Origin of the sequence: Pacificibacter sp. AS14 (assembly GCF_038899935.1) — a bacterium.
Lineage (GTDB): Bacteria > Pseudomonadota > Alphaproteobacteria > Rhodobacterales > Rhodobacteraceae > Celeribacter.
In genome coordinates this window covers 1-87370 of the sequence record NZ_JBBMQI010000017.1, presented here as the reverse complement: position 1 = coordinate 87370, position 87370 = coordinate 1, and the positions used below count along the sequence as shown (strand labels likewise).

The 87370-nt window shown below is 54.4% G+C and carries 72 protein-coding genes, 1 tRNA gene and 1 other RNA gene; 33 read left to right on the top strand and 41 right to left on the bottom strand.

The features are described from left to right. Window positions 1-278: 278 nt before the first annotated feature. From WNY38_RS14655 to WNY38_RS14630, 6 genes are all read left to right on the top strand, one after another. The gene (locus WNY38_RS14655) at window positions 279-536 is read left to right on the top strand and encodes a DUF4212 domain-containing protein (RefSeq protein ID WP_342858099.1); all 258 of its coding nucleotides are present in this window, start codon (window positions 279-281) and stop codon (window positions 534-536) included. 3 nt (window positions 537-539) lie between these two features. After that, a complete protein-coding gene (locus tag WNY38_RS14650) occupies window positions 540-2264 on the top strand; it encodes a sodium:solute symporter family protein (protein ID WP_342858098.1) in 1725 nt (574 codons plus the stop codon). Between the two features lie 104 nt (window positions 2265-2368). Beyond that, window positions 2369-4189, top strand: coding sequence for a DUF294 nucleotidyltransferase-like domain-containing protein (locus WNY38_RS14645; protein ID WP_342858097.1), 1821 nt, complete (start codon window positions 2369-2371; stop codon window positions 4187-4189). A gap of 13 nt (window positions 4190-4202) precedes the next feature. Next, the gene (locus WNY38_RS14640) at window positions 4203-4724 is read left to right on the top strand and encodes a hypothetical protein (protein WP_342858096.1); all 522 of its coding nucleotides are present in this window, start codon (window positions 4203-4205) and stop codon (window positions 4722-4724) included. 39 nt (window positions 4725-4763) lie between these two features. Next, window positions 4764-5153, top strand: coding sequence for a response regulator (locus WNY38_RS14635; RefSeq protein WP_342858095.1), 390 nt, complete (start codon window positions 4764-4766; stop codon window positions 5151-5153). Continuing rightward, window positions 5143-7257: a 3'-5' exonuclease gene (locus WNY38_RS14630; protein WP_342858094.1), complete on the top strand. Its 2115-nt coding sequence runs from the start codon at window positions 5143-5145 to the stop codon at window positions 7255-7257. Before WNY38_RS14635 ends, WNY38_RS14630 begins: the two co-directional genes overlap by 11 nt. Here WNY38_RS14630 and WNY38_RS14625 read toward each other — a convergent pair. From WNY38_RS14625 to WNY38_RS14600, 6 genes are all read right to left on the bottom strand, one after another. Beyond that, a complete protein-coding gene (locus WNY38_RS14625) occupies window positions 7246-7869 on the bottom strand; it encodes an NUDIX hydrolase (RefSeq protein WP_342858093.1) in 624 nt (207 codons plus the stop codon). The genes WNY38_RS14630 and WNY38_RS14625 overlap by 12 nt on opposite strands. A gap of 20 nt (window positions 7870-7889) precedes the next feature. Beyond that, the gene (locus WNY38_RS14620) at window positions 7890-9059 is read right to left on the bottom strand and encodes an HlyD family efflux transporter periplasmic adaptor subunit (RefSeq protein ID WP_342858092.1); all 1170 of its coding nucleotides are present in this window, start codon (window positions 9057-9059) and stop codon (window positions 7890-7892) included. Beyond that, window positions 9059-11803: an ATP-binding cassette domain-containing protein gene (locus tag WNY38_RS14615; RefSeq protein ID WP_342858091.1), complete on the bottom strand. Its 2745-nt coding sequence runs from the start codon at window positions 11801-11803 to the stop codon at window positions 9059-9061. The genes WNY38_RS14620 and WNY38_RS14615 overlap by 1 nt, the downstream gene beginning before the upstream one ends. Continuing rightward, window positions 11800-13071 (bottom strand): TolC family protein, encoded by a 1272-nt coding sequence (locus tag WNY38_RS14610; protein WP_342858090.1) that lies wholly within the window; start codon window positions 13069-13071, stop codon window positions 11800-11802. The genes WNY38_RS14615 and WNY38_RS14610 overlap by 4 nt, the downstream gene beginning before the upstream one ends. Before the next feature lie 146 nt (window positions 13072-13217). Then, the gene (locus tag WNY38_RS14605; RefSeq protein WP_342858089.1) at window positions 13218-16373 is read right to left on the bottom strand and encodes an Ig-like domain-containing protein; all 3156 of its coding nucleotides are present in this window, start codon (window positions 16371-16373) and stop codon (window positions 13218-13220) included. Window positions 16374-16614: 241 nt separating this feature from the next. Beyond that, window positions 16615-19062 (bottom strand): heavy metal translocating P-type ATPase, encoded by a 2448-nt coding sequence (locus WNY38_RS14600; protein WP_342858088.1) that lies wholly within the window; start codon window positions 19060-19062, stop codon window positions 16615-16617. Between the two features lie 243 nt (window positions 19063-19305). Here WNY38_RS14600 and WNY38_RS14595 point away from each other — a divergent pair, with 243 nt between their 5' ends. The 3 genes from WNY38_RS14595 to WNY38_RS14585 are packed head-to-tail and all read left to right on the top strand — an operon-like array spanning window position 19306 to window position 22049. Further along, window positions 19306-20205 (top strand): 2-dehydro-3-deoxygalactonokinase, encoded by a 900-nt coding sequence (locus WNY38_RS14595; RefSeq protein ID WP_342858087.1) that lies wholly within the window; start codon window positions 19306-19308, stop codon window positions 20203-20205. 3 nt (window positions 20206-20208) lie between these two features. Continuing rightward, on the top strand, window positions 20209-21060 hold the full coding sequence (locus WNY38_RS14590; protein ID WP_342858086.1) for an SMP-30/gluconolactonase/LRE family protein: 852 nt from the start codon (window positions 20209-20211) through the stop codon (window positions 21058-21060). After that, window positions 21060-22049, top strand: coding sequence for an aldose epimerase family protein (locus WNY38_RS14585; RefSeq protein ID WP_342858085.1), 990 nt, complete (start codon window positions 21060-21062; stop codon window positions 22047-22049). Before WNY38_RS14590 ends, WNY38_RS14585 begins: the two co-directional genes overlap by 1 nt. 286 nt (window positions 22050-22335) lie before the next feature. Here the strand turns inward: WNY38_RS14585 and WNY38_RS14580 are convergent, their stop codons facing one another. After that, window positions 22336-23568, bottom strand: a complete 1233-nt coding sequence (locus WNY38_RS14580; protein ID WP_342858084.1) for a urate hydroxylase PuuD — start codon at window positions 23566-23568, stop codon at window positions 22336-22338. 3 nt (window positions 23569-23571) lie between these two features. After that, window positions 23572-23931, bottom strand: a complete 360-nt coding sequence (uraH, locus tag WNY38_RS14575) for a hydroxyisourate hydrolase (RefSeq protein ID WP_342858083.1) — start codon at window positions 23929-23931, stop codon at window positions 23572-23574. A 163-nt stretch (window positions 23932-24094) separates the two neighbouring features. Between uraH and puuE the strand changes: the two genes are divergently transcribed. From puuE to WNY38_RS14555, 4 genes are all read left to right on the top strand, one after another. Next, a complete protein-coding gene (puuE, locus tag WNY38_RS14570) occupies window positions 24095-25522 on the top strand; it encodes an allantoinase PuuE (RefSeq protein WP_342858103.1) in 1428 nt (475 codons plus the stop codon). Window positions 25523-25524: 2 nt separating this feature from the next. Then, window positions 25525-26355, top strand: a complete 831-nt coding sequence (locus tag WNY38_RS14565; protein ID WP_342858082.1) for a bifunctional allantoicase/(S)-ureidoglycine aminohydrolase — start codon at window positions 25525-25527, stop codon at window positions 26353-26355. Next, window positions 26352-26837 (top strand): ureidoglycolate lyase, encoded by a 486-nt coding sequence (locus WNY38_RS14560; RefSeq protein WP_342858081.1) that lies wholly within the window; start codon window positions 26352-26354, stop codon window positions 26835-26837. The genes WNY38_RS14565 and WNY38_RS14560 overlap by 4 nt, the downstream gene beginning before the upstream one ends. A 145-nt stretch (window positions 26838-26982) precedes the next feature. Beyond that, window positions 26983-27192, top strand: a complete 210-nt coding sequence (locus tag WNY38_RS14555) for a hypothetical protein (protein ID WP_342858080.1) — start codon at window positions 26983-26985, stop codon at window positions 27190-27192. A gap of 112 nt (window positions 27193-27304) precedes the next feature. Here the strand turns inward: WNY38_RS14555 and WNY38_RS14550 are convergent, their stop codons facing one another. After that, on the bottom strand, window positions 27305-30883 hold the full coding sequence (locus tag WNY38_RS14550) for a hydantoinase B/oxoprolinase family protein (protein WP_342858079.1): 3579 nt from the start codon (window positions 30881-30883) through the stop codon (window positions 27305-27307). A 182-nt stretch (window positions 30884-31065) separates the two neighbouring features. Here WNY38_RS14550 and WNY38_RS14545 point away from each other — a divergent pair. Further along, window positions 31066-31142: transfer RNA gene (locus tag WNY38_RS14545), tRNA-Met, on the top strand. Window positions 31143-31229: 87 nt separating this feature from the next. On the opposite strand, the gene WNY38_RS14540 is transcribed toward WNY38_RS14545, so the two are convergent. From WNY38_RS14540 to urtA, 6 genes are all read right to left on the bottom strand, one after another. Next, the gene (locus tag WNY38_RS14540; RefSeq protein WP_342858078.1) at window positions 31230-32291 is read right to left on the bottom strand and encodes a TPM domain-containing protein; all 1062 of its coding nucleotides are present in this window, start codon (window positions 32289-32291) and stop codon (window positions 31230-31232) included. Between the two features lie 137 nt (window positions 32292-32428). Beyond that, window positions 32429-33127 (bottom strand): urea ABC transporter ATP-binding subunit UrtE, encoded by a 699-nt coding sequence (gene urtE / locus WNY38_RS14535; RefSeq protein WP_342858077.1) that lies wholly within the window; start codon window positions 33125-33127, stop codon window positions 32429-32431. Between the two features lie 3 nt (window positions 33128-33130). After that, window positions 33131-33871 carry an urea ABC transporter ATP-binding protein UrtD gene (urtD, locus tag WNY38_RS14530; protein WP_342858076.1) on the bottom strand — a complete coding sequence of 247 codons (741 nt, stop codon included), beginning with the start codon at window positions 33869-33871 and terminating at the stop codon, window positions 33131-33133. Further along, window positions 33868-35100, bottom strand: coding sequence for an urea ABC transporter permease subunit UrtC (gene urtC / locus WNY38_RS14525; RefSeq protein ID WP_342858075.1), 1233 nt, complete (start codon window positions 35098-35100; stop codon window positions 33868-33870). The genes urtD and urtC overlap by 4 nt, the downstream gene beginning before the upstream one ends. A gap of 4 nt (window positions 35101-35104) precedes the next feature. Continuing rightward, on the bottom strand, window positions 35105-37060 hold the full coding sequence (gene urtB / locus WNY38_RS14520) for an urea ABC transporter permease subunit UrtB (RefSeq protein WP_342858074.1): 1956 nt from the start codon (window positions 37058-37060) through the stop codon (window positions 35105-35107). 80 nt (window positions 37061-37140) lie between these two features. Further along, a complete protein-coding gene (gene urtA / locus WNY38_RS14515) occupies window positions 37141-38373 on the bottom strand; it encodes an urea ABC transporter substrate-binding protein (RefSeq protein ID WP_342858102.1) in 1233 nt (410 codons plus the stop codon). A gap of 890 nt (window positions 38374-39263) precedes the next feature. Here urtA and WNY38_RS14510 point away from each other — a divergent pair. Continuing rightward, window positions 39264-42065 (top strand): methyl-accepting chemotaxis protein, encoded by a 2802-nt coding sequence (locus WNY38_RS14510; protein WP_342858073.1) that lies wholly within the window; start codon window positions 39264-39266, stop codon window positions 42063-42065. 113 nt (window positions 42066-42178) lie between these two features. Here WNY38_RS14510 and WNY38_RS14505 read toward each other — a convergent pair whose 3' ends face one another. Next, the gene (locus WNY38_RS14505) at window positions 42179-44689 is read right to left on the bottom strand and encodes an FtsX-like permease family protein (protein WP_342858072.1); all 2511 of its coding nucleotides are present in this window, start codon (window positions 44687-44689) and stop codon (window positions 42179-42181) included. Between the two features lie 35 nt (window positions 44690-44724). Further along, window positions 44725-45417: an ATP-binding cassette domain-containing protein gene (locus tag WNY38_RS14500; RefSeq protein WP_342858071.1), complete on the bottom strand. Its 693-nt coding sequence runs from the start codon at window positions 45415-45417 to the stop codon at window positions 44725-44727. Window positions 45418-45508: 91 nt separating this feature from the next. Here WNY38_RS14500 and WNY38_RS14495 point away from each other — a divergent pair, with 91 nt between their 5' ends. Beyond that, on the top strand, window positions 45509-46132 hold the full coding sequence (locus WNY38_RS14495; RefSeq protein ID WP_342858101.1) for an arylesterase: 624 nt from the start codon (window positions 45509-45511) through the stop codon (window positions 46130-46132). A 3-nt stretch (window positions 46133-46135) separates the two neighbouring features. Here WNY38_RS14495 and ccoS read toward each other — a convergent pair whose 3' ends face one another. From ccoS to yghX, 5 genes are all read right to left on the bottom strand, one after another. After that, window positions 46136-46297: a cbb3-type cytochrome oxidase assembly protein CcoS gene (ccoS, locus tag WNY38_RS14490; RefSeq protein WP_215944643.1), complete on the bottom strand. Its 162-nt coding sequence runs from the start codon at window positions 46295-46297 to the stop codon at window positions 46136-46138. Next, window positions 46294-48471, bottom strand: coding sequence for a heavy metal translocating P-type ATPase (locus tag WNY38_RS14485; RefSeq protein WP_342858070.1), 2178 nt, complete (start codon window positions 48469-48471; stop codon window positions 46294-46296). The genes ccoS and WNY38_RS14485 overlap by 4 nt, the downstream gene beginning before the upstream one ends. 14 nt (window positions 48472-48485) lie before the next feature. Continuing rightward, window positions 48486-48944 (bottom strand): FixH family protein, encoded by a 459-nt coding sequence (locus tag WNY38_RS14480; RefSeq protein WP_342858069.1) that lies wholly within the window; start codon window positions 48942-48944, stop codon window positions 48486-48488. A gap of 1 nt (window position 48945) precedes the next feature. Next, entirely contained in the window at window positions 48946-50376 is a 1431-nt protein-coding gene (ccoG, locus tag WNY38_RS14475; RefSeq protein WP_342858068.1) for a cytochrome c oxidase accessory protein CcoG, read from the bottom strand. A gap of 208 nt (window positions 50377-50584) precedes the next feature. After that, entirely contained in the window at window positions 50585-51496 is a 912-nt protein-coding gene (gene yghX / locus WNY38_RS14470) for a YghX family hydrolase (RefSeq protein ID WP_342858067.1), read from the bottom strand. 252 nt (window positions 51497-51748) lie between these two features. On the opposite strand from yghX, the gene WNY38_RS14465 reads away from it, so the two are divergent. Further along, on the top strand, window positions 51749-52594 hold the full coding sequence (locus tag WNY38_RS14465) for an aminoglycoside phosphotransferase family protein (RefSeq protein ID WP_342858066.1): 846 nt from the start codon (window positions 51749-51751) through the stop codon (window positions 52592-52594). A 96-nt stretch (window positions 52595-52690) separates the two neighbouring features. On the opposite strand, the gene ccoP is transcribed toward WNY38_RS14465, so the two are convergent. The 4 genes from ccoP to ccoN are packed head-to-tail and all read right to left on the bottom strand — an operon-like array spanning window position 52691 to window position 56076. Further along, the gene (gene ccoP / locus WNY38_RS14460) at window positions 52691-53551 is read right to left on the bottom strand and encodes a cytochrome-c oxidase, cbb3-type subunit III (protein ID WP_342858065.1); all 861 of its coding nucleotides are present in this window, start codon (window positions 53549-53551) and stop codon (window positions 52691-52693) included. Next, a complete protein-coding gene (locus WNY38_RS14455) occupies window positions 53548-53730 on the bottom strand; it encodes a cbb3-type cytochrome c oxidase subunit 3 (protein ID WP_215944637.1) in 183 nt (60 codons plus the stop codon). Before WNY38_RS14455 ends, ccoP begins: the two co-directional genes overlap by 4 nt. An 11-nt stretch (window positions 53731-53741) precedes the next feature. Further along, window positions 53742-54467: a cytochrome-c oxidase, cbb3-type subunit II gene (gene ccoO, locus WNY38_RS14450; RefSeq protein ID WP_342858064.1), complete on the bottom strand. Its 726-nt coding sequence runs from the start codon at window positions 54465-54467 to the stop codon at window positions 53742-53744. Between the two features lie 13 nt (window positions 54468-54480). Beyond that, the gene (gene ccoN / locus WNY38_RS14445) at window positions 54481-56076 is read right to left on the bottom strand and encodes a cytochrome-c oxidase, cbb3-type subunit I (protein WP_342858063.1); all 1596 of its coding nucleotides are present in this window, start codon (window positions 56074-56076) and stop codon (window positions 54481-54483) included. A 260-nt stretch (window positions 56077-56336) separates the two neighbouring features. Here ccoN and WNY38_RS14440 point away from each other — a divergent pair, with 260 nt between their 5' ends. Together WNY38_RS14440 and WNY38_RS14435 are read left to right on the top strand one after the other, a co-directional pair. Then, window positions 56337-57176 (top strand): universal stress protein, encoded by an 840-nt coding sequence (locus tag WNY38_RS14440; RefSeq protein ID WP_342858062.1) that lies wholly within the window; start codon window positions 56337-56339, stop codon window positions 57174-57176. A gap of 153 nt (window positions 57177-57329) precedes the next feature. Continuing rightward, window positions 57330-58022 (top strand): methyl-accepting chemotaxis protein, encoded by a 693-nt coding sequence (locus WNY38_RS14435; protein ID WP_342858061.1) that lies wholly within the window; start codon window positions 57330-57332, stop codon window positions 58020-58022. Window positions 58023-58038: 16 nt separating this feature from the next. Here WNY38_RS14435 and WNY38_RS14430 read toward each other — a convergent pair whose 3' ends face one another. After that, on the bottom strand, window positions 58039-58770 hold the full coding sequence (locus WNY38_RS14430; protein ID WP_342858060.1) for a Crp/Fnr family transcriptional regulator: 732 nt from the start codon (window positions 58768-58770) through the stop codon (window positions 58039-58041). 74 nt (window positions 58771-58844) lie between these two features. On the opposite strand from WNY38_RS14430, the gene hemN reads away from it, so the two are divergent. Beyond that, the gene (gene hemN, locus WNY38_RS14425; RefSeq protein WP_342858059.1) at window positions 58845-60200 is read left to right on the top strand and encodes an oxygen-independent coproporphyrinogen III oxidase; all 1356 of its coding nucleotides are present in this window, start codon (window positions 58845-58847) and stop codon (window positions 60198-60200) included. 25 nt (window positions 60201-60225) lie between these two features. On the opposite strand, the gene hemC is transcribed toward hemN, so the two are convergent. After that, complete coding sequence (gene hemC / locus WNY38_RS14420; RefSeq protein WP_342858058.1) at window positions 60226-61170, bottom strand: hydroxymethylbilane synthase; 945 nt, start codon at window positions 61168-61170, stop codon at window positions 60226-60228. 103 nt (window positions 61171-61273) lie between these two features. Here hemC and hemE point away from each other — a divergent pair, with 103 nt between their 5' ends. Together hemE and WNY38_RS14410 are read left to right on the top strand one after the other, a co-directional pair. Further along, window positions 61274-62308 carry a uroporphyrinogen decarboxylase gene (gene hemE, locus WNY38_RS14415; RefSeq protein WP_342858057.1) on the top strand — a complete coding sequence of 345 codons (1035 nt, stop codon included), beginning with the start codon at window positions 61274-61276 and terminating at the stop codon, window positions 62306-62308. After that, on the top strand, window positions 62305-62811 hold the full coding sequence (locus WNY38_RS14410; protein WP_342858056.1) for an N-acetyltransferase: 507 nt from the start codon (window positions 62305-62307) through the stop codon (window positions 62809-62811). Before hemE ends, WNY38_RS14410 begins: the two co-directional genes overlap by 4 nt. 11 nt (window positions 62812-62822) lie before the next feature. Here the strand turns inward: WNY38_RS14410 and WNY38_RS14405 are convergent, their stop codons facing one another. Together WNY38_RS14405 and hemF are read right to left on the bottom strand one after the other, a co-directional pair. Then, window positions 62823-63431, bottom strand: a complete 609-nt coding sequence (locus tag WNY38_RS14405; protein WP_342858054.1) for a LysE family translocator — start codon at window positions 63429-63431, stop codon at window positions 62823-62825. 1 nt (window position 63432) lies between these two features. Further along, on the bottom strand, window positions 63433-64326 hold the full coding sequence (gene hemF / locus WNY38_RS14400; RefSeq protein WP_342858053.1) for an oxygen-dependent coproporphyrinogen oxidase: 894 nt from the start codon (window positions 64324-64326) through the stop codon (window positions 63433-63435). Window positions 64327-64443: 117 nt separating this feature from the next. On the opposite strand from hemF, the gene WNY38_RS14395 reads away from it, so the two are divergent. Beyond that, complete coding sequence (locus tag WNY38_RS14395; RefSeq protein ID WP_342858052.1) at window positions 64444-64818, top strand: hypothetical protein; 375 nt, start codon at window positions 64444-64446, stop codon at window positions 64816-64818. 6 nt (window positions 64819-64824) lie between these two features. Here the strand turns inward: WNY38_RS14395 and WNY38_RS14390 are convergent, their stop codons facing one another. From WNY38_RS14390 to clpS, 3 genes are read right to left on the bottom strand one after another with little or no spacing between them, the layout of a single operon-like run. Further along, window positions 64825-65637 carry an SDR family oxidoreductase gene (locus WNY38_RS14390; RefSeq protein ID WP_342858051.1) on the bottom strand — a complete coding sequence of 271 codons (813 nt, stop codon included), beginning with the start codon at window positions 65635-65637 and terminating at the stop codon, window positions 64825-64827. Between the two features lie 29 nt (window positions 65638-65666). Next, window positions 65667-66647 (bottom strand): methyltransferase, encoded by a 981-nt coding sequence (locus tag WNY38_RS14385; RefSeq protein ID WP_342858050.1) that lies wholly within the window; start codon window positions 66645-66647, stop codon window positions 65667-65669. A 21-nt stretch (window positions 66648-66668) separates the two neighbouring features. Further along, window positions 66669-66992, bottom strand: a complete 324-nt coding sequence (gene clpS / locus WNY38_RS14380) for an ATP-dependent Clp protease adapter ClpS (protein WP_342858100.1) — start codon at window positions 66990-66992, stop codon at window positions 66669-66671. A 136-nt stretch (window positions 66993-67128) separates the two neighbouring features. Here clpS and WNY38_RS14375 point away from each other — a divergent pair, with 136 nt between their 5' ends. Next, window positions 67129-67839 carry an HAD family hydrolase gene (locus tag WNY38_RS14375; protein ID WP_342858049.1) on the top strand — a complete coding sequence of 237 codons (711 nt, stop codon included), beginning with the start codon at window positions 67129-67131 and terminating at the stop codon, window positions 67837-67839. A 278-nt stretch (window positions 67840-68117) separates the two neighbouring features. After that, complete coding sequence (locus tag WNY38_RS14370) at window positions 68118-69620, top strand: D-alanyl-D-alanine carboxypeptidase family protein (RefSeq protein ID WP_342858048.1); 1503 nt, start codon at window positions 68118-68120, stop codon at window positions 69618-69620. A 54-nt stretch (window positions 69621-69674) separates the two neighbouring features. On the opposite strand, the gene WNY38_RS14365 is transcribed toward WNY38_RS14370, so the two are convergent. The 5 genes from WNY38_RS14365 to WNY38_RS14345 form a co-directional block, all read right to left on the bottom strand. Continuing rightward, window positions 69675-71282: an ABC transporter ATP-binding protein gene (locus tag WNY38_RS14365; RefSeq protein WP_342858047.1), complete on the bottom strand. Its 1608-nt coding sequence runs from the start codon at window positions 71280-71282 to the stop codon at window positions 69675-69677. Next, the gene (locus tag WNY38_RS14360) at window positions 71279-72385 is read right to left on the bottom strand and encodes an ABC transporter permease (RefSeq protein WP_342858046.1); all 1107 of its coding nucleotides are present in this window, start codon (window positions 72383-72385) and stop codon (window positions 71279-71281) included. The genes WNY38_RS14365 and WNY38_RS14360 overlap by 4 nt, the downstream gene beginning before the upstream one ends. Then, the gene (gene yejB, locus WNY38_RS14355; protein ID WP_342858045.1) at window positions 72382-73479 is read right to left on the bottom strand and encodes a microcin C ABC transporter permease YejB; all 1098 of its coding nucleotides are present in this window, start codon (window positions 73477-73479) and stop codon (window positions 72382-72384) included. Before yejB ends, WNY38_RS14360 begins: the two co-directional genes overlap by 4 nt. Window positions 73480-73540: 61 nt before the next feature. Beyond that, entirely contained in the window at window positions 73541-75439 is a 1899-nt protein-coding gene (locus WNY38_RS14350; protein WP_342858044.1) for an extracellular solute-binding protein, read from the bottom strand. A gap of 241 nt (window positions 75440-75680) precedes the next feature. Next, window positions 75681-76193 carry a cytochrome c family protein gene (locus tag WNY38_RS14345; RefSeq protein ID WP_342858043.1) on the bottom strand — a complete coding sequence of 171 codons (513 nt, stop codon included), beginning with the start codon at window positions 76191-76193 and terminating at the stop codon, window positions 75681-75683. Between the two features lie 122 nt (window positions 76194-76315). Between WNY38_RS14345 and WNY38_RS14340 the strand changes: the two genes are divergently transcribed. Next, window positions 76316-77146 (top strand): prephenate dehydratase, encoded by an 831-nt coding sequence (locus WNY38_RS14340; RefSeq protein ID WP_342858042.1) that lies wholly within the window; start codon window positions 76316-76318, stop codon window positions 77144-77146. 86 nt (window positions 77147-77232) lie between these two features. Here WNY38_RS14340 and WNY38_RS14335 read toward each other — a convergent pair whose 3' ends face one another. Beyond that, complete coding sequence (locus WNY38_RS14335; protein ID WP_342858041.1) at window positions 77233-77706, bottom strand: SRPBCC family protein; 474 nt, start codon at window positions 77704-77706, stop codon at window positions 77233-77235. A 45-nt stretch (window positions 77707-77751) separates the two neighbouring features. Continuing rightward, a complete protein-coding gene (gene nudC / locus WNY38_RS14330) occupies window positions 77752-78690 on the bottom strand; it encodes an NAD(+) diphosphatase (RefSeq protein ID WP_342858040.1) in 939 nt (312 codons plus the stop codon). Window positions 78691-78964: 274 nt separating this feature from the next. On the opposite strand from nudC, the gene WNY38_RS14325 reads away from it, so the two are divergent. From WNY38_RS14325 to recR, 7 genes are all read left to right on the top strand, one after another. Then, a complete protein-coding gene (locus WNY38_RS14325) occupies window positions 78965-80902 on the top strand; it encodes a bifunctional 2',3'-cyclic-nucleotide 2'-phosphodiesterase/3'-nucleotidase (RefSeq protein WP_342858039.1) in 1938 nt (645 codons plus the stop codon). A 76-nt stretch (window positions 80903-80978) separates the two neighbouring features. Continuing rightward, an RNA gene (gene ffs, locus WNY38_RS14320) (signal recognition particle sRNA small type) lies at window positions 80979-81077 on the top strand. A gap of 193 nt (window positions 81078-81270) precedes the next feature. Beyond that, a complete protein-coding gene (gene rsgA, locus WNY38_RS14315; RefSeq protein WP_342858038.1) occupies window positions 81271-82317 on the top strand; it encodes a ribosome small subunit-dependent GTPase A in 1047 nt (348 codons plus the stop codon). Window positions 82318-82398: 81 nt separating this feature from the next. Next, window positions 82399-84204, top strand: coding sequence for a DNA polymerase III subunit gamma/tau (locus WNY38_RS14310; protein WP_342858037.1), 1806 nt, complete (start codon window positions 82399-82401; stop codon window positions 84202-84204). A 40-nt stretch (window positions 84205-84244) separates the two neighbouring features. After that, the gene (locus tag WNY38_RS14305) at window positions 84245-85486 is read left to right on the top strand and encodes a hypothetical protein (protein ID WP_342858036.1); all 1242 of its coding nucleotides are present in this window, start codon (window positions 84245-84247) and stop codon (window positions 85484-85486) included. Window positions 85487-85511: 25 nt separating this feature from the next. After that, window positions 85512-85856, top strand: coding sequence for a YbaB/EbfC family nucleoid-associated protein (locus WNY38_RS14300; RefSeq protein WP_342858035.1), 345 nt, complete (start codon window positions 85512-85514; stop codon window positions 85854-85856). Window positions 85857-85865: 9 nt separating this feature from the next. Next, window positions 85866-86462, top strand: a complete 597-nt coding sequence (gene recR, locus WNY38_RS14295; protein WP_342858034.1) for a recombination mediator RecR — start codon at window positions 85866-85868, stop codon at window positions 86460-86462. 122 nt (window positions 86463-86584) lie between these two features. On the opposite strand, the gene WNY38_RS14290 is transcribed toward recR, so the two are convergent. Next, complete coding sequence (locus WNY38_RS14290; RefSeq protein ID WP_342858033.1) at window positions 86585-87241, bottom strand: HD domain-containing protein; 657 nt, start codon at window positions 87239-87241, stop codon at window positions 86585-86587. Window positions 87242-87370 lie beyond the last annotated feature (129 nt).

Here is an 87370-nt window from a genome sequence, read left to right as displayed (position 1 = left end):
GCCGAAAACGACACCAGCACAATGGGCGACATCTCAACACTCGCCGAACCCGCCGTCGTCGAAGACCTCATCAATGGGTCAATTTATAACGTGCAGGTTACAGCGAACGCATAAAATTCACGCCGCCTGCATCTGCGGGCGGCACAATTGGGCAGTTTGGCGCAGATGCGCCGAACCGTTTGGGAGGCATTGTTCGCATGGTGCGGGCTTTGTTAAATCGATCTCGTAATCGGTACTAAGTCGCATCGAGATCAGGGACAAAAAGGGGAGGACCCGCAATGGCGGAGAACTCAGAAAACAACGCATATTGGTCAGCGAACCTACGGATTATTGGCATCAGCCTTGTGATCTGGTTTGTCTGCTCGTTCGGGTTCGGCATCTTGCTGCGCCCGCTTTTGGCAGGCATCAAAATTGGTGGCACGGATCTTGGCTTTTGGTTTGCGCAACAAGGATCGATCCTTGTGTTTCTCGTGCTGATTTTCGCTTACGCGTGGCGCATGAACAAGCTCGATCGCGAACACGGCGTAGAGGAATAGGATATGGATCAGTTTACACTTAACCTACTCTTTGTTGGCGCGACCTTTGCGCTCTACATCGGCATCGCGATTTGGGCCCGTGCGGGTTCAACAGCGGAATTCTACGCGGCGGGCCGCGGCGTGCACCCTGTGCTCAACGGTATGGCGACAGGCGCGGACTGGATGTCTGCGGCTTCGTTCATCTCAATGGCGGGGATTATCTCTTTCGGCGGTTACGATACCTCAGCCTATTTAATGGGTTGGACGGGCGGCTATGTTTTGCTGGCCATGTTGCTTGCGCCTTATTTGCGCAAATTTGGCAAGTTCACAGTGCCTGAATTTATCGGTGATCGTTTCTACAGCCCAACAGCGCGCATCGTTGCGGTGATCTGTTTGATTACAGCCTCTGTCACTTACGTGATCGGGCAAATGACTGGCGTTGGCGTGGCCTTTTCGCGCTTTTTGGAAGTGTCCAATTCAACGGGTCTGTTCATCGGCGCAGCAATCGTTTTCATGTACTCTGTTTTGGGCGGCATGAAGGGCATCACTTACACCCAAGTGGCGCAATATGTCGTGTTGATCATCGCCTACACGATCCCCGCGATCTTTATCTCACTGCACCTGACAGGCAATCCGATCCCTGCTTTAGGTCTGTTCTCGGATGCGACAGCGACGGGTCAACCTTTGCTGGAAACACTCGAAGGCTTGTTGGCTGATCTTGGTTTTAAATCCTACACCGAGCAGCATGACACAACACTGAACCTGTTCTTGTTCACTGTGTCTTTGATGATCGGGACTGCGGGCCTGCCACACGTGATCGTACGCTTCTTTACAGTGCCAACGGTTGCTGATGCGCGGTCTTCTGCGGGGTGGGCCTTGGTGTTCATTGCGTTGCTTTATCTTACAGCCCCTGCGGTTGGTGCGATGGCGCGTGTGAACCTGATCAACACTGTATACCCTGACGGTGTAGCATCTACGCCTGTGGCTTATGATGAACGCCCTGACTGGATGGTGAACTGGGAAAAAACCGGTCTGCTTAAGTTTGACGACAAGAACGGCGACGGCAACATCCAGTACGTCAACGGCGACGCAAACGAGCTGGTTGTGAACCGTGACATCATCACGCTGGCCAACCCTGAGATTGCTGACCTTCCAGGTTGGGTGATCGCATTGGTCGCGGCGGGCGGTTTAGCTGCTGCTTTGTCTACTGCTGCGGGTCTGTTGATGGCGATTTCATCGGCTGTGGCACATGACTTGATCAAGGCGCAAATCAACCCCGGTATCTCTGAGAAAAACGAGCTGTTAGCGGCGCGGATTTCGATGGGTGTTGCCATCGCGGTTGCGACATATCTTGGTCTGAACCCTCCCGGGTTTGCCGCACAAACTGTGGCTTTGGCCTTTGGTTTGGCTGCATCTTCGATCTTCCCGGCTTTGATGATGGGGATTTTCTCGAAACGCATCAACAACAAGGGTGCCGTGGCCGGTATGCTTGCAGGTTTGATCGTGACGCTTGTCTACATCTTCTTGCACAAAGGTTGGTTCTTTGTTCCTGGAACAAATTCGTTCACAGACGCAGAGCCGCTGCTTTTGTCGATCAAATCGACATCCTTTGGCGCAATCGGTGCGATGATCAACTTTATCGTGGCCTTCGCAGTGTCTCGTGCAACGGATGAGCCACCAGTTGAAATCCAAGAATTGGTTGAAAGCATCCGCATCCCACGTGGCGCCGGTGGTGCTGTAGACCACTAAGAATAAGATTAGGCCTAAATCCACTCAGGCCTAATCTTCCCCTCGGGGCGCGTGTTCTTTACCGATTGCACGCGCCCCACCCCATTTTTCCAAGGACAAACGCAATGGATAAAGCTGCGCAAAATGTTATAGCGTTTTTGCAGACGGCCCATCCTTATGACGTTTTGACATCTGACCGCTTAAAAGATCTAGCGAGACAATTTTCACGCAAAACCTTTCAAGCGGGCCAAACGATTTACACACATAATGACTGGCTTGATGGGCTGTACCTGATCAAATCAGGCACTGTGGAAATCACGGACGTCAACGGCGCACAAGTGTCCGTCTTGCAGCGTCAAAATCATTTCGGCGAACGCGGACTGTTGCGCACGGGGCGCGCCGCGACAACCGCCGTGGCCGTCAGTGATGCTGTGCTTTTGGTGCTCTCGCAGCATGTGTTCCAAGCTGAGATTGCCCGTAATCCTGAATTCGCGCGCTACTTCAACCGCGGTCAGGTCCGCGCGGCAGCAGCTCCCAGTTTGATGACGCAGCACGTGTCAGGTTTGATGGCGCTAAACCCTGTGACATGCGCACCGACATTGACGATTAAAGACTGCGCGCTGTTGATGCGCGACACCAAAGTATCCTCGGTGGCGGTGACATCAAAGGACACTCTTTTGGGGTTGGTGACGCTGCGCGATATGACCAACAAAGTTTTGGCCACAGGGCGCAGCAGCGATGACGCCGTCTCGACGATCATGACAGAAAAGCCCATTAGCTTGCCCTCAAACGCGCTAGGCAGCGATGTCATTCACACGATGCTAGAGGCAAAGATTGGACACCTGCCCATCATCGATGCAGGGCAATTGGTTGGCATGGTCACCCAGACCGATATCACAGGGTTCTTTGGATCTTCGCAAACCCAAATGCTGTTCGATCTATCACATGCCAAAACGATTCCGGAAATGGCACAGGTCACAAAGCGTTTGCCAGAGTTTTTGATGCAGCTGGTGGGTGCGCATTTGGCGCATGATGTGGTCACCCGCAAAATCACTGATATCGCTGACATGGTCACTCGCAAATTGATCACGATGTTCCAAGATGAAAACGGGCCCGCTCCGGCAGGTTTTGCTTGGGCCGCTTGCGGCAGCCAAGGGCGGCGCGAACAAACGGGCGTATCGGATCAGGACAATTGTTTGATCATCGACCCCGCGGCCACCAACCAAGATATGACTTACTTTCGCACCATGGCAAAGTTCGTTTGCGACGGCTTAGCTGCCTGTGGCTACGTCTATTGTCCGGGCGATATGATGGCGATGAACAACCGCTGGTGCCAAAGGCTTGATGTGTGGGAAGCTTACTTTGCGAGCTGGATCGCCAGCCCAGATTCTGAGGCGCAAATGCTGGCCTCTGTCATGTTTGACCTGCGGGTAATCGCAGGGAACGAAGACTTATTTGTGTCCCTGCACGCAAAGGCGCTTGAGACAGCCCGCGACAATTCAATCTTTGTCGCGCATATGATTGCAAACTCCCTCAATCACGCGCCGCCTTTGGGCTTGTTGCGCGGGCTTGCGACAATCAAATCCGGCGAACATCGCAACCATATCGACATGAAACACGCGGGCGTCGTGCCCGTTGTCGATTTGGGCCGCGTCTATGCATTGCAGGGCAAGCTTTTGACAGTGAACACCCGTGCCCGCATTGATGAAGCGATTGAGGCTGGCATCATTTCCAAATCTGGCGGTGACGATCTAATGGCTGCCTATGACACCATCGCAACCGCGCGCCTAGAACACCAAGCCGCTCAGGTGCGTGATGGCGCTGCCCCCAACAACTATCTCAGTCCCTCATCTATTCCCGCCTTCGAACGGTCGCATCTGCGCGATGCTTTCGTTATCGTGCGCACTATGCAATCCTCACTCAGCGCACAAGGTGCGCGAACTTAACAAAAGGCCTCTCATGCTGTTAGAATTCATCGCCACTTTGTCACTCGGCGCGGGCGCAGCTGGCATTATTTTGCTGGTTCAAAAACTCACACGTGGCGCATTGCCCCGTTGGGCCATGCCTGCCGCTGCAGGTCTTGCCATGTTCACTTTCGCGGTGTGGAGCGAATATTCATGGAGTGCTCGGTCTATGGATGCGCTTGGACCAGAGGCGATTGTCGCAAGTGAGGTCAAACAAAAACAAATATGGCGTCCTTGGACGTTCTTTGCCCCTGTCACCACCCGTCTGATTGCTTTGGACGGCTCAGGCGCGGTGGATATGGATGGTACAGTGGTCGTCGACATGTATCTGTTGTCGCGCTGGCAAGATGGTGCGGTCGTGCCCGCAGCCTTTGATTGCCTGCTGAACCGACGCGCGGATTTGTTTGAGGCGCGCGGTGATGACATCGCAACCACATTGCACTCTGCAGACTGGTTGGCCGTCGGTGCAAGCGATCCGGTCTTGCGTGCAGCCTGTGACAGGTTACGGTTGAACTAGCAATCAGCCACTCCATCTCGACAGACCAAGGTGATCCTCATGCAAGGCGCTATCGACATTCTCATCGCAGGTTCGAATGCAGCGCAGAGCATCGCGATTGAGTTGATCTTGACCCGTGAGGGGCATCGCGTGACATGCGTCTCATCCGGACCGCAGGCGCTCTCGCATATCAAGGCCTTACAACCAAAGCTGGTTCTGCTTGACCCAGATCTTAACGACATGTCGGGATTGGAAGTCTGCCAACGGCTGCGCATGGACCCCACCACTGCAGCGCTGCCCGTGGTGGTGATCACCCCAGATGCCCACGCTGTGTTTCGACGCAAGTTGATAGCTTTGGGTGTGACTGCGGTTCTTTCTCCACCGTTGAACCCGCGAGACATTATAGATTTGACGACACAGTTTAACACTGGGGACAGCGATGAAGTATGAACGGTGGTCCTTGCGCCTGCGCCTGCGCATGTTTTTGTTTTTCGTCTTTTTGGCCAGCAGCACCTTGGCGGCTGTCGGTTTAGGTCTTGCTCTTGGCTATAAAAAACTAGCGTCTCCGGAGGTTTTGGATGGCTTTGTCTTTGCTGGTATAATTTCAGGGTTCGGGGTACTGGCCGTCTCGACTTGGGTCTGGATGTTGTTCGATGAACATATCGCCAAGCCCATCGGCGCACTATCAGGCGCGCTGCTGGCCGCTGTACATACAGAGCAAGAAGACATGCCCGCCAAAACAGGCGCGCGGTATCTGGGCGATCTTGGCCTTGCCGCCCAAACAGCAAGCGATGAACTGGCGCGCACGCGCAAAGCTTTGGCGCAAACCGTCGCCCTTGAAACCACGCAGCTGATCGAGACCACCGAAAAGCTCGGGGCCTTGGCCGCTGAAATTCCTTTTGGAGTTTTGCTGGTGTCCGGCACACACCGCGTCGCATTTTACAACGGGGCAGCGCGCGCATTGTGCAGTGGCGCCCAAGACCTTGGGCTTGGGCTTGGGCATAGCTTGTTCGACACTTTGGACAGTGCTGCAATCTTGTCGGCCTATGCGCGATTGTGTGCAGGAGACGGCGGAGTTGGACATGTCATGTCTACAGCCGTCAGCCTGTCAAACGGCATTGATTTTCTGTCCGCGCGCTTGCGCTTGGTTCATGCGCCAAACGCAACTGACCACCGCCCCGCCTATGTTCTAACTCTGGATGATCTGGCCCAAGATCACCACCTGCAGAAAAATCGCCTCGATCTTGGCGCGCGTGCTGTTCAACAGTTTGCTCAGATCGGCGCGACGCTTCAAACTGCTCAAATGGCCCGCCAATATCTTGGTGACGCCGCCAAGACGCAGGCCCTTGACCGCGCATGTGACGCCGCTTTGGTTCAAGCTGAAAATGACGCATCCACGCTGTTGAAACAGTACCAAGACTTGGGCGACGATAGTGGAACGACATCCTTAATGAAGGTCACGGGACAAGACATCTGCAACGCCATCACTGCGCGCCTCAAAGACTGCAACATCACCATAGTCGCGAGTGAAAGCTCACCACTTTTTTTGCATGTAGACCCTGAAAAACTGGTCGCGCTTTTGAGCCATCTCGCCGCGCAATTGTCACGCGATGGTGCACGGGCACTGTCACTCCTGATAAGCAACGAGGACACCGGAGTGATGATCGCTTTGGGTTGGATGGGTGAAGTTCTGTACGTTGATCGGCTTGAGGCATGGCTGAATGACCCGACAATCGTGTTCGGGCCAGACGTCACTGGACGCGCTTACCTCGACGACATGAACACCGATATTTGGCCCGAACTCGGAATAGGGTTGCGTCGGGTTCTAAAGCTGCCAATCCCACAAGCATCGGTCAAACCAGCTCCGAAAGGCGGTCTAGCCTATGACTTTGATTTATTGAATCAACACTCTGTCGACAACACAGCAACGACCCCTCTAAATCATCTGAGCTATGTGGTGTTTGACACGGAGACGACGGGGCTTTTACCCAATGCAGGGGACGAGATTTGCCAGATCGCAGCCACACGCATCGTCAACGGAAATATTGTGGCCGACGAGCAGATCAATGCTCTTGTTGATCCTGAACGCCATATTCCGAAGGCCGCGACCAAAATTCACCACATTACCAATGAAATGGTCAAAAATCAGCCCAAGATTGATGTCGTCGGACGTGCTCTGCACAGCTTCGCACGCGGCTCTGTTTTGGTGGCCCACAACGCGCCTTTCGACATGGCCTTTTTGCACCGACATGCCGATAAAATTGGCGCGCAGTTTGACCATCCTGTGATTGATACGGTGCTGCTGTCTGCTGTTGTTTTTGGCCAAAGTGCATCGCATTCTTTGGATGACATTTGCTTACGCCTGAATGTTGTCATTCCACCTCATCAACGGCACACGGCCCTCGGAGACACGCTTGCGACGGCAATGGTGTTTTTGAAAATGTTGCAGATGGCCGAAGCGAAAGGGTTGACCACTTTTGAGGCTCTCTTGACTGAAATGAAACGTCACAAACGATTGCTGCAAGACCTCAATACAGCGCCACTATCCAAGTGATGTGATGCGCCCGACGGGACTGCGGTGATCATAAAAAGGCACCGTTTCTGGCGGGCCAGAGCGCGCGACAAGGGCTTTGACTTCGGCCAAAACGATCCGCGTGACAAACGGCAGATCAAGCGTCAAGGCCTCGGCCACACTCACCCATTGTAAATGTGTCAACTCGTCTTCTGCACGTGAAAAATCATCAAGATTGTCCATCACATCGCAGGCATCGCAAACCAAAAAACGCGCGTCAAAACGACGTGGCCGCTCAGGGGGTGTGATTGCACGAAAGACGAACCGCATGTCTGTCGACGGATTAAGGCTGAGCCCTGTTTCCTCAAGCAGCTCTCGGCGCGCAGCAACCAAAAGCGCTGATGCCAACGCCGGTGTCGCGTCAATTTCCAGACGCGCACGGCACACGGGGTTGATCATGTCTGGTTCGGCGTCATCATAATCTTGTGGATCGACCTGCCCACCCGGAAACACAAACTTACCGGGCATAAACACTGCAGACTTGCCGCGTTGCCCCATAAGCACACGCGTTGCGTCCTGCATCTTGCGCAGTAAAATAACTGTCGCTGCGTCGCGAATTGGGTTTGGGTCATGTGAAAAAAGAGACTGCGCCATACGCTCAACCTAAACCGCCTTTAGGGCTCGCGAAAGGCCTCGCGCGATTTATACAGCGGTTTAAGCAGATAGGTCAAAAAGGTCTTTGACCCTGTATGCAACTCCGCCTGCGCGCGCATGCCAGGGCGCATCTCAATCTGGCTTTGGCGTTCGGTCAAAGACCCGAGATCGACAGAAACGGTCACACGGTAATAGGGCAGTGCATTGGGGTCACGTTCGTCTTGGAAAGTGTCCGCGGACAGAACTTTGACCTTGCCCGACAGCGTGCCGAAAATCGTATAATCGTAAGCCGTCAGCTTGATCGTCGCCGCCTGCCCCGGTTCGACATGGGCAATGTCTTCTGGGCGTACGCGGGCCTCAACAAACAGTTCTTCATCCACGGGAATGATCTGCACGATCTCTTCACCTGGACGCACAACGCCACCGATTGTGGTCAGGCTCAGATTGTTCACAATGCCGCGCATTGGCGAAGTGATGATGGTGCGATCCAGTTGGTCTTCGGCCAAGGTCAGCGCCTGTTTCACAGAAGCGATTTCTTGCAGCGTTTCAGAAAACTCTTCGGCTTCGAACAGGTTCGCTTGAGTGACGATCTCGTTGTATTTAAGCTGCGCATCCGAATGAGCTTTTCTCGTGCGCGTCACTTCGATCAGAGCAACCACATTGCGGGTGAGCATATCTTCCATCAAAGCGCGTTCAGTTTCGACCTGTTTGAGCACATTAAGTGCGCCTTCTGAGCGCGCCAAATAATCAGCCGTCCGTGCTTTCAGCAGACCTCGCTCTGAGGCGATAACGCCTGCTGCACGCGTGGCCAAGTCATCGGGCACCTCAAACGAAACTCTGTCGCCTAGCTCAGCCTCAAGGCGCAATTTACGCACCTCTAAAGCGTCCAGTTTTTCTTGCAGGTCTTCGGCAGAGGTTCGAAACTCAGTACCGCTAAGCGTGGCCAAAATATCGCCCTGCTCGACCACATCACCTTCAGAAACACGCAGAGACGACAAGATGCCGCCCTCAAGGTTTTGAATGATCTGCGGGCGTGAAGACGAAATCATTTCACCGTCAGCACGCACGATCTCGTCGACTGAGGCCACAGAGGCCCAGACGATGAACACCACAATCACCAAAGCGACGATGCGAATAATCCAACTTGGCCGGTTCATGTCTTTGTCGAGCAGATCTTCTAGCCCTGACATTAGCCTTGCCCGCCGCTGGATTTCGACAAATGCGCCAGCACTTGATCGCGCGGACCATCGACAACCAAACGTCCGTCTTTCAGAACCATCGTACGATCAGCAAGGCCAACGATGGGCATGCGGTGCGTCGCAATCAAAGCGGTGCGCCCTTCAAGCCAAGGCCCAAGACGTGCGACAAGACCTGTTTCCAAGGATTGATCAAGCGATGCTGTGGGTTCGTCCAGCAAGCACACACGGGGGTCTTGCAACCACAGACGCGCCCAGCCGATCGATTGACGCTGCCCCACAGACAGACCTTCGCCGCCGTCACGAATTTCCAAATCAAGTCCACGGTGATGGCCGCGCACAAAAGGCCCAAGCCCAGAGAAATCCAAAGCCTCAAGCAGACGATCAGCGTCGCGTTCCAAGCCGCCCAAATTCAAATTGTCGCGCAAAGACCCAGCAAACAGACGCACGTCTTGACCCAAGTAACCAACGTTGCGACGAATATCACGCGGGTCGATTTGGCTCATTTCAGCGCCGTCCAAAAGCACGCGACCACGGGTGGGCGCGTAAAGCCCTGCGAGCACTTTAAGCATCGACGACTTGCCCGAGCCATTGGCCCCAAGCACGGCGATCTTTTGACCGGCTTTGATATCAAGCGCTGGAATATCAAGCGTCGGCGCGCCTTCATCATCGTAGCGGAATTGCAATTCGCGCAGGGCAAATTCGCCTTCAATATCTTCGCGACGCAAGAAATTTCGATCCTCGCCCGCGTCTTGCGGGGAAAGCGCGATGGCGTTCAAACCTTCAAGCGCGGTTTTCACATTGCTCCAACGCGCCATGGTGCCCGACAGTTGCGTCAAAGGGGCCAAGGTGCGCGATGTCAAAATCCCTGTGGCGATGATTGTGCCAACGGTGAACTGGCCTGCAAAAACCAAATAGGTGCCCAAAACCACGGCGGACAAATAGGTGATCTGCTGGACGCCTTGGCTCCAGAACGTCAAGAAGCCCGCAAGCTTGCGCTGCTCGGACGACTTGGCAGCACCAAGCACGTTCAACTCGTCCCAAATGCGACGCACACGATCTTCGCCGCGTTGTGTTTTGATCGTGTCCAGTTCGAACACAGCCTCATGTAACAAGCGAGATGCTTTGGCCGACGCCCCTTGGGATTCTACCGTCAAACGCATCATTTTCTTTTGAAAGAAATAGCCTGGCACGACCATGATAAAGGCGCCCAGCATCAAAATCCACACAACAGGCCCCGCGATGGTGGCGACAAGCGCGAAGAACAAAAAGATAAACGGAATATCGGCCACGGTGCCAATGGTCGAGGCCGTAAAGAATTCACGCACAGACGAGAATTCACGCATCGATGAGAACAACCCAGAGGGCGTTGATGGCCGTGCATCAGAACGCATCCCCAGCAGGCGTTCCATCAACATAGATTGCACGCGAATCTCGATTTGACGCCCAGCACCATCCATAAGGCGCGACCGTGCCAGTTTGATCGCAGCTTCCAATCCCACCGCCAAAACAGCCCCCAAAGCCAAAACCCACAAGGTGGATTGCGATTTATGTGGGATCACGCGGTCATAGACTTGCAGTGAAAACAGCGCCACGGCGACGGCCAAAAGATTGGCAACCAGTGACCCCAGCGCGATCTCTCCGATTTGTTTGCGAAACGCGCCGAACTGGCCCCAAAACCAATGCTCTGCCATCGCGGCAGGCGCATAGGATTTTGTCAAAGATGCCAGTGTTTTTCCGGCCCGTACAACCGTGCCAGAAAAGAAAGGCGCGAATTCGTACATTGGCACTTCGGCGGTTTGATCAGGGGCACTGCGATCAAAAATCGTAATCACATCGCCTTTTTGCGACAGCACAAGGATCAAATGTCCAGAGGTCATTTTCGCCAAAGCAGGCCAAGCTTTTGGTGTGATGCTGGCCAAAACGGTGACATCGGCATTGAGGCCGCAGACCTCAAGGCCTTGAGCCATAGCATCGACGCTGACGTCTTCGTCCGGCTGACCGGAGAAGGCTTCTAAGATGTCCGACACCATCGCGGTCACGCCAAGTTTCGACGCATAGGTCGCAACAAGTTCGGCGCGGTGCACATGTTTGGTGACAACTGAGCGTTTCTTTGCAGGGGCCTTACCCACCTGTGCGCGCACAGGAAGTTCAGCGCCCTTTGGCGGCGTTTTAGGGGCTTCGGGTTGGCTGAGTTTGACCTCAGCTTTCGCGATTGGCGCGGGTGTTCTAGCAAAAGGTTCTTGTGCGTCGGGCTTCACCTTAGCAGAGACAGCTTTGGGTGCAGAAGCACCTTTGGAAATCGCTGCAGCTTTTTGCTTGGGAGCCGCCTTGGAGGGCTCGGCCTTTGGGTGCACGGCTTTCACCGTCTCGGCAGGTTTGGCCGCTTCGGCGACACTGCGGCGCACGGCTTCTGCCGCCGCCTTTTTCAAAGCTGCTTTTGGATCTTCGGGCTCAACATGTGACGGCGCTTTGACCACGGATTTCACCAATGCGTCGGGCAAAGCGACCTTTGCGCGTGGCTTAGGCTGTGGGCGCGGCGTGGGTTTGGACGTTGCTTTGGATGCAGTCTTTACAACCTCAGTCCCTTTTGGGGCTGATTTCGATTTGGCCATGCCGCCAAAGTGTACCGTCAACGGACCCATCTTTTTGCCGCGCGGCGGCTTGGCCTCGTTTGACACCTCTTTTGGTGTTTCAAGTGCTGTGGAGGTGAAAGTTAATTTTGGCAAAAGGCTCAAATGTCCGCTCCGTCTGCCAAAGCACCTGCAAGACGCGCCATTTCAAGCTGCGTAAAACTGATTTCGTATTTCAAATCGATGTGTTTCAATTCACTTTGCACCATTTGTTCGTACACTGCGACCACATCCATAACTGTTTTTTGCCCGCCTTCGAATTGTTCTTGGAACAATCTGAAATTGGTACGATTTTGTTCAACCAGATCGGCTGTGTCGCGCTCTTGGCGCAGCAAGGCTTTGAGTTCGTTTTCCAAGCGCGCAGATTTGCGGCCTGCTGTTTCTTTGGCCAAGGAAACACGCGCAGATGCGGCACGCTCTTGCGCCTTAAGCGCTTCGACTTCAGCACCTGTGCCAACACCTAAGTTTGCGGTGCCACCAAAGGTGACGCCTGCGCTGTCTTTTTGGCCCAAAATTCCGCCAGCGCTTAAGCTGGGCAATAGGCCTGCGCGCGCAGCTTTCGCCTCAGCGATTGAGCGTTTTGCTTCAGCTTCGGCACGTAAAACTTCAAGCGGCACCAAAGATGAAGGTGCTACAGCAATCGCATGGGCTTGGGTCAGCGGGGTCGCACGGTGACCACCTGTCATAGCGCTAAATTCAGACAAAGCTGCGCGTTCGGCTTCGCGGTGCGTGGACGCTTCATGGTCCATATCAGCAAGTTTCGCGCGCACGACGCGTTGATCAGATAGACTTGACAATCCACCCCTCACACGAACAGACACCACACGATTAAACTCTTGCATACGCCCAAGACCACGTTCGGCCATGCCCGCCTTTTCATGCGCCTCAGCCGCCGTGATATACAATGTAAGGCCTGCATGCATGCGATCATTCATGTCTTGAGACAAAGCTACTGCAGAAACTTCAACATCGGCGGCAGCAAACGCCCGTTCAGCTTTGCGCTTGCCGTTGTCATACAGCACTTGATCTACAATCAAGCCAGCCGCCAGCTCACCTAGAGCGCTCAGTGTGATTGACGGACCAATTGTTGGGAGCCAATTTTTGTTGCGCGCGATGGCGCGCATCTTAGAGGCGCGCAATTCGGCTTGCGCCAAACCGGAAGAGGTTTCGAGCATCGTTCTAGCAACAGGCGCGTAAGGAGAAGTGGACGTCAACACAGTGCGACGCGCCAGCAAACCCTCGATAATATCTGATGAAGCGTCGCGACCAGCGGCGCTTAGGCTTGGTTCACCTGCGCCAACTTCGGCTTGAGCGTTACCACCCACCAGTCCGCGCACAAACGCGACAGGCTTTACCTCAGAAAGTTTCGCCAACTTGGGCGCACCTTCGCTGCAACCGCCCAAAAATATGGCTGCCCCTATTAGAATGCAACTTGTTAAACCTGCTCTTTTCACCTTCTACCCCACCCTTTTTTTTCTCGTTATACGAGGGCAGAACGCCGCCCTCGCAGTGAGTAGGTTTAAGGAAGTACGACCTCGATATTTGAGTCCACGAACAAGACGCTATCGTCGCCAAGTGTGTAGATGTCGTAAGACTCACCATCAATGTCCGTGGAGCCATTTGCAGTTGCGTCATCTGTCAGCACGACCCGATCATCGCCACCACCATGAACCGTCAGCGTGCCGTCTTCGCCTGTCAGGCGATCAAGGTCCGCCGTAGACAATGTAAGCTCTCCGCCATTGACAAATTGCAAGTCAATCGCGCCCAGACCAAAATCATCCAATCCGGAATTGTCGATATCAACGCTAAAGTAGACGCCATCGGGGCGCGACGATCCAGTGTCGAGCACGAAGAGCGTGTCCGATGTGTTCCCAGCGTCATCCAAAGAGGACACAACGATTTGTGACCCGTTGGGAACCTCTTCGCCAAAGGACAACATCGTTTTATCACCAAGATCATATTCGGCATCCACAGTAACCTCAGCGGTTTGTCCTGTTTCGCTGATAGAATAGACCGAAACGCTGTCATCGGTTTCTTGCACGCGCACAGAGTCAATACCTTCGGTCGAACGAGAGAATCCTTCGATGATCGGCGCATCGCCAATCGTGTCTATTTCAAAGCTGGTAGTTTCAGTGGCCGTATTGCCGGCCGCATCTGTCGCATCGATTGTTACGGAGGCGGTGTAATCGCCAGTTGCCAAAGTTCCCGGTGCGTAGGTCACAGACCAGTTGCCTTGCTCATCAACGGTCGCCTCTTGTGTCACACCTTCAACGGTTACAAACACTGTAGAGCCGGCCTCGACGGCACCGGTCAGTGTAACGCCATTTTCGGTCATCTCTGTGAGATTAAAAATGCCGTCACCACCCACATCGCTGTCCATAGACAATTCATTGACCAAGGTATCGTAAGTCACCGTTTCGGTCAGCGTGGCTTGGTTCCCCGCAAGGTCTGTTGCCACAACTTCGATGTCAGTTGATCCTTCGCCGCTTGGAAGAGCGCCCGCGGGGATATCAAGTGACCAAGTGCCATCTGCAGTCGTGCCCGCAGAATAGTTCGCACCACCAATGGTAACGCTGACAGTAGAATTCGGCTCGACAGTTCCTGACAAAGTCAGGCCAGCCGATGTCTCAACTGAGTTCATCACCATATCGGTGCCGCCAGACGTTGAGCTCACCACGAAATCATCGACATACGTGTCGACCTGAACGCCTGTGCTGACGCTCATGGTGTTGCCTGCGTCGTCAGTAATCGTCGCTGTCGCGGTGGTGTCGTATTCGCCAGATGTCACGTCTGAGGCTTCGAACAATGCAGAGAACGTACCCGCAGATGTCGACGTCACTGTGATCGAGACGTCACCCAAAGTGACCACGACTTCAATGTTAGCTGTGGCTGTGCCTGTGACCCAAACGCCGTCAGACGCTTCAACCGCGTTGATGATATTGTCGCCCTCGATAGGGTTGGTCGACAAAGCAACGGTGCCTGCAACAGTATCAACGCCGACAGAGGTCATTGAGGTCGCTGTATTTCCGTATTCATCGGTTGCGACAGCTGTCAAAGTTGTATCGTACTCGCCTGCGGCCAATGTACCTGCAGGGTAAGTGACTGACCAAGTTCCATCCGTACCTGCAACCGTGGTCAAAGACGACGTGCCAAGTGTGACGACAACAGTTGAGCCTGCGTCAGCCGTACCCGTAAAGGTCATCGCTGCGCCGCTTTCGCTCAGGTTTACGACTTCATCACCACCCGAATGACCTGCATCGATCGCAACGCCAGCTTCTGTGTCGATGTGGAATGTTCCAGAAGACGACACCACGTTTCCGGCAGCATCCGTTGCCACCGCAGTCACAGTCGCATCGTATGTTCCAGCAGGCAATGTGCCCGCTTCAAAAGTTGCGGACCAAGATCCGCCCGCGTCGACAGTCACGGTGCGCGACACGCCTTGCACGGTTACAACAACAGACGATCCCGCCTCGCCCGTACCTGTGATCGCCACATCGGACGCGATTTCAACGCCGTTCACTGTACCATCGCCACCGACGGTACCCGTGCTAATTGTAAGCGATCCTTCTAGATCGACATGCACGTCATGCATATAGGTTGCAGCGTTGCCAGCTGCATCCGTGACGGTCGCCCGAACAATGGTGTCATAAGTTCCATCCGGCAATGCATCCGCATCGAATGAAACGCTCCAAGTTCCGTCATCATTTACTGTTGTCTCGACAATTTGACCTTCGAGATCTACGCTTACTGTTGCCCCAGCCTCTGACGTACCAGAAATGGTCAGACCATCGCTGGCCTCTTCGATATTGACGACATCGTCGCCTTCGACAGTGTCAAAAATCAGATCTTCTGCCTCTGTGTCGACGATAAGTGTGTCAACTACAGTCGTGCTGTTGCCAGCGTCATCTGTCGCTACAACAGTCACGTCGGTGGTGTACTCACCTTCGTCCAAAGTTGAGCTGTCAAAATCGCCCGCCCATCTACCGTCTTCGTCAACAATCGTCACGACCGAAACATCACCGACAGTGACTTCGACTGTGTCGCCAGGCTCGCCAGTTCCAACAATCGTCACGGTTCCAGAATCATAGTCTTCGCCGTTGACGATATCATCTGTACTTTCGACGCCGTCAGTGATCGCGACAACCGGAGCTGACGTGTCTGGATCTTCGCTTTCTTCATCATCACCATCATCACCGCCAGTCAACAGACCAACGCCAACAACGCCCGCAACGGCCGCCGCGCCGACGCCACCTAGCCCCAACAAAGCTGGAGCCAACGGAGCCACAACAGGCTCAACGCGCTCCAAATCCAAAAAGGCCAGCTGATCATACTCGCTCCACTTGCCAGCCAAATCAACATCATTGTAGGTCGCGATCAATTCGCCTTGACCCATTTGATCCAACTCAACATGTGTCATCAAGCCGCGTTCGGACAGCAAAAGATCTTTATCGCCGCCCTCGAAGTAGCCATCAAGTACAATGGTTTTGCCGCCAACAAGCGTCACAATCAAATCACCGCCACTGCGCGAATAGCCAGCGATCGCCGCCGAAGATGTATTCAAAGACACATCCTGCATGCCGCTCATTGAAAGCGTTTCGGAGTTCCCTGAAAGAGACAAAGTGCCTTGCTCGATATTGCCCGCGGAATCGCGGAGAAAAAATTGAATGCCCAACATAATAATATTTCACTTTACCCAAGAAACACGCGGCTATTTTTGCCGCATTTTTTTACATTAATTACTCTGAGCAAAACTATACGAAAGACGAATCAGTGACTAGAGTCAAAATGCGCCACCGACACAAAAAGCCCTATTTCACCACCAGATAGCCCCCTTTGTTACACAAAACGGGTACATATGGTTGTCACTGCGAGATATTGATCAGGGGATGCAACCGCAAAATGCCCCTAGTGCGCCTTTAAATTGTGCCCGCCACGCGGCGCAGTCGCAAAGCGTTAGCAAGCACAAAAATTGAACTCAACGCCATAGCGCCCGCACCCAACATCGGAGATAGCAAAATACCAAAGTTGGGATAAAGAGCACCTGCAGCGACAGGAATAAGAATGACGTTATAGGAAAAGGCCCAAAAGAGGTTTTGCTTGATGTTACGCATCACAGCGTCGCTCAAGGTGAGTGCCGTCAATACCGCCTGCGGATCACCAGCGACCAACACCACATCCGCACTCTCAATCGCCACATCCGTTCCAGTGCCAACAGCCAGCCCAATATCAGCCTCAGCTAACGCAGGTGCATCATTGATGCCGTCGCCGACAAAAACCACAGGTCCATATGCATCACGCAAACCCACAAGCGCGTCAGCCTTGCCCGCAGGCAAAACCCCTGCCAGAACTGTATCAACCCCCAAAGAGTGGCCCACAGCATTCGCGGCGGCGGGCGTATCGCCAGAAATCATCGCAACTTTGATGCCGCGTCGCTGCAAAACTTGAACCGTCGATTTGGACGTCGGGCGCAGCTGGTCTGAGATTCCCAAGACCATTACTGGCGCTCCATCGCGCGCGACCAAGACCGGCGTCACACCGCGTGCGCCCAGCGCCTCAAGAGCCTCTTGAAAGGCAAATGTTTCGACACCTTCTTGAACCATCAAGGCGATATTGCCGATCAAAACTGAACGACCATTTGAGATCGCCTTCATACCGAGCCCCGTCAAAGACGTAACATCTTCGACCTCGGGGCACGCCCCGCCAAGCGCCTCAGCGGCCCGCTCAATCGCCCGCGCAAGTGGGTGTTCGGACTGAGCTTCAACAGCGGCGGCCAAAGCCAAAAGCTCTGTCTCATCGCAGTTGACCTTATCCCTAGAGATCACCACAATATCGCTGACCTCAGGGCGCCCCACCGTCAGCGTGCCTGTTTTATCAAAAGCCACGACAGCGACACCCTCCAAAGCCTGCAGCGCGTCGCCTTTGCGAAACAGCACTCCAAGCTCAGCTGCGCGACCTGTGCCCACCATAATAGATGTGGGTGTCGCCAATCCCATGGCGCAGGGGCAAGCGATGATCAAAACGCAAACGCCAGCAACCAGCGCGTATTGCAGCACCGGTTCAGGCCCCCAAATGAGCCAAGCACAAACAGTTAGAAAAGACAGCGCCATAACAACAGGCACAAAGACCCGAGTGATCCGATCCACGAGAGACTGAATGGGCAGCTTTGCCCCCTGTGCCGCTTCAACCATGCGGATGATCTGCGCCAGTTGCGTATTCGCGCCTACGCCCGTGGCACGGTACATCAATGCACCATTTCCGTTCACCGTACCTGCGCGCACGATCGCACCATCGGATTTGAGCACAGGCACAGGTTCACCCGTCATCATGCTTTCATCGACATAGCTTTCTCCAAGGGTCACAACGCCATCGACGGCAATCTTTTCGCCCGGGCGCGCGTGAACGATATCGTCAATGCTCAGGGCCTCAATCGGCAGTTCCACCAGATGTCCGCCCTGTTCAACCCGTGCGGATTTTGCACCCAAGCCAACCAGATGCCGAATGGCTTCACCTGTGCGCCCTTTGGCACGCGCTTCAAAATATCGCCCCAACAGGATGAGCGTCGCGATCACGCAGGCCGCTTCAAAATACACAAATTGCGCAGAGGCCGGCAGCAATGCAGGCGCAAAGGTCACCACAGTTGAATAAACGAAAGCTGCCCCTGCCCCCATGGCCACTAGAGTGTTCATTTCAGGTCCGCCACGCAAAAGCGCTGGGATGCCTTTGACAAAGAACACCCGCGCGGGACCGATCAAAACAGCCAAGGTCAAAGCGAATTGCACAAACCGCCAGATTTGCGCGGGCACCAGCATAGCAAACCAGTGGTGAAACGAGGGGATCAAATGCCCGCCCATCTCGATCAAAAACACAGGCAGCGTTAAAGCAAGCGCCAAGATCAGTTGCGACTTCAGATGGCGCGCTTCATCGGCTTTGCGTGCACCTGGTGCATCGCCCTTGGCCAGAACTGCTGTGTAACCTGACGCTTTGATGACATCGATCAAATCCTGCGCAGTGTACAGACCAGCAACGACAACGATCTGAACTGTCTCGGCGACCAAGCTCACAGGCGCGCGCATCACACCGGGCATTGCTAAAAGCGCGCGTTCAACACGCCCCGCACAAGACGCACAGCTCATACCGCTCAGATTGAAAACAAGCGTCTCGTTCCGCGCAGGGTATCCCGTGCGGGTCAACACATCGGACAGATCCAAAATGGTCGCGGGGGCCTCAAACTGGATCTCGGCCGTCTGCGTCGCCAGATTGACCTGCGCCCCGCTCACACCGTTATGCGCCAAGAGCGCACGCTCAACCCGCCCGACACAGGACGCACAGCTCATGCCTTCTACTGACAAACGTATATTTTTCATGGATATCTCCTCGTCTGGTCGCAAACCTGCATAGGCCCCAAATCTATCTCTATATGAAAGCTGTTCAGCCGCCATGCAATGCGGCAAAGACGGTTATGTCCATTGCCCAGACAGTGGCCTTTAAACAGCGGACAGGCTTTGCGTGCCCGCTGCACTCAAACTTGCCATTGCATACCGACAGACTGTTGGCGATAACGCTAACGTCCAAAAGTAAGACTTTTGATTTCAAAGGGAGACATACAGGTGAACACCGAGTGGATTGCCGTTGACTGGGGAACCTCGTCTTTGCGCGCTTGGGCGATGGGTGCGGATGGTACGATCTTGGCCGAAGCCCAGAGTTCCAAAGGCATGGGAACCGTGACACCTGCTGCGTTTGAAACCACGTTACTTGAGCTTATTGAACCGTGGTTCGAAACCGCGCATTTGCCCATTCAAGTCATCGCCTGCGGCATGGTCGGCGCACGCCAAGGCTGGGTTGAAGCGCCCTACGCCAGTGTTCCGTGTCTGCCAATCAGCGCGCGTTTGACCAAAGCCCCGACGACAGATCCACGGATTAACGTGTGTATCGTCTCAGGTCTTTCGCAAAACACCCCAGCGGATGTGATGCGCGGCGAGGAAACGCAGATCGCGGGCTTTCAAGCCGAGTTCCCGAAATTTGATGGCATCATCTGCCTGCCTGGCACCCACACAAAATGGGTGCATGTCAGCGCGGGCGAAGTGGTGTCGTTTCAAAGCTTTATGACCGGCGAATTTTTTGCGCTTCTGTCACAGCACAGTGTTTTGAAACACAGCCTGCGCGACGGTATTTGGGATGACGCCGCGTTTGAAAAGGCCCTGTCCGACAGTCTTTCGCGACCTGAAAAAATTTACGCCAAACTGTTTTCCTTGCGCGCCGAAGACCTGCTGCATGGACTGAATGGCGGTGCCGCCAAAGCGCGCTTATCTGGCCTTTTGATCGGCGCAGAACTTGCGGCGGCCAAACCCTATTGGTTGGGGCAAATGGTGGCTTTGATCGGCGCAGATGGCCTAACAGACCTTTATGCGACCGCGCTGAAATCCCAAGGCATCACCGCCCAGCGCACCGCCCCCACAGACATGACACTCGCGGGGCTGAAATCCGCCCGCGCCAGCATTTTGGAGTAATCTATGAGCTACAACGTTTACAGCGATACGAAAAGTGCACTTGGCGAAGGGCCCTTGTGGCACCCAACCCGCAATCAATTGTTTTGGTTCGACATCATTGGCATGTGCTTGCACACTATGTCAGATGGCGCACAGGTCACGTGGCAGTTCGACGAACATGTCTCTGCAGCAGGTTGGATCGATCACGACACACTTTTGATGGCCTCTGAGACCTGCTTGCAAACTTTTGACATTGAAACTGGTGACACAGAATTCATCTGCGCATTAGAAGCGGACAACGACGTGACACGTTCAAACGATGGGCGCGCAGATCCCTTTGGCGGGTTCTGGATTGGCACCATGGGCAAAAAATCTGAACCCAAAGCGGGCGCGATTTATCGCTACTATGACGGCGCTTTGCGCAAGGTTGTCAGCAACATCACCATCACCAATTCCATCTGCTTTTCGCCCGATGGTAAACTTGCCTATTACTCTGACACGGTGACCGACAAAATCATGCGTCTCAACTTGGATGACGCGGGCTGGCCTGTGGGCAAAGCGGAACTGTTCATCCAAGACGCCAACCACCCAGACGGGTCTGTCGTTGATGCAGATGGCAACCTGTGGAACGCCCAATGGGGCAGCTACCGCGTTGCCTGTTACGCGCCCGATGGCGTGCTCCAACGTTATGTCGAGGTGGGCGGATTGCAAAGTTCTTGCCCCGCCTTCGGTGGCGCAGACGGCACCACGCTGTTCGTGACCACAGCCCAACAAAACATCCCTGATGCCGATCTTGAGAAAAGCGATTTGCATGGGCATGTGTTTAGCGTCGAAAATGTCGCTAAAGGTCAGTCCGAGCATCAGGTGATCCTATAATGACAGCCTTTGGCAGCACGCAAGATGGTCGTACCGTTGACGCCATCACGATTGCCAAGGGCGACCTCACGGCGACCATTTTGACGTTCGGCGCCACGCTTCATAGTGTTCACCTGCTTGGCGTGCCCCACAGCCTGACCTTGGGCTGCGACACCATGCAAGCTTACGAGGCTGATCTGTTGTACTTTGGCGCGCTGGTCGGGCCGCTCGCGAACCGCGTCAGCAATGCCACGGCGCCGCTTAATGGGCAGATGTTGCAACTGCTGGCGAACGAGGGCACGACATCACTACACAGTGGCCCTTACGGCATCCAACAAGAGGTCTGGACTGTCTTGGCGCAAGCCCCAGACAGCGTCACGCTTGAACTTACTTTAGCCGACGGCAAAGACGGCTTTCCGGGCAATCGGGTGATCACCGCGCATTTTGCAATCATCGACCCTGCTCAGCTGACACTTAATATTTCGGCCACCACAGATGCCGACACATTGATCAATATCGCCAATCATTCCTATTGGAATTTGGATGGCACAGCTTCCATCGCAGGGCATGTTTTGACTGTGCCCGCCGACAACTATGTGCCCATCGATGCCGCCTGCATTCCCACGGGGCGCGCCCCTGTTGACGGTACAGGCTTTGACCTGCGCACCGCCACGGTGATGGACCCTAAAAACGGACAGCGCCTTGATAACAATTTCTGCCTGAACGGCATTGAAGGCACGCTGAAACCCGCCTGCACATTGACCGGCAAAAATGGCGTGACGATGATGATGCAGACCACTGAAATCGGCCTTCAAGTCTTTGACGCTTGGCCCATTTCATCTGGTGATTTCAAAGGTCACACTGGCACCGAGTACAAGCCCCATTGCGGCGTCGCCCTAGAGGCCCAACGCTGGCCCGATGCGCCCAATCAAGACGGGTTCCCGTCCTGTGTGTTGCGTGCAGATGAGACCTATCGGCAGTTCACAAGCTGGAGTTTCTCTCACGCTTAATCCCATGCGCACCTTGTTGAAGCGAGTTTACTTGATCCGGACGAAATTTAAGACAGTTTAATAAAGTGGGAAGATACATGAAAGAATGTGGTTACACTCATTAAAGTGTTGGCAGTTAACTCGCGCTTCAAAGCAATAGGAAAAGTTGGAAGCCCAACAGTAAATGATAGCTCCTTGGTCATACAATCATTCGAATTGCTTCATGAAGATGCTTTAGCATTCTGGCGATCAAACTTTTCAGAGTGGGCAAAGTAGGCAACACAAATATCAAACACACGAAGTGCCCTTACCCCTTCAAACCCGCTTCATACCACTTGCGGATCATCGCGCGACTCTCGTCTTCCATGTAGGTGACATTGGCGGGGGGCATGGCGTGGGTGGCGCCAGCTTGCAGCCAGATCTCGCGTGCGTGGTTGGCGACCTGTTGCGCGGTTTCCAACACGACACCTTTGGGGGGCGACGCCATGCCATCCCATGCGGGTTCAACCGCGTGGCACATGGAACAATTGCCCAGCACCAGATCATGCACATCCTCAAACCCTTCGGCACTGGCAAAGCGCTGCGCCACAGGGCCAAGTTGCGACAGGTCATCATCGCCGCTTTCTTGGCTGTAAATTCCAACAGTTGAAAGCCAGATCACCGCCGCAAACAACGCAGCCGTCAAACCCCAAGTCCACCACAACATGCCTTCGCGTTTGTGCATGGTGTTGAAGAAATGCCGAATGGTCACGCCCATCAAAAACACCAGCGCCGCGATCAGCCAATTATACTGGGACGCGAACGCCAACGGATAGTGATTGGAAAGCATCATGAAAATCACAGGCAAGGTCAGATAGTTGTTATGGGTCGAGCGTTGCTTGGCAATCTTGCCGTATTTCGCATCAGGCGTGCGACCTTCTTTCAGGTCCTTCACCACAATGCGTTGGTTCGGCATAATCACCATAAACACGTTCGCCGTCATGATCGTCGCTGTAAAAGCACCCAAGTGCAAAAGCGCTGCACGACCAGAAAACACCTGCGTATAACCCCATGCCATGATCACAAGGATCACATACAAAAAGATCATCAACCGCGTGTTGTTATCACCGAATTTGCTTTTACAAATAAGGTCATAAGCGATCCAACCAAACAACAAAGACCCAACGGAAATCGCAACACCGGCCCAAATTGGCATTTCCAACACATTGGGGTCAACCAAATACAATTCGGCCCCAAGGTAGTACACCAGCACCATTAACGCAGCGCCTGTCAGCCATGTCGCATAGCTTTCCCATTTGAACCAAATCAGATCCTCAGGCATCCGTTCAGGTGCGACCAAATACTTTTGAATAAAGTAAAATCCGCCCCCATGAACCTGCCATTCTTCACCATGAACGCCTTTTTTACTATCCGCTGACGGGCGAAGCCCCAAGTCCAACGCGATAAAATAAAACGACGATCCAATCCACGCAATTGCTGTCACCACATGCAACCAACGCAACGCGAATTCCAGCCATTCCATCAAAATCGGATAAATCATATCTTAGCTCCCGCGGTAAGTTGAAAACCCGAACGGCGACAGCAAAAGCGGGACGTGATAGTGTGACGTCTCATCGTTTATGCCAAAGCGGATCGGGATAATGTCTAGAAAAAATGGCTCGGGTTGTGCTGTGCCCTGAAAGCGCAGATAATCACCTGCATGAAATAGCAACTCGTATACACCGCATTGAAAATCGTCTTTGGGCAAAATCGGGCTATCGGTGCGCCCGTCATCGTTTGTGACCATTTCAATCACTTTAACCCGACTGTCCCCTTGCAGCGCGAACAGCTCAATCTTAAGGCCGCACGCGGGCAGACCAAGCGCAGTGTCGAGAACATGTGTCGTCAAATATCCAGAAGCCATAGGTATATGCTCAATTTATTCGCTATTTAGCCCTAAGCTGTCGGAAAGATGGCGCTGGTGCAATCAATCTTTTGCAGACCTTAGGGTAGGAACGGTAGTAAAAGAGGCGAAAAGCCTATCAATTAGTCAAAAATTTTGAAAGCCTCTCAAAATGCAACATAAATTGCCTCGTTACCCACGCAATATGACCGGCTACGGCCCCAACACACCAAACCCCAAATGGCCGAACGACGCACGTGTCGCAGTGCAATTTGTGCTGAACTACGAAGAGGGCAGCGAGAATTCCGTACTGCATGGCGACGCTGCATCTGAGGCGTTCTTGTCCGACATCGCAGGGGCCGCGCCTTGGCAAGGCCAGCGCCACTGGAACATGGAAAGCATCTATGATTATGGCGCACGCGCGGGCTTTTGGCGCCTGCACCGCCTGTTCACCGGTGCGGATATTCCAGTAACCATTTACGGTGTTGCAACCGCCTTAGCACGCTCCCCTGAACAGGTCGCGGCCATGCAAGAGGCCGATTGGGAAATCGCCAGTCACGGTTTAAAATGGGTCGAACACAAAGACATGCCTGAGACTGAAGAACGCGCGGCAATCAATGAGGCCATCCGACTGCATACCGAAGTCACAGGTGCCCGCCCGCGTGGTTGGTACACGGGACGCTGCTCTGAAAACACCGTGCGTCTTGTGGCTGAAGAAGGTGGTTTTGACTATATCTCAGACACCTATGACGACGATCTGCCCTATTGGATCGAAGCGGGCGAACGCGACCAATTGATCATCCCCTACACGCTTGAGGCCAACGACATGCGCTTTGCCACAGCACCAGGATACATCACGGGCGAGCAGTTTTTCACCTATCTCAAAGACGCCTTTGATGTGCTTTATTCTGAGGGCGCGGACCACACGCCCAAAATGATGTCCATCGGATTGCACTGCCGCCTGATCGGACGTCCCGGCAAATTGGCTGGCCTTAAAAAGTTCATCGAATACATCCAAACCTTTGAAAACGTTTGGACTCCCAAGCGTATCGACATCGCCGAACACTGGGCCAAGACACATCCGCATCTGCGCAAAACCCGCCCAAGCCAAATGGATCGCGAAACATTTGTGGCCGCATTCGGCAGCATCTATGAACACTCCCCTTGGATCGCCGATCGGGCTTTTGATCTTGAACTTGGACCCGCCCATGACAGCGCCATCGGCATTCATTCCGCGCTGTTCCGTATGTTCCGTTCTGCCTCTGAGGCTGAGAAACTTGGCGTTTTAACAGCGCACCCAGACCTTGCGGGCAAACTTGCCGCCGCAAAACGCCTGACGGCCGAAAGCACCGCCGAGCAAGCCTCTGCAGGTTTAGATGCCTTGACCGATGAGGAACGTACCACCTTTCAAGATTTAAACGCGCAATATGTCGCAAAGTTCGGCTTCCCCTTTATCATCGCCGTCAAAGACAATACAAAAGACACGATCTTGACTGCATTTCACACCCGCCTTGATCACTCACGTGATACCGAATTTGTGGCTGCCTGCGCCCAAGTGGAACGCATCGCATGGCACCGCTTACACGACCTATTTAACACATCTGAAAGCTAAAAATGACCTACGCCTTCCCCCTCGGCGGCTTGCCCTCACAAAGTGAAAATCCTGAAAGTACTGCAGTCTTTACAGAGGCTTACGCAGTCATACCCGCAAGCGTGCAGCGCGATATCGTCACCAGTTTTTTGCCGGGTTGGCACGGCATGCGGATGTGGATCTTGGCGCGCCCGATGACGGGCTTTGCGGAAACCTTTGCGCAATATGCAGTGGAATTGGCCCCCGGTGGTGGCACCTCTAACCCAGAGCCCGACATCGAAGCCCAAGCGGTCTTGTTCGTGGCCTTTGGTGAAGTGCGCCTGTCCATTGGTGGCGCGCGCTCGACCCTCAAAGCGGGGCATTTGGCCTATATTCCTGCGGGTGCCCATTGGGAAATTTGGAACACCTCAGATGCCCCTTGCGGCTTCCACTGGATCCGCAAACGCTACGACTATATGCAAAGCCTAAACCCGCTTGAGGCCTTCACCGTCCATGAAACGGAAGTCCCCAAAAGCGAGATGCCCGAATGCGATGGGGTTTGGGCCACACAACGCTTCTTTGATCCCTTTGATTTGCGCTATGATTTCCACGTCAATATCGTCAACATCCTGCCCGGTGGGCGCATTCCTTTTGCCGAAACTCATGTGATGGAACATGGGCTTTATGTGCTATCGGGAACAGCTAAGTATCTGTTAAATAAGGATTGGGTCGAGGTCGGCCCCGGTGACTTTATGTGGCTGCGCGCCTTTTGCCCGCAAGCTTGCATTGCCACTGGCGATGAGCCTTTTCGCTATCTTTTGTACAAAGACGTCAACCGCCATGTGTCTCTTGATTTGGCAGGGCATCGGCGATGAAAAACACGGTTGTTTTGGCCCCTTTAACGCCTGAAAACTTCGCTCCCTACGGCGATGTTTTGGACGCAAGCGGCACGCCGGATAAGATCATCAACGCGGGCAAATGCGGGCGGTTTCATGACCGCGCAAAGGTCGATGTTAGGGAGGCCCGCGTCGGCATTTCCATCTTTAAAGCGGATGTGCGATCCCTGCCCTACACACTTGATCTGATCGAGCGCCACCCCGAGGGGTCGCAAGCCTTTGTGGCGATGTCTGCTGAGCCGTTTTTGGTGATTGTCTCGGACGGGCCTAAAGCCGTGCCCAAGGCCTTTATCACCGATGGGACGCAGGCAATCAATTTCCACCGCGGCACATGGCACGGTGTGCTGACGCCTTTGGCGGGCAACGGGCAGTTTGCTGTCATTGACCGCATCGGTGAGACGCCAAATTTGGAAGAATTCACTTTCGATGTGCCTTGGGTGGTGACCGCTGCCGAAACCTAAAGGCTTAAAACATTACAAGACTTTATGGCGCGGGATTTAAACTGTTTAAAGATTTAGAGCCGCGTCACTTTACATGTTTTAATGTTTTTTGAGCCGCAGTTTTCAGCCATTCATCTGCTCTGCACAAAACCAAAAGGCAAATTTGATGATCGAAATCTTTGGCCTCATCGCGGTCTGCGCCATGGTCATTTTTTACGCCATTGAAGACCGCAGCCCCACAATGACATTGGCCTTCGCGCTGTCTTGCGCTTGCGCTGCGATCTACGCGTTTGCGATTGGGTCTTACCCCTTCATGCTCGCCGAAGGCATCTGGGCCGTGATTGCCCTGCGTAAATGGCGGGCGCGTTTGGGCTAAAGTCGAAGAGGCTGATCCGGCTAAAACCCAATCAAAAATGAGCAGACAGACCGCCCAGATCACCAAGTCTTAACCTATTGATTTAAAACATTTGCTGCGCAGCATTTTTGCGTCATGAAAACCCACCGCCACCGGGAGTTTCTAGGACGAAGACGCCACCCGCCGGCAGCTCAATTTCATCGTTTCCGCGCAAATCTATCCGTGTGCCGTCGGGCAGAATGGCGTAGTTCACACCGACCTGTCCGCCATCCGCGCCACCCACACCAAAGGGCTGTACTTTGCGGTGCGAACAGATGGTGGTGACTGTGACCGGTTCTAAAAACCGCAGTTTTCGGATCGATCCATTGCCGCCTTTATGCTTGCCCTGCCCACCTGAGCCTTGGCGGATCGAGAACTCTTCCAAACGCACAGGGAAACGGGATTCCAAAATCTCAGGATCGGTCATCCGCGTGTTGGTCATATGGCTTTGCACCGCGTCGCAGCCGTCGAAATCAGGGCCAGCACCGGTGCCGCCCGCAATCGTCTCGTAGTTTTGGAATGTCTCATTGCCCCAAACGAAATTGTTCATCGTGCCTTGCGCCCCCGCGATCACGCCCAAAGCGCCAAACAGCGCGTTGCAAGCCGCCTGAGACACTTCTGTGTTGCCCGCGATCACAGCCGCAGGAGCACGGGGATTGAGCATTGATCCTTCGGGGACAATGATATCGATAGGGCGTAAACAGCCCTCGTTCAGCGGAATATTTTTGCCGACCAAACAGCGGAACACATATAAAACCACAGCGCGCGAAATCGACAAAGGCGCGTTGAAATTGCCGCTGTGCTGATCGCTGGTGCCCGTGAAATCGACGACAGCACTGCGGGTGTTTTGATCAACGCGCAAGGCGACTTTGATTTGGGACCCATCGTCCATCGGATAGGTGAAATCGCCATTTTCCAAGCGATCAACCACATCGCGCACAGCGGCTTCAGCGTTGTCTTGCACATGGGCCATATAGGCGGTGACGACGCCCGCGCCGTAACGCGCGGCGATGCCCAGCAAGGCGGCGCGTCCAGTTTCATTGGCGGCAACCTGCGCCTGCAGATCGGCGATGTTTTGATCGAGATTGCGCGCGGGGTACTTGGCAGATGTAAGCACATCACGGATGGCGGCATGCTCAAACGTGCCACGGGTGACAAGGCGCATATTGTCGATCAAGACGCCTTCTTCATCGATGTGACTGCTGTCAGGCGGCAATGACCCCGGCGTGCGCCCACCGATGTCAGCATGATGCCCCCGCGAGCCAAGCCAATAGGCGGGTTTACCCGCGACAAACACGGGCGTTACCACCGTCACATCGGGCAAATGGGTGCCCCCGCGATAAGGCGAATTGAGCACAAAAGCATCGCCGTCACAGGCATCGGGATTGTCGCGGATAACCGTTTGAATGCTGTCGGACATCGACCCCAAATGCACGGGCACATGGGGGGCGTTGGCAACCAGTTGGCCTTGCGCGTCAAAGATAGCGCAGGAGAAATCAAACCGCTCTTTGATGTTCACGGACCACGCGGTGTTGGCCAAAGTCGCGCCCATTTGATCGGCCACGGACATGAACAGATTGGACATGACCTCAAGCAGGATCGGATCAGCTTCGGTGCCATTTGCAGCGGCTTGCGTGACAGCCGTGGCGCGCGTCAAGATCAACATGCCTTGGGCATCCAGTTCGGCGGACCAACCGGGTTCAACAACATTGGTGCCGGTGGGCTCAGAAATGATGGCGGGGCCTGTGATGGTCTGGCCGCAAGCCAGCGTCAAACGATCGTACAGCGGCACCTGCCCCCAGCCTTTGGCCTGCACTGTGATCTGCGCTTTAGGACGACCGTCATGCGTGGGCATCTGCGCCGCACTGGGCACTTCGCCGGTCTCGCCCACAGCCTCGGCCGACAGCATATCTATGATCAAGATGTCGCCAGCAGGAGCAAAGCCAAAGCGGGCGATGTGGGCGATGTGAAAGGCAGTGCGCATGGCCTCGGCTGTGTCCCATGCGACCTCTAGCGTCTGATGCGACCCTTGAGTGCGCAGGTGCGCGTGGCGGATCACGGTGGCGGATGTCAGGCCTTGATCCAGCACCTCGCTGCGTGCAGCCTCACTCAAGTCATCAAGCATGGGCACAAGCGTTTCGCAGTCCGTCAGCACACAGTCAGCCTGCATTTCGCGCAAGGCCCGCACCTCGGCCAAGCCCATGCCGTAAGCCGACAGAACGCCCGCGAAAGGATGGATCAAAACGCGGCGCATATTCAGGGCATCTGCGACCAAACAGGCGTGTTGTCCGCCTGCGCCACCAAAGCATTGCAGCGCGTAATCCTGAGACACATCATGACCACGCTCAACGGAAATTTTCTTAATCGCGTTGGCCATATTATAGACCGCGATTTGCAAGAACCCTTCGGCAACGTGCACAGGGGTGAGCGATTGATCAGAGGCGGCGTTGATCTGATCGGTGATCGTTTGCATGGCGCGCGCAGTCGCAGCGACATCCAAAGGCGCATCGCCATTTGGCCCGAAAACATGCGGGAAATGATCAGGGTTCAACTTGCCCAAAAACACGTTGCAATCGGTCACGGTGAGCGGCCCACCGCGTTTGTAAGCCGCAGGACCAGGATCAGCACCAGCGCTTTCAGGGCCCACTTGCAGACGCCCATCGCGGAAACTGCAAATCGATCCGCCACCAGCGGCCACTGTGTGAATATCCATCATCGGCGCACGCATGCGCACGCCGGCCACTTCGGTCTCGAATGAGCGTTCAAACGCGCCGGCATAATGGCTGACATCGGTCGAGGTGCCGCCCATATCAAAGCCGATCAGCCGATCAAACCCAGCCGCCTCGCCCGTGCGCACCATGCCGACGATGCCGCCTGCTGGCCCCGACAAAATCGCGTCGCGCCCTTGGAAGTTTTGCGCATCTGTCAGCCCGCCATTGGACTGCATAAACATCAAGCGTTCGCAGGCCTGCCCAAGACGCAAAGCGCCTGCGACCTGATCCACGTAGCGGCGCAAAATGGGCGACAGATAGGCGTCGACCACAGTGGTGTCGGCGCGCGAGACCAGCTTGGCCAGACGCGACACATCGCTAGACGTCGAGATTTGCGTAAAGCCAATGGCGCGCGCGATTTCGGCGGCGCGTTGTTCGTGCGCAGGGTTGAGGTAAGCGTGCACAAAAGCGATGGCGACAGAACGAAGCCCAGCGTCATAAGCGCCTTGCAACGCGTCACGCAGACCCGCCTCGTCCAGCGGCGTGACCTCGGCCCCGTTGGCATCAAGCCGCCCTGAGATTTCAGCCGCCGATTGATACAACAGATCAGGGCGCTGGATGTGCAGGGCAAACAGATCGGGCCGCGTTTGATAACCGATGCGCAGCAAGTCTTTGAAGCCTTGGGTGATCAGCAACAGCACCGCTTCGCCTTTGCGTTCCAGCAGCGCGTTGGTGGCCACAGTCGTGCCCATTTTGACGGCTTTAATCGCCCCATCGGGAATCGGCATGCCAGTTTTCAGCCCCATCAGATCGCGAATGCCCTGTTCGGCGGCATCCACATAGCGCTCTGGGTTCGACGACAGCAATTTATGGGTGTGCAATGTGCCACCCGGGCGTTTGGCCACGACATCCGTAAAGGTGCCGCCACGATCCACCCAAAACTCCCACTGCGCGTCTGACATATGTACTTTCCGCAAGCTCTGCGGCCCCAAATGATGATTGCTTCAAGCCTACCGCGCAGCATAGGGCGCAACAAGAGCCGCGCGCGAGGCATCCGTCAAAAAAAGAAAAACAACGTCACGCATAAAAGTGGCAGATTCTCTCTTGACCCTGCCAGAATGGCGGACTACTTACGCGGCACTTCGGCGGAGTAGCTCAGTTGGTTAGAGCAGCGGAATCATAATCCGCGTGTCGGGGGTTCAAGTCCCTCCTCCGCTACCATTACCCCTTACATTGTGAAATCATTGCACTGTCTTCGGGCAATGGTGGTGCCGCTTGGGTTTTGGTCTGATCTATAAAATCAGCCTATCACCAACTGCCGCTGGCCCCGCCCCCAGAAGACGATCCACCGCCAAAGGAAGAGCCGCTAGAGGATTTGCTTTTTATTGGTATTGTTTTGGTCTCGCAATAGGCCTCATGACAATGGTGGCACTGATAATTGATGCGTTTTGATCCTGTTGAGTTGGTGGTCGCATGGCTTAGAATTTCAGTGTCGCCTTCCAGTGTACGATGTTTGCAAGCGCGGCAGGCTCCGTAGCGGCTTAGCACCCCAGGATAGGCTTCGACCGTAATATGGTCGCAAGACCCGCAAACCCAAACGTCATAGTCCACGCTTTGCAACAGCTCCTCGGTGATTTGCCCCTTTTCCAAATGCTCATCGTCTTGATCCTCACTCAATCGCGACATGGTCAATCCGTCATTCGGACAGATACGCGGCCTGTTGCGCCGCCCTCTTTTCCAATAGCTCCGCAGTCCGCCAAAAATCGGCACCAAAAGACCCAAGAGCCAAAAAGAGAATTGCTCGACGGCGCGTGCGAGGAAATCTTTAACTTTAGTCAAGACCCCAGTGTTCTGTTGGTCAAAATCGACGCCGTTGAGATTGTAGATGACAGCATCAACGCCTTTTCGAATGCCTTTGGAATAGGACTCATTTTTGAATTCCGGCGTGATGATCGTGTCGATGATGTACTTCATGGGTCGGTTTTCGCTATTTCCATACGCGGCACCCAACTCGATCCGTATTTTGCGATCATAAAGCGACACCAGCATCAAAATACCGTCATTGGTGACCTTATCCCCGATCCCCCAAGTGTTGAACAAACCGGTCGCGAAAGGTTCAATCGCGCCGTCATGACCGTAATCAGACAGGCTTGATATCGTCAAAACGGTGAATTCGACACCCGTCTCTGTACGCAAGTCTTGCAAGGCATTTCGGATGTATGTGGCGTCGTCTGCGTCAACTAAGCTTGCGTAATCGTTGAGGTATATGTCCTCATAAGCGGGATATGTGCTTTGCGCAAAGGCAGGGGCTGACACAGACATCAACACTGGCAAAAGCAAGACAAACGCAATTCTTAGAACTCTAAACATACCAAAATTCCCGCAAACAACACTGATGCACTTTGTCGGTGGCGACGCGGCTTGAGGCAAGCGTTTTTTGCGCAAATGCCTTTTGGCCCGCGATTCCTATACATGCGGGCCAAAAGGAAATCATCATTGCGAAAGCCTTAAGCGATGCGGAAGACCTTGGCGGCTTCTTCTTTGGTGATGTCGGCTTTGTCGTGCACGGATGTCACGCGGCCGCGTTCCATGAACACCAGCTGATCGGCCAAGTCGTAGGCGAACTCAAAGTATTGTTCCACCAGCACAATCGCCATATCGCCACGATCGCGCAGCAGCGCAATCACGCGGCCGATTTGCTGGATGATATTGGGCTGGATGCCCTCTGTCGGCTCATCGAGCAACAAAAGCTTAGGCTTGATAATCAAGGCCCGCGCGATGGCCAATTGCTGTTGTTGACCGCCAGACAAATCGCCGCCACGACGGTGCAAAAAGTCTTTCAGAATCGGGAACAATTCGAACACTTCATCAGGGATGTGATGTTCGGATTTTGGCAGACAGGCAAAGCCAGTCTCGAGGTTTTCTTTCACGGTCAAAAGCGGAAAAATCATCCGCCCTTGCGGCACAACGCCGACGCCTTTTTTGGCCAGCGCGTCTGAATTGGCGCGGCCCACGTCTTCGCCGTCCAGCATCATCGTGCCAGAAGATCGCGGATGCGCACCGCAGATGGCTTTCAGAAGGCTGGTTTTGCCAACCCCGTTGGTGCCCATGACACAGGTCACTTTGCCGGCCTGCGCCGAGATCGCTACGTCATGTAAAATTTGCGAGCCACCATAATGCAGCGATAGGTTTTGAACATCGAGCATTGGTTATCTCCCCAAGTAGACGTCGATGACGCCTTGGTTTTTGGTCACGTGATCCAGCGAGCCTTCGGCCAAAACGGACCCTTCGTGCAGCACGGTCACTTTGCACTCAAGGCGCCGGATGAATTCCATATCATGTTCGATCACAACCACGGCGCGCGTTTTCGCGGCCTCTTTCAAGATGTCCGTGGTGTGTTCGCGTTCACCCAAAGTCATGCCCGCGGCGGGTTCATCTACCAGCAAAAGCTTCGGATCTTGCGCCAACAACATGCCGATCTCTAACCACTGTTTTTGGCCATGTGACAGCTCGCCTGATTTGCGCGTCAATTCACCCGTCAGGCCGATGGTTGAGGCCAGCTCATGGACCTTGGCGATGTCTTTGGCCTTGGGACGGAAGAACAAAACGCCGATAGGAGAGCGGTCATTGCTGACAGCGATCATCAAGTTATCGAACACCGATTGATCCTCGAACACGGTCGGGCGCTGGAACTTGCGACCAATGCCGATGCGGGCGATTTTGGCCTCGTTCATGCCGATCAAATTGCGCGACAAATCCCCCCACAAAACAGAGCCTTCATCGGGTTTTGTTTTGCCGGTGACGATGTCCATAAAGGTGGTTTTGCCCGCGCCGTTCGGCCCGATGATGGCCCGCATTTCGGCGTGACCGATTGAGAACGACAGATTGTTGATGGCTTTAAACCCATCAAAAGAAACGGAAATACCTGAGACTTCTAAAAGCTGGCTCATTTTTCGGCCTCCTCTTCACGCAAAGATCCTGCATCAGGTCCAAGCGGCGCGCCTTTGCGGCTTGGAGCGATACGACCTGTAAACAGATCGACCAACCCGCCGATGCCTTTGGGGGCAAACAGAGTGACGAACACGAAAGACAGCCCCAGCAGCACTTGCCACCAATCGACCCATTTGATCTCGTAGAACCCAAGGTTAATGTTTGGCGCTTGACCACCTGTGAACCAAGTCGACACAAGCGAGACCACAACAGCACCAATCACAGCACCGTAAATACGCCCACGTCCGCCGATGGCGACCCAAACCGCGAGGTAAATAGAGGCAATCGGCGCGATTTCAGCGGGGTTGATGATACCCGCTTGCGGGTAGTATAGCGCGCCACCGATGGCGGCCATAATAGCCGTGAGCACAAAAACGAACAGCTTATAACCTTCAACAGAATAGCCCAAGAACCGCACGCGCGCCTCGTCATCGCGAATACCACGAATGACGGAACCGAACTTGCCAGAGACCACGAAGGACGTGGCGATATACGTGAGCGCCAAAGCCAAGGCAGAGGCCCAAAGGAACCAGATCGACATCACGCTTTGCGGAATATTGTCTGCACCCGGCAGGTTTTGCAAGCCAGACAAACCGTTGTTGCCGCGCAGACCTGAATCGTTTTGAAACAGGTACAAAGACAAGGCCAGCGTCATAGCTTGGGTCAAGATCGACAGGTAAACACCGGTGACGCGCGAGCGAAAGGCGAGCCAACCAAAGACCAAGGCCACAAGACCGGGCACCAAGACCACCATCATCAATTGCAACGTCAGGCTGTCAGCGAACATCCAGATCGCGGGAAAGTCCGACGATCCGACGACGCCGAAAATCTGACTGCCGATGGCGTCTGAAATTTCCGATGCTGTGGCGGGAATGGGCGATGTGGCCAATGAGTTCACCACGATGATTTCGGTGCGCGCATACATCAGCCACATGCCGATCATATAACCGCCGACACCGAAGAAGGCGAAGTGACCGAGTGATAGAATACCTGTGTAGCCCCAGACCAGATCCATCGCGATGGCGACAAGCGCAAGGCACAGCGTTTTGCCCAGCGTTTTGACGAAAGAGGTCGAGACCAAGCCTGATCCATAGGCCTCCGACATCAAGGTGACGCCGAGGGTGAACAGAGCCAAAAGACCAAGGAACACCAACAATGACGGGTTTTTCATAAAGAATGAGTTTTTCATGTGATCAATCCCCCGCCGCGCGGCCTTTGAGGGCGATGATACCCTTGGGCCGGAACTGAATGAAAATGATGATAAAGACGATCATATAGGTCTGCGCCGCCAATGTGTTGGACGGGTTCAACCATTCGATGCCTTTTTGTAAGAAGCCAATGCCAAGCGCGCCCAGCAAAGTCCCCCAGATATTGCCAACACCGCCAACAACCACGGTCATGAACGACTGCACGATGTAATCCGCACCCATCTCGGACGTCACTTTCGCGTAAAGCCCGATGGCCACGCCCGCGATGCCCGCGATGCCAGAGCCCAATCCGAAGGTGAGCATATTCACGCGATCAGGATTGATGCCCATGCTGGCGGCCATTTTCGGATTTTGCGTCACAGCACGGGTTTCCAAACCTAGGCGGGTCTTTTTCATAATGAACAAGAACACCCCAAGGAAAATACCCGCGAGCACAAAGATCGCGATGCGAATGTAAGAGATCGCCAGCACATCATTGAACACCAAAGCGCCGTCGAGCCATGCAGGCGAAGTCAGCGGACGCGCTTGCGTGCCAAAGATGTTTTTCGCGATTTGTTGCAAAGCGATGGCGACACCGAAAGAGGCCAAAAGCGTCTCAAGCGGACGGTTGTACAACCAGCGAATGATCAAACGCTCCATCGCCACACCCGCGGCGAAAGTCACCATGAACGCCGCAGGGATCGCGACAATAATAGAGACAGTGTAATCAGGGATAATCTGCTGCACGACATAACCCGTGTAGGCGCCCATCATAATGAATTCGCCGTGCGCCATGTTGATCACGCCCATCACCCCAAAAGTGATGGCCAGACCAATCGCGGCCAGAAAATAGATCGAAGCCAAGGACAATCCATCGAGCGCCAAATCGAGCGTTTGGTTCAGACCCACAGCGCGGTCAATGGTTTTAAGCGTGATCACGGCTGCGTCTGTGACAGCCTTAGACGGTTCGTCGTAGACTTCGACAAAAATGGTGGATTTCACAGCATTTTCAATCGAATAGCTTGCGTCCCATGCCGGCACCAAACCCTCGGACACCAGCACCATATAAGCACGATCCCGTGCATCTTGATCGTCCAAATCCGCCACAGCAACACCACCGACGGACCCGTCTTTGATATTGGCGACAAGTGCGTCTTTGCGCTCTGAAATCGTCGGCTGCGCAGGGACCATGCCAGCGGCAACCATGCGCGCCAGAGCGTCCTCAAAGGACAAGGCCTCAGAACCCGCGATGACTCTGCCTTTGATATTTGCATCCGCAGGCAGGCTGTCTTTCAGTGCTATTTTTGTGGTCAGAACAGGGTTCAGCGCAGCGCGAGAATCCAACGACAAAGAGCCGTTAAAGCCTTGGATCGCTTGGACACGCGCAGCGTCATCTGTGTCATAAGAAATCGTCAACAAGCGCTCGGTCACTTCCTTGAGCGCCTTGATATCAGGGTCGGTCTCGCCAGCGATTGAGGCACGCAAGGGGGCCAAATGTGAGGCCTCGCCATCGCGTTGAATGGCCAAAATCGCCTCGGACCGGCGTACAGGATCGGGGTCGTTCAATTGGAACTGCACAAGGGCTGCCCCAATGACCGCACGGATGCCGGAATTGGGTTTGAGTTGTTTCAACTCATTCTTGGCAAAATCGCCAACAACAGCATCTCCATCGAAATCATACAGGGTGTAAGTCTTTGAATCGACGGGCTGAGCGTAGAAAAATAGACCGTCTTCCTTGCGCTGCCACATATCCTTGGACTGCCATTTTTGCAAAACACTCTGCGCGGACGGCAAACCAGAGGCGGCGATGGCGTCGATCGCTGGGCCGATGGTTTTGCGTGATGATTTTTCGATCACGTCGCGATGCTCTTGCAGCACCTGCTGGATCGTTTGGTCTTGGGCCAGCGCAGGCGTGGCTAAGGCGGCCAAGACGATGAAGACGGCTGTCAGAAAGCGGATCATGGGGATCTTCTTTAAAGTTAAGGAAAAGGGCGGCAAAAGCGCCGCCCTTTGAAAGTCGTATAGGCCAGCTTGGCGAAATCTTAGTAGTTGGATTTAAGCTGAACACATGTTTCTGTTTCGGTGTTGTACATGCCACAGCCGAGGTTTTTCCAATCGGAAATCAACACTGCGGATTCTGGCAAGTAGTCAGTCCACGCATCGCCAGGAACTTCAGTTGTCTGGGAGATGATGTCGAATTGACCGTCAGCTTGGATTTCGCCGATAAGAACAGGTTTCGCAAGGTGGTGGTTGACGCCCATCACCGCTGTGCCGCCTGTCAAGTTCGGGAATTCTTGGCCGTACATCGCGTCACGCACGGCGTCTACGTCTGTCGTGCCAGCAGCTTCAACAGCGTTAACCCACATGTTGAAACCGATGAAGTGTGCTTCCATTGGATCGTTTGTGACGCGCTCTTCGCCCATGCGGGCTTTCCATGCTGCGATGAATTCATCGTTCAGCTCGGATTCCGCAGATTGGAAGTAGTTCCAAGCCGCCAAGTGACCCACAAGGTTAGATGTGTCCAAGCCGGAAAGCTCTTCTTCACCAACTGAGAACGCGACCACTGGAATGTCGTCAGCTGAGATACCAGCAGATGCCAATTCTTTGTAGAAGCCGATGTTCGCGTCGCCGTTGATTGTAGAAATAACGCCAACTTTTTTGCCGTCAGCGCCAAGGGCCACAACGTCTGCGACGATTTTGGACCAATCAGAGTGACCAAATGGTGTGTAGTTTACAAAGATATCTTCAGCAGCGATGCCTTTACCTTCAAGGTAGGCTTCGAGGATGTTGTTGGTTGTGCGTGGGTAGACATAGTCTGTGCCAAGCAATGCGAATTTCTCAACACCAAGCTCGTCGAGGAAGTAATCTGTCGCAGGAATAGCTTGCTGGTTTGGCGCCGCACCTGTGTAGAAGACGTTTTTCGATGACTCTTCGCCTTCGTACTGAACTGGGTAGAACAACAAGCCGTTCAATTCTTCGATCACTGGCAAAACAGATTTGCGTGACACAGATGTCCAGTTGCCGAACATCACGTCAACGTCGTGCACTGTCAAAAGCTCACGGGCTTTTTCTGCGAACAGTGGCCAGTCGGATGCAGGGTCAACAACAACCGCTTCCAGTTGGCATCCAAGAACGCCACCTTTGGCGTTTTGCTCATCAATAAGCATCAGCATAACGTCTTTAAGTGTGGTCTCAGAAATGGCCATGGAGCCTGACAAAGAGTGCAAAACACCAACTTTGGTAGTGCAATCTTCAGCCAAGGCGGCAGTTGTCATAGCAGTTGTGGCGATGAGGGCTGAGGCCAAGGTGGCTTTGAATTTAGTGGTCAAGTCTATAATCCTTTATGGATGCTAAAGGCGTGCGGCTTCGTCTCGCTTTACAGCGAGTGCCATGGACAAATTCCATTTTTGGCTTGAAACGCTTACATTCCCCTAGCAGCGTTAATCAGTTTCATTCGTGTGGTGAAGGCGACCTGCAAGTCTGGCCATCATCACACATTCCCCGCAACTCTCACGGTGCCCGTAATAAGGCACCAGTTGAATTGCTTAAGACACTTTGCCGCACTGATTGGTTTTGAACACGTTTAGGTGATTACGCACCGCCCACGCTGCATAGTTTCCGCACTTATGGCTTATTTTTTAAACTAAATGTAAATTTATGGCGTTAATTTAAGCTTAAAATCAAAAATTTCAATCACCTCAAGAGCAAACGCACAGAAATCGACCACTGGAAAAACTCTACCGATTCCGTGTCCAGCGTGTCCGCCTCGCAGCACAGGGGCTCTGACACCACGCGCCGCATATAGCCCGACATCACCCCGACATCACACAGGCCGCGTCATTGAAACAGCGCAGCGCCACGAAATTCGGTAAATCGACGACAAGCATGGCGTTTCGGCCCCATAGGCGTCGCAGGCCTCATGCTCGATTGTGTTTCGCAATCGAATCAACAATCGCGAATGCGACCTCAGGCAAGACTTTCGTCCCGCACGACATCCACCCCTTATAAAAACACCAAAAAACAAGCTGATAGAAAAATATCGGTGCCGTAAACACTTTTTTCGTTGGTTTGGTTCACCTTCAAGCGAACGAGTGATTTCGCGCATCGGCCACGGCACTGTGTTTCATCGCGATAAAATTTTTACCATTTGACCTAAGGGAAACAAATGAAAAATCTATTCGGAAAGCTTATTGGTTCAATCGGCGTAAAGATTGGCATCATCATGATCGCACTCGCGGGCACAACTGCCGCAGCCATCTTGATCTCGACAGCTCTTATTTCCACCATCACTGGTGAAGTTGAAAGTCTGGTCGAAGACCAATTGCCCCCCCTGCACGCCGCTATGGACATCTCAGAAGCCGTCATCGAGTTCAAAGACGCAACAACTGCGCTTATTGCGTCAACTTCACTCATCAGCTTTCCAGATCTTCAAGACGACTTAAACAAAGCAGCCTTAGCGCTACAAGACGCCGCTCAAAAAATTCCCGGCGAAAACCACTCAGATCTGGATTTGTCCTTGAAAGCCCTGCTCAGTGACACCAAAGCACTTGTCACGCAGAAAAACATCGCCCTCACTTCAAATTCAGACAATTTCAAGCTTATGGCCGCGCTCAACGGTCTGTCGCATGAGGTTTCTGGCGATCTCAATAAAGTGAGCAGATCAGCGTCATTCCGTGTGATGATCGCAACCGGTGAAGCCATTCAAGCCACACAACTCGGTGTGGATGCGTTAATCGGCGCAAACATGGGCGGATTGGCCGCGCTATATGAACTCAAGGCGGCCGCAGAACACGCGACAAACACGACTCTCACCTATGTCGTCGCCGACCCACAAAAAATGACAACGCGTGCGGCCAAAGACCTGAGCGAAAAAGCCATCAAAGATCTCGAAGACACCGTCAACCGCATTGCAACCACCGAACGGGATGTCCCCGCCCTGACCGCCAGTAAGGAACTGCTGGGACACCTGCATAACGTTCATGCAAGCAAGCGCGGGGTGCCTTCACAAGAGCGCGACACCTTACTGCAAGCTCAAGAAAAATTCATCAAAACAGCCAAAGAAATAGTCGCGGACAACACTCAAGCCCTCGATGACGCAGGCAAAAAATTCGTTAGAGAAAACGACACAGTCATCAAAAATTTAACTGAGGTGAAGTTCGCGGAAATTCGCTCCGTCGACTCGCTCAACATCGCGATCAAATCTGCTCTTCTAAAACTGCAACAGGGTGCGAGCTCAATCAACCCTGGATACATCCAAGCCTTACAATTTGAACTGCTCCAAGACCGTGAGGAGATCATGAAAAGCTTAGATCTCGTTGCGAATGAAACGGCAGACAAAGTGCGCAAAATTCTCGATGCCGCCGACCCCGAAACAGGGGCATTGACCACACGCCTCAATGCCATTCAAGCGCAATCGACTTCTAATATCAAAGCCACACATCTGATTGAGGATCTTCTAACGATATCACACGAAGTGTCCGCAATTTCACAAGAAAGTCTCGCGGCCATCTCTGAGGCAGGCTCGGTTGTCATTACAGACGCTCGCAATGCGTCAACAACAATGGGCTCAATTGGCCTCGCTGCAATCCTCGCGCTGATCGCAGCGCCCTTGATGACCTACTTTACGATAATGCGGCCTTTGAAGATCGTGACCCATAGCACCGAAAGGCTTGCAAATGGTGACATGTCTGTTCTCAAGAAGACAGGTGGAAAACATGGCGAAATTTCCCGTTTGATGTCTGCTCTACGCGTCTTCAGAAATAACTTAATTGAAAAAGACCAAATGGAAGCCGAGGCCATCAAGCGCGCCGAAAATGAAAGCCTCGCTGAAATTGAAGCCAACAAACGTGCACTGGAACAAGAGGCCAAAGACCAAGAACGCGCGCGCCAAGCAACGCTACGCGAACAAGACCTCGCCGCAGCGGCGGAGCGTGAGAAAGAAACTGCGCGCGCCGCAGCCGAGGCGGAGCGCGCTGCGCGCCACGAAGAGCAGACTGCCATCGTAAATGCTCTTGCGGAAGGGCTTCGCAGATTGGCGCAGGGCGACATTTCCCAGACACTCGACGACGAATTCCCAACTGGATATGAACAATTGCGCAGCGATTTCAACGATGCTGTGAAGTCACTCAAAGAAGTCATCTCGAAGCTCACTGATTCATCACAAGCCATTCATTCCAGTTCCAAAGAAATTTCTCATGCGGCAGATGACCTGTCGTTACGAACAGAACGCACTGCGTCGACATTGGCGGAATCAGCCGCGGCACTGACACAATTGACCGTTTCCGTAAAGTCCGCTGCAGACGGCGCATCACTTGCCAATCAAACAGTGAAAGCCGCACACAAAAACGCTGAATCGACCAACCTTGTGGTCAAGGATGCAATGGATGCAATGGTCGCTATTTCTGACTCGTCATCAAAAATTTCAAAAATCATCAGTGTCATCGATGACATTGCTTTCCAAACAAATCTTCTTGCTCTGAACGCAGGCGTCGAAGCAGCGCGCGCAGGCGAAGCTGGCAAAGGGTTCGCCGTGGTTGCATCTGAAGTGAGAGCCCTAGCCCAAAGATCATCTGAGGCCGCGCACGAAATCAATCAACTCATTTCCGACTCAGGTGTCGATGTTAAACGCGGGGTCTCCTTGGTGGATCGTACCGGAGAAGCGCTCAAATCTATCGTAGGTGATGTCACAAAGGTCGCGGGCCATATGGCCGAAATTGAAACATCAGCGACCGAACAATCTGCGGGCATTTCCGAGATCAACCTCGCAGTGGCTGATCTTGATCAAGCAACGCAGCAAAACGCTGCCATGTTTGAAGAAACAACAGCCGCCAGTCATTCTCTCACGCAAGAAGCTTCAACGCTTACGGCGATCGTAGCGCAATTCAAGACTGAGAGTGCGCGCGGAGTTCCAGCAATGGAGCCGTCCCAATCGCTTTGTGATGATGGTGATATCGAGCTGGCATCTTAACCCCGCCAACTCACCAAAGCCTACACCGCACCATCTATCACCCTAAACTTACGGCGATCACATGCCCGCACCACAAAGCGGACCAACACCTCACGCATATCACTGCCTTGAAATCAGTCCTGCGACCGCAAGACACCTGCAGGGCGTGATAGCATTGCACGCCAAGAAAACCATAGCGATGTGCAAAGTGTCAGACCAATGCCGCCCAGTACAATTGCAAGCGACGCGCGCCATTCAAAGGTAAAGGATGCCTCCATCACAAAATGCGTCACGGCCCACCCCGCCAACCCGCCTGCGCCGACGGCCACGGCACCCGCCGCAAGACCCATGTAGAGAGAGCGCAAAGCGAAGCTCCACAAAACGCGCAAGCGCGATGCCCCAAGGGTTTTCAAGATCGCTGCCTCATATCGACGTTTTTCTTCGCCAGCGGCGGCAGCACCTATCAGAACCACAGCCCCCGTGATCAGCGTCGCAAGTGCCCCCAGCGTGGTGGCGGCCGCGATGCTTGTCATAACCGCGACGACGCGATCAATGGCATCGCGCACGCGAATGGTTGTGATGTTTGGATAGGCTTTCGACAAGGAACGGATGAGCGGCGCTTCGGCCTCTTGGTCGGCATAAATTGTCGCGATGTAAGTATGGGGCGCGCTTTCGATTGCTGCGGGGTTCATCGACAAAACAAATCCCATACCCGCGCCCGAAAAATCAACCTCACGAAACGATGTGATGCGACTGGTGATGTCACGCCCCAAGATGTTGAGCGTCAAGGTGTCCCCCAGCGACAGCCCGATCTCAGTTGCTTCTTCGGCGGCAAAACTGATTTGCGGCTCCCCGTCATAATCCTCGGCCCACCAAGTGCCTTCGGTGATACGTGCATTTTCGGGCTTTGTGGCCGAATAGGTCACACCGCGATCACCGCGAATGACCCAATGATTGCCCGCCACTTCTTTGGCGTCTTGACCGTTGATTTTGGTAATGATGCCGCGCAACATCGGCGCTGACTCGAATTTTTTCACGCCCGAATGCGCCGCCACTTGTGCAGTGAAGCCGTCGATTTGGTCTTTTTGGATATCGACGACAAAATAGGAGGGCGCGACGTCAGGCAATTCGTTCGCGATTGCGCCGCGCAGATTGGTGTCGATTTGCCCAACAGCCGACAAGACCGTGAGCCCAAGACCCAAAGAGAGAACAACAGACAGAGTTTCGCCGCTGGGCCCGCCGACGGACCCTAGCGCCAAGCGCAAATAGGGGCGGCCTTTGGTGAAGCTGCGCCCCGCCATCCAACGAGCGAGAACGCGCAAAAGCGTGGCGCAAACCACCAAAAGCGCGAAGGCGCAGGCCAATCCGAAAAAGGACCAAAGCACCAAACGCGGCGAGTCAGTGAAGGCCACAGCAAGGGCAATCAACACGGCCACCATGCCTGAAATCGCGATCAGATAAGGCCAACGCGGCAAGCCTTTGAGGCCCAGTTGGGAATCGCGGTAAAGCGCTGCTGGACGGATTTTTTCCGTTTTGGCCAAAGGCCATGTCACGAAAATGGCCGCAGCCAAAGCACCGTAAACCGCCGCTTCAAGCAAGGACTGCGGGTAGACAGAAATCTCGGCCGGTACAGGCAGCATGGATTCAATAATCGGGGCAACCATCAAGGGCACAGCCGCGCCCAATACCAACCCAATCGCGATGGCAAAGCTGGTCAGCACACCGATTTGAAACGCGTAGACCATAAAAATGGTCGCGCGATCGGCCCCAAGGGTTTTCAAGGTCGCCACGATGGTGGTTTTGCGATCCAGATAGGCACTGACAGCCGACGAGACGCCAACGCCGCCAACAGCCAGCCCCGCGAGACCGACCAAAACCAAAAATGATCCAAGTCGTTCGACAAAGCGTGCCATGCCAGGGGCGCCATTGCGCGCATCGCGCCAGCGGTAAGCGGCGTCAGGTAAGGCAGCTTGCGTGGTCGTTTTCGCCTGCTCAAGATCAGTGCCCGCAGGCAGTTTCAATCGATAGGCCGTCTCAAACAAAGTGCCAGGCGACAGCAAATTAGACGCGGCAAGCGCGGAGGTCCGCACAAGCGAGCGCGGTCCCAAAGAGAAGCCAACAGAGGCATTGTCTGGCTCATTTGTCAGCTCAGCCATCACAATAAAAGGCACAGATCCGATTTGGATCTCGTCGCCGATGGCAAGACCAAGACGCTCAAATAACATCGGGTCAAGCACTGCGCCAGCCATGCCGTTTTCCCCATCAAGCGCTTGGGTCAGCGGCATTACGGGCGACAAGGTGACAGAGCCAATCAGTGGATAAGCATCATCGACGGTCTTCACTTGGGTCAAAGCGCGCTCGTCGTTGCGGGTGACCATAGAGCGGAAATCCGTTACCTCAGACACGGCAAGGCTGTTGTCTTCTAGCCAAGCGCGTTCAGTTTTCGTGGCAAAACGGTAGGTAAATTCAAGTTCTGCATCGCCACCCAACAAGGCAGCGCCCTCACGGTCAAGTCCCGCAGAAATGCTTTCGCGCACGGAAGTGACCGCCGCGATGGCCGCAACGCCCAGCGCCAAACAGGCCACAAGCACACGAAATCCGCGCAAGCCCCCGCGCAATTCGCGGCGGGCAATTTTCCATGCCATTTTAACTCTGGCCAAGTTCCTTTGGCGCAGCGCGGTCATTGAGCAGCCTCAGAAGATGCAAGATCAAGGGCCCCATCGCGCAGGCGAATAACACGATCACAGCGCGCGGCCAGTTCGGGCGCGTGGGTGACCAGCACCATCGTGGCACCGTGGCGATCGCGCAGGCCCATCAGCAAATCCATGATCGCCTCGCCGGTTGTACCGTCCAGATTGCCAGTTGGTTCATCTGCCAGAAAAATCGCAGGACGCGGGGCGGCGGCGCGGGCCAAGGCCACGCGTTGTTGTTCACCGCCAGACATTTGCGACGGGAAATGATCACAGCGCGCGCCAAGGCCCACGGCCTCAAGTTCTTCGCGCGCGCGATCAAAAGCATCCGCATGGCCAGCCAGTTCCAAAGGGGTCGCGACATTTTCAAGCGCAGTCATTGTCGGGATGAGGTGGAAAGATTGGAACACCACCCCCATATGATCTCTACGAAAGCGCGCAAGAGCATCTTCATTCATGTCCGTTAGATTGTGCCCCAGCACGGACACGACACCGGTGGTGGCCTGTTCCAAACCGCCAAGCAACATAAGGAGCGACGATTTGCCTGACCCTGATGGCCCAATGAGACCCACGGTTTCGCCTCGTTTCACATCCAGCGAGATGTCGTGCAAAATATCGACACGCCCTGCGTTGCCGTTTAAAGACAGTCCGATATCTGTGAGGGAAATAACTGTGTCAGTCATGAGATGCTTTCTAAATATCTATAGCTATCGATATGGGGTCGTTGACCGCGCGGGCAAGGTTTTATCCGCGTTTGTGGTTTCAGTTTCCCTAATGCTGGTCAGCGTGTCTGCGCAGGCCGACGATACCGTGACAATAGCAGCGCTTGGTGACAGCCTGACGCAAGGCTACGGTTTGGTGCAAGAAGACGGGTTTACGGTGCAATTACAAGACTGGTTGGACGGCTCTAACCAAGACGTGATCATCTTGAACGCAGGCGTGTCCGGCGACACCACCGCCGGCGGGCTGGCTCGGGTGGATTGGACGCTGACGCCCGATGTTGACGCGATGATCGTCACGCTTGGGGGCAATGATGTGCTGCGCGGCACGGACCCTGCGGTGGCGCGAGGCAATCTGGATGGGATTTTATCTGTGGCCGCCGACAAAGGCATTCCTGTTTTGCTGGTGGGTATCGATGTGCCGGACAACTATGGGCCTGATTACAAGGTTGAATTTTCTGAGATCTATCCTGATTTGGCGGCAAAATATGACACGCTTTATGTGGACAGCTTTTTGCGCCCTTTGACCGAATTGGGCACGATGACGGACGTGCTGGGGACTTATTTTCAGAACGATGGCATTCACCCAAATGCTGTGGGCGTCGGCATCATCGTGGACAGCATAGGCCCGAAAGTTGCGGAACTGGCGCAAGAGGTACGCGATCAGGGCGCGCAGTAAGGTTTAATCCTCGCGCGGGTGATCGTCATAATCTGTGGTCAAAATACGCGCGGCGTCCCCTTGGGGATCGTCGAATTGGCGCGATTTGATCGACCAAAAGAATGCCACCAAACCGATGCCGCCCAGCAGCAATGAAATCGGGATCAAAAACACAAGAACGTTCATTTAAAGCCTCTCAATCGCAGCGCATTGAGCGAGACTGTAATGGATGAGGTCGACATGGCCAAGGCGGCGGCCAAAGGCGTGGCAAAACCCGCCAAGGCAATCGGAATGGCGATCATGTTATAGGCGGCAGCTATGGCAAAGTTTTCTTTGATGCGGCGCGTGGCCGACACGGCCAGCGTGGTGGCGTCCCCGATGGGCGCTAATGAGTTGCCCAGCAAAACAATGTCCGAGACAACGCGGGTGGCCTCGAGTGCGGAGGCTGGCGAAATTGACACATGAGCGGCGGCCAAAGCGGCGGTGTCATTCAACCCATCGCCGATCATCAAGACTTTGCGGCCTGCCTGAGACAGGTCTTTGACCCGCAAGGCTTTGCCAAGGGGCAGGCAGTTTGCCTCCCACGCGTCAATGCCAACGCGCGCGGCAATGTCAGCCACGGCTGCGGGCACATCGCCGGAAAGTAAAATAACATCTTTACCTTGGGCTTTAAGGGCTGCGACGGCAATCTCGGCCCCGTCCCGCAGATGATCCACAAAGGTGAAAGCCACGGCTGGCTGATCACCGATTTGCAAATAGGTGGCGGTTTGCCCCAAGACGCCAGCGCCCAGCCAAGCCGCGCGGCCAAGGCGAATGCGCTGGCCGTTCCACTGGGCCTCAATGCCCTGCCCCGGAACTTCGATCACATCCGATACATTTGCAGCGACCGTGCCCGATGCCCGCGCCGCGTCATATAAAGACGCCGACAATGGATGCGCCGATCCTGCGGCCAGGGCCATTGCGATAGCGCGCGCCTCTGGCGCAATCGCATCCCAATTTGACGGCTGCGGACGGCCCTCAGTGAGCGTGCCGGTTTTATCAAAAACAACCGTATCGACCTCGGCCAGACGTTCCAGCGCTGTGGCGGATTTGATCAACATGCCAGCGCGAAACAATCGACCAGAGGCAGCGGTGGTCACAGCAGGCACGGCCAGCCCAAGCGCGCAAGGGCAAGTGATGATCAACACAGCCACGGCAACATTAAGCGCATGACGCACATCGCCCGTGGCCACGACCCAACCTGTGAACGCAAACAGAGCGAGCAAATGCACCAAAGGCGCATAAATACGCGCGGCGCGGTCGGCCAAGGACGTATAGCGATTGCGCGAAGTTTCCGCCATAGCGACCAAATCGGCCAAACGGTGCAAGGAACTGTCCGCGCCCGCAGCAGTGACCTGCACCAGCAATGGCCCTGTCAAATTCACCTCGCCCGCACTTACAAGCGTTCCCATCGTGGCCCCCACAGGCAGGGTTTCCCCTGTCAGCAAAGAGCGATCCAATTCAGAAGCGCCCTCTGTGATGATCCCGTCCACCGGCACCCGCGCACCGGGGACAACCCGCACGATGTGATCTGTGGTCAGATCGCCGATGGCCACAACTGTCCCATCGTCCAGCGTGGCACGGGGCACTTCTAAGGCCGCGAGTTCTTCGGCAGCAGAGCGCGCAATCGACCGCGTGCGGTAATCTAGGTAACGCCCTGACAATAAAAAAAACGTCAAAGACAAAGCGGCATCGAAATAGACATGCGAGCCCGACAACGAGGTCTCGTAGATCGACATGCCCGCGGCCAAAAGAATGGCCAACGATATCGGCACATCCATATTCAGACGCTTGGCGCGCAGGGCTGTCCAAGCAGATGCAAAAAACGGCTGGGCTGCAAAGGCGATGGCGGGCACAGCAATAGCCGCCGAAATCCAGTGGAACATATCGCGGGTGGCATCAGAGGCCCCCGACCAGACCGCCACGGATAACAACATGACATTCATCATGGCAAAGCCAGACACGGCGATGCGCGTCAAAATAGCGCGACCTGCGCGGTCGGTTTGCGTGGCAGCTATTGTGCCCGCGTCAAGCTCGTAAGCTTCAAACCCGATGGCTGTGAGCGCATCGGCCAGATCTTGAGCGGATGTCGTGTCATCGGCTTCAACTTGGGCCCGCTTTAGGGTCAAATTGACCCGTGCCGCCCGCACGCCCGTTTGGCGCATGAGCGCGCGTTCAACGCCCGAAATACAGGCCGCGCAATGAATGGCTGGCAGCGACAAGGTGATCTGGGCGCCTTGAACATCTCGCCCATGGGCCATGTCTTCGGCAGCGGGGGCCGCAAGACAGGCAGGACAGGCAGAGATCTGAGCTTGGGACATGACGCGCGCCTTGGTCAGCGTTTCACATGGATGACGACGCGCTGCTTGAACGGCGTGCCATCTAAGGCCGTGGCCACCATGCGGTAATTCCAATTGCCTGCGGCCAAAGCGCCTGTGTCGGCCACATAAGACGTGCCATCAAAGGTAAACTGGGGCGCTTGGTCTTGGCTGGTGTTCGTCGCGCGCCCCAAGGTACCGGTGATCGATGCCACTTCGACGGGCAAGCCGTCTGCGCCGGTGATGGTCACGTAAAGCTTTTCGTCTTTATCCGTGGCATCAATCGTCCAACCCAAGGCTTCCTGCGAGGCTTTGTCAGCGTTGAAGGTTTGCGAGGCGACATAAGAGTTTTTCACCTCAAGCCCGGGAAAAGTGCGAACCGCGCTATAGGCCATAAACAAGTTCACCCCGATGATGACTGAAAAGGCCGAAACAGTGCCGATCAAAACATGTTTGCCAGTGATTTCGCGTACCATATTAATTGCCCTTTCCGTTGAACACGGTCTCGGTTGAGGCGCGGTCCTGATTGATCGTATCTGTCACCCACATGGTGAACGGCGTTCTGTCTGATGTCGCTGGACCTGAGTGCGCAGGGGCGATCACATAGACGCGCTGCAACTTGGTGCCATCTGCGGGCACGAGCACAGTTTGGTCTTCGCCCCCTTCGATGTCCACCAGCAAATCGTCAGAGCCCGTGGTCGAAATTTGGAACGGCCGATCTTCGCCATGTTTGTTGCGCAGACGCACATCATAGATGTTGCGGATAGAGCCGTCAGACAACATCACATAGGTCGGATTGCGCACAGGGGCGACGGTCATATCGATGTCGGGTTGAATGAACAGCGCGAACAACAAACCGAACCCCACAAGCGACCAGATGCCTGTGTACATGATCGTGCGCGGGCGCAGGATGTGTTTCCAAATGGGCTTCGGCGCGTTGCCAGCTATTTCAAGCGGCTCGTCGGTCAAGGCCATGTAATCGATCAACCCACGCGGTTTGCCGATTTTGTCCATCACCTCGTCGCACGCATCAATGCATAAGGCGCAAGTGATACATTCCAGCTGCTGCCCGTCACGAATATCGATGCCAACAGGGCAAACATTGACGCAGGCCATACAATCGATGCAATCGCCCAAGCCAGAGGTGTCGATGCCCTTGCGATGTTTTTCACGCGGCTCGCCGCGCCAATGACGATAGCCGACCACCAGCGTGTCTTCGTCCATCATCGCCGCTTGGATCCGCGGCCATGGGCAGGCATAGATACAGATCTGTTCGCGGGCAAAACCGCCAAAGACAAACGTCGTCGCGGTCAAAACGGCCATGGTGCCGTAAGCCACCGGATGGGCGTTGCCTGTCAACAGATCGACCAACAAAGTGGGCGCATCTGTAAAGTAAAACACCCAAGCGCCGCCGGTCGCCAAACCGATCAGTAGCCACACAATCCATTTGGTCACGCGCAGGCGGACCTTGCGAAAATCGAGCTTTTTCTGACGGTGCAGACGCAAGCGCGCGTTGCGATCCCCCTCGATCCAGCGTTCCACCAAAATATACAGATCGGTCCAAACCGTTTGCGGGCAAGCATAGCCACACCACACACGCCCCGCCGCCGAGGTGAACAAAAACAGCCCCAGCCCCGCCATGATCAACAGACCGGCGATAAAGTAAAACTCATGCGGCCAAATTTCGATCCAGAAAAAGAAAAATCGCCGATTGGCCATATCCACCAAAATTGCCTGATCGGGCAGTTTCGGCCCACGGTCAAACCGCAGCCACGGCGAAATATAGTACACGCCCAAGGTCAAGATCATGATGATCCACTTGAGATTGCGAAACGCGCCAGAGACACGGCGCGGGAAAATGGGTTCGCGGGCTTTGTATAGCTTGGGTGTGCTGTCTGATGAGCTCATGAGAGCGGCCTTTTCGACTGTTCGCGTTTGCACCTTAATGGGCGTGCGGCGCGGTCGGGGCTTTGATGTGGATCAACTCGATGGGAAAGATGTATCTGGGATGCGGCTTTTGTCGCACCGCCGGTCTTTATGAATTTGTAAGAATGTTCGCAAATCATGCGCCCGCAACGAGGGCGGGCGCACATTATATCAAAATATCAAACCGACATTACCCTGCGAGGTACGTACGGAACCACGCGATCATGCGGGTTTCGGCCAGTTTGGCCATTTCCGCATCATAGCGTGGCGTGGTGTCGTTGTGGAAACCGTGGTTCACACCGGGGTAAATATCGGCCACGTAGCGTTTGTCATTCTTTTCCAAAGCCTCTTGGTAGGCAGGCCACATCGCATTGATGCGCTGGTCAAGGGCTGCGAGCTGGATACGAAGTGGCGCTTGGATGGCGGCGACTTGCTCAGCTGTTGGAGGGGCGCCATAGAACGGCACGCCTGCGGCCATTTCAGGGTAAGCCACAGCCAATTTATTGACCACGCCACCGCCGTAACAAAACCCCGTCGCGCCGATTTTGCCGTTGGTGCCTTCCAGCGCTTGCAGGTATTCGAACCCTGCAAAGAAATCGTTGAGCAAAGCATCTTGATCAAGGGTGCGCTGCATATCGCGGCCCTCATCATCGGTGCCAGGGTATCCGCCAAGCGATGACAGACCATCAGGGCCCATCGCGATGAAACCCGCCTTGGCCAAACGACGCACAACGTCGCGGATATAGGGGTTCAGGCCACGGTTTTCATGCACCACAAGCACGGCTGCTGGCGGGTGCGCAGGGTCGATATTGGCAGGGCGCACGATATACGCGGTGATATCGCCAGTGCCATCGGGGCTTGGGTAGGTGATGTCTTCGCCGATGATATCGTCGTCATCTTCTGCGACTTGTTGCGCCAATGCATAGTTTGGCGACAGGGTGCCAAGAATGGCCGCCGCTGTCAGGCCGCCCACGGCCCATTTGCCAGCGCGGTCCAAAAACTCGCGTTTGCTGATTTTGCCATGTGCGTAATAATCGTAAAGGTCGAGTAAATCTTGATCGAAATCCGCCGCCGTAAGACGGCCTTGAGTGGGTTTATTCATTGGTAGTCCTCCATGTTGATGACCAAAGGCTAGCGTGACATGTTCAAAAGGCTAATCAAATATTCGTTTGAGGGGGACTTTCGCCGATGTCATCGCGCATAAGACGTCTAAGTTTAGGCGAAGATCAAACTTTTACGACAGAAATGTGTCTCATCGATGTGATTTTCAGTTTTAAATTAGCTCAGTAGACATAGCCGGTATCTGCGTTCCACGGCGCTTCCTTTTGAAACATCGCAAGTGTATGAAAAGGGAATGAGCACACATCCATCGCCCCCTGAAGACATGCTGATCGAATACGATGTCTCGCCACTGAGTTTTGTCGAGGAAACGGCAATTGCGAGGGTGTGGAAAGTAGCCCGCGTGGATGGTCAAAACGCGGCCCTTAAAATTTACAAGAAAGCGAGTATGGGCAACGAGGCTGCTGGTTTCTTTTTTCTTGAGGCTTTGAACGGGTCCGCAGTTGCAAACGTCTATCGGAGGACTTCAAACTCTGCGCTTATAGAGTGGCTTGACGGGCATTCTTTGGGTGATCTGACCCGGCGCGGCGAGGACGAAAAAGCCGCGAAAGAACTTGTCGCGGTCGCCAACCGAATTCACAGTTTTCCTTTGCCCCCAAAGGATGAGTACGCAAAACTAGAAGACTGGCTTGAGGCACTTTTTACGGTTGGTTTTGCTCAGGCTTGTCCACCATCCTCTCGTCAAAATATTTTGCGATGTCAAGTTTTGGCACGCCAGCTGATTGAGCAACCGCATGATATTCGCCCGCTTCATGGGGATTTGCACCACGACAACATTCGCCTCGGTGACAGGGGCTATTGTGCGTTTGATGCAAAGGGCGTGTTGGGCGAACGCACGTATGAATTGGCGAATGCTTTTCGCAACCCAAAGGGCGCTTTTGATTTGGTGCATGATGTAAACAGGGTTCGATATCTGTGCGATCTTTGGAGCAAGCACTTCGACGTTGAACCGCTTCGCCTCATACAATGGGCTGCGGTCAAATGCGCGCTTTCAATGGTTTGGCGAGGCCGTGGTGTGCTTGAGCTCGATCCCGAATTTAGTCTTCTAGAGATCTTTTTGGCTGTTTCAGAAGAATATTAAATCGACATTTAGGACTCAAAACGCCCTTTCTCCACCAACAAAAAAAGCTGGCCACAATCGCGGCCAGCTTTGTCAGTTTCTTAAACGTCTGCGGTGCTATTCGCCGCCGCCGCGTGTGTGCACATAGACCGCTGCGGCGTTAACCTCGGCTTGGGTTAGACGCTGACCCCAAGCAGGCATCACACCAAAACGGGCCTCGGACACGGACGCATGGATGGTCTCGCGGTCACCGCCATAAAGCCAGATCGCATCGGCCAGATTTGGCGCGCCGACATCGCGATCGCCGGTGCCGTCGTCTGCGTGACAAGCTGTACAGTTTTCCTCGAACACGACAGCGCCCTCTGTGGCCAGTGCAGCGTCGAATTCAGACCCAGACAGTTGCAGCACGAATTCTACAACCTGATTAATCTGTGTCGGCTCCAGAATTTCATCAACACCAAAGCGTGGCATTTCAGAATAGCGTGCATCATCGGTCTCGTTGCGGATACCGTGTTGGATGGTGAAAGCGATTTCATCCACAGAGCCGCCCCAAAGCCAATCGTTGTCCAAAAGGTTCGGGTAGCCCACGTTGCCAGCAGCGCCAGAGCCGTGACATTGCGAACAATTGGCACGAAACACGGCGGCGCCCATATTGGTGGCGTAATCCCCAAGAGGCGTGTTTGGCAGAACGTCAGCCACGTCTGCAGCAGCCAATTCGGCAGTGATTGCGGCGTTCATGTCGTCAAAGGTTTGGATATCTTTGGCCACTTCTGCACGGGTCGAGAACCCAAGCAGGCCTGTTGTCGCCCCTTTGACCAAAGGCCAAGCGGGATAGGCGATAGAGTAACAAATCGCCCAAAAGATACACAGATAAAACGTCCAGAGCCACCAACGTGGAAGGGGGTTGTTATACTCTTCAATCCCATCCCAAGAGTGGCCTGTGGTCTCGACCTCGGTCTTGTCTTGTTTCTTACTCATGACTGAGACTCCTCAGTATCAAGGGGGGCGTCTTCATGGCGAAACGGAATGTTCGCGATCTCTGCGTGGCGCTTGCGACTGCCCGGTCTGAACGACCAAACAACAGCGCTGACAAAGAACACAAACATGGCCAAAAGCACCCAAGAGTCTGCGAGTTCGCGAAAGATATGATAGTTCATGTCATTCTCTCCTATCGTGATGCGTCGGGGGTAAAGGTCGAGAAATCAACCAAAGTCCCCAGCATTTGCATGTAAGCGATCACAGCATCCATTTCTGAAATGCCCGGCTCGTTATCAAAGTTGCGCACCTGCGCGTTTGGATAGCGTTCCAGCAAAGCATCATAATCAGAGTCAGGATCAGCCTGCGCCATGAAGTCGTCACTCGCAGCTTCAATCATCTCGTCGGTGTAAGGCACGCCAACAATTTTATGCGCCTTGAGCAGATCATCGATGTACTCAGGTTCGATCATCGCATCCGCCAAGAAACCGTATTTTGGCATCACGGATTCAGGCACAACAGATTGCGGATCGGTCAAGTGATCCACGTGCCATTCATCTGAATACCGCCCACCCACACGGGCCAAATCTGGACCGGTGCGTTTAGAGCCCCATTGGAACGGGTGATCGTATTGCGATTCAGCCGCCAAAGAATAGTGGCCATAGCGCTCTACTTCGTCACGCATTGGACGGATCATTTGCGAGTGACAGACGTAGCAGCCTTCACGCACATAAACATCACGACCGGTGAGTTCCAAAGGCGAGTAGGGCCGCATGCCGTCCACGTCTTCGATGGTGTTCTCAAGATAGAACAAAGGCGCGATTTCGACGATCCCGCCGATGGACACCACCAAGAGCGACCCGACCAGAAGAATGGTCGCGTTGGTCTCGATGAACTTGTGTTTGTCTAGAAGTCCCATATCTGAGCGCCCCCTATTCTGCCGGAGCCATGGCCGCAGCGTCTGCAATTGCAGGCGCACGACGCACAGTCATCCAGAGGTTATAGACCATGATGAGCGACCCAGTGAGGTAGAGAACCCCGCCCAAAGCACGCACGACATACATCGGATGTTTGGCGGCCACTGTGTCGGCGAATGCGTTGACCAAGAAGCCTTGGCTGTCGACTTCACGCCACATCAGACCTTCCATAATACCCGTGACCCACATGGACGCCGCGTAGAGAACGATGCCGATTGTGGCCAACCAGAAGTGCCAAGACACCAGACCCAAAGAATACAGACGTTCTTTGTGCCACAGTTTTGGAACGAGGAAGTAGAGCACACCAAATGTGATCATACCGTTCCAACCCAAAGCGCCAGAGTGCACGTGGCCGATGGTCCAGTCGGTGTAATGTGATAGCGAGTTCACAGCGCGGATCGACATCATCGGACCCTCGAATGTGGACATGCCGTAAAAGCCGATAGAGATCACCATCATGCGAATAACAGGATCCGTGCGCAATTTGTCCCATGCGCCAGACAGCGTCATCAAACCGTTGATCATCCCGCCCCAAGACGGCATCCACAACACGATTGAGAACACCATGCCAAGGGTCGACGCCCAATCCGGCAAAGCTGTGTAATGCAAGTGGTGTGGACCCGCCCAGATGTACAAAAAGATCAAAGCCCAAAAGTGGATGATGGACAATTTGTACGAAAACACAGGACGCTCGGCTTGTTTTGGCACGAAGTAGTACATCATCCCAAGGAAGCCCGCGGTTAAGAAGAAGCCCACAGCATTGTGGCCGTACCACCACTGGGTCATCGCGTCTTGCACGCCTGAAAACAGCTGCACAGATTTAGAGCCAAAGAAGGACACAGGCACAGCCAAGTTGTTGACGATATGCAGCATCGCGATGGTCACAATGAACGACAGGTAGAACCAGTTCGCCACATAGATGTGCTTTTCTTTGCGCTTCATCAGCGTGCCAAGGAACACCAGCAAGTAAGCCACCCAAACGACGGTCAACCAAATGTCGATGTACCATTCAGGCTCTGCGTATTCTTTGGATTGGGTGACCCCAAGCAAATAGCCTGTTGCGGCCAAAACGATGAACAGGTTGTAGCCCCAAAACACGAACCACGCCAAATTGCCGCCCCAAAGACGGACAGCAGAGGTGCGTTGGACAACATAGAAAGACGACGCGATCAAGGCGTTGCCGCCAAATGCGAAAATCACCGCAGAGGTGTGTAATGGACGCAAACGCCCAAAGTTGCCGTAGCCTTGCAGGAAATCAAAGTTCAGTTGTGGGAAAGCCAATTGAAACGCGATGAACGTCCCAACAAGAAACCCAACAACACCCCAACCGGCTGTCGCGACCACACCGAAACGGATTGGGCCGTCCAGATACCCTTTGGGCTTTTCAACGATTTCGCCAGCTTGGCGCAGCGTGTAAATAAATGTCACGGCGGTGGCCGCCATGAAGATCAACGCATGAATTTGGTAACCCAAATCGCGCCCGTAGTTTGCGGCAAGACCGGCAAGGATCAACACGACCCCCAGTACTGCCAGCTTAATATAGCTCCACATTTTCGCGTCCCTTCGATCAAATGACCTTCTTCGAGGCCATAATGGACCCGCAGATGAGACTACGGGTCATGATAGGCAGGGTTTGGACGACATCCCTTAGGTAAACATTGATCTGAGTCAAAGGATCGGCAATTTGCGCGGCAATTGTGACTTTTGTAGCGCGCAAACCTACACAAAAACTCACATTGATCTCAATCAAGGCCCAAAGCAGCGCTCAGGCGCACAGTGGGGACAGATAGACCTCAAAAAGGAGTCTCGACATGTCCTTCAAAACCATCACCACCATCGTCTGCGATGACACCGCCGACATGCATGCCTTGGGCGCCGCTGTTGCTTTGGCGCGCCGCACCGGCGCCCATCTCGACGTCATTTGCCTTGGGCTGGATCGTACGCAGCCCGGGTTCTATTACACGGGCACCAACGCTATGATTTTGCAAGACAACTTGCAATTTGCGTTGACTGAAAGCGAGCGCCTTGAGGGCGTCATTCAACAGCACTTGCGCGCTGAAGACATCTCTTGGGCGGTGCGACCTATGACGGCGCAAATGGCCGGTCTTACGCCGCAGCTGTCAAGCATTTTGCGGTTCTGTGATCTTGTCGTGCTGCCCCGCCCTTACGGCACTGGTCGCGGTCACGAGCACGAAGAAATTTTGGAAGCCGCACTATTTTCATGCCGCGTGCCCGTTCTGGTCATGCCCGACAACGCCACCCTGCCCGACCATATCGGGCGTGTCGTGGTGGCTTGGAATGAAAGCAACGAAGCCCTCGCTGCAGTACGGTCCTCGTTGCCGATTCTGACCGACGCAGACAGCGTGAACATCGCCGTCATCGATCCGCCTCAACACGGCCCTGATCGTTCAGACCCAGGCGGGGCGCTGTGCCAGATGCTTAGCCGTCACGGCGTTCAAGCCGAAGTCTCTGTGCTGGCCAAAACCATGCCGCGTGTTTCAGATGTTCTGTCTCGGCACCTGCGCGATCAAGATGCCGAATTGCTGGTTATGGGCGCTTACGGTCACTCTCGGTTCCGCCAATCCATCATGGGCGGTGCCACGCGCAACATGCTTGAATTGGCGGAACTGCCCGTTCTCATGATGCATTAAAGCGCCTTATCGCACATCTTTATGTCCAAATTCTGGGCAAAACTCCCGACCCGCGCCACAGATCACCGTTGTTTTGTGGCGCGGTGACGTTTTGTTAAGCTCCTGCCTTTCACAGTCAAGCACGTTATATTTTCACCAATCGGATGAAACACAATGCCCCATAGCATTGATCAAATTGAACAAGACCTCGGCCATCTTATCAACCTGTCTGGCAAACTGCGGATGCTATCGCATCAAGTGGTCATGTGTGCGTTGCTACACTGCGCGAATGGTGTGTGCGAAAATGACTCCAATGCCGCATTTTGTGATCAAGGGCGTGACGCATTGAACGAATTCAAATCCATCACCACCTTGTTGACCAAGCCGTCTGATGGTGATGCCTTATCGCCCGCAACAGCAGATCTTATGCGCAGGCACGCGCCGCTCAAACTGGTGCATATCGATCAGTTGCGAAAATTCATTACCTCGGCAGAGGCTTTGATCGCAAGCCCGACCACCAATGCAGCGACAAGTCTTGGTATTTTCGTATCTGGGGATTTACTCAAAGCGCTTAACGACATCAATGCAGACATTCGCGCGCTTTTGGATCAGCAAATCGGTGACACTCGCGAAGCGCAAAAACCGTTGATTTTGGCGACCACGCGGTCGGTGTCCGAAATCAATCGTATTTCAAAAACACTGCAAATTGTTGCTATGAATGCCTCGATCGAGGCGCAGCGCGCAGGGGATTTCGGTGCCTCTTTCGGTGAAATCGCCCGCGAAATGCGCAACCTAAGTCTGCAAGGTATCGATCAGGCCAAGAAACTGGACGCGGATCTTTCTACGTTTCAATCCGCACATGTTTGACCGGTGATACAGGCGTTTAAGCCACCATACCGCCGTCGGCATCATCACCCGTTTCGGCCATCAGCGCATCAAAATCAGGAATGGTCACCTTACGCTTGCCCTCAAGCAACACAATGCCCTCGCGTTTGAACGCTGACATTTGCCGCGACACGGTTTCCAAGGTCAGACCCAAATAATCTGCCATAGATTCGCGGGTCAAAGGCAATTCAAACGACGTGCCGTTTTCAGCCGTTTGCAAGGCAAGCGAGGCTTCGCGCCGCGCTAAAATTGTCAGCAAAGAGGCAATTTTTTCCCGCGCCGTTTTACGTCCCAAAATCAACATCCATTCGCGCGCGGCATCCAATTCGTCCAGCGTCATTTCAAGAAGACGTTGCCCGATATGCGGCGTTTGTAGCATGATCTGTTCAAAGGGCTTGCGGCGAAAACAACACAGGGTCAAATTGCTGACAGCCACGACATCATAGGCCGCGAATTCGCGCCCAGGACGGCCCAAGAAATCAGAGGGCAACAACAGACCCACCATTTGCGTGCGCCCGTCTTCCATCGCTTGACTGAGCGAGGCCACGCCTGTGACCACAGAGGCGACAAAATCCATGTTATCGCCGGACCAAATCACCGACTGGCCCGCTTCAAAGGACCGGTAAAATTTGATCCCGTCCAGCGCGTCCAATTCATCCGCCTCACATCGCGCACAAACGGCGCGGTGACGAATAGGGCATGTACCGCAGTCTTTTGGGTCAAATGTCATAACTGTTCTGCTCACTCATACATTTTGATCTGGGTCAAAGCGCAATCAGCTTGTGCCCCGTAAATCATACTCTCATGACGATCCACACACAACTCCGCAATCTGGGCCTATTCGATGCTCGTGTACCGCGTTACACGAGCTATCCAACTGCGCCGCATTTTTCAACGGATCTAACTGCGACACAAGTGAGCAGTTGGATGACGCATCTCGACCCAAGCGTGCCCATATCGCTGTATGTCCATGTGCCGTTTTGTCGGCGGTTATGTTGGTTCTGCGCTTGCCGCACCCAAGGCACCAGCACTCTAAGTCCTGTTGCAGCTTATATCGAGACGCTCAAACTTGAGTTGAAACTGGTCAAAAACCGCCTGCCCGAGGGCATTCAGATCGGCCATCTGCATTGGGGGGGCGGCACGCCGACCTTGTTGGATGCCGGTATGATCGCCGATTTGACCGCAGCAATCAAAGATGTGGCCCCTTTTGCGCCAAATTACGAGTTTTCCGTCGAAATTGATCCCAACGAAATAGACGACGACCGCCTTGACGCTTTGGCGCAAGCGGGCATGAACCGTGCTTCTATTGGCGTGCAAGATTTCGATCCCGAGATCCAAAACACCATCGGCCGTTTGCAAACATACGAGGTCACAAAGGCCGCCGTGGATGGCCTGCGCGCCCGTGGGATCAAATCGCTTAATGCTGATATTTTATACGGGCTGCCGGGACAGACCCGCGAACGTATTGCTGACAGCGTGAACAAGCTTTTGTCGCTGTCGCCGGATCGTGTCGCCTTGTTTGGTTACGCCCATGTGCCATGGGTTGCGCGTCGCCAGTCGATGATTCCCACAGACGCGCTGCCAACACCGCAAGAACGGTTGGAACTGTTCAACGTGGCCCGCGATTTATTTGCAATGGATGGTTACGCAGATATCGGCATCGATCACTTTGCCCGCCATGGTGATGGGCTGGAAATCGCAGCGCGATCCGGAAAGTTACGTCGCAATTTCCAAGGCTACACAGACGATAAATGTCAGACCATGATCGGCGTTGGCGCATCCTCAATCGCTAAATATGCCGATGGCTATGCGCAAAACGCGCCTGCGACATCTGATTATCAAAAGCGGGTCCGCGCGGGCGAATTGCCCATCAGCAAAGGCCATGCGTTCACAGCGGAAGACCATCTGCGAGGGCGCATCATCGAAGCCTTGATGTGCGATTTTCGGGTGGACTACCGCGATTTGGCGGCGCGGTTTGGCCTGAACCAATTCGACTTCGACGCCTTTGCAGCCTCGGTCGATGCGGCGTTTCCAAAGATGCTTAAGGTATCACAGGCCACGATTAAAATTCGGGAACACGCACGCCCATTGACCCGCATGATCGCGCGCCATTTTGACACTTACGCGATGGCGCAGGCTCAACACTCATCGGCTGTGTAAGCCTGCAACACACCAAATCGCGTCATTATTTCCAGTCGAAGAACCCATCGCCTGCGCGGGCCAAAAGCCGCGCTGCCAGCGCTTCGCCAAGTGCCGCACCTTGGGCAATCGGACCAGAGATTTCATCGCTCAGCGCCTCAGACCCATCGGTGCGCAGGATTTCACCACGCAGGCGCAATGTGTCGCCGTCCAATGTGGCAAGGCCCGCAATCGGTGTTTCGCAAGATCCATCGAGAGCCGCCAAAAACGCGCGCTCTGCGGCCAAGCGCTGTCCCGTGGGCACATCATGCAAAGCCGCCAAAAGCGTTTGGGTATTCGTATCATCCAAGCGCCGCTCAATGCCTATTGCCCCTTGGGCCACAGCTGGCAGCATTTCTTCGGGGGAAATTTCTGTGCGCGGAGCGTCAGTGGCATCCAAGCGGTTCAGCCCCGCCATGGCCAAAAACGTTGCGTCCGCCACACCGTCTTTGAGCTTTTTCAAACGGGTTTGCACATTGCCGCGAAATTCGACGATGTTCAAATCAGGTCGATGGTGCAGCAGTTGCGCTTTGCGGCGCAAAGACGACGTGCCGACAGTGGCGCCTTGGGGCAGATCTTTCAACGTGCCGCCGCTGAGCTGCACAAAAGCATCGCAAGGATTTTCACGTGGCAAATAGCAATCAAGGATCAAACCATCGGGCTGTTCAACGGGCATGTCTTTTGTGGAATGCACCGCGATGTCGATGGAGCCATCAAGAAGTTGGTCTTCAATCTCACGTGTGAACAAACCTTTCCCGCCAATCTCTTTCAGAGCTCGATCTTGCACACGGTCGCCTTGCGTCATAATGACTACAATCTCAAAGGCCTCAATCGGCAGATCAAAAGCCGTCATTAACAGTTGGCGCGTCTCATGCGCTTGTGCCAATGCTAAAGGTGAGCCACGGGTGCCAATTTTAAAGGTGCGAGCGGGGGTTGGGAGTATGACTGTCATACCCCAGAAGTACCTGCGACGTGATGGCCTGACAAGCATGGAATGCTTGACAAAACACCGCAGGCACGTGACCAACGTCCAAGCAATTTTGGAAGGGCAGATCATGGCAGATAAAACAATCCTCAAGGCACTGCGCGGCGAAACGCAAAGCGTGCCGCCGATTTGGATGATGCGTCAAGCGGGGCGCTACCTGCCTGAATATCGCGCCACCCGCGCTCAGGCCGGTGATTTCCTGAAGCTGTGTTACAACCCTGAGCTGGCCGCCGAAGTGACTTTGCAGCCAATCCGCCGTTTTGGTTTTGACGCGGCGATTTTGTTCGCGGATATTTTGCTCGTCCCCCAAGCTTTGGGCGCGGAATTGTGGTTTGTCACAGGCGAAGGCCCGCGATTGTCAACGATCACCCAGCAGTCAGATTTCAACGCACTTAAAGGCAAGGACGACATCCATAAGGTGCTCAGCCCTGTGTATGAAACGGTAAAAATCCTCGCGCAAGAACTGCCCAAAGAGACCACGTTGATAGGTTTTGCAGGCGCGCCATGGACCGTGGCCACTTATATGTTGGCAGGTCGCGGCACGCCGGACCAAGGGCCGGCTCATGCGCTTCGTGAGGGCAATAATGAGCTGTTTGAGAATGTCATCAATCTGCTAACTTTGGCCACCATCGAATATCTCGACATGCAAATTCGTGCGGGCGCAGAAGTTGTGAAAATCTTTGACAGCTGGGCGGGATCGCTGAAAGGCGAGGCGTTTGAAAAATACGCGGTCGAGCCTGCGCGCATCATCACGCAGGAACTCAAACGTCGTCATCCGAATGTGCCAATCATCGGCTTCCCACGTGAGGCCGGCGACGGTTACATCGGCTTTGCCAAGAAAACCGGCGTGGACTGTGTGGCGCTTGATAATTCTGTGTCTCCTGAGTGGGGCGCTGCCAATGTGCAAGTCGATGGCTGTGTGCAAGGCAACCTGAAATCATCACATATGGTCACAGGCGGTCAGGGTTTGATCCACGATGTGCGCCACATCCGCGAGACCTTCTCGAAGGGGCCGCATATTTTCAATCTCGGCCACGGCATCACGCCCGACGCTGACCCAGACAACGTGGCGCTGATGATCGAGACCCTGCGCGAAACCGCATGATCCGCAACGCTACCCCTGCCGATATGGACGCCATCGCCGCCTTGCACATCGCAAGCTGGCGGGGCGCCTATGTTGGATTGTTGTCTGACGACTATCTTGGGCAACCGGTTGTGGACGATCTGCGCGCCAAATGGGTGGGTGTGGATCTGCCTGCGGGGGATGTGCTGTTGGTGTCTGAAACAGATGGCGATGTGGATGGGTTCATCTATGTCATATGCGACCGCGACCCTGCCTATATCGACAATCTGCATGTCGCGCCTGTGCGCAAACGGTCCGGCATTGGCGAAGCTTTGATGCGCGCTGCCGCCACTCGACTGATAGCGATTGGGCATACATCCGCGATGCTCACCGTGATCACCAACAACGCCCCTGCCGTGGCCTTCTACGACAAAATCGGCGGCATTCGTGGTCCAGTGCAGGATGAAAAACTCTACGGCGAACCGGTGCAAACCTACCCCGTGACTTGGGACGATTTGCAAGCTTTGAGCGCGGGCAAGGTCTGATGCCTCAAAGTCTAGGTTTCAAACGCAAACCAAACCGCGATGACCACAAGTACAACAGCCATAACGCGGCGCAGCGTCTTGCGGCGCGATTGGGTGCCGATGATACCGCGCGCGAGGTCTGACAGGATCACGATCGCCGTATGTATCGCGGTCGCGATCAGCACAAAGGTCACAGATAATGTCACCGTTTGCGCGACCAAATCGCCTGTTTGATCCACGAACTGCGGCAGCATCACAATGTAGAAAATGCCCGCTTTGGGATTAAGCAAATTGACGATCAAACCCCGTCGAAAGTGCCGCGCTGCGCCGTCTGAAAACTCATTGTCTTCAGGCGCTTCTTCGCGCCACGCATCCCAAGCCAGCCAAAGCAAATAGACGACACCCGCCCAGCGCAAGATTTGAAACAACACCGGCGAGGAAGCGATCATTGCGGCCAATCCGAAGGCCGCCATAAGGCCCACGATCAGCAACCCAAGTGCGACACCCGCGACAGCCGAAAGCCCTGCGCGGCGTCCTTCTGTAGCGGCCAAAACCGCAAGGTAGGCCATGTTGGGGCCAGGTGTCAGCTCGATGACCGCACAGGTCAGTATAAATGCCAGCAAAGACGCGTTGGGGTCCACCTTAGATCCACTTGGCCAAAGGCGGCAATGACATCAGCACAGCGTTGGCGTCATGGCCCGTCTCAAGACCAAACTTAGTGCCGCGATCATAGACCAGATTGTATTCCGCATAGAGCCCACGGTGCACCAATTGCGCGTCTTTGTCGGCCTCGTTCCACGGCGTGTTGCGACGTTTTTCGGTAGCCCCCAGAAAAGCAGGCAGAAACGCGCGACCAACGTCTTGGGTAAAGGCAAAGTCTTTTTCCCAATCGCCCGTGCAGTGATCGTCAAAGAAAATACCGCCCACGCCGCGCGCGCGATTGCGGTGCGGGATGTAGAAATACTCATCCGCCCAGTCTTTGAATTTGGGGTAATAGGACGCGTCATGGCGGTCGCAGTGCTGTTTTTGAACGGCGTGAAAAGCGGCTGTGTCTTCTGCGTATTCAATGCAAGGGTTCAGGTCTGATCCGCCGCCAAACCACCAAGCATGAGGCGTCCAAAACATCCGCGTGTTCATGTGAACCGCAGGCGCATGAGGGTTTTGCATATGGGCAACCAGCGAAATCCCTGCGGCCCAAAAGCGTGGATCGTCTTTCATACCGGGCAAGCCTTTGCGCGCAGCCATAGCGTTTTGAGCGCGATCCCCAAGCGTGCCATAAACCGTTGAAATATTGACACCCACTTTTTCGAACACGCGACCACCGCGCATCACAGACATCAATCCGCCGCCTGCGTCGCTGCCGTCCTCAGAGGTGCGTTTGGTCTCGCTTACCTCGAACCGGCCTGCCGGAAAATCGGCAAAAGGCCCTGTGGTTTGCGTATTTTCCAAGGCTTCAAACGCACTGACGATGTCATCGCGCAGGCTGCGAAACCAAGCAGAGGCGCGGGCTTTTTCGTCTTGTAGATCGTCGGTCATGGGGCGTCCTTATTCAGAATATTGCGCACGAGTGTTAGCAGGATTACGCCGACCCTGCCAAGAGCGCTTATGACGCGGCAAATAAGCGCTATGATCCAAACAACACAGGAGTTTCATATGCGCCCACTATTCGCCCTACCCGCCTTATTGCTGCTGGCTGCCTGCTCAGAGCAGCAAATGTGCATTTCACGCGCAACACAAGATTTACGGGCTGTGCGCGGCTTTGTGAACGAGGCCGAGGGCAATCTGGCGCGCGGCTATGCCTTAGTGGAAACCCAAGTCGTCGATTATGAGCGCAAGCTCTGCGGCGTGAAACCAAATGGCGACAAAAAATATTGCAGGGTCGCCGTTGAGGAAACTGTGGTTGAGCGCAAAGCCATCGATCTGGACGGGGAAGCTGCAAAACTTGCGGTCCTGCGCCAAAAAGAGGCCGCCTTGGTCCTGAAAACCGATGCCCAAGTGCTGGCCTGCCAGCAGGCCTATCCAGACTAAAACCGGTTAATGCGCAGGCGTGGTGACAGGATCCACCAAGGTGCGCCCGCCGTCGACTGTCAAAATCTGACCTGTCATAAAGCCGGAGCCTTCAGAGGCGAGGTACTGAACTGTCTCGGCAACTTCTCTGGCCGAAGCGATGCGCCCAAGCGGGGTTTTATCGATAATTTCTTCGCGAAATTCTTCATGAACTGCCAAAATGTCTTGCAAGCTGGCACTCATCACCGACCCAAACGCCACAGCGTTCACGCGGATACCGTGCGGTGCCAACGCCACAGCCATAGAGCGCGTCATTTGATCGACAGCGGCGCTTGAAATCGAAAATGCCATCATAGAAGGGTGGGTCCGACGCGCGGCAATCGATGAAAGGTTCACGATAGACCCGACCGGCCCATTCGGGTTTCCATCGCGTTTAGAGTGCGCCAGCATCCATTTTGACACCTGCTGCGTCATCCGCAGACTTGTCATCAAATTTTGCTCAAGCAGGTATTCGACCCTGTCGTCTTTCGCGACTGTCGGATCGCAAGGCACCACTTGGCGCGAGGCATTGATCAAAATATCTACGCCGTCGAACGCATCAATGGTCGCAGACAGAAGGTTGGCGATGGTGAGCTTTTTGCGCAAGTCGCCAGCGAAATAACGAATTTTAGAGCCATCGTCTTTGCCGACCTCGCCGATCTCGGCCGCCAGTTTGCTTTCATCCATATCCGCGCACATAACGTTCGCGCCTTGGTCCACAAAGTGACGTGCAATCGCCAAACCGATGCCATTCGCGGCACCGGTCACAATGGCCGTTTTTCCTGCGATCGAGAAGCTCATGTCGAATCTCCAATTCTAGTATACCAACGCTACGATATTCTTTTGCCGATGCGAAGAGGCTTAGACGCCTGTAGAATTTTAAACGCTGGCGTGCCGCCGATTTCAGCAACAAGCCCGAAATGTTCGCTCAATGTGGCCTCATAAGGCAGATGACGATTTGCCACCATCCACAGGTGCCCATGGGGCGCCAAACAGCGTGCAGCCGAGGCGATAAACGATTGCCCAAGTCCCGGATCAGCGGCGCGTGTGGTGTGAAACGGCGGATTCATGATAATGCCGTCATAGGCCGGCTTGGCCACATGCGTTGTGACATCGGCCCAATGGAACACGGCGCGCTCGTCGTCAATATTGGCGCGCGCGCAATCCAATGCAGTGGCCTCTGCTTCAACAATATGCAGTTTTTTTACGCCCTCAATCGCCAAGATATGACGCGACAGGTACCCCCAGCCCGCGCCAAAATCCGCGATCTTTGACGGCAATTTGTCCGGCAAAGCCGCGATCAGTGCCGCCGAGGCTTTGTCGACGCGATCCGCAGAAAACACGCCGAGACGGGTTTCAAACCCATCGACCGCATTCAACGCACCGGGATCAGCCCAGTCAGCAAAATCGCCGCCTTCAAACATAAAAGCTTTGCCGTGCGCTTTGGACACAAGTGCGATCACATCGACACGTTTGCGCACGTCTTTGAGAAGGCTGTCGATGCCATCCGTCTTTTGCCCATCAACAATCACACGCGTGGATCGCGTGGCCGCATCAGCAATCAAAGCACGGGCTTCGCGTTTGGCACGCGGCACAGCGACGATGGCCAGATCGAATGATCCCTCAGCCGCAGTACGGGTGTCAAACCCAAGGGATTGAAAGGCGGCAAAATCAGGTTTGAAACCTTGAACAATTTGCACAGTCGCATCACCAAAACCGCTGTAATCGGCATCGGAACGCGGGCGATAGACCACGACCCGATTGGGCTGGTCTTGTCCATCTAGGACGAGGGAAAGTCTTGGGGATACCATTGGCAGGGTCGGCGCGAACGCCTATTCCTTTTCCATTGTGCATTGCAGCGGGTGTTGGTGGCGGCGGGCGAAATCCATCACTTGGGCCACCTTTGTCTCGGCAATCTCAAAGGCAAACACGCCCACGACGGCCAGACCTTTTTTGTGAACGGTCAACATAATCTCTGTCGCCTGAGAATGCCCGATTCCAAAAAACCGCTCAAGCACCAGAATAACGAACTCCATCGGTGTGTAGTCGTCATTCAAAAGCATCACCTTATACATCGGTGGACGTTGGGTTTTTGGCTTTGTTTTCAAGGCCAAGCCAAGGTCACCATCGTCAAAATGGTCGTCTTTATCGGACATTTTATAAGGCAAGTGGATCACGCGGAGCGCTCCAATTCGGGACAGTCGAAAAAAACAGGGTTCGGGCGCTTTATATAGACCCTTTTGCGCACGAATAAAGGGGGTTATGCCCTAAGAGGTTAAGGAGACGTACAAAATGCACACCAAATTGTCGACAATTGCCTTCGATGCGGATGATACTTTATGGGAAAATGAAGCTTTTTTCCGCATAACCCAAGATCGTTTTGCACAACTTTTGGCACAATATACAGACGCGGACCATTTGGCCGATCGTCTATTGGCAGCAGAGCGCCGCAACCTTGGTCATTACGGGTTTGGCATCAAGGGCTTTGTGCTGTCGATGATCGAAACCGCTATCGAAGTCACTGAGGAACGCGTGCCCGCCTCTGTGATCAAAGAGTTGATCGCGGCGGGCCAAGACATGTTGCAGCATCCGATTCATTTATTGGACGGCGCGGCGGATACCGTGGCTCAGCTTGCGCAGACCTATGACATTTTGCTGATCACCAAAGGCGACCTGTTGGATCAAGAACGCAAATTGGCGCAATCGGGGTTGGGCGATTTGTTTGATGGTGTTGAAATCGTCTCAGCCAAAGTGCCAAGCGTCTATACGCAAATTTTCAAAAGCCGTGGTATTGCCGCCGATTCTGCGATGATGGTCGGGAATTCAATGAAATCCGATGTCATTGCCCCCATCGAGGCAGGTGCATGGGGCGTATTTGTGCCGCACAACTTCACTTGGGCGATAGAGCACGCAGAGCCGCCAACAGAGCATCCAAAGTACCGCAACCTAGACAGTTTGCACGCCCTGCCCGCACTGATCGACAGCCTTCAGGTCACTCAATGATCCGATTCATCTTAAGCGATTTTTTGCATAAAATTTAATCGCGGCCTAATAAATAGATATGTAGCGGAAGCGCGCGTTAACCATACAAGATATAGCGTTGCACCGATGCACCCCCTGAAACCCTTTGAAAATTAGGAGTTTTCTCAATTAAAACCCTGTGCTAGGCTGATGCCAATAATTCGGGCGAAACGATCCGATAACATGAGGCAGATATTATGGCAAGAGACGTGCAAGCACGCGTGAAAGCGTGCGCTCGGTCCACGAGCATTTTTTCCGTAATGCTTATCGCTTTGATCTTGGGGCTAACCTCGATCAAACCCGTGATGGCCGCAGAATATGCGGCGCTCGTCATGGATGCCCGCAACGGTAAAGTTCTTCATGCCAGCAATGCCGACACCAGATTACACCCTGCCTCTTTGACCAAAATGATGACGCTCTACATTGCCTTCGAGGCGATTGAGAACGGTGAAATTTCGCTGGACACGATGGTCACGATCTCGCGCGCAGCCGCCAGCGAGCCGCCTTCGCGTTTGGGTCTCAAAGCGGGCCAAAAAATCAAGCTGCGCTACCTGATCCGTGCGGCTGCTGTGAAATCAGCCAATGATGCTGCCACAGCCATCGGTGAAGCGATCGAAGGGTCCGAAGCTGCATTCGCCCGCCGCATGAACCGCACGGCCAAGGCGCTTGGCATGTCACGCACCACGTTTAAGAACGCCCATGGCCTTACTGAGAGTGGCCACCTATCGACAGCGCGCGATATGACTGTTTTGGGCCGTCACGTGTTTTACGACTACCCAGATTACTACAACCTATTTTCACGCAAAACAGCCGACGCAGGCGTGCGCACCGTGACCCACACCAACTCGCGTTTCTTGAACAGCTACAAAGGTGCGGACGGGATCAAAACAGGCTACACTTCGGCTGCTGGCTTTAACCTTGTGGCCTCGGCGCAGCATGGCTCTGAGCGCATCATCACCACCGTGTTTGGCGGGCGGTCCACCATCACACGCAACGCACGCGTCACTGAGCTGATGGATCTTGGGTTCAAACGTGCGGCCACCAACGTCGCCGTGAACAAACCCCGCCGCCCCCCTTACATGGGCAAAGCGTCGACCGGCGCTATCATGGTCGCGGATTCCGGCCGTACACCGAGAACCGCGTCTAAAATTGTACGCGCGCGCATCACGATGGTTTCAAGCCCATTGCCCCAAATGCGCCCCGTGCGCGCCCTCGATCCAGAGCAAGAAATCGTATTGCTGGCGATGTCTGATGACATCTTTGATGTGGTGGCCGAAGCCAATGAGGAAGCCGCGGCTCTTGCCGCTGCCGGTGCCGCAGCAAGCATCGCTGCAGACCTGCTGCAGGACGCGGCTGTGACGCCCGATGTTGCCGCACCTAGCGGCATCGCAGCCTATCGACCGAAAGCGCGCCCAAACACGTTGCAACTTGCCTCTCTGGAGCCCGTGTCTGCGCAGATTGCACCAAGTTTTGTGACTGCGACACCTGAGGTTGAAGTCGTCACACGGATGTCCACATCAGGCAGTCGCCATTGGGGGGTGAATATCGGCACCTTCGGGTCGGAATATGAAGCGCGCAAAGTTTTGCTAAAAACCGCGCTGTCAGAGCTTGAAAATCTCGATGGCGCCTTGCGCAAAGTCACGCGCAGCAAAGGCGGGTATGACGCGAATTTCCTTGGGTTGTCGCAAGAAATCGCGGCCTTGACCTGCCGTAAACTGGAAGCGCGTGGCAAAGAGTGCGAAACCATGGGGCCGTCCTCTTAAAGAGCGTCATCCAACCCCAATACAGTTTGACCGACAGATTTGAGGGCGTGAGGGTTAAACCTCTGCGCCCTCTTTCACGGCAAGATCAAATGCCGCAGTAATAAGCGCTTGGGTATAGGGTTCAGCCGGTGCATCAAAAATTTGCGCCGCATCGCCTGCTTCAACGATATCCCCGCGCTTCATCACGATCACTTTGTGGCTCAGCGCGCGCACGACCTTAAGGTCATGTGAGATGAACAGATAGGCCAGCTTGTGTTTCACTTGCAGGGCACGCAACAAAGCGACGATCTGCACCTGAACGGTTTTGTCCAAAGCGGACGTCGGCTCGTCCAGCACCAGCAGTTTAGGACGTAACACCATAGCGCGTGCGATGGCGATCCGCTGACGTTGCCCGCCCGAGAACTCATGCGGATAGCGATTGCGGGTCTCTGGATCAATGCCGACCTCGTTCATGATCTCGATCACGGCAACCTCCGCCGAGGCATAGTCACCCAGACCATGCACACCCAGACCTTCTGCGATGATTTCAGACACGGTCATGCGCGGCGACAAAGACCCGAACGGATCTTGGAATACGATTTGCATATCAGCACGCAGGGGGCGCACTTGCTTTTGCGACCAGCCTTGGACGTCTTTACCAAGCACCACCACCGGCCCTTCGGATTCGATCAACCGCATCATCGCCAGCGCCAGTGTTGTTTTGCCCGACCCGCTTTCGCCAACAACGCCAACGGTTTCACCCGCGCGCACAGAAAATTCGGCGGCGTTCACCGCTTTGACATACCCAACAGTGCGCCGCATCAGGCCGCGTTGAATGGGGAACCAGATGCGCAGGTCTTTGGTTTCCGCAATCACTGGTGCATCATCAGGCACGGGCGCGGGATAGCCCACGGTTTCGGCGTCGAGCAGCATTTTGGTATAGGGATGTTGCGGTGCATCAAAGATGTCTTTGGTCACGCCAGATTCAACAATTTCACCGTCTTTCATCACGCAGACGCGGTCGGCCAATTTGCGCACAATCCCAAGGTCATGGGTGATGAACAACATCGACATGCCCATGGAAGCCTGCAAATCGCGCAAGAGCGTCAACACTTGCGCTTGGATGGTGACGTCAAGCGCTGTCGTCGGTTCGTCCGCGATAAGCAAATCTGGTCCGTTGGCCAAGGCCATCGCGATCATCACGCGCTGACGCTGCCCACCAGAGAGCTGGTGCGGATAGTCTTTGAGGCGCCCTTCGGGGTCATGAATGCCCACTTGGGTCAGCAATTCGATGACGCGGGTCTGCGCCTCTTGGCCGCGCAAGCCTTGGTGCACCAACAAAATCTCAGCCAGCTGTTTTTCGATGGTGTGCAACGGGTTAAGCGAGGTCATCGGCTCTTGAAAGATAAAGCTGATGTCATTGCCGCGCAGCTTGCGCAGATCTGTTTCAGAGGCGCCACACAGCTCTTGGCCGTTGTATGTGATCGACCCCTCGATCACCGCACTGTCGGGCAGCAAGCTGACAGACGACAAAGCTGTCACGGATTTACCCGATCCAGATTCGCCCACCAAAGCGACAGTTTCGCCTTTTTTCACATCAAACGACACGCCTTTGACCGCAGGGCTTAGCCCGCCATCTTGCTTGAACGATACGCGCAGGTTTTCGAACGACAACAGGCTCATTGGAAGGTCTTTCTGGGATCAAATGCGTCGCGGATGCCTTCAAAGATGAAGACCAAAAGCGACAACATAATCGCGTAGGTGAAAAAGGCGGTGAAGCCCAGCCACGGGGCTTGCAGGTTCTGTTTGGCTTGCGCAGTCATTTCACCCAAAGACGGCAAGGACGTGGGCAGACCAAAGCCCAAGAAATCAAGGCTGGCCAGCGTGCCGATGGCCCCAGTCATGATGAACGGCAGCATGGTGACGGTGGCGACCATGGCGTTGGGCAACATATGGCGGAACATAATAGTCCAATTCGAAACACCCAGCGCACGCGCCGCACGGATATATTCAAAATTGCGCGCCCGCAAAAACTCTGCCCGCACCACGCCTGTCAAAGCAGGCCAGCCAAACAGAATGGTCACAAAGACCAAGAGCCAAAACGACCTGCCCAAAATGGCAAAGACGATGATGATCACGTAAAGCTGCGGGGTCGAGCTCCAGATTTCCAACACGCGTTGGAAAATCAAATCAACCCGTCCACCGAAATAGCCCTGAATGGCACCGGCAACGATCCCAATGGCCGAGGACACCACGGTCACAGCCAGCGCGAACAGAATAGAGATACGGAATCCGTAAATCACCCGCGCGGTGACATCGCGTTTGGTGTCATCGGTACCAAGCCAATTTTGCATGGTGGGTGGAGACGGCGCAGCGCCCGGTCCCTCGACTTGTGTGTTGAACGAATAGGGAATGACCGGCCAGATCATCCAGCCTTTTTCAATCGGCTCATCATTCACAATGCCGTCTTTGGCGTCATCCATCACGCCTTCTGGATCATCAAAACAATCGACCAACCCGCCGGATTTGATCAGACATTCGACTTCCGCATAGCGGTACACCGCCTCGGTGCGAAAATCGCCGCCGAACTCGGTTTCAGGATAGAAATTGAAAATCGGCGTGTAGTAGCTGCCGCGATACTGCACCAAGATCGGTTTGTCATTGGCGATGAATTCGGCAAACAGCGACAAAACGAACAGGCCAGTGAAAATCCAAAGCGACCACAACGCGCGGCGGTTGGATTTGAAGTTGCGCCAGCGGCGCTGGTTGAGCGGAGACAGTCTCATGAATCCCTCTTTTCAAAATCGATCCGCGGATCAACAAAAATATACATCAGATCAGACAAAATCCCGATGATCAGACCAATAAGGCCAAAGAAAAACATCGTGCCAAAAATCACAGGGTAGTCGCGTCTGAGCACGGCTTCGAACCCCAAGCGGCCAATGCCGTCGAGCGAGAATATAGTCTCGATAATCAAAGACCCCGAAAAGAACACGCCCAAGAACAGCGATGGAAAGCCTGAGATCACGATCAACATCGCGTTGCGAAACACATGGCCGTACATCACGCGGTGCTCGGACAGGCCTTTGGCGCGCGCTGTGACCACATATTGTTTGCGGATTTCATCCAAGAACGAGTTTTTGGTCAAAAGCGTCAGCGTGGCGAAAGACGAGATCAACATCGCCAAGACCGGCAAGGTGATGTGCCACGCGTAATCGACCACTTTGCCCCACAAGGACAGCTCGTCAAAGTTGGCCGAGGTCAGCCCGCGCAGCGGGAAGATTTGCCAGTACGATCCGCCCGCGAACACAACGACCAACATAATGGCGAACAAGAAACTTGGGATCGCATAGGCCACGATGATGATGGCCGAGGTCCAAGTGTCGAATTTAGATCCGTCTTTCACAGCCTTGCGAATGCCCAAAGGGATCGAGATCAGATAGGAAATCAAGGTCGCCCAAAGCCCCAGCGAGATGGACACAGGCAACCTGTCCCACACCAAATCAAGCACCCCTTCGGATTTGAAATAGCTTTCGCCAAAATCAAACCGCACGTAGTTCCACATCATGTGTAAGAACTGCTCAAGCGGCGGTTTATCCAACCCGAACTGCACCTCAAGCTCTTTGATGAACTCAGGCGGCAATCCCCGCGCACCGATGTATTCTGAAGTGGAGGTGCCGCCTTGAATTTCAACCGCAGCAGCGGCATCGCCACCACCGCCATTGATCGAAGCGAACACATCGCCTTCGCCATTAATTTCGGCCAAGACCTGCTCAATCGGGCCGCCGGGCACAAATTGGGTCAGCGTGAAATTCACGATCATAATGCCCAACAATGTCGGGATGATCAGCAAAAGCCGCCGAAGAATATAGGCTCCCATGTCTCAGAGCTCCTTCACCTGTAATCGTCTCGGGGCTTGATCGCCCCTGTTGGTTTATCTGTTACTTGATCGCGCCTGCGGCTTTCAGGGCTGCGGCTTTATCCGCATTTACCCACCACGTATCCAAAACACCACTGCCAAGCGGGGGTATTTTATCCACCCCAGGGTGCTCGTACATATCGTAATAGGCGACCCAAGCCGTATCATTCATATGGGCCAGCACAATGAAATACTCATCGCGCAAGATGCGATCTGCTGCACGCAAAGTGGCTTGCATGTCTTCAAAGCTTTTCGCCTCTAGAAGAATATCGCCGATCTCATCGATAGCCTCGCTGCAATACCCCGCTGGATTAAAGATGTCGTTGCGATCTTCGCAGCTGTATTTTTGCGAAAAGTCTGTGTCTTCTTCAAAGGCGCTGCTGTAACCGCTGTAGACGATATCATAATCAAAGCTTTGCGAGCGTGCTTGGTATTCGTTCGGATCCACGCGGTTGTAAGTCACGTCAACGCCCAGCGCGAGCAGGTTTTCAACATAAGGATTGATGATCCGGTCCCACGCCGCGAGATAGTGCAAGATCTCGACCTTGAGCGTTTCGCCAGCCGCATTGCGCAGCTTGCCGTCATCACCGGGGGTCCAACCCGCCTCTTCCATCAGCGCCAGCGCTTTGCGCAGATTGCCGCGATCCATCAGGCGTTCACCTGAGGTGTGCGGCATACGTGGACTTTGGGTGAAAATCTCGTCAGGCAACTTGTCACGCACGCGTTCAAGAATTTCCAATTCTTTGCCTGTAGGCAGGCCTTCGGCTTGATAGCCAGGCGCATTCCAAAAGGCTTCGCGTTGCGCAAACAGTCCGTATTGCAACACGCCGTTGGTCCAAGTGAAATTATACATCAGACCAATGGCTTCGCGGACGCGTTTGTCTTGGAACTTGTCTTGACGCAGGTTGAACAAGAACCCGACAGGGCCACGCATCGCACCGCTGGGCAGGGTTTCTTTGACGACAAAGCCGTTTTCTATCGCTGGAAAATCATAGCCTGTCGCCCATGTCAGCGAAGAGCTTTCACCCCGATAGGTAATCTCGCCAGACTTAAACGCTTCAAACACAGATGTGGAATCGCCAAAGTATTCAACGCGCACAGTATCAACGTTGCCGCGCCCAAGCATAAGGGGATGGGTGTCGCCCCAATAGTCGGGATTGCGTTTGTATTCGACCCATTTGCCCATATCAAAATCAGCCAGAACATATTCGCCAGTGCCCGGTGACACATCAACACGTTTCTCGTCAAGCTTCGCGCCGGTTTTCTCGAACCAGGCTTTGCTCATCACCGTCGTGGCGCCAGCTTGTCCGATCAGACCTTTGCGCGGCGCGTCGGGATTGAAGGTGAACTTGACCGTGTACGGGTCCAGCACCTCAACCTTTTCGATCATTTGGCCTACGCCCGCACGCCAAGACAATGTGCCTTCGGCCATGAATTTATTATGGGTAAAGGCGACGTCTTCGGCGGTCATCGGCGTGCCGTCAGAAAATGTGACATCGTGCCTCAGATGAAAGATCACCCAATCTTTGGTCTCGGGATATTCAATCGTTTCGCACAAAAAACAATAGGAACTGGATTGAAGCTCGTCAGGAATACGCGGGCTCGATAATATGCTATTGCTGGCCATCAAGCGCTCATACCCTATCGACGACAGCGCGGCAGGTGAGCCGGACAGGGTTGAATAGGGATTGAAGCTGTCGAAATCGCCCACGGTGCCCTGCACCACACGCCCGCCCTTTGGTGCATCAGGGTTCACAAAGTCCAAGTGATCAAACGGTTCTGAATATTTCGCAGTGCCCCAATCTGAATACCACGTGGCCACCACCGTATCGTCATCTGCTGCTATCGCGGCACCTGAGCTGCTGATCGCCAAAGACGATAGGGCAGCCAAAAGATATGAACGGTGAGACAAATGAAACATACAGAACCTCCGATTAGATATGAACTTAGATACTCTTATCCACAATCTGATCTGTATTTGCACGGGTTCCAACCGCGAAGTTGCGCAACTGTGAATAAACCGTGACGAAATGTGAGCGACGACGTCAGAAACATTTGCCTTAGACTGCTTTCATTGGTTTTGGAGCATAAAAAAAACCCACCGGCGAAACCGATGGGGTTTGAAATGTCTCGCAGATAAGGCGTCGCCTCAATCGCGGGGCTTAGCTGCCCAAAGATTGAAGATAGGCAATCACGTCTGCACGATCGTCGATTTTCTTGAAACCAGCGAATGTCATTTTTGTACCTGGCGCAAAGCCTTTTGGTTTTTCCAAGAAGTGGTTCAACGCGTCTGCTGTCCAATTGCCTTCAAGTTCGGTCAAAACACCAGAGTAGCCGAAACCAGCAATTGAACCGATGTCACGGTTGAACGCGCCATTGAGGTGCGGGCCAGTTTTGTCGGCACTGGTGACAGTGTGACAGGCCGAACATTTTTTACCAAAAATGCTTTCGCCGGACGCAGGATCAGCCGCAGCCAAGATCGGGCCAAAATCAACAGCAACAGCTTCTTCAACTGGAGCAGAGTCTTCGACTTCAATCACGTAAGCTTGGGCGTGATCACCGTGACCTCCACCCGTGTGATAAAGCGCCTCTGCAGCCCAAGAGCCGAAAAGGAAGAACAAGAGAGTGCCGCAAATTGCTGAGACGGCTTTTGTAAGGGTCATCGTGTCGAACATGTCGCGTTCCGTATATGTGCATCTGTTGAAGGGTATCTACCCGTTTCCATCGGTGCATTTCAAGGTATAAGACCCGCGACCAAACGACTTACTTCAGAAACTTCGCTAAAATGGGGGCGCAAATGGCCGCACGTATCGCTTTTCAAGGAGAACTTGGCGCTTATTCGCATCAGGCTTGCGTTGAGACTCGCCCTGATTTTGAACCACTTCCTTGCCCTACATTCGAAGATGCGCTTGTAGCTGTGCGGTCAGGAGCTGCTGATTTGGGAATGATCGCAGTTGAAAATTCAACTTACGGTCGCGTGCAAGATGTCTATCATTTGCTGCCCAAAGCCGGTTTGCACATCATCCAAGAGACCTTTGTGCGCGTGCATGTCAATCTTTTGGGCGTCCCAGGTGCCGTTTTGTCAGACATCACCCACGCCCACGGGCATCCGGTGATTCTGCCGCAATGTGGTAAATTCTTGAGCGACCACGACATCAAGGGCGTGACCAGTTCTGACAACGCACGGGCGGCGCGCGATGTTGCCGCAGGCGGCGACACGTCACAAGCGGCCCTTGCGTCTGAGCTGGCGGCCAAACTGTATGGGCTAGAAGTTATCGCCCCTGAAATCGAAGATCATAAGCTCAACACCACGCGATTCTTGGTTATGGCCCGCGACGCCGATCACACGCGTCGCGCCGAGAAAATGGTCACAGCCTTTATGTTTCGTGTCCGCAACATCCCCGCCGCACTGTTTAAAGCGATGGGGGGATTCGCGACCAATGGCGTCAACATGACCAAGTTAGAGAGCTACATGGTGGATGGCGTCTTCACCGCGACGCAGTTTTATGCGGATATCGAGGGTCACCCTGACGATGAGAACGTCAAACTGGCGATGGACGAACTTGGGTATTTCACCGAAATGGTGGAAATTTTGGGCGTCTACCCCGCCGACCCACGTCGGTCCTAGAAAGCAGTCTTAACCAATGCACCAAAAAACAAAAAAACGCGCCCGATTGGGTGCGTTTTTGAATTGCAAACCGTAAATGTTCAGACTTAACCCCGCGCTTGGGCTTCGAAGCGTTCAGAGATTGACTTGCAATACGCGCCAACGCGCCGATCAAACCGGCGCTGCAAAGATGCTTTTGCGAACTTTACAGATTGCACCAAAATACGAGCAGACAACGTTTGCGGGCGTACCTCGTAGCCCAGCGTGACACGCGTGCGCTGTGGCGACAAAGGCACCAACTCAACGTCCAACGTCATATCAAGCCCACCCGATTTTGCATCAGCAACCAAACTATTTGGGCAATCAAATTCTGACACATGCGCATCGACGTCGCGCAACTTTCCGCGAAACGGCGCCTGTACGACCCAAGCTGCGCCGACGCCACGAGATTGCACAGGGTTTTTACGCCGCACCTCGATGCCTCTGCGCATAGCCTGTCTTTCGAGCCCGTCAAAATCAGTAAGTTGATCAAAAACATATGCTGCGGGTGCCTCAATGTCTTGTCGGGTCGAGAATTTCATACTGATCCACCTGTCTCACTGTGTTCAAGTGTTATCGGTGCAAATCTATTCATCTGCAAGCCACTTAGTCAGTAGAAAGTGAGCTATCGCACCTTCGCGCGCTGGCAAAATATCGGGATGCGTGCCCGCCATGACGTCTGCGCACTCTTCTCTGGTCAACCAAAGCGCGTCTTCCAACTCATTTTCGTCAAGTGAAATCTCACGCGATAAAGCCGTGCCGCGACACCCGATCATCAAAGAGGCTGGGAACGGCCAAGGTTGGCTGGCGATATAAGACACGTTTCCGACAGGAATACCCGCCTCTTCAAGCACTTCACGGCGCACAGCGGCTTCAATCGGCTCTCCTGGTTCAACAAACCCGGCCAAGAGTGAATACATCCCTTGAGGGAAATGCGGGCTGCGCCCCAAAAGAACGGAATTGCCATGGGTAATCAGCATGATCACGACTGGATCGGTGCGCGGAAAATGTGGCGTGCCGCAGGCATTGCAATGGCGCTGCCAGCCGCCAACCGCGGCTTCACTTTGCGTCCCGCAGGCCGCACAAAATTTATGCGACTTATGCCAGCCAAGAATGGCGCGTGCGGTTGAAGCCATTTCTGCCTCGAGCGGGGTCAAATCAGTCATCACCGTTTTTAGGTCGCGAAAGCTTGCGAAGGGGGTGCTCTCGTGACGTTGCTCCGAGGTATCAAACACCCCTTCTTGCGACTCCTCGCCCGCGACAATGTCAGCTTTTGACACGTCAACCGCGAACAAAGGCGCGCCTGTACCATCAAGCCCCAGAAACACCGTCATGGCCGCGTGTTGAAGCAAAGGATGCGTTTGTGGCAACATTGCCAGCCCGCCTGTGTCATGGATCAATGGCTTGAACGACCAAACCGGTAGAAATCGTGCCTCGGGGGTTGTCTGCAAGGCGTCTGAAGTCTTGCGAAGGTCATCTCTGCGGTTCAACAAGCCCGCCGAAAAGGTCACTGTGTCAATTTCCATAATTCTTACCTTTACCTTCTGCCGTCGCAATCTAGCGGTATTTCAATGTCTTACGTTACTTTAATAGTTGCGAATAGGTAACACTTGAACCGCCACTCAACCAAAAGTTGTACTTTGTCGCTCCAGATTGCTCCAAGGCTTTGGCCACGCTGGAAACATAGTTATTATTCAAGGTGTCACCAAGGTGTCGTACCCATCGATCATTATTTCTCCAAATTGACAAATGACGGAGAGCACGATGCCCCAAAAAACCAACATAACCCGCAGGGGATTTATGTCCCAAACACTTGCAGGCTCCGCCTTGATCGCACTCCACCCCTTTTCTGCGCGCGCCAGCGCCAATCAGGCCCATCTGCGCATCATGGAAACGACAGATTTGCATGTCCATGTTTTCCCCTACGACTACTATGCTGATCGCCCCAGCGACACCGTCGGCCTTGCCCGCACAGCCGCGCATATCAATGACATCCGCTCTGAGGCCCATAACGCGATCTTGGTCGACAATGGCGATCTTTTGCAAGGCAACCCTATGGGCGACTACATCGCTTATGAACGGGGAATGCAAGACGGCGACATGCACCCGATCATCACCGCGATGAACACGCTTGGGTATGATGCCGCGACCTTGGGCAATCACGAATTCAACTACGGGCTCGATTTTTTGCTCAAGTCCTTACATGGCGCTGACTTTCCTGTTGTCTCAGCCAATGTGGTCAAAAAGATGGGCAGCACCGCGCGCCAAGACAAGACCTTGGTCAAACCCTATGTGATTTTGGACCGAGAAATTGTGGATGGCTCTGGACAAAAACACCCCATAAAGATCGGCCTGATCGGCTTTGTGCCCCCGCAAATCATGACATGGGACCGCCGCCATCTGGAAGGCAATGTGGAAGTGCGCGATATCGTAGACACCGCCCGCGCCTATATCCCTGAGATGAAAGAAAAAGGCGCAGATCTGATCATCGCGCTGAACCATTCGGGCATTGGCGATGCGCAACACGTTGAGGGTATGGAAAACGCTTCAGTGCCTTTGGCCGAACTGGACGGGATCGACGCCATGGTCACGGGTCATTCCCATTTGGTGTTCCCGTCACCCACTTTTGACGGGCTTGCAGCCGTGGACGCAAAGAACGGTTTGGTGCATGGCAAGCCCACAGTCATGGGTGGTTTTTGGGGATCACATCTTGGTCTAATCGACCTGATGATTGAACGCAGCGGCAACGAGTGGCGCGTGGTCACCTCATCTGTTGAAACGCGGCCCATCTCCGCGCGCGGAGAAGATCGCAAAATCACGCCTTTGGTGACGAGCGACCAAGATATTTTGAGCTCTGTCGCAGATGTGCACGACGAGACGCTGCAATACATACGCCGCGCTGTCGGCAAAACCGCCACGCCTTTGCATTCCTATTTCGCTTTGGTTGCGGATGATCCAAGCGTGCAAATCGTCTCTAATGCCCAGCTTTGGTACCTCAAGGACATGTTCGAAGGCACCGAACATGACGGATTGCCGATGCTATCCGCCGCAGCCCCCTTCAAAGCAGGTGGACGCGCGGGCCCTGAATATTACACAGACGTCGCCCCTGGAAACGTTGCGATCAAAAACGTGGCGGATCTGTACCTTTACCCCAACACCATCCGCGCGGTGCGCATCACGGGCGCGCAGCTGAAAGGCTGGCTTGAACGCTCTGCGGGTATGTTCTTGCAAGTTAAAACAGGCGAGGCCGATCAGCCTTTGTTGAACCCAGAGTTTCCGTCCTACAACTTTGATGTGATCGATGGTGTGACCTATAAAATCGATCTCAGCCAACCGTCACGCTTTGCCGCCAAAGGTGAACTTTTGAACGCAAGCGCCACACGCATCATCGATCTGGCCTATGAGGGCACGCCTGTCACCGATGACATGGAATTCATCGTCGCCACAAACAATTACCGCGCAGGCGGGGGCGGCGATTTTCCGGGCGCAGACGGCTCGACAGTCATCTTTGAAGGCCCTGATACCAACCGCGACATCATCGTGCGTTATATTGTTGAGCAAGGCACAGTTGATCCGAAAGCAGACAACAACTGGACCTTCGCGCCCCTGCCCGACACATCGGTGATTTTTGAGACAGGCCCCAAAGCCAGCGATCATTTGACTGAACTGACATCCATCAAAGTCACGCCAGCCGGCGATGGGGCGGATGGGTTCTCCCGCTTTCGCATTGCACTCTAGACATCATACTTCAGGGGGCGTCACAGATTTTGCGGCGCCCTCTTGCGAATCCGCTGCATGTCACTTATGTGATCCGTGAGAGGTTGGCGCGGGCGAGCGCCTCGCCAACTTGGTCAGATCCGGAAGGAAGCAGCCACAACGAGTCCCGTTTGGGTCGCTGTCCAGCCTCTCACCTAAATCCCCCACTCATGACTGCCCAATCTGCGCAAGCCGATATGCTAAGACCCGATATGCTAAGACCAATGTGCTCGAGACCAATCTGCGCAGATATGACACGGCAATCCCCGCCTTTATGCGCGCGCTGCTGTTATCGCTTGCTGTGACCGCCCCCTTGGTCATTATACGCACATGATCAAAGGCCCAACACAATGACCCCGTTTTTCACAGCCCTCGGCTGGTCCGACCACTTTGCTGATCAAGTCAGCGCCACAGAGACGACCGAGATGTCGCCTGTGCGCTTGACCGAAGTGCGCCGCAATCGCGTGATCGGGTTAAATGCGCAAAACGAGCGGATCGATTTGGCCCTGTCTGGCGACAATGTGGCGACCGATATGGCTGTCGGGGATTTCGTGCTCAGCGATGGCCTGCGCCTTGTGCGTGTTTTGGCGCGCAAATCGGTGATCTCGCGTAAAGCGGCAGGGCATACCTCGCAAGCGCAATTGATCGCAGCCAATATCGACACGCTGTTCATTGTCACATCGTGCAACGCGGATTTTAACGAGGCGCGCTTGGAACGCTATGTCGCTTTGGCGATTGAGGCCGAAACCAATCCCGTCATTGTCATGACCAAGGCCGATACGCCTTTGGGTGATCCGCAGTCTTATGTGGACCGCGCCCTTGCCATTTCAAACCGCGTGGATGCACTGGCGTTGAATTCCAAAGACGCAGGCGATGTGGCGAAAATGGATAAATGGTGCGGCGCGGGTCAAACCGTGGCGCTTGTCGGCTCTTCTGGTGTGGGCAAATCCACAATCGGGCGCACGCTGACGGGGGAAGACCTGCTGACAGCTGACATCCGCGAAGATGACGCCAAAGGGCGGCACACCACCACGGCGCGTTCGATGCATTTGATGCACGCTGGCGGCTGGATGATCGACACACCAGGGATGCGCGAGCTGGCTTTGCACGACGCCGCCGCGGGCATCGCCACCTTGTTTGAAGACATCACTGATCTGGTGACCGAATGTAAATTTTCCGACTGCAAACACATCACCGAGCCGGGCTGCGCCATTCGCGCGGCTGTGGAGGCGGGCGATTTGACCCAAGACCGCGTTGAGCGATGGAGAAAACTGCGCGATGAAGATGCTGAGAACACAGGCACCATCGCCACCTCCAAAGAACGCGGGCGCAAGTTCAGCAAGCTCAAACGCACCGCCTTTAAGGCAAAGCGCGTGCGCAGCGGCGAAATCGAATAACGCGCCACGACCTGACGTGCTATACAGATCGCAACTTGGGTTGCGACTTGGCCTCGGCGCGCATACCTTAACCCCAAGAGTTTGAGGGATCACAACATGACCGAGACAGACACAGGCTATCAGGTTCTGGCGCGCAAATACCGCCCCGAAACCTTTGCCGATCTTGTTGGCCAAGATGCCATGGTGCGCACGCTGAAAAACGCATTCGATGCAGATCGCATTGCGCAGGCCTTTATCATGACTGGCATTCGCGGCACGGGCAAAACCACCACGGCGCGCATCATCGCCAAGGGTCTGAACTGTATCGGCGAAGATGGCACCGGCGGCCCGACCACGTCCCCCTGCGGCAAATGCAAACCTTGCATAGGCATTTCTGAGGGGCGCTTTTTCGACGTGCTTGAAATCGATGCGGCGTCCTCAACTGGTGTTGATAACATCCGCGAGCTGAATTCTATGGCCCGCACACGGCCCGCCGAAGGCCGCTATAAGATCTTCATCATCGATGAGGTTCACATGCTGTCGACAGCCGCGTTCAACGCGTTGCTGAAAACGCTTGAAGAACCGATGGCGCACACCAAATTCATCATGGCCACCACCGAAATTCGCAAAGTGCCGGTCACGGTTCTGTCGCGCTGCCAACGCTTTGATTTGCGCCGCATTGAACCCGAAGTGATGATCGCTTTGCTGCGCAAAATCGCGGCGGCTGAAAACGCGGAAATCACGGATGACGCACTGGCGCTGATCACCCGCGCCGCCGAAGGCTCCGCCCGCGATGCGCAGTCGTTGCTGGACCAAGCCATTTCGCACGGCGCGGGCGAGACCACAGCTGACCAAGTGCGTGCGATGCTTGGCCTTGCCGATCGTGGACGCGTTTTGGACCTGTTCGATATGATCATGTCCGGCGATGCCGCTGGCGCTTTGGAAGAGATCGGCGGGCAGTATGCGGACGGCGCTGATCCTTTGGCGGTGATGCGCGATTTGGCCGATATCACCCATTGGGTGTCCGTCATCAAAATCACGCCCAATGCCGCTGATGATCCCACAATCGGCCCAGACGAGCGCACCCGCGGGCTGACCATGTCCGAGAAAATTCCCATGCGCGTGTTGTCGCGGATGTGGCAAATGCTGCTGAAATCTTTGGAAGAAATCGCAGCCGCCCCCAACGCGATGATGGCGGCTGAAATGGCCGTGATCCGCTTGACGCATGTCGCTGATCTGCCGATGCCTGACGATTTGGTGCGCAAACTGAACGAACAAAATCCACCGCCCCGTCCGCCTTCCGGTGGTGGTGGCGGTTCCCATGCGGGTGGCGGGTCTGTGACGGCCTCTGGTCAGTCTGTGTCTGGCGGCGGGACTGGTGGCGTGTCGGGCGGACAAATCACCCATGCGCCAAGCATGTCCAGTGGTGGGGCTGTCACAGCTTTGGCAACAGCACCTGAGGCCTCGCTTGCGCGGTACGGCGCCTTTGAAGATGTGATCGAATTGGTGCGCCATCACCGCGACGCGAAACTGCTGATTGAGATGGAAAACTACATCCGTTTGGCCAAATATGCCCCCGGTCGGATTGAGTTTGAACCCAGCGATGATGCCCCACAAGATTTGGCCGCGCGGCTGGCCAGCAGGCTGAATGCCTTCACCGGCGTGCGTTGGGCCGTGAGTATCGCCAAGGCGCCCGAGGGCACCAAGACGATTTACGAAATTAAAAACGCCGCCGAACTTGCCCTGCGTGCCCAAGCGCGTGCGCATCCGATTGTGGCCAAGGTGTTCGAGTTGTTCCCCGGTGCGAAAATCGCGAAAATCCGCACGCCCGAGGCCATCGCCATGGAAGCCGCTGTTGAAGCCCTTCCAGAGGTCGAGGACGAATGGGATCCCTTTGAAGATAGCTGATACAAAATTGCGCGGAAATAACATGAGATTTAGGCCCTAAATGCAAGCTGTTATCAACACCAAAACGCTGCTGTCAGATGGGATCATTTCGGTCGATCAAGCACGAGAAATTGAGCTGCGCGCACGTGAGGCGATGGTTCAGCTTGTTGTAAATACAGTGCTCTTCAGCGGGATTTTGGCGGCCACATCAGGGATCATCTTTTGGCTTGCTGATGCCGTCGCAGTGGCCGTCCTTGGCGCTGCGATGATGCTGGCTGGTTTGCTGATTTCACGCCGAAACGCAAACGTTTTCGAAATGTTTGGACAAGCAGCAACCTTAATCGGTGCAGGTCTTTGGGTCGGTGGACTTGGCGTCGAGCTGTTCACGAACCACCCCGATATTGCGGGGATTTCCAGTTTGATCATCGGTGTTGTGATGACTGTTATCGCCGTTTTCGCATTTCAGCGTGCCGCCAAGTACCGCTTTGTACTGGGCGCTATTCTGATCATGACTTTCGCTCTCCATTTAGCGGGTGCTGGATATTTGGTTGAGCACCACCGTGTAACGGGATGGTGGCTGGCCAGTGCCTATTTTTATGCAACCCTCGCGATTGCAGCCCTTGGGACCTATATTGATGTGCGTTTCATCACCGCTTTGGCGATTGTCCCCTTCGCCCAGATGCTGGCTGTAAGCTCCGACTATTCTTACGCCAGCTACGTGTTTTATTCCAAGGAATCGACTCTCTCAATTGTGCAAATGCTTGGTCTCATTGGCCTTTTGATGTGGCTTGGATCAAAGCTGAGCGAAAGGCTGCGTCGCCACAGTGCCACTCTAACCATCATGGCGTTTATCGTCGCCAATATGTGTGCCTTGGTTGGCGCGCTGTGGGGCGATGTGGTTGGTGAACATATTTGGGGACCGCTGCGCCCAAACTACAGAGATTTTCACGCCGACGGTTTGAGCGCCGCGGGCACATACGCCGAAGCGCGCGCCCATTTTGAAGCCGCACATGATGCCTTCCTCGCGACGGCTTTGGTCATTTCAGACCATGCCTACGCCATCATATGGGCCATCGCATTGGCGGCGATCGCGGGTATGGCCGCACATAAAACCATGCGGGGCTTGTTCAATACAGCGATCACCTTTGGCGCGATCCATGCCTATACGCAAGCCTTTGAAAGCTTTCATGACGAACCTCTTGCCTATGTCATCGGCGGGCTGGCCGCGATCCCGTTGGCTTGGGGCATGTGGCGATGGAACGCCCAACTTGCCTTGAGAACCCGCGATCATTCGACTATCTAAAGTGAAACCTTAAAGGAGACACGAAATGCTCAAAGGACTTGGCGGGCTTGGCGATATGGCCGGCATGATGAAAAAAGCGCAGCAAATGCAGCAAGATATGGCTGACATGCAAGAGCAGTTGGAAAACGTCACGGTTGTGGGCGAAAGCGGTGCGGGCCTTGTGAAAGCCACGGCCAATGCCAAAGGCACGCTGACAGGGCTTGATATTGATCCGTCCATTTTTCACCCCGATGAAAAAGAAGTGGTCGAAGATTTGATCTTGGCCGCAATCAAAGACGCGCAAGCCAAAGCCAGCACGAAAGCGCAGTCTGAAATGGCGAAATTGACCGAAGGCCTTGGGCTTCCGGCTGATTTCAAAATGCCGTTTTAAGCCGACAGTATGGACGCGGGCCGCAAAGACATTGATGCGCTAATCAACCTGATGGCCAAGCTGCCCGGCCTCGGCCCGCGCTCGGCCCGCCGTGCTGTTTTGCATCTGATCAAGAAACGCGGGCGATTGATGAGCCCGCTCGCGGATGCGATGAAATCCGTAGCCGAGAACGCCCGCGAATGCGTGAAATGCGGCAACATCGGTACGGGTACGATCTGCGACATCTGCGCCTCTGAAAAGCGCGCCACGGGCGAGATTTGCGTCGTCGAAGATGTGGCAGATCTGTGGGCGATGGAGCGCGCTGCGGTGTTTCGCGGGCGCTATCATGTGCTGGGTGGCACCCTGTCCGCGCTGGATGCCATCGGCCCCGAAGAGCTGCGCATCCCACTGCTGATGAGCCGTGTGCGCGACGAAGGCATTTCTGAGATCATCCTTGCGCTGAACGCCACCATCGACGGGCAAACGACAGCGCATTACATCGCCGATGAGCTGGCAGGAGTTTGTACCGTCACCTCATTGGCCCAAGGCGTACCGATTGGCGGCGAACTGGATTATCTGGACGACGGGACGATTACAGCGGCTTTACGGGCGCGCAAGGGTTTTTAGGTGCAAAGCTTAGAGCTAACACAGGCCACATAAGGACGAGCGGCTTAGCTTACATTCGCACGTGATGCATTAGCGACCGCTATGCGGGCAAAGCTACCGCTGAAATACGATCAGAAATTATTTTAGTCGATGGATACCTCTTCCAGTAAACCATCCATGAAGTTTTTAACGGTTTTGTGCCGCTTTGCTGCGAGCACATTTCCTGTTTGCGTTTGGAATGCCCCGGACAATCTCAAGAGTTTGGTCTTAAAGTGGTCGATTGCGAAATTAAGATCATCTAAGTCTCGTCTTGATCCTGAAGGGTCTTCGGGATCGTAGATTGCCCTGCCAAGCCGGCCTGAAACATAGAAACATCGGGCAATGCCGATGTGACCTATGGCATCTAAGCGGTCCGCATCCTGTAGAATACGGGCTTCCAATGTTTTGGGTTCAACACCTGCTGAAAAGCTATGTGCTTCAATGGCATGGGCTACCATATCAGCTTTGTCTTGCTGCCATCCGAGTATGGTAAGTGTAGCAAACGCTTTTTCTGACGCCATGCGGGACCCCGATGATCTAAGAGGTGAGTCTTTCGGCATATCAACGCAATCATGAAGGAGTGTTGCAGCCATCAGTATTGCGCTGTCACCGCCCTCTTTTTCAGAGATAATCTGCACGTTTCTCCAAACTCGAAGAAGGTGGGACGCGTCATGCGATGCATCGTCGGTAGCACCAAGCGCGTGCGGAAGTAACTTAACGGCAGTGTCTACGTGAGGAGAAAAATACTGAGCGATATTCATCCATCACAATTATCGAAAGTGACCTTTGGCCGCAAGGCAGTACCGGTCGGTTTGGGCGGTGGCCTCAACTGGTCGGCGCAACACTTTAATCTTTAGGAAGAGATGGAGTGTTTTAAATGAAGTACCGTA

What these genes read in the sequence shown, in the direction of transcription:
- WNY38_RS14505 (WP_342858072.1), bottom strand. Translation starts at nt 44,689, where the DNA reads ATGGCATGGAAAATTGCCCGCCGCGAATTGCGCGGGGGCTTGCGCGGA.
- hemC (WP_342858058.1), bottom strand. Translation starts at nt 61,170, where the DNA reads ATGACAGTCATACTCCCAACCCCCGCTCGCACCTTTAAAATTGGCACC.
- yejB (WP_342858045.1), bottom strand. Translation starts at nt 73,479, where the DNA reads ATGGGAGCCTATATTCTTCGGCGGCTTTTGCTGATCATCCCGACATTG.
- WNY38_RS14370 (WP_342858048.1), top strand. Translation starts at nt 68,118, where the DNA reads ATGCTTATCGCTTTGATCTTGGGGCTAACCTCGATCAAACCCGTGATG.
- ccoN (WP_342858063.1), bottom strand. Translation starts at nt 56,076, where the DNA reads ATGTGGAGCTATATTAAGCTGGCAGTACTGGGGGTCGTGTTGATCCTT.
- ccoG (WP_342858068.1), bottom strand. Translation starts at nt 50,376, where the DNA reads ATGAGCTCATCAGACAGCACACCCAAGCTATACAAAGCCCGCGAACCC.
- WNY38_RS14565 (WP_342858082.1), top strand. Translation starts at nt 25,525, where the DNA reads ATGACCTACGCCTTCCCCCTCGGCGGCTTGCCCTCACAAAGTGAAAAT.
- WNY38_RS14305 (WP_342858036.1), top strand. Translation starts at nt 84,245, where the DNA reads ATGCAAGCTGTTATCAACACCAAAACGCTGCTGTCAGATGGGATCATT.
- WNY38_RS14605 (WP_342858089.1), bottom strand. Translation starts at nt 16,373, where the DNA reads ATGTTGGGCATTCAATTTTTTCTCCGCGATTCCGCGGGCAATATCGAG.
- WNY38_RS14440 (WP_342858062.1), top strand. Translation starts at nt 56,337, where the DNA reads ATGTCCTTCAAAACCATCACCACCATCGTCTGCGATGACACCGCCGAC.
- WNY38_RS14375 (WP_342858049.1), top strand. Translation starts at nt 67,129, where the DNA reads ATGCACACCAAATTGTCGACAATTGCCTTCGATGCGGATGATACTTTA.
- urtE (WP_342858077.1), bottom strand. Translation starts at nt 33,127, where the DNA reads ATGCTCGATGTTCAAAACCTATCGCTGCATTATGGTGGCTCGCAAATT.
- WNY38_RS14585 (WP_342858085.1), top strand. Translation starts at nt 21,060, where the DNA reads ATGACAGCCTTTGGCAGCACGCAAGATGGTCGTACCGTTGACGCCATC.
- WNY38_RS14435 (WP_342858061.1), top strand. Translation starts at nt 57,330, where the DNA reads ATGCCCCATAGCATTGATCAAATTGAACAAGACCTCGGCCATCTTATC.
- WNY38_RS14510 (WP_342858073.1), top strand. Translation starts at nt 39,264, where the DNA reads ATGAAAAATCTATTCGGAAAGCTTATTGGTTCAATCGGCGTAAAGATT.
- WNY38_RS14650 (WP_342858098.1), top strand. Translation starts at nt 540, where the DNA reads ATGGATCAGTTTACACTTAACCTACTCTTTGTTGGCGCGACCTTTGCG.
- WNY38_RS14300 (WP_342858035.1), top strand. Translation starts at nt 85,512, where the DNA reads ATGCTCAAAGGACTTGGCGGGCTTGGCGATATGGCCGGCATGATGAAA.
- WNY38_RS14365 (WP_342858047.1), bottom strand. Translation starts at nt 71,282, where the DNA reads ATGAGCCTGTTGTCGTTCGAAAACCTGCGCGTATCGTTCAAGCAAGAT.
- WNY38_RS14390 (WP_342858051.1), bottom strand. Translation starts at nt 65,637, where the DNA reads ATGAGCTTCTCGATCGCAGGAAAAACGGCCATTGTGACCGGTGCCGCG.
- WNY38_RS14395 (WP_342858052.1), top strand. Translation starts at nt 64,444, where the DNA reads ATGCGCCCACTATTCGCCCTACCCGCCTTATTGCTGCTGGCTGCCTGC.
- clpS (WP_342858100.1), bottom strand. Translation starts at nt 66,992, where the DNA reads ATGTCCGATAAAGACGACCATTTTGACGATGGTGACCTTGGCTTGGCC.
- WNY38_RS14455 (WP_215944637.1), bottom strand. Translation starts at nt 53,730, where the DNA reads ATGAACTATCATATCTTTCGCGAACTCGCAGACTCTTGGGTGCTTTTG.
- hemN (WP_342858059.1), top strand. Translation starts at nt 58,845, where the DNA reads ATGACGATCCACACACAACTCCGCAATCTGGGCCTATTCGATGCTCGT.
- recR (WP_342858034.1), top strand. Translation starts at nt 85,866, where the DNA reads ATGGACGCGGGCCGCAAAGACATTGATGCGCTAATCAACCTGATGGCC.
- hemF (WP_342858053.1), bottom strand. Translation starts at nt 64,326, where the DNA reads ATGACCGACGATCTACAAGACGAAAAAGCCCGCGCCTCTGCTTGGTTT.
- WNY38_RS14560 (WP_342858081.1), top strand. Translation starts at nt 26,352, where the DNA reads ATGAAAAACACGGTTGTTTTGGCCCCTTTAACGCCTGAAAACTTCGCT.
- WNY38_RS14635 (WP_342858095.1), top strand. Translation starts at nt 4,764, where the DNA reads ATGCAAGGCGCTATCGACATTCTCATCGCAGGTTCGAATGCAGCGCAG.
- WNY38_RS14340 (WP_342858042.1), top strand. Translation starts at nt 76,316, where the DNA reads ATGGCCGCACGTATCGCTTTTCAAGGAGAACTTGGCGCTTATTCGCAT.
- WNY38_RS14385 (WP_342858050.1), bottom strand. Translation starts at nt 66,647, where the DNA reads ATGGTATCCCCAAGACTTTCCCTCGTCCTAGATGGACAAGACCAGCCC.
- ccoO (WP_342858064.1), bottom strand. Translation starts at nt 54,467, where the DNA reads ATGGGACTTCTAGACAAACACAAGTTCATCGAGACCAACGCGACCATT.
- WNY38_RS14590 (WP_342858086.1), top strand. Translation starts at nt 20,209, where the DNA reads ATGAGCTACAACGTTTACAGCGATACGAAAAGTGCACTTGGCGAAGGG.
- WNY38_RS14645 (WP_342858097.1), top strand. Translation starts at nt 2,369, where the DNA reads ATGGATAAAGCTGCGCAAAATGTTATAGCGTTTTTGCAGACGGCCCAT.
- WNY38_RS14655 (WP_342858099.1), top strand. Translation starts at nt 279, where the DNA reads ATGGCGGAGAACTCAGAAAACAACGCATATTGGTCAGCGAACCTACGG.
- rsgA (WP_342858038.1), top strand. Translation starts at nt 81,271, where the DNA reads ATGACCCCGTTTTTCACAGCCCTCGGCTGGTCCGACCACTTTGCTGAT.
- hemE (WP_342858057.1), top strand. Translation starts at nt 61,274, where the DNA reads ATGGCAGATAAAACAATCCTCAAGGCACTGCGCGGCGAAACGCAAAGC.
- WNY38_RS14620 (WP_342858092.1), bottom strand. Translation starts at nt 9,059, where the DNA reads ATGTCAGGGCTAGAAGATCTGCTCGACAAAGACATGAACCGGCCAAGT.
- ccoS (WP_215944643.1), bottom strand. Translation starts at nt 46,297, where the DNA reads ATGAACGTTCTTGTGTTTTTGATCCCGATTTCATTGCTGCTGGGCGGC.
- WNY38_RS14465 (WP_342858066.1), top strand. Translation starts at nt 51,749, where the DNA reads ATGAGCACACATCCATCGCCCCCTGAAGACATGCTGATCGAATACGAT.
- WNY38_RS14410 (WP_342858056.1), top strand. Translation starts at nt 62,305, where the DNA reads ATGATCCGCAACGCTACCCCTGCCGATATGGACGCCATCGCCGCCTTG.
- WNY38_RS14360 (WP_342858046.1), bottom strand. Translation starts at nt 72,385, where the DNA reads ATGAGACTGTCTCCGCTCAACCAGCGCCGCTGGCGCAACTTCAAATCC.
- WNY38_RS14480 (WP_342858069.1), bottom strand. Translation starts at nt 48,944, where the DNA reads ATGGTACGCGAAATCACTGGCAAACATGTTTTGATCGGCACTGTTTCG.
- WNY38_RS14630 (WP_342858094.1), top strand. Translation starts at nt 5,143, where the DNA reads ATGAAGTATGAACGGTGGTCCTTGCGCCTGCGCCTGCGCATGTTTTTG.
- nudC (WP_342858040.1), bottom strand. Translation starts at nt 78,690, where the DNA reads ATGGAAATTGACACAGTGACCTTTTCGGCGGGCTTGTTGAACCGCAGA.
- WNY38_RS14290 (WP_342858033.1), bottom strand. Translation starts at nt 87,241, where the DNA reads ATGAATATCGCTCAGTATTTTTCTCCTCACGTAGACACTGCCGTTAAG.
- uraH (WP_342858083.1), bottom strand. Translation starts at nt 23,931, where the DNA reads ATGGCTTCTGGATATTTGACGACACATGTTCTCGACACTGCGCTTGGT.
- WNY38_RS14600 (WP_342858088.1), bottom strand. Translation starts at nt 19,062, where the DNA reads ATGAAAAATATACGTTTGTCAGTAGAAGGCATGAGCTGTGCGTCCTGT.
- yghX (WP_342858067.1), bottom strand. Translation starts at nt 51,496, where the DNA reads ATGAATAAACCCACTCAAGGCCGTCTTACGGCGGCGGATTTCGATCAA.
- WNY38_RS14350 (WP_342858044.1), bottom strand. Translation starts at nt 75,439, where the DNA reads ATGTTTCATTTGTCTCACCGTTCATATCTTTTGGCTGCCCTATCGTCT.
- WNY38_RS14555 (WP_342858080.1), top strand. Translation starts at nt 26,983, where the DNA reads ATGATCGAAATCTTTGGCCTCATCGCGGTCTGCGCCATGGTCATTTTT.
- urtD (WP_342858076.1), bottom strand. Translation starts at nt 33,871, where the DNA reads ATGAGCCAGCTTTTAGAAGTCTCAGGTATTTCCGTTTCTTTTGATGGG.
- WNY38_RS14485 (WP_342858070.1), bottom strand. Translation starts at nt 48,471, where the DNA reads ATGTCCCAAGCTCAGATCTCTGCCTGTCCTGCCTGTCTTGCGGCCCCC.
- WNY38_RS14335 (WP_342858041.1), bottom strand. Translation starts at nt 77,706, where the DNA reads ATGAAATTCTCGACCCGACAAGACATTGAGGCACCCGCAGCATATGTT.
- WNY38_RS14495 (WP_342858101.1), top strand. Translation starts at nt 45,509, where the DNA reads ATGCTGGTCAGCGTGTCTGCGCAGGCCGACGATACCGTGACAATAGCA.
- ccoP (WP_342858065.1), bottom strand. Translation starts at nt 53,551, where the DNA reads ATGAGTAAGAAACAAGACAAGACCGAGGTCGAGACCACAGGCCACTCT.
- WNY38_RS14540 (WP_342858078.1), bottom strand. Translation starts at nt 32,291, where the DNA reads ATGTTTAGAGTTCTAAGAATTGCGTTTGTCTTGCTTTTGCCAGTGTTG.
- WNY38_RS14580 (WP_342858084.1), bottom strand. Translation starts at nt 23,568, where the DNA reads ATGATTTATCCGATTTTGATGGAATGGCTGGAATTCGCGTTGCGTTGG.
- WNY38_RS14640 (WP_342858096.1), top strand. Translation starts at nt 4,203, where the DNA reads ATGCTGTTAGAATTCATCGCCACTTTGTCACTCGGCGCGGGCGCAGCT.
- WNY38_RS14625 (WP_342858093.1), bottom strand. Translation starts at nt 7,869, where the DNA reads ATGGCGCAGTCTCTTTTTTCACATGACCCAAACCCAATTCGCGACGCA.
- WNY38_RS14430 (WP_342858060.1), bottom strand. Translation starts at nt 58,770, where the DNA reads ATGACATTTGACCCAAAAGACTGCGGTACATGCCCTATTCGTCACCGC.
- WNY38_RS14345 (WP_342858043.1), bottom strand. Translation starts at nt 76,193, where the DNA reads ATGTTCGACACGATGACCCTTACAAAAGCCGTCTCAGCAATTTGCGGC.
- WNY38_RS14325 (WP_342858039.1), top strand. Translation starts at nt 78,965, where the DNA reads ATGTCCCAAACACTTGCAGGCTCCGCCTTGATCGCACTCCACCCCTTT.
- WNY38_RS14550 (WP_342858079.1), bottom strand. Translation starts at nt 30,883, where the DNA reads ATGTCAGACGCGCAGTGGGAGTTTTGGGTGGATCGTGGCGGCACCTTT.
- WNY38_RS14500 (WP_342858071.1), bottom strand. Translation starts at nt 45,417, where the DNA reads ATGACTGACACAGTTATTTCCCTCACAGATATCGGACTGTCTTTAAAC.
- urtA (WP_342858102.1), bottom strand. Translation starts at nt 38,373, where the DNA reads ATGACAACTGCCGCCTTGGCTGAAGATTGCACTACCAAAGTTGGTGTT.
- urtB (WP_342858074.1), bottom strand. Translation starts at nt 37,060, where the DNA reads ATGATCCGCTTTCTGACAGCCGTCTTCATCGTCTTGGCCGCCTTAGCC.
- urtC (WP_342858075.1), bottom strand. Translation starts at nt 35,100, where the DNA reads ATGAAAAACTCATTCTTTATGAAAAACCCGTCATTGTTGGTGTTCCTT.